The following is a 113951-nucleotide window of genomic DNA, read 5'->3' on the forward strand; positions in this document are numbered from 1 at the left end:
GTCTCGCGATCTTTTGCTTTTGAAAATCAAAAGATCGCGAGACAAGCTCGCTCCTACAGGCTCAATGTTTACATAAGTCAATTGCCACTAGGATTCCTGATAAACTCCCGGCCATTACGCCTCAGCAGAAGCTAAAAGGCTTTGCTGCACTGTGCTTCTCCAAGCAGGCGAAACGGCTGAAAAGCACATATTTGAACGATAGATCATGACCGAAAAACACTCTAAAGCCTCTCATCTAGAGCGCTCAGAACCCTCCAGAAGATTTTCTGTGGCACCCATGATGGATTGGATCGCCAAAGCGTTAATTCATTGACCAAAACCGTCATCGTGTTCGCCTCGTGTACGTATTTATGTAGCAGCCTCGTACCAAAATAGCTGAATTATTGGACAGACTGGTTGGAATCCACAGTGACGGTGTACACGCTCAGTCATGGCATTACCGACTGGCACTACCCACTTTTCTTCCAACCTTGGCACCGATGACAAGGCAAATTTCGCCATAGCGACTACACCGTGTGATCACCTGCCATCGAAGGGCGTGACACGGAGGTGGTTATGTTGCCGTATTACTTCAGATAAACTCACACTGGAAACGATGATCCTATAGGTAGTAATCAAAATGACTTTGATTGTTGCAGGCTATGAGTACGCCAAGTCCGTTGACTACTCGAAATACTTTGATGACGAAGCGAAACCCAGCGATCCCACGATGGAGATTGAAGGCCTGTACGTTGTAGCGGACAGTGCGATCACAGACGCGAACGGTAAAACGCTTCTCAATGGTTTCAGAAAAACTTACGAAATCGATGTGAAACTATGGAAGCCAAGTTTTTCTCCTGGTGGCTCATTCCATAGTTATAACCAAGTATACGAAAACAATAAAATATTCATAAGCTTTGCAGGGAGCACTCTTACTGCGCAACACATAATTAATAGCATTACTTCGCACCTCGGCAAGCTCAGAATCAGCTACCGAAGATCCCAAGAAGGGTCAATCGGCTACACCGCGATTCGGCACTGTCAGAAAAATCCTCTCGAACAAAATACCTCTGGCTCCACATGGGATGACGATACGTTCCTTGATCGTAACTTTGAAGGTCTTCTCACTGGAGAACTTATTGCTAGCACAATAGAATACTCAATTACCGAAGCATTAACCTCGGCCTCTAAGTTTAAGCTGGAACTTAAAGACTTCGAAGCGATGCACACAGAGTTGCTAGCTGGCGTTTGGTGCCCGGCAAATAGACGGCATGAACTCTATGTTTACAGGATGGAAAGCAAGCGTGATGATGATGGAGTTCTAGTCCCCTACACAAGAAAACGCTTGGTTCCTGAGAACGAAATAGTTGTGCTCGGCATGCAAAAACAACTTGAAAGCCAAGCGCAGAAAGCCTTCGAAAAATCACTCTCCACATTCACCCCGCCCTCGAAAGAGTTACTCAATTTTGTACGCGACGCGATAAAAAACGTTGCGGCGCAGGGAAAAAAAGGCATCGCCTTCCCTATGTCCCTGACTACATTAACGCGACACAAAATAAAAAAGATTTTTCACCAAGAATAAGCGTAAAAAAGCCAGCTGAAATCATAATCCTCAACAGCGGAGTCGCAACCCCCTTTTGCGATTCCACTATACCACTATGCAAAAACACACTCACCCAAAGCGAATTCGCACTCCATTAGAGCGAAACCGCACTCACCTATTGCAATTTCGCATTCACACCTTGCGAAAGTTTAGCTATACATTAAAAAATCTTTAAATATCTGTTGAGCCATCAAAAGCTCCAATTGCACAATAGCTAAGAGTTTCATTTTAGCCAGTTGTGTCTGTGTCAGACAAGCAGGACTAGATACTCACATCCCTCCGGGTGTTGCGTGATTGCCTCGACAAATAAAACAATAAAAGAGAGTCAAGATGAAAAACACTGAGAAGCAGAATAAAGAGACTAGGATCACTTTCAGGCTTAACAAGTCTGAGCTAGATGCCCTGAATGCAAAGATGGCTGAAGCAGGCTATAAGTCCGCTGGGACGTTTATCCGTGACTACGTTGCCAATGGGCAGGTGAAGCCCAAAGTCACCCAGGACATTGTTCAGATCGCCCGTGAGCTTATGAACCTCGCCTCGATGATCAACGCGGGCCGTCCAGGCTCCGAACTGCTTGAGAAAGTGAAGTATATCGCCCAAGTCAACTTTGGGGGTGTTGCATGATCGGCAAGATTTTTCCTAAGTCAGTAGGCTCGTTTAAGAACCGGATTCGGTACATTTTTGGCTGCACCAAGCACGATCACGATATCAGCGGAATCCGGACGATCAGTCACAACACTATGAGCAAAGATCCGCTGCCAGGCGTCCTTCAGGGTAACGAAGCAGACCTCGCGGAGATGATCAAGGAGTTCGACCAGATTGAGACCCTTCGCCGCTTCTCAATCGACTCTGATAAAGCCATCAAGCCAGTCTTCCACGCAATGTTGTCCCTTCGGCCCGGAGAGTCCCTGACGACCGCACAGTGGCGCACAGCCGTCCAGACCTACATGACAGACCTGGGCTTCAACGAGACCAACCAGTACGTAGCTGTAATGCACCAAGACAAAGAACACCAACACGTCCACATCGTCGCTAACAGGATCAGGCTCAACGATGACTTCTCCATGGTCAAAGACAGCAACGAGCGAACCATCAGCCTCGACTCAGTGTCGGGCATAGAAGATCGCTTCGGCCTCACCAAGGCACCAAAGCCCAAGGACACATGGGGCGCCTCGATCACTCACGCAGAGCTCCAAGCCTCGATCCGCGACGGCGACCTGCCGTTGAAGCACAAGATGATCGCGAAGATCGCAGGCGCTATCGAAGCCACCAACGCCGTCGATGGCGATATGTTCACGTTCACCCGGCTACTAAGGAAGCAAAAGGTCTATATCGACCTGACCCTCAACGAGGACGGCCAACCAAAAGGAATATCGTTTGAGCTTGACGGCAAATATATAAGTGGCAGACACCTCAAGCGCTCCAGACTCACATGGCACAAACTAACTACGCAGGAAGGAATACACTATGACCCCGAAACCATTCGTGAACTTCAGGATGACATTGCGAGAAGAGATAGCGAAGAACAAGAAAGAGCTCGAATCTATTACTTTGAGTTCGTTGCTACTCCAGGAAAGAGAAGAAGCCCGATCTACGTCAGATTCACAGCCAGGGACTATGAAGTCCAGAAAATGATTCAGGAGGTTCTTGAGCTGCTGGATGCTATTTTTGATGAGCTATTTAAGCCAAGGGAGTGCAGGTTGATGCGCAGTTACATAGAGTACATACCAGGCCAGCCGCTGGAGCTAGAAGAGGAACAGGCTCCAGCGCTATAAGATCTCGTTAGTCAGTTAGTACGCAGGAGGGCTGAGTCAGCCTTCCTTTATTGCGCCTTCTATCTTGGACTCTATGGCTTTGGCTTAGTAGAAGATATTGGCGCTTAAAGGGTAGCTGGACGTGTATTCGGTGGCTCACAAGATGCCTGCAACGAGCTGAATAAACGGGCCTGGAACAGGGTATTTGAGTAATGCTGACGGCATGCCAAACTCAGTCAGAGAGCTTATTCATGCAGACCGGCATTTGGCACGCCCTTCGGGCCAGCTGTCGTGAATCAAGCCAGCCATTTTCAATGGCTATCTTGCCCCTCCGGGCTTCCATCTTCGTGCATGCGTGCTCCGCTTGCCTGATGTGACAGTCCTCCAACGCATCAGTCCCAACTGCCGTGCTTGGGCAAACCTGTATATCTTCAGAAAAAGATCACTTCAGGCTCAAGGTTTTCCGAAACCAACCGTTTGTGATGTGTAAGTACCTTTTTTGAGCGACGGCTTTGACCCTCTCTACACATGACTTCGCACAGCGCTTATGCGGCGTCTTATCGTTCCCCTGCACGATTCTCGGCAACCGCCAGCGGCGCACATGGGAGCGGCTGATCAGCCACATCGAATCGTCAGCCTGCACATCCGAATTCGACAAAGCGGCGGCCTATGCCGAGGGCTATGTACAAGCCTTGGCCGATTGCGACCAGATCGAGATTTCCATCGCGCGAGATCTGCTGATCATTGCAACGGTGGATGCATGGCGATTCGCCCGAACCTACCCGAATACTTCGACCAACCTGAGCTACCCAGGAAAACCATGACTTCCTTTTTTAAACGCTACGCCGACGGCGGAACATCAGACCTACACATCCATATGCCGCAGCGTCTTTTACCTACGACCGTCAGTCATTGTCACCTCGAGGTCTTAGTCGGCCATTGGGAAAAGTATCTGGTAGATCCCTCCTCCGTTCGTGAGCAGTTTCCGTGGGCTGCGCGATTCGTTATGGGCATGCCCGTTCCATCGTGGGCGCGCGGGCTGGAGTGGAACCTAGGGCAGAAGGCTCGCTTTATCTCTGCTGTGTGGTCAGGCGCGGATCTGGGGAGCTACCTCACGAATGACTGGTACGAGCCAGTGATCGGTAGCAGGGCATTGGCCGAAAACAGCGAGATTCTGGTAGATGGTCAGCAACGGCTTCACAGCCTTGAAAAGTATTTCCTCGACCGGCTGGGTGTTCCTGATGCACAAGGGCAAGCGAGGATCTGGTCTGAGCTTGGCAACGGCGAAAGGAGGCGGTTTCTGTCGACGATCTTTACACATACGCGGGCATCTTCTGGCGATGAAGTAGCGTTGCGCAAAACGTATGATCTTTGCGCACAGGGAGTTGTGTCCCGATCATTTGATCAGCGCACCTTTCGGTAATCATCAACGCTGCGGTAGTGGTGGCATGCCCTTACAGGGACGGCTGTCGTTAACCAAGCCATGTCTACGACAGGTCTTGGCCCTGCGGGCTTCCATCCTCATGCCCTCCGACCTTCCAGGTCTGCGCGCTCCGCTTTCAGAGCGATCCGACTCACCTTCTTGCTTGGACATTGGCTACCGCTCCCACATACTGCTGAGCATCCGATCAAAGACGAGGCCGGGCAGATGGGTTGGCTATTTTGGAAAGACAAGCGCCCCGAGTGGATTAAGGCGGAAGAACGAGAGTTCATCAAAGCTGCGAACCGGTTGAAGACGCTTCAGGTAACACCTCGCGGGGGCATGCGCATTGACCCCCAGGAGCTCAGGGATCAGATCATTGAGGCCCGAGAGTTATACAAAGACTTAGTTCAAACATAACGGTAGCAAGCAGGCAACTTGCTTGCAGCCACAGCCCATTCGCAGGGGTTCAAAAATGTAAAAATGGTTTTCAATGGAGGCCTATTTACTGACGCCATGGCCCTCAGTTCGGTGAGTTCTCAATGATATCGATTGAGGTGCCGAGCTCATCATGCATGCGCTCGAAGACTCTATTGAGGGCCGAATGGGGAATTGACTCTCTCAGGGTGCTCACCAACTGCAGCAACTCCTGGCCTTGCGCAAGGGGCATTTGAACATCGCTATACACTGTATCGTCATCGTCAGCCATACCCATCGGACTCTGCACGTAGATTAGGGTTGTTGCGTGCCCTTCGGGAGCGGCTGTCGTGAACCGAGCTTCGTCTCGGCCCACAGGGCTTCTATCCTCACGCCTGCGCGCCCTGCCAACAGACCCACCCTACTCTGGGTTCCCAGTTAAAACATTTCCCTACGGCATATGCAGATCGCAGAAACTCCAACGCTCGCAACTGGCCAATTTACGGAACGACTATTATGCGCCTACTTTTTCATTGTCAGCCGCATAGTGTAGTCTCGCCTACGAACTGCGAAAAGCTCTGCTTTTAGAATCTCTGCACATTTAAGTATTTCTGTTACTCGAGATGTTTCATCGGGTATTTTGAAAGGGAAGTTTCCGCCCGTACTAGCCTTGCCGAGTGCAGCATATGCATCACTGACGGCTTTTTTATTGAACCCCGGATAATCCCGCTCCATAGAAATAATTAGGGTGGAAAGTCTGATTTTTAAGCCTACTAGGTAAACAGGGCTGGCTTTCAACTTATCTGATGGATCAATACCCTCCCACCAAATGCATGAGCACTCTGCAAAATGATCAATTAAAATAAAAGCGTGCTCAAGTCGCTTAGAATAGTCGGCTGAAAAGGCTGTCCATTTCGAACGAATGGCAGTCAACCATGCGCCGAACATTCCCCCAATTACCGCGACAATCACTGCTTTAAACAGATCAAAAGTCATTTCACTGCCCTCTCGATATGGTACCAGATCTCTTCCTCTATCAAGAAGTCCTTCACATCGATTTTCAATTGATTACGAAGTTCGTTCACTGTGTAGCCGTGACTCCTTATCAGCCCGCCGAATACCTCCTCAGTCCACGATGCTGGAAAACCAGTAACATCATTCAAATCAAGTACGACCTCATAATTTTTCTTAAGCGCTGGGGCCAACCAATCATTTCGAAACTCTTCCGCGCTGTGCCGGCCATGCGATTTATAGCGGTTAAAAGGGTATTTTGTGTACTCGGCCAGTTTAAGAATAAACAATGTCATGCTCGACCACCATTTAAGGAAATGGTCAGTCGCACTTCAGTACCTTGCCGATGAGCGGTTGCGCCATATTGCTGGCCTGCCTCTGTCGCAAGAAATAGGCAATTGCCACTCCTAATAGACATCGATTTTAGATAGCCATCGCTGACCGCCCGAATTATAGTTTTTAGCCCTTTGCCACGGTGCGGGATTCGAGATTCCAAACTCAAGGCTAACTTCATTGCTGAAGTGTCGGTGAATTTCTTCTGATCGAGTTTACTGATCGAACCTAGCACTCCTTGTCCGTCATCAGAAATGCATATATCAATGACATCGCCACTAATCGACACGGTCAAATCCCAATTCACAATGGCGTCAGTGTCAGAACCAGCATGCTCATATACGTTGCTAATCACTTCCGCGAGGTGTCGATAATTACTAACGAAAACATCATGTATATCAGCATTGCTGAACAGCTCATCAATTTTCTGAAAATCCACTTCATCTCCGGTGGATGATGGTAATCGCAATAAACGAATGGTTTCACTTTCGAAGTTTTCGGAATCGTATTCGGCTTTACTTCCCTTCAAGACGTTGTAATTGCCGTCTTCCATATCGACGACCTCGCCCGAGAGGGGACTCTTATATACCTTGCCGGCCCGAACTTTCCGGGTGCTCTTAGTCTCAGCAGCAGCTGGAACGCGGCGTCTATGGGGCTGAGGATCGAGGACGGCGACGATATCTTTCAAGCTGTAGCCATACTCGCCGAGCAGATCCAAGAGCTTCTGCTCGAATTCGATCTCACGCTTCAAGCCGCCATCGTTTCTAAGGGTTTCAAGCTCTGCTAACTGCGCGGCAAGCTTCTGTTCAAGATTCCGGAATTCGGCAAGACGGGACATGTAACACCTCAGCTATCTAGTGATGGCAGTATAGTCAGCGCCGTCCACTGTAGATAGTCGAAGCTGCCTCGGATGCTTATCGCTGAAGCGCTCGTCTAGCGGACATGTGAGTATCCAAGTGCTGTACTTCAGCCTGCCATTGCGTCAGGAATTTTTCCTAATCATGGGCGTAGGGGCCATCGATCAGGCGCGTCGAGCCGATGCTCGCTTGTAGAAAACGCTCACGCCACGGCTGTGGAATACTGGCCTCGTCCACAATGTTGATACTGGAACGGTGGCGCTCAATCTGGACTGCTTTGCGGACGGCATCGGTATCGAGGCTTGGATGACTCAGCTTTAAGTCGACCCGTTCCTGGTCGTCAATTTCGTCTAGAACATCCAGAATCGCGGCAGCCTTCGGATCGCCTGGCATCAGGTGCGACAGTGTCCAGAGTGCTTTGCGCCTGACAGCCTCACGCGTACGAAGATCATCATCAGCCATGTTCAGTGCCTCGATTTAAACCGGCATTAGTCGACGATAAAGGTCGGCTAAGAGGCGAGCATCCAGCAGCGCGTGATGGGGAAGTTCCGTGAGCGTCACGTTGCCGATATCATCCGCTTCGAGATGTCTGAATAACAGGATCAGGTTGATCGCGCGATTAGCAACGTTAGCTGGCCAACGATGATTTACATAGGCCAATTGGCAGAAGAGATCCCAGTCCCAGTCCGGAGCGTCCGAGCAAATCTCGAGCGGGCCTTCAAGGTTGCTCAGGAAAGCGAGCAGTGAGGTTTGAGCTTCGACCAGGGGTTGCCCATGTTCAGGTAGGTTGAGCTGAGGTAGGACGTTCTGGATCACGAAGTCGCTGCAGTCTCCCACGAGGTAGGTGTCTGTGAGTTCAACGTAGTATTCGTGGCCGGCCTCGGACACGAGTGCCAGCGAAATCAACTTCGTGTCCCAGTTGAGCTGGGTGAACTCGCAATCCAAAAATAGCTTCATCCCCTCCTCCCTTGTGAGTACCTGGTTACTGCGAGTATTTATATGGCTCGCGCCAATCACCATTCAGTTATGCGTACTGCACATATCGAGAAATGAGCGTCTATTTGAGCGTTACAGTCGCGAACGTCCTAGCGTACTCCTTGGGAACGACACACAGACAGTTATCTAAGGTCATCTCCTCGCTGCGCTAATATCCATAGTGCACAAGCCGGACAATGGCGCCCATCTATTGATCACGGGCAGCACGCAGAAGAATCTTGGCGTCTGATTTCAAAATAGCCAACGAGGGGGTGTCTGGAAAATTCATGGTCAAACCTCACAATATCAGCGTTGGGGTCTAGAAGATTACTGACCATTGGGATGGCTTGAAAAAAGATGAGGATGGAATGACGGTGCAGAGACTTCCCGGAGCTAGAGCCGTACTCCTCCCTCAGCGGAGCACGATTAATATCGCCATTCAGTAATGGCCCAATCAAGACATCGCCGTCACATTTAATTAACATGTCGCCGCGCCTGCTTCTTCGGGCGGAGCAGCACGTTGGACGAGTGCTCCGCCTCGCGCGCCCCCTTCTTGAAAAACCGCTATCCGATTAGAGGCCACATGGACTATCGCCTATCCAATTTAATAGATGACTACCTGCAGGCTGTTCGGACAGCGTGTACGTTGATGCAAAAATCGGGAATCGCTCTTCCCTACACATCCGGGGAATGGGTTGAAACCGACCATTCAAAATTCACCACTCTGAATGAAGGCACCGCCTTTTATAAGCATGGGGTTGGATGCTGGGTGGATCTACCCGACGGGCGCGTAGATTTTGACTTTGGTCGACTGGGTGAGATATCGGGTCTAGACGCATGGCGACTCGGAAACTTCGCCAAGCACCGAGACGAGACCTATGGTTTCGCGGATAACAAAGAACTCATTGGGGTGTTTAACCTGGCAGTGAGTCAGGGCCTACTTCTTCCGTTAGAAATGAACCTCTACCGCCTGGCCAATCAACCGCTAAAAAACACTACCTCCATCGATAGTAGAGATCAAGGCGACCTTCTGCCACACAGAGATTCCGACAAGGTTCTGACTCTAAACGTACATTACTTCTACGCAGCAGATCTGATGCTGAAGCAATATGACGCCATCAACAAAAAATGGGAAAATAATCAAAAAAAAACTTTTGAGGAAGAGATAAGATCAAGGATTTATATGGATTCTTGGCTGGGCTTTCTAGCCGTAACATGCGAGGGATACAAAAAGCTAAATGTGTATCTATTGCTGAATAACGAGCGCCCCCTTGAGTATCAAGAATTAGTTCCCGAGTCCAGCAAACTAAGTAAATCTATCAACAAGCATTACAACTACCTCCGAAAATTTCGTAATAATGTATTCCACTTGCGTGAGAGCGTCGACGACACGCTGGAATTTTTATCGCCCAGCGCAGATCGGTTGGCGTGGGCTCGGTCGATTCATAATGATCTTGAGAAATTTTTCTCAAACTATCGGATTTTTTGCGAGTGTCATTACATTACGAATGGGCGTAGAAGCGAGTCGAGTTTTTCTCGCTGACCTACTAATAATGCCGGCTAAAGGTACAGAGGGTTGGGACATTCAACTGAGATTAGGCTGCCTCAATGTCGGAAACGGGGGCCCTTCCTACCATGGGCCCGCTCTTTTCCTCCACATTCAGCGGAACGTAGGGTGGACGACGTCGCCATCACAGCCCCAACCATTGCCTTAGCTTTCCAAGCAATGAAGGCGCTCGGAGTGGTGGTTGTGCGGTTGGCAACGGTTGCTGAAGATTGCTGCTTGGCTTGCCAGTCTGAGCACGCGCCTTCGCTTCAACATCTAACTTCCGCCCCGCGTTGATCTCTTCCTGGGACATGTCTCCTGCCCACTCGATACGACCCGAGCGTACCCAGTAGTGCGAGCGACATGGGAACGCCCAGTTGCCAACGGAAGGTTTCAGAGAAACATTCTCCCCATCGAATGACATCTGCCAATCGGTTGGGGAGAAGGGTGTGATCACCTTGGTTCCGCAGCCACAGGCACAGAGGTGAGCTGCAGTTGCGAACTCCATGGCAAGGTAGAGCTCTCCTTGCTCCAGCCTGGCAGGGAAGCTCTCGACAAACTGCGGCGTTAAATGCTTCACCTTCATAAATCATCCTCCTCCTTTTCGCTGTTGCCCATTTCGTTGAGGTTGGTCGAGTAAGTGACCTGTCCAGCTTGGCAGTTATCCACATAGAAACCGCAAAGCCGCTTCCACATGCCCACTGCGAGCACCGCATTCAGCGCGTTCAGGTCTGCGATCTGAAGGTTCGAACGGTAAGCATCCTCTGCCTCATTCTCGGTCAACGGCATGGTACGAGACGCATGATCGTGATGATCTGGCGTCAGGGCGGTCACCCGGCAGGTGCCCCAGACTTGCTGGGTACCATCGACCAGATGCACTCCCATTCCCACATCGAGCAGTGATGTCCTAGTTCCTTTGAGCTCCCGGACGACCATTGCTCGCGCAGCGGTGTTGTCCACACAAAGGAACACGTAATCAAACTGCCGCAGCTCTCCCACGTTCGCTGCAGTGATCATTGTCGGGTGCTGAGTGATGCCAAGGTGCATTTGGCTGTACGCCTCATGGAGATACTCCACCTTCTTTAGGCCCCGTTCCAATGTGGTGAACGGCACAGCACCAGGGTAGCGGAACGCGTTGTGCTGCTGGAGCAGATCGCCATCGTAGAGGTGAACCTCCGCCACTGGAGTTTTCGAGACTTGATCTAGGATGTAGGCACCGGTGCCGCCCAGCCCAACAATCGCGATTTTCAGCCCTTTGAACCTCTGGGTGGCCATTGCAATTCCTGCACGCGGTGACGCCGTATCCGTGTAAGCGAACTTGGTGTCCTCCATGTCCGAACGAACGGGAGCGAAGGTCTTCGCAGTCACGCTAGGATCAATGGCCTGCGCTTGGCCGGCCAGCATCGATACATAGATCGATACCTTCTGGTAGTAATCGGCATACTCACTACCCCGCAGCTTGGCCGAGAAGTAGTGGTTAACGACCAGATCCGGCAGCAGCGTGTTCGCGTTGCTGTTGTTGATGATCTCTTCGAGGGGACGCCCTTGCGAATCGCAAGGGCGGTCACCAATGAAATGTGCCGTATGGTCGCTTGGTTTGCCTGCAATATCGGCCACCAGATTAAGTGCCATAACCAACACGCCTTTGCACACCTGACGTTCAGCGTTCACGTAGGGCACGTCCCGAACCAGGAGATAACCCTCCTTGGTATCCAGGTCATACCCTTCGTTGCGCAGGCTCAGGAGATGAGGACTACGACTTATCAGTTGGTGTGACATTGAAGTGCATCCCCTTCTTGATACGGACGTGTTGACCATCAACCAGGTTAGTCAGCGAGTTACCTTCATGGCCCTTGGCGTAGGTCACGGTGAAGTGAGCGTTGGGCCCAGGCTGCGCGTCCGGGTAGGCCAAATGCACCACCTCCCAGTACGACATAGTGCGGGTGTGGACGAACACCGGATGGGTGTTGACGAACACTTTGATGTTGATTTCAACTGCAGCGAAGTGCTCCACACCCGGACGAGCCAAGTCGAACAAGTCGCGGTCTTCGATCAGCTCATCGTCATCGCCGGGCACCACCAGGAAGATGTCGTATTTATCCGCATCGACGCCGGCGAGTTGCTTGAGGGTGCGCCCGGAAATCCGCTGAGCCCCCCAGTCCTGAGCCCGCCCTTCGATGAAGAAGCGGAAGGTGCGGTCGCTTTTGAACGCCAGGAACTTCTCGATGCCGGCCTGGCGCAGGTCGGTCGTCTCACTGGGGCTGAGCAGCTCCAGGTGCCCATTGGTGAGCACTTGGAACAACAGGTACTCGTCAACTGGGCGGAACTCAGCAGCCTCCAGCACCTGCTGCCCGGTTGGAACAGGATCAGCGATCACCAGAGGCCGGTACTCCAGCGCATCGTTGCCGAGCTGAATTTTGTACGGGCCGTGATCACGCACCTCGCGGCCCGCCAAGACGGCGGCTGCCACGTCCTCAACCTCAAAATCGTTCAATTGACTCATGGGGTGAATCCTCGTATTTGAACCAAATGATCTGTTGTCTAGACAGACAACACCACCGTCCTTAAAAAACGACCCAAGGGTCGTTGTCCAGCCAGACAACAGTGGACTTCAAAAAAAAGCCGCTTATTATGGATCATGAATCGCGAGCTGTTGTCTGGCTAGGCAACAGACTACTCCCGCCCGTTTGGGCAATGCAAGAGGTTGGAGAAAAAAATGGATTTGGCCGGGTTCATCGCTACCATGCGTGAACGGAAAGAGCTGAGCTTTCGTGACCTGGAGAGACGCGCAGGCGACTTGGATCACGCATACATTTGGAGACTGGAGAAGGGAGATCGAGCGGCACCCTCTGAGGAAGTCGTAGACCGCCTGAGTCAAGCGCTCGAGCTGGATGAGCGCGAAGTGGAGGTATTCAAGCTGCTGGCCAAGTCGGTCACGGTTGAGGACTCCCTATACCGTCTGATGGTCTCGAGGGTGGACATCCCATGGCTGGATTTTGAAGACGTGGCAACAATGAGCTTCCGAGGTGAGCGTCCCAACACCGAGGATGCGTGGCTCAAGCGGATCCAACTCATCCAGCAAATGTAACGGCGAGGGCTTTCATGGACGAAAACGTTGTCATCTCACGAGCTAGAAAATTGCTGAAAGACGCCGGCATCAACACAGCACCCGTTGATGTCGAGGCACTTGCGCTCCACTTGGGCTTCAAGGTCTCACGTGTGGAGCTTGAGGTGGGTGAAGCAGGTAACACTTTCGAAAGGCGTGGACAGAAGCACATCTGCGTCAACGAAAAGGACAGCCCGGTTCGACAGCGCTTCACGATCCTTCATGAGATCGCACACCATGCCCTTGAGCTCCCGTCCAAACACGGCGAGAAAGTGCCTGGTGATGAGCTAGAGCGCTTCACAGGGCGGCATCCGGAAGAGGTTTTGTGTGACCTCTTCGCTTCCGAGTGCTTGGTTCCCTCGGCAATGATCCAGCCATTAACCGAGGAGCGAGACTTTTCCTTGGAGAGCCTTGCCGATCTGGCTGATCACTTCCAGGCCTCCCGCTCCTGCATTGCATCCAAGTTCGCACAGACCTCTGAAGGCCATCTGGCTTTCGTTGTAGCTGAGGATGGCGTGGTCAAATATTCGATTGGCTCGATGGCCCTGCGAGATGCCAGGGTGTGGATCACTAAGGGGATCCCCCTCCCCCAGAACTCTGCAGCAGCCAAGGCGTACAAGGCAGGCATCAGCGGCCTTCATGAGGTAGACATTGAGGGATCAGACTGGAGCACCAGTAACGATGCTCGGCGATTCGCCTGCTACGAACAAGCCACGTACCACGCCCCTACCAGGCAGACCCAGTCAATCCTGAGCTTCGAAGAAATGGATCCTCGCCCTGTGTCGAACAGCTATCGTGCGAGAAATGATGATGATCTTCTGGAAGAGCTTGATGGTCGACCTGGTTGGTCGAAGTATAGGTAATGCCCCATACCCATTTCTGAGGGCATTGTAGAATAAACTTCAAAATACCGCTTCGGCGCGCACCTGCTCTCAGCACCTTGCGGAAAGCATATACCGACTTGCGATAAAAAAGCGCAATCTTACATCAACCAAGGACAAACAGTCAGCTGGTGCGAAAGTCAAACTACCACAACCATCCTAGCATCAGCTAAAATAAATAAACTCTTAAGCATTTAGCTTATAATGAATAGCAGCTCTAAAATCACCACAAGCGAAATCAGAGCCACCTTCAAATCCACTCACAACTATCATACTTCGAAATTCAAGGGACAGAATGAAAGAACTAGAGTCGCAAGTAGACAGCCTATTTGATGGAAATCCAATCTTAAAGCTGCCTTTCCCATACATCTACAACCATTTTTGCCAGATTGCAACCCGCAGCCTGTTAAACAACATGGAAATACCTTATAGCACACTCATCCCATACACCTTCATTTTTGAAAAAGTCAAAGACTTCACCAACCAAACATTAGAAGCCTGCACCGAATCAGGTTACAAAATAAAAAATGAAGACTTCAAAAATCTATTTGCATGTGCAAATCTAAATATTGTATTTCCATTTATTCATAATGACATATACAGCTTCACGAGAAAAAGCGAGCATGAATCTTATATCGATTACTTCGACAAAGATACAGAAGACCATGAGCTGACTGACGTCATCCTGACCAGTCTTTCACTTCCGGCGATAACCCAACTTGAGCGAAGCCCAAAGACTTTATTCGAGAAAATTTTTTACAGGCTCGATTCAAAGAGGCCGATTAATCCCACTGCATATTTTGACTACATCTCAAAAATGTATGCCAATTCCCAGGACGCCTTCGTTGAAGCCGACATAATACCTGACTCTTTTTACACGCACATTGGGTTTTCTTCCCCATCAGAGTTCAAAAAAATCCGTACAGCCTTTATGTGCATAGGCCAGACCTACATTGACGTATCAATTGTTGTCGATGAATACTTAACGGCCAACGCCTTGCACGACAAGCCGCTCGGGAAAAAGCTTTGGCAAGGTCTGGCCATGGCAAAAATGAAATACTCGGAAATCAAATACCTCATCCAAAAGCTGTCCGGCGTATCAAACTCGGATTTCGATAAATTCTCAGAATTCTTCTTCTGCGTCGAAGGCGAACACACTAAAATATCAAATAAATTCCTGCCGCCTTTTTGGCGCATCGAAGATGAAGTGTATTTCTTACCCGCAGCCATCGCCACTTTACTCGGAGCAAGAAACCTCCTGATTGCAATTCAAAATGACCCACCCAAGAAGAAGAAATATAAATTTGACAACATGATTTCCAAGCTTTTCGAGCCCGAGCTTTTAAAAAGGGCTGCGAAACACTTTGAAAGCAATGGTCTGGGCATAAGTCTGGAAAAAGATTTCGAAGGCGGCGAGATTGACTTATTGGTCTATTGCAAAGAATCTCATACCATCCTTACAATCCAAGCCAAAGCCACTCTATACGCTGAGTCCGCCAGGATGGCTAGAAGGCTAGATGGGCGAATTGAAGAAGCTGTAGATCAGACTTTACGTTTCGACAACCTAACCGACGAAGCCAAAATAAAGACTTTTAAAAAGGCTTTCCCCGGCATTCTCCACTTCGAAAGCCTCAAACATCTGCGCGGGGTTCTCACAAACGCTGGTTTCGGCACAAAACATGGCTGGCAGGCACTAAAACAGAACAACATCACGCCTATCAACTGCAACATTCTCAAGAATATTTTGCCCGAGTGCAACTCACTATCGGAGCTGCCTGACAGAATTCAAAAACTAATCGAAAAACTAAAAAATGAATGTGAGATTGTTGAATCACCGAAACTCTTTGAATTGCCAGACCACACTATCCACCAGAGACACGTCGAAACCCGAAACATGAAGGGCTTATACAATGCGCAATACTGGGGCGAAACCAGCAACCAGTAAAGCTCTATTAAAGCTGCATCGCCGATTAGTCTTTCGGCGATACATCTCAGAGCAATAGCTCTCAATGACGGAGCTGAATACCTGATACCCTAGTAGATTAGATATTCTACCAATCAATATTGTGTATTTAGTATCATCTACTGGCCATCATCTTGAGCATTAAGGTGCGCCGCCAAGACATCCCCATGGCACGCAGCAGGCTTACAGTGGCATGCGATGACCTTGCCCCTGATGATGCCTAAATTGTGCTCGAGGTTTTCAGATGCCTTGAGGAAGCCACGACCGAAGTCGTAGGCGAACTTGCGGATGACCTCATCACGATCACCGTCCTGGCCCATCTGGTAGGGATTCCCCCAGATAGTGCCTCGACCGATGTAGACGTCGTAGAGGTCTCCTCGATCCTTGTTCACCACCTGGGTGAGCTGCAGCGGGACGATACGGGTTGGAATCGAGGCCTGGCCCAAAGCTTTTCTCAAATCGGCAAAGCACTCGCGATCCTCCAAGAGAATCGCGTGCGTCGCTAATTCGACGGCGCCAGCCTGATCTTCCACCAGTTCGAAAGAAATGCCCTGCTCTTTCGCGTAGGTGCTCACATACTCGTTGGGGTCAGATACCGCAACCAGCCGCACATCAGGGGACTGGCTGGTGTAGAACTGTACCTTCCTCTGCAGCTTCGAGTAGCAGAGGAACTCCTTCGGATAGGCGATCAGGATAGTCTTGGTATCACTCATACGAGATGCTTGACGTCGATGGACTCGTCGCTCCAATGCTCTTTCAGGTACTCGGTCACGAGCCGACGATGGCACTGATGAGGTTGGTGCTCACTGCAGAGCAGGCACCCTCCCTCCATCAGGTCTCGGCGCACATGCTTTTCGATGTTGCGCGTCGCCATCAGGTTCATGAACTTCTCCTCGTACTGCTGCCAGGTGATGTCCTTCTTCTGGTACGGCGAGAGAATCTCCTTGGTAGGAGCCAGATCGGGCAGGTGGACGTAGTCGACGTCACAGATCTCGGTCAGGAAATACTTCAGGTCATCACGTTTGGCGAAGCCGGAAAGCTGGGAGATGTTGTTTAGCCGGACGTCCACGACCCGCTTGGCGCCTGAAAGCTTGATCAGAGAGAAGAAGCGCTCAGCCTTCTTTTCGGTGAAGCCGATAGTCAGTATTTTCATGGGCATCCGTCAGAGAATGGCTGCGACAAGCTTGTAGGCGTAACCCGTGTGGGGATCGATATCACCTAAGCTAACTGTAAAATAGTTGATTCCTTCTGGATGGTGAATACCAGTCCCAAGACCTAAGAAATACTGCTCAGCAGGTTCGTCAGTGATACTAAAAGCGTACTGAATCTGATTGTATAAGAAGAAAGTACGGGCCTTGAGCCTGTGGTTACCCCACTGAGCGCTTTCCGCTGAAACCCTAACAGAAACCCTTTCTGGCCGGATCAGGTATAGCGACTCCCGCCGTAGGTTCAGGGACTCTGGGGGAACCCGATCATTTACGCCACAACGACTGTGATGGCCCGACTCCCAAAGCCTCAGGGGATGATCTTCAAGGCCGGCGATCTGAACCAGACTCAATTGACCTTGCGAAATCCACAACGGTGGGTGGACGATAATATGGTTTTCATTCTGGTAGGGATGATTCTGCAAACCCGAAAAGGTCACTGCGGCCAGATCCCTTACCTGTACAGTTTGGCCGTTGGCGTACGTGCGTTCCACGTCCGAAATCGAGTCATGCTCTCGGTTGCTTACGGGGCGAATCCACACTCCTTGGTTCTCTCCCCCCCATAGCTTGCCGGCTATACAACGGCCATAAGGCTTCTTGGAACTGGCCAAGCATACGAACTGATGCGAGTACGGCATTCTGTAACTCCCTCCATGGTAGCAATGCGCCACACCTATCCTGCACGCATCACGCGCCCTTATCAATATCCTGGGGGCGCCGTTAGAACCGATACCGTAACCACGCATTTCTGGGGCCGGGGGTATAGGACGCCCGACCGATTGTTAGGCCGCTTCGGCAGACCACCGCTAGCTTTTTAGCTCTTTCCTCTCTTTCATATGCGCCATTGGGCAGGAAGCGTCTGCCTCTGAGGGCCAAATCGAGCAAATGACAGTAAACTGTACATGCGTACAGCTCTCGACTGAAAGAGTCCCAATCACCGCCTCATATCTGCCCTAACGGCAAGTAATTCATTATGATGGCCATCGAATTCGGCTCTCTCGGTCAGAAATGCGCCAATTAGGAACGCAAACGAGGGGGCTAGGAAAGGATATGGCAGAGACACAGATTGAGTGGACAGACTCTACCTGGAATCCGGTAGCAGGCTGCTCCATCATTAGTGCCGGGTGCAAAAACTGCTATGCCATGGAAATGGCACGTCGGCTTGAAGCCATGGGCACCCCGAAGTACATGGGCTTGACCCGCAAAAAGAACAAGCGCATCGTCTGGAACGGCTCTATCTTCGAAGACCATGACTCCTTGGCGATCCCGTATCGCTGGAAAAAACCTCGCAAGGTTTTTGTGAACTCAATGAGCGATCTCTTCCATGAGAAGGTCAGTGACGAGTTCATCGTTGCCGTGTGGAAGGTGATGCGAGAAACCCCGCATCACAACTATCAAATTCTGACCAAGCGCCCAGAGCGGATGAAGCAGATTCTCAATGAAGTCATCATTGAGGTACTGCCGAATGTGTGGCTGGGCACCTCCGTGGAAGATCGTGATGCTGCTGGGCGCGTTCAGTTTCTGAAAGACACACCTGCCCAGATCAGATTCATCTCCTTTGAGCCATTGATTGGCCCCGTAGGCAGCATCGATCTCTCGCAGATTGACTGGGCGATTGTCGGCGGTGAGAGCGGGAATAAAGCGCGGCCTGTGAAGGAAGGCTGGATTGATGAGATCTACACCCAGTGCCTAGAAAGCGGCACAGCGTTTTTCTTTAAGCAGTGGGGGACGTGGGGTGAAGACAATGTCCGCCGTTCGAAAAAAGCTAACGGTCGCGAATACCGTGGCAAAACCTGGGATGAAATGCCTGTAAAGCTGGTGGGCATGGCCTAGTAGAGACACCGTAGCCTGATAAGGAATATCCATGGTAGGAAAGATCTATACTTGGGAAGAAGGCGCTACCCTTTCCGAGCACTCAAGGAAAAAGCATCAGATTCTTCGCGAATACTTCTTTAACTATGTGATGACACGGTGCAGATCTCCTCAGGTAAGGAAATTTCGGCTCGCTGTCGTTGATGGCTTTAGTGGCGCTGGACGGTATAACTGTGGCGCAGCTGGATCTCCGATCATTTTCGTTGAGGAGCTGAGTCGAGCTATAACCGCCATAAACTTGAAGCGTGCGTTGGATAAGATGCCTCTTGTTGAGATCGAGTGCAGCCTTATCCTTAATGACGCTGAAGCAGAAGCCATCAAAATCCTCAAAACCAACCTTGCGCCCGTATTGCTTGAGCATGCTCACCCAAACCCAAATCTAAAAATCAATATCCATTACTTCTGTGAGCTTTTCGAAAATATCTATCCAACTGTTAAAGGTCTGATTCGCACCGAACGGTACAAGAGCATAATCTTCAACCTCGATCAATGTGGCCATAGCCATGTAGCTACCGAAACGCTGATCGACATGATGGCACTCAATGAGTCTGTGGAAGTTTTCTACACATTCATGATCGAGGCCCTGGTGGCGTTTCTAAAGAAAAATGATCCAGAAGCTCTCAGAACACAACTGTCTTACCTTCAGCTGACTAGCGCAGATTTCGAGGCATTGGTTCAGCATACTTCCAGGCGGGAATGGCTAGGAACAGCAGAGCGAATCGTGTTCAGTAGCTTTCAAAAATGCGCACGATTCGTCAGCCCGTTCTCTATTAATAACCCTGGAGGCTGGCGATATTGGCTCATTCATTTGGCCAATTCTCATCGCGCTCGACAGGTGTATAATGACATCCTCCACCAGGATATCGAAACACAAGCACACTATGGTAGAGCAGGACTCAACATGCTTGCGCACGACCCTAACGAGGGGAAGACACTTTACCTATTTAATGCCTCTGCCAGAGAACAAGCGAATGAAGAGTTGCTGGAGGATATTCCAAAGTTCCTTCACGACTCGACGCCGACGGTGCAGGTGAAAGACTTCTATGAGAAAATCTACAATAACACCCCAGCCCATAGTGACGACATAAATTCAGCACTGCTTGGTAGCAATGAAATCGTGATCAAGACTTCAAATGGAGGGGTCAGGCGTAAGGCTAGCCAGATCCACACTTCAGATATCATTACGTTCAAGCAACAGCGAAGCTTCTTCTTTCCTAAAATATGAATATTCATCGACCAGGGAATGGGCAGGTTGACTTCACTTCACACGAGAGTAGGTCTTTCCTATAAGGATGTCCCTGACTTTCAGTATCGTTGCCCCGGAGCAATTTGCAATTCCCTCTGGCTCATGTGCTGAAGAAAGGTCGGCTGTCATCTGCTGAAGAGAAAGCCAGTTGGAACAGCTACAGATCTAGGCAGCAGCCCACACGTCATCCTGCCACTTTTCAGACAGATTCGTATTGGGTACTGCTTGGCCAACCACTTAGAATCAAAGCCCAGCAGGAGAGGTTTTGCTTCAAAAGATTGCGTTGCTGGCTAGGTTTCCCTAGGGCATCAAGTCAGTGCAGAATCGGACGATGGCTAAGTTCTATAGGAGCGTTTCTGTTGTGAGCTGAATAAACGGGACTGGAACCTGGTGTTTGAGTAAAGCATGACTGCATGCAAATTTCAGCCAGACAGATATCGCAGTGCATTCACTAACTTCAGAAGCTCTCGCCCCTCCGCTAGCGGCATCTGAATATCGCAGTACACCGTGTCATCGTCTTGTCCCATGCCCTCACCCGCTCAGTCTTTTTTAGATTTATTTCTTGCGGCCCGATGCTGCTCCAGGTGTCGCATCTCTGCCTCCCAACTCGCCAGGAATTTATCCCAGCCTGAGGCGTATGGGCCATCGACCAACCTGGTCGACCCGACGCTTGCCTGGCAGAAACGCTCTCTCCAGGGTTGCGGAATAGTCTGCTCCAAAATGATGTTGATTCCGGAGTTATGGCGCATCACCGAGACAGAGTTACGAACCTGAATGAGGTCGAGTGGCTTATCGCTAGAGGGGGTGTCGTTTCGCTCTTGGTCGTCGAGATCATCGAGGATGGCAAGGAGGTCGGATGCAGTGGGATCGCCAAGACGGAGGCATGCAAGGGCCCACAGAGTCCTTCGCCTAGCGCCCTCAAGCTGACAGAGTTCATCGTGGGTCATTTCAGCCGCATCCTTGTTGATTTGATATCGGGCAGTAGCAATTGCGTGCCGCCTGCGGCGGAAGGCTGGCGAGAACTGAGCCACGGCTGCGCCGCGTCTCAGCCCGATGGGCGCTCATCCTGCACGCCTGCGCGCTCCGCTTGCCTGATACTCGCATGGAAAGGAAAGTCTGGCGCAGCGAGACCGAAGCCGGGGCAGGTTTAACCGTGCCCTACGTACAGGAATATTACTTATGGAGCTTACTGAAGCGACTCGATAGCACTGCAGCTTCGGTAGTTTCCCAAGCTTCAGGATCAGACGTGGTGTTGAACATCACCCATGCCCTCCACAGGAAAAAGGCGGCAACCAAGCTCGACTCAATTACCGCAAATACCGTAGTGGTATACATATAATCTGAATTTTCTCCAAAGAAGAAAAGCACTGGGAAGATCGAAGCGATCCAGCCGGCGACGAAAGTTAGACAAAATGCGATGGCCGCAGTGACCGTCAGGAAAATCGGGACTTGATATCTATACTGGGTTGCAAATAATTTCTCGCCGTTTTGCTTCGCTAGGCCGTACAAGATGCCTGTGTTTTTTTCTTTGTCATTGTTTCTTTTAAACAAGCCATACAAAGTTACACTCTCGCCGACCTCAAGCTCTTCGTAAAGCTTGTTCGACACTTGCAAATTCGGGATAACTGCACCGTCAATGCTGACTTTAGCTTTATGTCCGCCGTTCATTCGATCAACAGATCGAACGTAGTCAACTTTTCCTGAAACTTTCACGCAATCGAACTTCATCACTCACTATCCCTGCCTTCGCTTAAAAAGTGGATCTGGTTCTTGCCAAGACGTCGCTCAGTGACGATTGCAGGCGGGCTTACGCGGGCCATAAACGTCGGACTTGATGAGCGCGTCTCCCATCGAGACGTCCCTGGCGGTGTCTTAGGTGCTGCTCTCATGACCAATCCATCATCAATCCAAACATCCCGCCGCTATGTTCAAACGACTGCTTGGCAAACCATATGTCACGATAATATCACTATGATCTGTTTATCGAAACACGCTTGCCGTGGCTCTATCCTCAGTTTTGAGGATCCGACTCATGCATCTGAAAGAAGCGCTGGCAGGAGCATTGCGTGGAGCTCGTGCTCATCAGGGGTTGAGTTACGAAGAGTTGGCGGGGGCAACGCACAGAACCTACGTGGGGAAGCTTGAGCAGGCCCGAGCGAACGCGACGTTGGAGAAACTGGACGAGATCGCTGACTATCTAGGCCTCGACCTTTTGACTATGGTCACTCTCGTCATTGCTGCGCAGGGTGACGAACTTCCATCCGAGGCTTTGCAACGTACTGCCCTGCGAATCAGGGAATTCGAGATGTCTGGAGGGTGGCAGTTGGTAGAGGAGCAATTCAGTGATGGAAAGCTCATCAAGCGCTCCCAAGGTAAGCCTAAGCAGCCGCTTAAAGCGGACTACGTTCGAGTCCTGAAAGCGCAAGGTTTCGACAGAAAAACAATCGCTGAAAAGCTCGGCATTGCCAGAAGCACAGTCCAAAAATACTGGAATACATAAGCCTGCAGAACATCAGCAATCCTGCAATCTAAGCAAATCGAGGTTTATGGCGCGCCCTATCGGGTCGGCTGTCGTAAACCATGCCATGGCTGACGCCAAGTCATGGCCCTCTGGGCTTCCATCCTCGGGTCTCCGGCCTTACTGGCCTGCGCGCTCCGCTTGCTCTCGTTATTTCCATCGACGGAAGAAACTCCAGGGATACCTTCAGCACTGCGCAATGGAGTGTAGTCTTCCTGTCTGTCCATATTTCTGTAGGAAGGTGCAGTCGCGGGGTGGACAATACGGGTTTGGTCACTTGCTAGATGGCCATTGAGGAAGGAACCCGCGCATGAGTCAGAAAGTCCTGAGGCTTCCCCGGAACGAGGTCGGTCGCGACTTCGTTATCGGTGACATTCACTTCAAGTCGATTGATCTCTACAAAGGATTAATGAAGCTCGGTTTCGACAAAACTATCGACCGAGTCATTGGGGTGGGTGATCTCATAGATCGCGGGCCTGGAGTCCTCGACGGTCTGAAGCTTCTTGGTGAGCCGTGGTTCTTCACCGTTCAAGGTAACCATGAGCAGATGCTTATCAAGGCTTACAGGGCAAACCCCAGCGCTCGTTATGTAGCTCATGGTGCAGGCTGGTGGTCGACCATCGCTGAAGAATCGAAAGAGATGGTCGTTGGGAAGCCCGAGAGCCTTCCCACAGTCATAGAAATCGAGTCCCCTCGCGGTTTGGTTGGCGTTGTTCATGCTGATGTCCCTGCCGGGATGTCATGGGTCGAGTTCACCCGAGACATAACAATCCCTGCTGTAGAAGAGATCGCGCTATGGGGGCGCGAGCGGATCAAAAAGCACCATCGAGAAGGTGTCAAAGGGGTCTGGCGTGTGTGCACGGGGCACACCTGGATTCCAGAGCCTGTCCGGCTAGGGAACGTTCTTGCACTTGATTGCACTGGAGGGGGTGAAGGGCCACTAGCTGTCTATTGCGTTCAGGCGGACACGATTTATGTGGAGGGACGCCCCGTGTCACTTGACCAATCGGAGGCTGTTACCGAGCTACTGGACGAACTTGAGCAGGCTTTAGGTCATCTTAAGGCCACCACCAACGCTAACAAGCTAATTGAGTCACAACGCTTGAGCCATGAGGCCGACGAGTTAGCTCGTCGAGTGAACACTACCTGGCTGACCTTGCGTTCGGAAATTAGCGATGTCCAGAAGTTACTTAACGCGCTTCACGGACTAAGCTTGCTCACCGGCGAACGAAGAGCAGCTAAGCTGGAAGAGCTGAAATTCAAGCATGCAGGCACCCAGATAGAGGGACTGCTGTCGAGACTTCTTGATTGAAGGTTGGGTACCGGTAACCTTGGGGATCTAAGAGAAATAGTGGCCCAATCTGTACGAGTAGTTCGTAAATGAAGCATGTAAGACTAATACGACACGGAGAGAGTGCTGCTAACGCCGGCGAAGCCAGCCTGGATCACGCGAGCATCCCTCTTACGCCAAAGGGTGTTGAACAAGCGTGCCTAGTGGCCGGGTCATTCGTCCAGGCCCCAGATCTGATCGTTGCCTCGCCGTTCTCCCGAGCCCAAGCAACTGCAATGAAGACAGTGGCTGCTTTCTCTTCAGTACCATTTGAAACCTGGCCCATCCACGAATTTACCTATCTTGAGCCCGCACGGTGTATCAACACAACCGTCGCTGATCGGCGTGAATGGGTGGAGGCGTATTGGGCCAAAGCCGATCCTGGTTTCACGGATGGTGAAGGCGCTGAGTCATTTCTAGATTTCATAGCTAGAGCTCAGTCTTTCTTGGTGTGTCTTGCAGAGCATCCCGCCCAAGACATCGTTGCGTACTCTCATGGCCAGTTCATTAACGCTGTAGCCTGGCTGATAGAGCGCAAGACGCTCGGCATTGATGCCGGAGCTATGGTGAACTGGCGTGAGTATGAGATCGCGAACCACGTGCCCAATTGTGGTGGGTGCCTGCTTTCGAAAGATCCGGAGGAAGCCGGCTGGAGAGTAAGCCGGTCAGCCACTGAGGAGCCACGAATGGATGCCACTTGGCGCGTGCCAGGCAGAGCCTACCAAGCAGTTCGCGATCCCGAGCGTTTGCTCATTGAAAAGCGCGCCGAAGCTCTCTCAGCTGCAGGCTATCCGCTGCCAGATGATGATCCGGCTATGTACGCTGAGCAAAGGCTGGAAGAGGCCCGAGCGGCAGCTCGTTCATCCCAGGTAGGTAGCGTCAGCAATGACACTGCGCCTGAGCTCTCAGCGAGAGAGGTATGCCAAATATTGCGAGAGGTCACCTTCCAGCGACGGACAATGACCAAGGTGAGTCAGACTTCTTGGGATGAGATTTATGCGGGCCATTTCGTTGTCAGCGTAGAAGGTTGGCGGATATCGATCTACAACGACTGTGACACGCTCGACTACTGCGAAGAATGCGTGAGTCCGGAAGGACGGCGATGGTCGTTTGACGCAGGGTATCGATTTGGAACAGATCCCATTGCGTTACTCAGTACATGGGAGCATCAGGCGCTTGAGCGTCTCCTGAAAGCGCTCTAGGGGAGCTATGGTCGAGCGGGCCTCTGCGAGGACGGCTGTCGTGAACCAAGCCTCGCCGTTGCCGAGTCTTGGCCCTGTGGGCTTCCATCCTCCCGCCTGCGCGCTCCGCTTGCTACTGAGCCCACTCCAGGCTTCCACGAGCTTTGTGGCCCACTAACCTCGGCGCAACTCAGGCGCGCTGCGTGGATGGAAGTGAGTCGTGTATACAGCCCGCGCCCCCGAAGCCAAAGGATGGACAGATCTAGAGGTGCGGGGCGATAAACGCAAAAGGGAACGCGTCTGTCGAAACGTCCCTTTCTCCCAATTCAGCGGCGCAGGAGGCGGTCTAGCACCAGCAGGGCTACTGCACCAATTGCAAGTGCGGCAACCGGTTTCTCTTTGACAAACGTAGATACGCTGTCCAGCGCATCGCCATAGGTTTGGGTCAGCTGACCAGCAGCTTGACGTCCAGCACCTTCAGCTTCCAGCTTCGAATCACCAAACAGTTTTCCGACTGCGCTCTGCGCTTTGCCGGCAACCTTTTCTACAACGCCTTCAACTTGTTCGCTCTTCATAACTTACCAACCTTTACGTGTAAGTGGGCAGCCCAGAGTAAGTCTGAGCTAGCGGATCTCTGCACAGCGTTAGGGGGATGAGCTTTATGATAAGTTCAAAGTTGATGAGGCTCAGGAGCTGTCCGCAAAGCGCTAGCTCACTCCCTAGGCTGCGCTATGCTGAGCTTCCCTGAAGGAGATCACTTCAATGCCAAAGGAATACTCGCTGTCGGATTTGCTGGAAAGAATGTATCAAAACCAGCTCGCCGTGGAGGCAGCAATAATGGAGTTGACCCTCCACGTAGAAGCCCACTGACACGCGGATGTAGGAAATAATGTACGTGGTGCTCTGGAGACAATCGGCGACAATGCGAGCCACATCAAGCAGGGGCTCGCCCGGCTAAAAAAGCTCCAATGACCCCGCCGCTCTTTGATTTTGATCTCAAACGCATTTCCCGCACGCACTACATCACTGGCAAGGCCGCGATCAACTTTCCGCACGCTAGAAGCACTACAGGTGGGTGGCATTTTCTGTCCTACTTCGACCGGGATTCAGGCGTGGCAAAAATGTCGCTTGCAGGTATTCACTATCCTGATACCACCGACTTCTTTGGTGACGCTGGAATATGCGACGTTACCGACCAGTTGGCGAGGCTAGGATGGGCATCAGAAGGCAAACGCCTCTTCATGGCCGATCATTACCGAGCGGCTTCCGACATGATCGTGAAGTGGGCAATGAGCGGTTCCAGGCACTGCAATGTCGAGGTAGCTGAATGGTTTCCAACCAAAGTAGAAAAACAGCTGCTGCTCGCAACTCTTGAGATGGGAAAGCACAAGCTCTTCGAGCTAGGTATGCTGAAACAAGTGGAGGCCTGGCTAAGCTCGCAATAGATCAATCAAGACGGCAGATGGAAATCACAGTAGTCCCGGTAGCGTTAGAGTACGTAGCCCAACTCAGTGCGCATAGTTCCAGCGAGCTACAAGGTTCATCTCGGAGTCTCTAGAGCATGAAACCCAGGCATACCGTGATAGGCTTCGATTTGGCTAGAATGGCTCGTCCCAACGTATCCAAGCTCACAGGGACTGACTCAAATCAGGAACGCGTATATGTCGCTCAAAAAAGCTTTCGCTGCTGTGCTTAAAGCGATGCGCGCTGGTCGGGGGCTGACCCAGAGAAACCTGGCAGAAGTCAGCAGTCGGACATATGTCTCGAAACTAGAACGCGCTCAATCAAGTCCAACTTTAGAGATGATCACCGCGCTAAGTGGGCCACTCGACGTGAATCCTCTGACTTTAGTAGCAATTACTCTTTGTGCCGAGTCAGGGCAATCAGTTGGCGCTTTGCTACGTCGTACACAAGAGGAACTCTCGAATCTCGCCAATGAAGGAGTTCTCAAAAACCTGGCAATTTCGTCGTGTGATGAATTGCTAGTGCCACGCCCCTCTACTAAGCCATCAGGAAATCGCTCAGTGACGAACGCACAGCAGGGAGAATTCTGTTTTGCAGGATAGACGATCCTCCATGCAGCAACTCCTTATCGTCTACGGTTTTGTGGCAGCGCACGCTGAAGGACGCAAACTCAAGAGAATTGTACAGCCGAGTCTTCTCTCAAACCACACCATAAAAGGCGATGAATTGTAGCGGTGCAAGTTCACGCACGATTAACGTTCGACTGAAAGCTCTTAGCGAGCTCAATGACAGCATTATTACCGGCCCGGCTCACCTTTAATAATCGAAATATACACATTAAGAAAACTCTGTCATTTCGAGACATACCAAACACGAGCCTAAAACTATAGAGTGCATCAACTATTTTCCTATCGGCGTTTTTATGAATCTCTGGTTTCGACTCCTTCTCATGCTGCTGCGCCGACCTTGGCGTCGCCCAGTACAAGCACTTGAATCAACAGTCATCCGAATGCGTGTTTGGCCTCTGGATCTGGACTTTAATCAGCACGTTACTAACGGAAGATATTTCACACTGGCAGATGTCGGACGCATGGATTTCGTTTTGCGAACTGGAGCATACCGGGTAGCTATTAAAACAAAATCTCTACCAATCGTAGGGGATACCTGGGGGAAATTTCGAAGAGAGCTCAGACTTTTTGAAGTTTTTGAAATCCATACCAAGATGCTGGGGTGGGACGAGAAATGGATTTTCATGGAGCATCGGTTTATCAGCAAAGGCAAAGTGATCGGTGTAGTGGTGATGCGCGGTCTATTTCGATCAGCGAAAGGTAATATTTCACCAGTCGAATTCGTTCAAGAGTTGAGGCTAGCCGAAAAGTCTCCAGATATGCCTAAATGGCTTACGTGCTGGTCAGATAGCTGTGACGCCATGAGTTACCAACTCAGGGAAGATGAAAGCATGAAGGATCAATAGCAAAGATAAGCTGAAAGATTAAACAGGCTCATAGCTATCATAAAAAGAAGGTCTTCTGAAAGAAGACCTTAAACGCAGTGCTAAATCGCGCAGCGGGAAGCAATCAAACCCATTTAGCGCCGATCACCTTCTCGATAGAAAAGGTAAGAATCTCAATCAGCTTGTCGACGTCAGCATTGGTGTAATTCAGTGAGGGAGCAAAGCCGAGGATATCGTCGGCAAAAGCACGGAATACAAGCCCCTCGCTAAACGCGTGGGCCAAGATCTTCTGCCCGATTTTCAAGCTCGGGTCTGGCTTGGCTCGTGTCTGCTTGTCTGCAACAAGCTCTACGCCCGCCAGCATGCCCTGCCCCCGCACCTGCCCTACTACGGCTAGCGCGTCGAGGCTACGCAGTCTTTCCTGGAAATACTCACCAACAGCTTTGCCATTTTCCAAGAGACCGGTTTCGTACAAATCCAGCGTGGCGTTGGCAATTGCCGCGCTGACAGGATGTCCGGCGTAGGTTTGGCCATGACCAAACGGCGTACCGTCAGAGCCAGCCTCCGCGATTGCGGCATAGATACTATCGGAGATGATAGTTGCGCCCATGGGCGCGTACCCTGAGGTCAGGCCTTTCGCGAGTGTCAAGATATCTGGACTAACACCTTCATGCTCGCAAGCGAACATTGGGCCAGTACGACCAAATCCAGTAATCACCTCATCAACGATCATCAGGATGCCGAGTTTGTCACAGGTCTCGCGCACTGCTTTCAGATAACCAGTAGGAGGAACAATCACCCCACCAGAGCCAATGATGGGCTCGCAGATGAACGCGGCCACTTTTTCTTTGCCAATTTCTCGCACTTTGCTCTCAAGTGCCGCAACGGTCGCTTGCAGTACCGATACCTCATCTGGGCCGGCACTATGTCGGTAAGTGTAAGGCGCTTCAATGTGATGCTGGGTAGGAGCAGGTACATCAAAATAGCGATGGAATACTGGAAGTGCGGTAAGTCCGCTGCCCAAAGCTGAGGAGCCGTGATAGCCACGCTGCACTGCAATGAAGTGCTTTTTTTCAGGTTTTCCGATCGCATTGAAGTAATAGCGTACCGTTCGGATCGCTGTGTCTACAGCATCTGAACCGCCCTGCCCGAAAATAACGTGGTTCAAGCCAGAAGGCGCCAGGCTTGCTAAACGATGGGCTAGCTCAATTGCAGGCTCGCTACCGAAACCGAAATAACCTGTCGCGTAAGGTAGGACTTCAAGCTGCTTCCTTGCGGCCTCAATGATCGTCGGCTGCCCGTAACCGGCGTTCACACACCAGAGGCCCGAGAAGGCATCTTGAACCCGATGACCGTTCACATCCACAAGGTGAATCCCGTCCGCACTTTTCCAGGCACATACGCCCTTTGCCTGGTGATCCATCAGGGCAGTCACAGGGTGAACCCAGTGTTGATCTTTTTTCTGAAGGTTGTTCATACGATCTCTCAATAAAACACGCTTAGCGGATTCCCTCTGCCTCAAACAGATTTGAGTAAAGAGCTCACTCATCAAATTAGGGGTGTTAATCCAAGCCGCCTTGGCAGACATATTTGATGTGCATGTATTCCTCTAGGCCATGTACGGAGCCTTCTCGGCCATATCCAGAATCCTTCACTCCCCCAAACGGAGCTGCCTCGGCAGCTATAGCACCTTCGTTCACTCCGACAATGCCACACTCGAGCGCATCAACAACCCGATGCACACGGCGCATGTCGTTGGTATAAAAGTAAGATGCCAATCCGAATGGCGAGTCATTGGCCATCTTGATGACCTCTTCCTCGGTTTCAAACCGGGTGATCGGTGCAACCGGCCCGAATGTTTCCTCATGGAAGCATTTAGAGGAAGGATCTACGTCCGCCAGGACGGTTGGAGCGTAGTACGTGGACTCAGCACGCTGCTCGGTGAAAAGACGCTTGCCACCCGCGAGGACTCGAGCACCACGAGCGACTGCATCATTGACGTGCTCTTCAATCTTAGCGATCGCTTTCGCGTTGATCATAGGGCCAATCTGCGACTTCGAATCGCTGGCAGGGCCCACGACGAGGGCCGACACGCGAGCGCTGAGTTTCTCTAGGAAATTGCCGTAGATCTTCGACTGAACGTACACACGGTTTGGACACACGCAGGTCTGGCCGCCGTTACGGAATTTAGCCACCATCAAACCTTCTACTGCGGCATCGATGTCGGCGTCCTCAAACACGATGAATGGCGCATTACCGCCCAGCTCCAGCGCCAATTTCTTCAGGGTGCGCGATGATTCGTGGGCCAGGTGCTTACCGACCGGCGTCGATCCTGTGAAGGTGATTTTGCGAACACGTGGATCATCCAACCATACGTCCGCTACCGTCTTCGATGCGGAAGTGTTGACGATGTTCAAGACGCCAGCTGGGACGCCCGCCTCCTCGGCAAGCTTAACCAGTGCCAAGGCAGTGAGAGGTGTTTCCGCCGCTGGCTTGCAAACGACAGTACAACCTGCAGCCAGAGCAGGGGCGATTTTCCGAGCGATCATCGCTGCGGGGAAGTTCCAAGGCGTGATGGCCGCTACAACGCCTACAGGTTCCCTATAAGCAGCCATTTTACGTCCACGCACGGCTTGAGGAATGATGTCACCATTCGCCCGGGTGGCTTCCTCAGCAAACCACTCCACATAGCTTGCGGCGTAGGCAATTTCGCCAACAGCTTCGGCAAGGGGCTTACCTTGCTCAGTGGAAATGATCTTACCCAAGTCTTCAGCGTTAGCCATGATTAAGTCATTCCAGCGCTTCAAGATCACAGCTCGCTGCTTGGCCGGAGTAGAGCGCCAAGCTTCAAACGCTTCGACTGCAGCTTCAACTGCAGCCTTTGCATCCTTTTCGTCGCTATCTGCAACGAGCGTGACGCGCTCTCCTGAAGCTGGGTTGTTGACTGGGAGGGTTGCGCCAGAGACCGCGTCCTGCCACACACCAGCGATAAAGTTCTTGGTGATTATCAACTCTTCGCGCTGCAGCTTAAAACTCATAAAACCTCCAAAGAGATTCGTAAAAAATTAGAAGAAAATACCTTCGTAGCTACACCACGAAGGAACAGGTATTCCAGGTACCGCCGATGACTAAGCACTTAGAGCTATGGCTCAATTCACTACGCCTGCAGGCAGTCTTTTGGAGGCGTAACTTCAACCATTCATCTTGGCTAAATCCTAAGCAACGAACCCGATATCATCTACATGGTCTGAACAGGACAAAGATGGGTGTTTTTAGTATTTAAAGTATTAAACGGTGGAGGACGACTGAATTAAAATAGGAAGTCTGAACTGCGATGTATTTATAGGTCACACCTGCAGAGCGGTGGCCATTATCCGTGGCGCTCTCTCGAAACTCATCGTTCTCGGTACCCTGCATCACCACCGACTTCTTTCGTTTCGCTACCAGTTATCGAAGACGCGTGCAGGGGCACGCGCAACTAGATAGACTGACCTACCTAGTTAGGAACCCATCGCTTTGAAGCCCTTGAAACCTAAAGCTGCGAGAGCCCGTCTTCTCGAAGCTGCAGCATCGCTTTTCTACAACGACGGAATCACCGCCACTGGCATCGATACCATCACCGCCAAGGCTGGTGTCGCCAAGATGAGTTTGTACAACAACTTCGACTCCAAGGCTGACTTAGTCGCCGCCTTCATTGAGGCCAGGCATGCTGAGTGGCTTGCCCTTTATGATGCGCGGGCTCAGAAAGCTGCTACTGCCCGAGACATGATACTGGCTGTTTTCGACGCGTATGCAGACCACGCCAATTGCGCGTATGAGAGCGGGTTTCGCGGATGCGGACTACTTAACGCTGCGGCAGAATTACCCGCAGGCGATGCTGGCCGCGATGCAGTGCGTCGCCATAAAGAGCATGTTGAAGGATTGTTGCTTGAACACCTAAGGGCAATTTCGCCTGGAAATATTGAGTCCGTCACCGAAAAGGCTTCCCATCTTTCGTATCTGCTGGAAGGCGCAATGTCTCGGGCCGGCCTGGAAGGCAATGATGCTCGCGTCCAGCAAGCTCGCCGTATCGCTGCTTCGCTTTTGGAGGCGATGTGACATGAGCCGTTCTGTATTAACGACAAACAATAGCAAGACAATAGGCGTGATATTTGTCTTGATGGCATCCATCCTCTGGGGTACGACGGGCACAGCTGCCACATTCGCCCCAAGCGTCAGCCCGCTTGCAATTGGTGCAGCTGCAATGGGCGTTGGTGGGCTGCTACAGATGCTTATCGCCATTCGCCAGATCGGCATCGATTGGGCAAGACTGAAATTACAGTCCAGTTATGTGCTGATCGGCGCATCTGCCGTAGCCGTCTATCCCCTAGCCTTTTACACCTCCATGCACATGGCAGGTGTGACTATTGGCACCGTAGTCACTATCGGCTCAGCACCACTGTTGAGCGCCGTCATTGAGCGGATATTCGATAACAAGCCGCTAACTGGACGTTGGGCAATCGGAGCGGGACTGGGATTGCTGGGCACAGTGATGTTATGCGTGGCTAAAGCCCAAGGGCACACAGATAATGTCGCAGGGGCTTCAGATATTCGTAGCATGTTCGGGATTCTGCTTGGCTTGGTCGCAGGCGCGACTTATGCCCTTTACTCTTGGACAGCACATCGGCTAATCCAGAAGAACATTTCGTCATCTGCCGCAATGGGCACAACGTTTGGTTTGGGTGGACTGGTGCTCCTGCCTGTGCTGCTGGTCACGGGCGCACCACTTATTGAAACCTGGACGAATGCTATGGTTGGTTTTTACATGGCCTTGGTTCCAATGTGCCTAGGCTACGTGCTATTTGGGAAGGGCCTTGCAAAAGTTTCAGCAAGCACCGCCACGACCCTTTCATTGATTGAACCCGTCGTGGCAGCACTGCTCGCTGCGGTTGTCGTCGGAGAGCAGCTGTCACCAGTGGGCTGGACAGGCGCGGCCCTGATTGTCAGTTGCCTTTACGTGCTCGTGCAGCAGCCCACTAACCATGAACAGCCACTGTCACAGCGTACAAATACATCGACACCTGATTCATAGTCGTGCAGTAGCCCCTCAAACAGTGCAACCTTGGATTACCCTAATGGCAATCCAGGGCTGCATCCTCCACCGATCAAAGCACAACTACTGGAATACTGGCGTGAGGACGGCGAGTGTCGGATGGTTACTGCGAATGAATCGTCTAAGCCTCCGCCGCCTTGTAAACGCCTGAGCTAGGCTAGTGCACGCTCGGAAGGAGTCGCACGAAACTGTCTTCGACTGCGACAACCTGCCTGGAGACCACCTGAACAAAGCAAGGGCTTTGAGCCTTGAAGTGCTACCTAGTGGTTTCGAGAACTGGGATATACTTCAATATGAATATGAGGGCACGGGCGAGCCACCCTCACTTCGCCATCTTTCTGTTCAACATTCCTTCCCAAACAAAAATCTCGGATGGCGACTAGCATGCGGATAAACAAACTATTATTTTTATTCATTTAACACCTGCACTATATTTAGTAATTCAGAGGTTCATTTTACGATTAGCCGAATGATAACTAAACGGGTAATTGCTGTTTTGAGGGGGTTAGTGTCAGTAGCCACCATCTGTTTGCAAATGGTGGCTTTATTCTGATAAATCCAAAATGCAGCGTAAGCTACTGAGCCTGAGCTTATGGTCAAAGTCCCACTCTTATGTTCCTAGCGCTTCAATCGGTTACAACGTAGCTGATGCACGATTCCGATCAGTACCAAAGCGAGGCCCGCACTGCCCGTCGACACTACCAGAACCTGATACTCAGCCATGAACGACATTACTGCCAAGCAAGCCACGATGAAGATGATCACCGCCCAGGTCAGCCAAGGAAACAGCCACATTTTTAGCGGGATTTCACTGCCCTTCATCTCCAGCTTGCGACGCATTTTCAGCTGAGAGCACGCGATAACCAGATAAACCAGAAGCGCGATAGTACCGGTCATGTTCATCAGTGTATCGAGCACATCCTTGGGTCTCAGTGCCTCACTGAAATTGATAAGTGCCAGAATCACAGCCACCAGACAGGAACCAATGATGGCGTAAAGCGGAACCCCCGTTCCTTGTTTTGTAAACTTGAAAAATGACGGAGCGTCGCCACGGCTAGCCAATGAATAGAGCATGCGCGAGGCTGTGTAGTGCGCAGAAATCAAGCAGCTGCTCACCGACGTCAGCACCACGAAATTCATCAGCACTTCTGCACCAGGCACCCCAAGCAGCTCCAGCGTGCGTCGGTAAGCCCCATAGCCTGACACACCGAGCATGGGGTCATTCCATGGCACCAAGCAAACAATCAGGAAAATCGAGCCCACGTAAAACAACCCTACGCGCCAAACGACTGACTTGGTCGTCTTTATGATCTGCTGGGATGGGTTCGCAGACTCAGAAGCGGCAATAGTCGCGATCTCTGCCCCCAAGAACGCAAACATCACCCCGAGCATAGCGCCGACGACAGGGTCTATTCCGTTCGGCATGAAACCGTGCGCCGTCAAATTGGTGATCCCCCTAACCTCCCCCAGCGTCCATATATTGGCTACAGCGAGGCCACACACTATCAAGAAGCAGAAAATCGCCACCACTTTGATCAGTGCAAACCAGAACTCAAATTCGCCATAGTTTTTCACGTTGAAGAAGTTGATGCTGATCAGTACCAGCGTCGTTGCCAGAACGAAGACATTGATACTGATCGATGGAAACCAGCCATTAAGGATCTTGCCTGCAACGTAAGCCTCCCAAGCCATGAGGCATACCCAGTATCCCCAATAAAGCCAGCCAATGGTAAAACCGGCCCAACGACCAATCGCCCGATCGGCGTAAGTTGAGAAAGATCCAGTATCAGGAGAGGACGTCGCCATCTCGCCCAGCATTCTCATGATAAGCATCATTAGAATACCACCTACCAGAAATGCCAAAACCGCAGCTGGCCCTGCACTATGGATAATACTTGCTGACCCTACGAACAGAGAGCCACCAATGACCCCCGCGATAGACATCATGGTTAGATGCCTGGACTTTAGCCCCGCCTTGAGTTGACTATCTTGAGTCTTCGGATTTTCGACACTTATATTTGTTTCAATCATCGAGTCACCTCTATTTCTACGAACAACATCTCAGCCAAAATATGCGACACTGCGCACTTGGACGCTCTAATTCAATAGTTAATACATATAAAAAGCCCCCAGCGTGAAGGGGGGGGGGCAAGGTTAATTCGGCGATTATGAATAGAATGACCAGCTCTATTCCTTCGCCTTATTTGACACAAGCACAAACTAAATAATTATTACCCAGTCGCTCTTTTCGACATTATCATCGAGCAAACAACTAAGGCCGCACCTACCCAGATGTACCACTGCATTCCGACCTGCAGGTAGATAGCCAAGAATGCTGTAGACAGCACAGGAGTAGCATAACTGAGGACAGCTACCTGCTCATGATTGGCCTTTTTCATTGCATAGTCCCAAAGGTAAAAGGCTCCACCCATAGGCCCCAACCCCATATAAACGATTGCCCAGGTCTCACTAGGGGTAAGCGAAGGCCACTGCGAGCCTGCGCGATAAACCAACAGGCACGCAGCGCCCGACACTAGGCAGAACAGCCCAACCGATGCACTACGAACACCCGTATATTGCTTGGCAAGTAGCGAGTAAGCTGCCCACAGGATGGCCGAGATAAATGCCAGGCCATATCCAAGCCAGTTGCCCTCACCCAGAGAGTGATCCGGATTACAGCTGATTACTGCTCCAACAAAACCTACAAGCCCGGCCAAAATCGATCTTGTAGTGAGCCGCCCGCTCGACACAAACAGTGGGGCCATCACCACGATCAGCACAGGCCAAAGGTAGTGCAGCAGACTGACGCCGATCGGATCAGCAAGTTGAAGCGCGTAAAAATAAATGACGTGGTAGGCCAACATGCAGAATGTACCCAACACAAAAAGCCTGCGTGGCATAGCCCATAGCCTGAACCAAGGAAGGCCTATGAGCCCACCAATAAACAGCGCAGCACCCGTAATAAACATGGGAGACACGTTTTGGCAGTAGGTAACACTCACTGCCAAGGTGCTCCAGATGATCACTGAGACTACCGCTGGGATAATCCCGAACTGAGATCTCGAAACAGTCGAATCATAAGAACTCATGGCAGTCTCACTGTTAGTTCAAACTCAGCGAAAAAACCGGCGGCATATATAGCCGCCGGCATTTGTATCAACCCTTCAGCGCTTGCTTATGCGCTTCAGCCATCTCGCCCATGCTGTTGAAGCGGAAATCGATGTTTGGCATACGGGACGGAACGTGAGTGGCGCCGTAGCCTTCTTTACCGTGACGACGATAGATCCAAGCCGAAACTAGACCTGCGTCGTTGGCTGGGATGTGGTCGTGATAAAGGCTTTCTGCGGTGTGCAGAATATCGCCCTTCTCGATGCCAGCTTTAGCCAGCGCATCGATCATGAAGGTAAAGTTGTTTGGGTTTGGTTTGTACGAACCCACATCCTGAGCGGTGATAATGTGGTCGAACTCTACACCCAGCTTGGCATTGCTCAGTTTGAACTCGTTTCGGTCGATGTTGGACAGGATGACCAGCTTGTAGTGGTTCTTAAGATACTGCAAAGCTTCCACCGTATCCGGGAATGCAGGCCAGTTTTTCACGGAGGTGCCAAACTCTTCGCGCTCAGCAGCGTCGGGCTTCAAGCCCCATTCTTTAGCGATGCGATCATATACAGCGCGCAGAATGTCCTGATAAAGAGCACCAGGGGTTTCGGTTTGCTGAGGCGACTCGTTGCGACCAAACACTTCCAGCAGCTCGTCAGAAGTGAAGGACTTGCCAGTACGCTTTGCCAGTGGTTGAAGGGCGTTGACGATGCCGGTCTCCCAGTCGATCAGGGTGCCGTAGCAGTCGAAGGTCAGCGCTTTGAAGTCGGTCAGTTGCATCTTGATATCCTACTTTAGGTTTACTTGTTTTGAGCCAGCCGCTGTATCGCAGCACAGCGGCTAGAGGGTTAAAAAATCTTGCTGCCGAGTGGAACAGAGCGCTCTGTGGTCAGGTAAACAACCTCACCAGGCTCACGATCGACACCCAACATCAATACTTCGGAGGTAAAGCCAGCAATCTTCCTTGAGCCCAGATTGACGGCGCAAACAACCTGCTTACCGATAAACTCTTCAGGGCTGTAGAGCTTGGTGTACTGCGCGCTGGTGGTTTTCTCGCCCAACTCACCAAAATTGATCCAGAACTTATAAGCTGGCTTGTTTGCTTTTTCATTGAGCTCCACTCGCACGACCTCGCCGATACGAATGTCAACTTCACTGAACGCTTCAAACGGGGACATAACCACTCCAGAGTTATTGCGATGTAAATCGATAAACGTCAGCCTTATGCTTCGGCGGTAACCAGCGCTCGCTCGAACATGCCCAGGGCTTCAGCCACATCCTGCTCAGAAATGACCAGTGGGCAGATGAAGCGTACAACGTTGCGGTAGACACCACATTTGATCACCAGCAACCCCTCTTCACGGGCAGCATCGATGATCCGTTGCGCCAGAGCGGGATCTGGCTCTTTTGACTCACGATCAGAAACGAACTCAACGGCTGCCATTGCGCCAATCGCACGCACGTGACCGATGCCTTTGAAGCGGCCTTCTAGGGATTTGAAGCCTTCCAGAAGCTGGGCTCCGATCGCGCGGCTGCGCTCTGTCAGGTTCTCCGATTCGAAGATTTTGATGACCTCTAACGCAGCAGCGCAACCGAGCGGATTGCCACCATATGTGCCACCCAAACCACCTGGCTGTGGGGCATCCATGATTGCGGCACGACCCACGACACCAGAGATCGGCAGACCGCCGGCCATACTCTTGGCAACAGTTACCAAGTCAGGCTGGATGCCGGAGTGCTCGAAGCCGAACATCTTACCGGTACGACCAAAGCCGGTCTGAATTTCGTCACAGATCAGAACGATGCCCAGCTCTTGAGTTTTTTTGCGCAGAGCACGCATGAACTCGACCGGAGCGGCGATAAACCCACCATCACCTTGGACGGGCTCAATGATGATTGCAGCGACGCGATCAGCAGCGATTTGAGTGTCAAATACCTCCTGCAGAGCGGCCAGGGCTTTCTCTGTGGTCACACCACGGTACTCGTTCGGATACGGCGTATGGTAGATATCCGGGGCGTATGGGCCGAAATTCTGGCGGTAAGGCTGGCTCATGCCGGTCAGGGTCATACCCATCAAGGTACGACCGTGGAAACCGCCACGGAATGCAATCACACCCGGACGATTCGTATGGCCACGCGCGATCTTAATGGCATTCTCAACAGCTTCGGCACCGGTAGTCAGGAATACTGACTTGTAGTGTTCCGAGCCACCAACAAGATTGTTCAGCTTCGCGGCGAGGTCGGTGTATTGGTTATAAGCGGCTACCTGGAAGCAGATGTGCGAGAAGGTATCCAACTGCTTACGTACTGCTTCGACTACGCGTGGGTGGTTGTGGCCGACGTTCAGCACGCCGATACCACCAACGAAGTCCAAGTATTTCTTACCTTGGTCATCCCAGAGGTAAGCGCCTGCAGCGCGGCTCACGATGATCGGGTGAGCAACCGCAACACCATTGGATACGTGTTGTGCGCGAGGCGATACGGACATTTTTTGTTGAGAAGACATGGTAGTCACCTTTGTGTGTCAGTGTGGCAATCGTAACTACGCCCCCACACTCTAAATACGTGCGAAAGATAGGAAGATTGACTGATTTTTTCGTACTAAAAGTAGATACAGAAAAGTTGGGATTCAGGGCAGGAAAGACAGACAGCAACAATCCGAACCCAAATATTTTGCTGGCAACTGGTCAACCAAGAATGAGGGGGGGGGGGCGCGAACCAACGCCCCCACCCCTTCTTGAAGAACCTAGATCTGATGGGGGTCAGCGATGGGTATTACTGACGAGACCCTGAGACCAATTCGCCGCATTGCTTCGGCGCTTGGTGTAAACACCAGTGGCAACGATCATGAGTGCCAGCACCGCCGTCGACGCCACCTCATAAGTGTGTTTGGGGAGAGTCAGCATCAGGCACAGTGCGGCAGTAATGAAAATGATCACAAGCCAGGTCAGCCAAGGGTAAAGCCACATCTTGAAGTCCAACTCCTGGCCGTTAGCTATCAACTGCTTGCGCATGCGCAACTGCGAAACTGCGATAACCAAGTAGACCAACAATGCAACAGCCCCCGAGGTTGCCAGTAGGAATGCAAAAACTTTCTCAGGGGCAAAGTAGTTAATGGCAGTAGTAACGAAGCCGATAGCCGTACTGGCCAAGACTGCCCTGCGCGGGACATTTGAGACAGTCGTAGCCTTGAGCGCTTTTGGCGCATCACCACGCTTGGCCAGGGAGAACATCATCCTAGAAGCGGTGTAGATGGCCGAGTTGAGACAGCTCGCTACAGCGACGAGAACCACGATATCGACGATCAGCTTGGCGTAGGGAATTTGCAGTAACTCCAGCGCACGCTGGTACGAACCAACCACGGAGAGCTGGGCGTCGTTCCATGGCACGATGGAAACCACCATAAAGATGGAAACGATGTAGAAAATACCGATTCGCCAAATAACAGAGTTGGTAGCCCTGGCGATCTGCTGAGATGGGTTTTTCGATTCTGCTGCAGCGATCGTGACGATTTCGGTACCCATGAAGCTGAACATGGTAGTCAGCAAGGCACCAAGCACCGGCCCATAGCCATTCGGGGCGAAACCGCCATTTGCGTGCATGGTAGCTACGAAGCCCTCAACCTCCCGACCTGGCAGCCCTCCCACAAGAGCGACTGCAACCAAGATGATGAATGCCATGATGGCGATCACTTTCGACAACGCAAACCAGAACTCAAACTCGCCGTATTTAGCGACGCTGAAAAGATTTGAAATGGTCAGAAGCGCAGTGATCGCCAACGCGAACAACCAGGTATCAATAACCGGGAACCATGTGTTCAAAATCGCAGCTGCTGCAATTGCCTCTAAGGGGATAACGAGAACCCAGAACCACCAATACAGCCAACCGATTGAGAATCCAGCCCATTGACCGATGGCTCTGTTCGCATAGGTGGAGAATGATCCGGTATCGGGAGATGCTACAGCCATTTCGCCGAGCATTCGCATCACCAGCACAACTAGAGTACCGGCTGCGATATACGAAAGAAGAACCGCCGGGCCAGCGGCAGCGATTGCATGACCAGAGCCAACAAACAAACCCGCACCGATTACACCCGCAATCGAGAGCATAGTGACGTGGCGCTGTTTTAAACCAGTGGAAAGGTTTGATCCTTCAGCGATAGCTGAATGGACTGAATGAGATGTTTGGGACATCTTGAAAAGCCTCGAGTTATTATTAGGCAGGCGTACAACATCTGGATCTAACTACTCGGTTTCGCACGACCGGCAGGCCCTTTCCATGGGACTTATAGGACTCATTGAACAGGAGGAGGACGATAGGAACTACCTACTCGACAAACGAATTCGCGATCGTTTTTTTGGTCGACTGGTAGCACACAGCCGTAATAGAGGAGAAAATGATCAGACAGCCACTTTTTGCAGGATCCTTTTCTTGTGATCATCCAGCAATGTGAGCAGGAAAGAATCCAACAATGTAGTGCAGGCTCCACGACCACCTGCACTCAGCCCCACGATAGGAACCACCCCCATATCGGTCAACTCACACAAGACGCCTGCCAACTGCTGGCCTCTGAGCTCGTTGTGAAAAACTACCGCATCTACTAGAACTTGAGCTGACAATTCACCACCGTTGCTGAAACACTTCTCCCACTCAGCCATGAGTTTAGTCTGAGATACAACCATCGCAGCATAGCCTGCTCGATAGACCTCTCCTCCTAAACAGCCAGCACCAGCAGAACAATGCTCACCAATAGCGACGACAACGCTATTACCAGAACTCTTTAAACTAATAGCAGTTCTGGCCAGTTCAACTAGCTCAGACTGCACGACCCTGCCTTTTAGGTCAAAAAGAGTATTTTCAGACTGAGACACTAAATGCAAACCGCATGAAGTTTTCGTAACACGCCTAGACACAAAGCCTCCCACGGGGCATCCAGCACTACAAGCGCCCCCCGCATTTAATACTTTCTAAGAATTCTCGTCAGCGGCCAAAACATACATTTGAGCCGCCACTTGAAGCTTGAATTTGTCATCAGGGTTATCGAGCGAAATACTCAACATCGTCTCAATACGCTCTACCCTATAGCGCAACGTACTAATATGGATATCTAGCGCCTTGGAGGTATTCAATAACTGGAAGCCTTCCTTGGCCAACGTAAGGGCCGTTTCGATGAGCGCATTACCACGCTTGGGATTGCCCAGCGGCGCAATCATTTTCTCAACCAGCAAGCGTCGAGCATCCGAATCGCCCATAAGCGCCCTGGGAAATAGAACCTCATCAAAATCATGCAACTTACCTGGCTTGAGCAAAGGAAGAAGCGCAGATACATCCTCTGCACCATGAGCCATACCGATCACTCCCTGATGAGTTCGACTAACCGCCATTGCGCAGCCCTCGGTGCGCACAGCCCGCCATACCGAGTCGGGCGCAATTTCCGACGGCAACAAGAAGCTCACCTGGTTCAAAGACACAGACATAAGCGGCGCCACACCCATGCTCAGCATTGCTTGCGAGATTCGATCCGCAGTTCTTGAACGCCGAGTGAAACCTTCGATAGAAAGCGGAATCGGCTCATTCAAAAGCACCAGGCAAACCCTGTAATTTCTATTTTCGCTCCAACCCGAAGCTTGAGCTCGCTCGATAGCGCTAGGCGTGGCCGAAAATTTCCCCTCCAACAATCCCGCTACGAATGCGTAACCCAAGCGAGTTTCTTGATCAGACAGCTCTCGCTGATAGGTCAGGTGGAGAGCTGCAATAACTGCAGCATGCTCCAAGGCACGGGAGTCTAGCTCTCCAAACTCGCCCTCATCACTTCCCAGCCACACGATTCCAATCACCTCATCCCTTAACCGGATGGCTCCACCCAACCTAGGCTTCGCCACCCACTCCGAAACCACTTTAGGGGCATTGGACTCGAAAAATGCTGTGAGAGGCTCCAGCTCGGTGAGTTTTTTAACAAGCAGTCGTTCGCGCGCTTCATCTGCGCTGGGATCGGACGCCCCCAATATCGTCCCGTCCACGGAAACGACGGTAGCCGATTTGTCGAGTGCAGCTTTCAAAGCCTTAGCTAGCACCTCAAGGTTTTTCCCCTCGAGGGCAGCTTCCGTCAATGTGCGATGAATGTGGTCAGAGCGCCGAATCGTCTCGGCCTGGATATTGATGATCCGTGCCAACACATCGTGCATGATGTCGCTGAACGGAATTTCCCAAGGCAATTCAAGCAGAGGTAGATTGCAGAGGTTGGCCTCTTCGATTGCCGCTTCAGTGAAATGCTCCCGAAAATGAGGAACTGCAAGAACGACTCCTGCCAAGCCGATCTCACTGAGGCGACGCACCATGCTTCGGCTTTCATCGTCATCAACCGGCCAGTTGTAACCGGTGGTCAACAGCAGCTCGCCTGGTTTCAACCAGTTAGTGATCTCAGGGTGATCGACGATATGAACCCAAGTTATTTCGCGATCCATGGCATTTACCCCTGCAACAACAGAGGCTTCGCGCAACACAGTGTTTTCAATCGCAGTATCGAGCTTCATGACCAACCTACTCCACTCCATAAGTACCTACACGCTGGCATCCACTCACTGCCAGGACGCGGGCCCCAGCAGCCAAATGCATGAGAATGCCGTGCCTGGCGCGACTAGCCCAGAATTTTCGCGAGATACTCAGCCAAGTGCATGGCCTCTCGACCACTCACGTTTCGGATCTGACCCCGGCAGCTGAATCCATCTGCGACCACCGGAGTGTCCTGTGGGATCTTATCGATATGTGGCTTGAACTCTTTTTCACCGATGATCTTGGCTATCGGAGCCGTTTTGCTGTGGTAGGCGTAGGCTCCAGCAACACCACAGCAACCGGAATTGATCACCTGACCTTTACCACCGAGCTTCTCCAGGACGCCTTGCTCGCCCTCCATGCCACCACAAGACTTCTGATGACAATGACCATGAATCCGGACATCTTCATCAATGAGAGGCAATTGCAAGCCACGACTCTTAATGAACTCACTAAGGGTCATGATCGACTTCTCGAGTTGCTTTGCACGCTGGTCTGTCGGGAACAAGCTTGGCATTTCGTCTCGGAATACCGAAAGACAGCTTGGCTCCAGAACAATGACAGGCATCCGCTCCTCCAATACTGGCTCTAACTGAGTGAGTATCTGCTCCAGATTGGCCTTCGCCTGATCAATCATCCCTACGTCGTAGTAAGGACGGCCACAGCACACATGACGCTTCATCAGCTTCACATTGAAGCCGAGAGTTTCTAGGACAGTCACACCCGCCTCTAACACCTTAGGCGTGAATCCGTTATTGAAGCTATCTACCCACAACAGCACTTCAGTGCCTGTACGCTGGCCTTCGTTTTTCAGGATTCGTTTGGCTGTGACACTACTGCGAAAGCTCTTCGCCGCGATCTTTGGAAACTTGGCGTAGCGCGCCAAGCCGAAATATGAACCTGCTGTGCGAACCAGCGGGTTACCCATGGCGTAATTGAGAACAGGTGAAAACTTGGTGGCATGAGGCAGCCATTCACCAATTCGGCCAATCATCGCATCCATGACCGGGCGACGCTTCACGCTGTAGTAACGATTGAGAAATTCGGTTTTATATCGCGCGATGTTCACATTGGTAGGGCAGTCGGTCTTGCAACCTTTACAGCTCAAGCACAAATCAAGCGAGTCTTTGACCTCTTCGTTCTGCCAGCCATCTTCAATCACCTCACCCTTTAGTAATTCGAAGAACAGACGAGCACGACCTCGTGTTGAGTATTTTTCCTCGCGTGTAGCCCTAAAACTCGGGCACATGGTTCCACCATCCAGCGAGCGGCACTTACCCATTCCAATGCAGCGCTCGGATTCACGAGCCAGACCTTTGTCGCCGAGACGAGGGTCATATGTGAACTGGCTTGGGATTTCTCGACGCTTGTAATCTAGGCCCAAACGGAGATTGGCATCGACAGGCATTGCATGGATCAGCTTGCCTGGGTTCATTTTGTTGAGCGGATCCCAGATAGCCTTGAACTCGGCAAAGGCATTCATTATCTCGTCGGAGTACATGATGCGCAGGTACTCACCCTTTGCCTGGCCATCGCCGTGCTCCCCGGACAAAGAACCGCCGTAACGGACAACCAAGTGTGCAGCCTCGTCAAGAAACGCCCGCCAGTTGTCTAGGCCATCTTGAGACTTCAAATCGAAGGTGATCCGAGAGTGGATGCAGCCATCGCCGAAGTGACCGTAGAGATTCGTTTTGTAGCCATAGCTGCTAACCAGGCTCTTGAACTCGCGTAGGTACTTACCCAAGTGCTCTGGCTCAACCGCCGCATCTTCCCAACCCACGACAGGATCAGGTTCGTTGGGATCCAACCCCAGGGAAGTAGCCGAAGCCCCGGTCTCACGAATTGTCCAAATCCGGTTCATCAAGCCGGCATCAGTAACAAGCCGGACGCTTGGACGCCCTGGCAGCTCTGGCGCTATATCGACGGCTTTCTGAGCGAAAGCGATTGCGTCTTCGGTTGAGAGCGCTCCGAACTCAATCATCAACCAGGCATTGCCAGAAGGCAGCTCAGCAATGTCAGCGAGCTTCATACCGCGCTCTTTGAGCCCCTCGATAATGCCGTCGTCCAGACCCTCCATGGCGATAGGATTGAGCGGTAGCAATTGAGGTACCGAATCGGCAGCGTAGTAGATCTCCTCGTAACCCAATACCAAAAGGACACGGTGAGTCGGATTTTTCACCAAGAGGGTTTCGGCCTGGAGAACTGTCACGCAGGTACCCTCCACACCTACCAGTGCTCGGGCAATATTGAAGCCATTCTCCGGCAACAACTGATCCAGGTTATAGCCCGAGACTCGACGCTTTAGCTTAGGGAAGCCTTGACGAATTTGCTCCTCGTTCCGATCTACCAATTCTTTGAGAGAACGAACGATTTCAGCGCGACGGCCACCAGCACTAATATGCTCCTGATACGCCACTTCATCGGTGGGCCCGACCCAAAAACGCTCACCGTCGTATGTGAGAATTTCCAGCCGCTCCACGTTCTCTACCGTCTTGCCAGCCATTACCGAGTGAGCGCCGCAGGAGTTGTTCCCAATCATACCGCCAAGGGTGCAACGGCTATGAGTCGCCGGATCCGGGCCGAAGGTCAAGCCCACCTTTGCTGCTTCGCCTTTCAGTTGATCGCAAATAACGCCTGGCTCAACCCTAGCCAGGCGTCGGCCCGGATCGATCTCGTGAATTGCATTCAGATATTTCGAAGCATCAATAACAACCGCAGCGTTGACGGCTTGGCCACACATCGAGGTACCAGCACCACGAGGAAGAATCGGAATCCCAGAATCCCTGCAAACTCGCACAGTGGCGACGATGTCGTCGATGCTTCTAGGGATCACGATACCGATTGGCAGTTGACGGTAGTTCGATGCCTCAGAGGCGTAGATCGCACGAGTCGCTGCGTCGAACCTCACCTCCGCCGATGTTTCAGCCTCCAGCTTGGAGCGGAGACTCATGAGGACATTGAGGTCGAACGGGATAGGATTATTTTTTGTCATTTGGAAAAGCCTGGTCTCGAACAGCAGCACGGGAACACAACGTGAAGCCCTACGCGGATGACCCGAGGTAGAGCGACGGAGGTTAGGTACTGTAAGCCGAGAAAGCGCGCAGCTCTACCAACTCAAAACAGGATAAAGTAATCATTTTATCATTCTCAAAATAGGAATTAAGAAAAGATAAAATTGAGATGAGATCACCCAATACACTGCAAAAACGCCGGGTATCGCGTAAGCGATCCCAGCGCTTCATCACTCAGCGACGATCAGGCTGTCGATAACCGAGCATTACACCTAGAAGACTGAACGCTGCCGCGATCATCACATAGAAAGCTGGAGCAGTAACCGAGCCGGTAACACTGATGAGCCAGGTGAGGATCAAAGAAGCGAACCCACCAAAAGTCATCACTGCAAGGTTGTAGGCCAAGGACAGGCCCGTTGAAAGCACCTTGGTGGGAAAGGTCTCCGAAAGCGCAGCCAGTATCGGGCCAGTGTAAACAGCAATCAGAACACCAAACACCGCTTGGAAGATGCAGAGTGTGTAAAGCGAGGGGGAACTGGCGATCATATTGAACATCGGCCAAGCCACAAGAAGTATCACAGCCGATGCTCCAGCTAGCAGGTACTTCCGACCGACCTTGTCAGAAATGTAACCAGTGATTGGAGAGCAGAACGCAATTACGCCACCACCCACCATAGCGGCAATGAAGGATGCAGACTGAGGAAGCTTGAGCACCTTCACGGAGTAGGTTGGCATATAAAACAGAATGACATAGATGCACACCGTCCAAAGAACGATCATGGCGAAGCTAGCGACCGCCTGCCGTGGGTACTCGCGAAGGACGTCTCGCAGCGGCGTCTCAGTCAGTTCGGAAGACTCCTCAAACACCGGTGACTCATGCAGGTTGCGGCGAATGAAGAATCCGATAGGGCCAATCAGGATGCCGAACAGGAATGGAATTCGCCAACCCCAGCTCTCAACGTCCTCCGGACTCAAACCAAGTGTAATGCCGGTACCGAAACAAGCACCGAGCAGAACTGCAAAGCCGATACTCGTCTGGATCCAGCTTGAGTAATAAGCCTTCTTTCCTTCAGGCGCTTGTTCAGTCAAATAGGCCGTGGCGGCACCCATCTCACCACCCGCAGAGATACCCTGGAGAAGCCGCGCAAATACGATGACACATGGAGCGAGCATACCTGCCTGCTCATAGGTTGGAGCCAAGCCGATCAGAGCCGTACCAGCCCCCATCAAGATGATGGTGAGAGACAACGCCCCCTTTCGGCCATAACGATCAGAGTAGATACCGATCAGCACACCACCTACAGGCCGCACCAAAAAACCCACACCAAAGGTTGCCGCCGAAAGCATCAGAGACGTTAAGTCATCTCCAGTAGGAAAAAATAGTTTCCCGATGATAATGGCAAAAAAGCCATACACCATGAAGTCAAACCACTCGAATCCATTCCCAAGAACAGTGGCGATGATAGCTTTGCGCCGCATTGCGCTCGTATCCACTGCACGACCAACTTCCAAACTAATTGCACTCATTTTCAGATCCCCTCGAGCCTTCTGTGAAAGCCGCGCCTTTTGTCGTTGTTGTAGGGTTCGTCAATTGAGCGCCTGAGAACGACGCGCTTCTACCGCACAAAAATAGGAATTTAAGGCAAATAAATCCTATTTCGAGCACTTCAACCTATTTCGAGTCGGAATTTAAAAGTCTTAGATTCGACTCCAGACACTAAGAAACGCGGGCGCTTCAGGGATAGGATGAATGTAAGGGCAAACCATCCAGCCGTACATCCAAGCCGCGCCACCAGATGGCTGAGATAGACCCTGTAGAGCCTGAGCAAAGGTCACAAAGACCACCCGATTCAGGCCGACTTTCTTACTGCCCATCTGCCTAGGGTGTTGTGGTAATCCCACCCCCTGAGTGGCTCAACATCAGCATCTAAAATGCTGTGAGCCCATCATGTTCAACTCCAACAGACCAGCCGCAAAGTCGTCGCTGGTCGGTAATAAAAACAACAGGAGACTATGTGAAGACGAGCTCTGCTACGTCAATTGAGGTAGGCGAAGAAATGGTCGCCGGTTTCGCCAAGAAAGGCCTTGGCCAAGTCAAACCCTCCACCAGCAATGATCGCGGCAATGGGCCACACTCCCGCCTGGTGCTTCGAGGCATCACTGTGATTGACGGTACCGGCGCCCCACCTTGGGGGCCCGCCGATATCGTTATAGAAAATGGCCTCATTACTGAAATTGCAGCGGTTGGCGTCCCCGGGCTTCCGATAAACCCCGCTCGCCGCCCAGCGAACGGCTCTCGCGAGATCGACTGCCATGGCAAGTTCGCTACGCCAGGCTTCATTGATTGTCACGCTCACGTCGGCACGCCCTTTCACGCAGAAAGCGGTGAGATGCTTCCAGCCGATTACGTGTACAAGCTCTGGCTGGCCCATGGGGTCACCTCCGTGCGAGAGGCCGGCTGTATGAACGGGCTCGCCTGGACATGCGAGCAGCAACGTGCGTCAGCCGATCACGCCATAGGGGCGCCTAATCTCTACCCGTACGTCTACTTCCCTGCTGTGAATGATTACCTAAAGGTGATCTACAGCCCAGAGCAAGGACGTGAATGGTTGCGTCAGGTGCGCGAGAAAGGCGCCTGTGGTGTGAAATTTTTTGGCTCTCCACCGGCCATTATGGAAGCCGCTCTGGACGAGTGCCGAAACCTCGGTCTCAAAACCTGTTGCCACCATGCCCAGCTTTCAGTCGGACGCATGAACGCGCTCAAAACAGCCAAGTGGGGGCTGACCAGTACAGAGCACTCCTACGGCCTCCCAGAAGCACTAATGGAAGGCAGTACCCTCCAGTTCATTGATGACGACTACAACTACAACGACGAGTACATCCGCTTCGCCACTGCCGGCAGAACATTCCTGCAGGCGACAAAACCAGGTAGCCAGAAGTGGAATGAGGTACTCGAAGCATTCCTTGAGGTAGGCCACACCTTTGTTCCGACGATGAATGTCTACGACAGTAACCGTGACGTAATGCGAGCTCGTCGTGCTGACTGGCATAAGGAGTACACCGACAGCACCTCCTGGAACTACTTCCAGCCTCAACGAGGTGGTCACGGCGCCTACTTCTTTCGCTGGTCAACCAAGAATGAAGTGGAGTGGAAGGAAAGTTTCAGGATCTGGATGCAGTTTTTGAATGAGTACAAAAATCGAGGGGGCCGTGTATGCCCTGGCAGCGATTCCGGATTCATGTTCCAAGTCTATGGCTTCGGCTACGTACGTGAGCTTGAGCTTCTTCAGGAGGCAGGATTCACACCACAGGAGGTGCTGCGTGCTGCCACCCTGCAAGGGGCCGAACTGCTTGGTATTGAGCACAAGACTGGCACCCTGGAGGTCGGAAAAGAGGCCGACATTCTTATTCACAACCAGAACCCCCTGTCGGACTTTAAGCTGCTTTACGGGACTGGTGCAGTGCGACTCAACGATGACACCAACGTAGCCGAACGTAAGCGCTGCCTTGATTACACCATCAAGGGCGGCGTCATTTTTGATACTGAGGAACTTCTCGCCGATGTCCGCGAGATGGTTGACGAAACTTGGAACGGCGAACAAAAGCCATCGATGTAGGAGACAGATATGATTTCTCCCTCAAAGGGTATCGACTTCTTCATCTTGACTGGCCCGCTGGGCAGCGGCAAAACAACCCTGCTGGAACAGCTCCTTTACTCAGTAGAAGACAGCACCGGCACAGCAGTAATTGTTAATGAGGCCGGCGCCGTCAACATCGACGGCGCGGTACTCCTCGATTCGACCGATGGGCTGGTTATCGAAACACTCAGTAATGGATGCGTCTGCTGCAGCCTTAGCAATGATTTGGTCACAACAGTGCAACATCTAATCGAATCTAGGGCGCGGATGGATTTACCTCCATTTGAACGAATCATCCTGGAATGCAGCGGGCTGTCCATGCCAGGTGAAGTAGTGCGTTCTCTGGCTGGCTTAGCCCACCTGCAGATGGCCGTTTCGATCATCTGCACCTACGACTGCACCAGGCCCTCCCTACTAAGCTCCCAATTTGATGCGGCAGCAGCTCAACTTAGTGCAGCTCAAACCGTAGTGCTCACCAAGATCGATTCAGCGTCACAGTCGGAACTGTGCGCTGCAATGGCAACAGCGGAGCGAATCAACCCGTTCGCAACAATTGTCGAAGAAACATCGCAGGCCAAAAGGAGCCATCAAGCCTTTCTAAACGCGGCCCTTCGCCCACTTGATCACACCCTCCCCCACCGTAAGCTTGTTCAAGCCATCGCTCACCCTCGCATACACGTATATCAAGCTCAGCTAAATGAGCCAGACCTGGGCGATGCCATCGACTGGCTTGAAAATGTCACGGGCTGTCTCGGGGAGAAACTGCTGAGAAGCAAAGCGCTAATCTGTACACCAGAGAGGGATTTGCTGATGCAGACAGTCGGCACAGCTTTTTCCGCTCCACGGCTACTTCGCAAAAAGTCTGGAGGTCGATCCGTGGCTATCTTCATCACCCAAGACTGCGAATTGCATGAGCTGACAAGGATTCCGTCCAGCCTTTCTATAAAGTGGGAGCAAGAAGCCAGCTGAACAATGAAGGAGCGTTGGCGGAGATCTCGAAGCCGTAGATCCTCCCCCTTATCTCCCAAGTCGCCTTCTCACTCATTGCCTCATGCGCTCAGCACAAAACTAAGTATCCATTCAGCGAATCCTGAATTGGAAAAATTCCTATGAGAAGCTGGAATTGCTCTCGACAAAAACCTATCCCAGGTAGATGGAATGCTGCGCTGTTCGCAGATAGGATTTGACCAAAGTGAGCGCTAATTGATCAACCTCGGTTATGACATGAATCTTCAATACATATGAATGCTGAGGGTTCTGCCCGCGCTAAATGCGAGCAGCGTGAACATTTACGCAAATTTTCAACTAAAAAAACGCCCATCCCCACCTAATCTAAGGACACCTTGTTCGAAAACTCAAAACAATAAAAACAGCCAAAAAACCAAAGCTCTCATAACTCAAAAACTGCCAACACGAACCAGAACAGCTACACACTTAAACACTCAAAAAGTTTAATTTGTTCCTGCTGCCTGGATAAGCTTAAAAAGCAAATAATAAAGAGGCACGAGCATGAAAATGATCTTTAAGGCATCAATCCCCCTTTCCGCCGCTATTTCCATGGCGCTTTCGATGACAGCGATGGCCGACATTAAGATCGGTGTCGGCGCACCGCTGACTGGCCCTAACGCTGCTTTCGGTGAACAAATATGGCGTGGTGCCGAGCAAGCCGCAAAAGATATCAATGCCAAGGGCGGAATTAACGGTCAGAAGATCGTCTTGGTCAAAGGCGATGACGCATGTGAGCCCAAGCAAGCAGTCTCCGCTGCGAACCAGATGGTCGACGCAGAGAAGGTTGTAGCAGTCATCGGCCACTACTGCTCCTCCTCGACCATTCCCGCCTCCGAAATCTACGATGAAGCGGAGATCGTCACTATTACTCCAGCCTCCTCCGCGCCGATTATCACTGAACGTGGCTTGGTAGGTATGTTCCGCATGGCCGGGCGCGACGATCAGCAAGGTCAGGTAGCAGCTGATTACATCGCGAAGAACCTCAAAGCCAAAACTGTTGCGGTCATACACGACAAGGACACCTTCGGCCAGGGTGTTGCGGACACAACGAAGACTTCCCTCAAGGCGGAAGGGGTCGAGACGGTGCTTTACGAGGGACTGACCCGAGGCGAAAAGGACTTCAACGCCGTCGTGACCAAGATTCGATCTTCTAAAGCTGAAGTAGTTTACTTCGGGGGGTGTCACCCTGAAGCCGGCCCTCTGGTTCGTCAAATGCGTGAGCAGGGTCTCACTATTCCCTTCGTAACCACCGACTGCACCGTGACCGATCAATTGGTTACTACCGCAGGTGGCAAAAAATACACTGACGGCGTGCTGATGACCTTCTATCCAGACCCAAGGAATCTGGATACCGGCAAGGCGGTGGTCAAGGAGTTCCGGGATGTTGGGTATGAGCCCGAAAGCTACACCCTCTTCTCCTACGCATCTCTGCAAGCATTGGCCGCAGCCTTCAGCGCAACAGGTGGCACAGATGGCAAAAAAGCCAGCGAGTGGCTCAAGTCACATACGGTCGACACTGTCCTTGGCAACAAAAGCTGGAACGACAAAGGTGACCTAAAAGAGTCTCCCTATGTGATGTACAAATGGGATGCAGACGGAAAGTTCAGCCAACTATAACTTTTCCTGAGTACCGTGCAGGCTGATTCCAGTCTGCACTTCTACCGCCCGTTTGGGGGATTTCCTCGTGGACACATTTATTCAACAGCTAGTCAATGGACTAACGCTGGGCTCGGTCTATGGACTGATCGCCATTGGCTACACAATGGTTTACGGCATCATCGGCATGATCAACTTCGCTCATGGCGAAGTTTATATGGTCTCTGCTTACCTGGCCGCGATTTCGATTGCAGTCCTCACGTTCTTCGGCATTGACTCCTTCCCTCTGATAATTTTGGGCACTTTAATATTCACGATCGTAGTAACCGGAGTTTACGGTTTCGCAATTGAGCGAATTGCGTACAAACCTCTCCGAAACTCAACCCGTCTTGCTCCTCTAATCTCGGCTATTGGCATTTCACTCATACTTCAGAACTATGTACAAATCAGTCAGGGTGCGAGGCAGCAAGGTATTCCAACCATGCTCGAAGGAACGCTACGTTTCTCGGTTGGAGAAGGCTTCGTAATGATCACCCATACAAAGCTGTTCATTTTGGCAGCAGCAGTGATAGGTATGCTTGCCTTGACCTTCGTGATCAAAAATACCCGTCTCGGCAGAATGTGCCGCGCCACACAACAAGATCGAAAAATGGCGCAAATCTTGGGCATCAACACTGATCGCATCATCTCTTATGTCTTCGTGATCGGCGCGTCTATGGGCGCCCTAGCAGGGGTGCTCATCACCCTCAACTACGGAACCTTCGACTTCTACGCAGGCTTCATCATCGGTATCAAGGCCTTCACTGCAGCAGTCCTCGGCGGCATCGGTTCGTTGCCCGGCGCCATGCTTGGTGGGTTGATTTTGGGTGTTGCTGAAGCTCAGTTCTCAGGTGTCGTTAACTCAGACTACAAAGATGTCTTTAGCTTCTCCCTACTCGTGCTGATCCTCATTTTCCGCCCCCAAGGACTCCTTGGCCGACCTCAAGTAACCAAGGTATGAAGCCGTGAGCGATAAAATCTATAAAACCGACATCAAGAAAAGCTTGATCGACACTGTCATGGCCGGCCTGATCGCATTGATCGTCTTCGGCCCTATTGTTGGCGTCGTCTTGCAGGGCTATGACTTCACACCTCGATTCGACCGAGTCGCCTGGCTCGTCGGGACGGTAATGGCAGGTCGCCTCGCCCTCAGCCTGTTTCTCCAGACAGCCCGGGGCCATTCGCTTTTGGAGCGCTTTGATCGCACAGGCGGTGGTGTTGGCGTTCAGCTACCGGGCAACAAATCCCAGATGCGCTGGGTCATTCCGGTGCTGCTCGTATTAGCGTTCATCCTGCCATTCTGTGCAAACAAGTATGTACTGACCGTGGTTATCCTCGGATTGATCTACGTGCTGCTCGGCTTGGGTCTCAACATCGTGGTGGGCTTGGCCGGGCTGCTCGATCTCGGGTTTGTCGGTTTCTACGCAATTGGTGCTTACGGACTGACTCTGGGCTACGAGTACCTGGGCCTTGGGTTTTGGAGCATGCTGCCACTCGCCGCAGTAATGGCCGCATTCGCGGGCATGCTGCTCGGGTTCCCGGTGCTACGAATGCACGGCGACTACCTGGCTATCGTCACGCTGGGCTTCGGGGAAATCATCCGTTTAGTGTTAACCAACTGGGTTTCATTCACCAACGGGCCCAACGGTATGACCGCTCCCTCTCCGACTTTCTTTGGACTCGAGTTCGCTCGCCGCGCCAAAGATGGCGGAGTTCCCTATCACGAGTTTCTGGGGCTCACCTACAACTCCAACATGAAGTTCATCTTCATCTACACGGTGCTTCTGCTGGTCGTGATGTCAGTGCTCTACATCAAACATCGACTCACACGTATGCCCGTCGGAAGAGCTTGGGAGGCGCTCCGTGAAGACGAGATTGCCTGCCGCTCCATGGGGCTCAACCATGTTCTGGTCAAGCTCTCGGCTTTCATGATTGGTGCATCAACTGCCGGCATCGCGGGAGTTTTCTTCGCCACCTACCAAGGCTTCGTGAACCCGACTTCATTCACCTTCTTCGAGTCGGCCCTGATTCTCGCGATTGTTGTACTCGGTGGCATGGGCTCTACCGTAGGAGTCGTTATTGCAGCATTCGTCCTGACCATTGCTCCTGAGCTGCTGCGCAGCTTTGCCGACTACCGGGTTCTCATGTTCGGCATGCTGATGGTGCTCATGATGATCTGGCGGCCACGCGGCCTGATTAGGATCAACCGTATCGGCATCGCACCACGCAAGGGAGTAGCCCCATGAAAGACAACATCCTCACGGTGGACAGTCTCATGATGCACTTCGGTGGCATCAAGGCCCTCAATGATGTCAATTTTGCCATCAAACGGCATTCAATTTCAGCTTTGATCGGCCCCAACGGCGCCGGCAAGACCACCGTATTTAACTGCCTAACAGGCTTCTACTCCGCCACGGGCGGGAAGATTTTGTTGAACGCACAGGGCAAGCAAACAGACGTCATTCAGGTTCTGGGGGAGCCCTTCAAGGCTCATGACTTCGTTAGCCCGAAGCAATTCGCTTCTCGACTTTGGTACAAGATGTTTGGCGGTACTCACCTGGTGAACAGGTCTGGACTGGCTCGCACCTTCCAGAATATCCGCCTGTTCAAAGAAATGACGGTGCTTGAGAATCTGCTGGTTGCTCAGCACATGCTCGCACAGCGCAACCTGGTGGCCGGGATTCTCAATACACCAGGGTACCGGAGCACGGAAAACAAATTGCTCAATACCGCTTTCTACTGGCTTGAAGTAGTCGACCTGGTGGAGCACTGCAACAGGCTCGCGGGAGAACTCTCATACGGTCAGCAAAGGCGTTTAGAGATCGCTAGGGCGATGTGTACCGGCCCGGAGTTGATCTGCCTTGACGAGCCCGCAGCAGGCCTAAATCCAGCAGAGACAATTACTCTCAGCGGCATCATCCGCAAACTCCGAGATGACCATCAACTTACCGTATTGTTGATTGAGCATGATATGGGGATGGTCATGAGCATTTCTGATCACATCATCGTTCTGGATCATGGGCTTGTAATCGCTCAGGGCACACCAAATTCGATCAAATGCGACCAGAAGGTAATAGCTGCTTACCTCGGCGCTGAAGAGGAGGAAGTAGCATGAGCACTCAGATTCTCGCGTTCAAAGACGTAGATGTTCAATACGGCCCCATTCAGGCCCTAAGGAAAGTAAATCTCCATATCAACTCTGGAGAAACCGTGAGCCTGATCGGGGCAAATGGGGCAGGCAAATCGACACTGTTGATGTCGATTTTTGGACAGCCACGAGCTACTAACGGGCAGATCATTTACCAAGGGCAGGACATCACCCGGAAGAGCACCCATTTCGTGGCATCCAACGGCATCGCTCAGTCGCCTGAAGGACGCCGCGTTTTTCCGGACATGACGGTCGAAGAGAACCTTCTGATGGGTACCATCCCCGTAGGAATGAATCACGCGGAGGAAGATCGAGAACAAATGTTCAATCTGTTTCCGCGCCTCAGAGAGCGGCGAAACCAGCGGGCAATGACAATGTCTGGTGGCGAGCAGCAAATGCTTGCCATCGCTAGGGCACTGATGAGCCGGCCCAAGCTCCTGCTCCTCGACGAACCCTCTCTCGGCCTAGCTCCAATCGTCGTGAAGCAAATCTTTGCCACGCTGCGAGAACTCGCTCAAACAGGGATGACCATCTTCCTGGTCGAACAAAATGCCAACCACGCGCTGCGCCTCAGCGACAGGGCTTATGTGATGGTTACCGGCGAAATCAGGATGACAGGAACAGGTGAGGAGCTACTAGGAAATCAAGAGGTACGAGAGGCCTATCTGGGCGGCCACTAAATCCATTCTGGGTGGCTCTTCAAGAGCCCCCCACACCCAAAATTTTCTTCGGCTCAATAGCCCTTCGAACGATCGACCACGTTAAGCAGCGGCAACCCCCTCCGCTCTCGATATAGATTTCTCATTATTAGGTCTACGGCTCCTTTCACTTGTACGTTGCTGGCAATATGTGGAGTGATCAACACTCTGGGATGACTCCAGAACGGATGATCGGGCGAAGGCGGCTCTTGGTTGAACACATCTAGAACCGCTCCTCCGATTCTTCCGCTGTTCAGTGACCGCAAGAGATCTTCTTCGACAACGTGCGCACCGCGAGCAACATTGACGAGCCCAGCCCCATGCGGCAAAAGGCTTAGATTGGCCGCGTTCAGAATCCCTTGAGTTTCAGGAGTAAGGGGGAGAAGGTTAACTAGAACGTCGCATTGTCCCAAAAACTCATGCAGTTGTTGCCCCCCCACGTAACAACGTCCTCCCGGCACATCCTTGGGCGAGCGATTCCACGCGCTTAACTGGAACCCGAAGGGTCGCAATCGCTCTAGAGCGGCCAGCCCTAGCCTGCCTGCTCCCATAACCCCAACTCGACGTTCGCAAGCGGGAATGACGGGAAATGGCATCCAGCATCGTTCCCGCTGCCTGATCTGGTAGTCGAAAATATCGCGGTGTAGGGTGAGAACACCAAACACAACGTACTCGGCCATGATATCGGCCATTGAAGTTTCAATGAGCCGTACCATCGAAACGTGACTAGGTAGCTGGGACAAATCGAACTGATCGACGCCGGCTCCAGCTGAGTACAACGCTTTGAGGTTTGGGAATCGCTGCATGAGATCCGGAATCGGTTCCCAGGCGATTATGTAGCGAACCTCAGATGGATCGCCAATATCCGGCCACTCACGAAACTCAATGTCGGGGGCCTGCTTTGAAAATTCTTCACGCCATTCAGATGCACTGCTGGGCTCCGCCATGTACAAAATACGCATGTCCAACTCCTAAATTTCGAACAGATATAATGCCTACCTCATGACAGTGACTACCTCACAACAAAACACTATAAAGTAGGCACACACTCCTACTTTGAGCCGGTTGTTCCACAAGGCGATCGCGGGCAACCTGCAACTCGTACACTTCCACATTCCATTGAAAGGACTCTCATGGCTAGTTATTCCTTCCTGCTGACTTACAGCGTCTCCCCGTACACAGAAACTGATCGGGTGCATCAAAATCAAGCAGCTCGCTTGCGTCAGAAATTGAACCGTGTCGAGATCGAGGATTGGGTCAAACTCGAAACTGTCGAAACGGCTTTTAAAGGCGTTGTTCATCTGAGTGAAACGACCATTACGCAGAAGCGAAATGAAGCCGAGAACATCGCTTGGAACCAGATCAAAGGAGTGATGGATTCTCTTGGCGTTTACAAAGAAACGACCGTGCATGTGGCCATGATGGTGCAAGAACTCGGCGACCTCATCGAGTTCAAGCTCTAATAATGGTGACTGTTGCTCTGCCGGTTACGGCAGAGCAACCCAGAGTAAATAGGTAGAGGATAGCCGTGCCTGGTCTGTGGCCGGTTGAAGGCTCATCATGGCGTTAATCCACGCTGAGCATTGCAGTGTCGAGATCGGCAGTCTGCACAAAGCCCAGGCTCGGCTCAGCTCGCAGTAAAGTCGCTGAATTGAAAGCAAGGGTGCAGGAAGTACGCTTCGGATTCTGAGATTTGGGTTTACAGCCTCCCGCTGCGCGCCACTGCACGCTTCTTGTCGAAGTCATCTACAGACAGATCCAGCCGGTAGTTATATCTGTGAAAAAGAGTGAGCTTCCCGTAAAAGCCTGCGTGATCTGTGGACTTCCCTTCACTTGGAGGAAGAAATGGGCACGCGCAGGGATGAAGTGCGTTACTGCTCGGAGCGCTGGCGGCGCATAAAAGCTGACTAAGAAAGGGCCATCAGGGCCCTTCTGTATTTAAATCAAAATCACTTGGTCAACCAGGACTCAACGGTCGCGGCGCCGTGCTGTGTTTTCCACTCTTTAAGAGTCTTGTGGTTGCCACCCTTTGTTTCTACGACTTCGCCAGTGTGAGGATTTTTGTAGACCTTCAACTGGCGAGGCTTACGACTACCGGTTTTAGGCTCGGCGGCTGGAGCGCGACGGCCCGCTTGCGGATCAAGAAGGTTGATCACGTCCTTGATGCTATAGCCGTATTTTGCGAGCAAATCACGCAGTTTGGTCTCGAATTCTATTTCTTTCTTAAGGCCAGCATCACCCTTGAGGGCTTCAAGCGCTTGGAGCTGTTCAGCGAGGTGTTTTTCAAGCTGGCGGAATTCTGCGAGTTTGGACATGGGAGTTTCCTAAGCAATTGATACTGTCAATTCACAATAGAATAGACACTTGATTGAAGCAGAAGTATCAATGTTTAGATTCTATAAGCTGCTCGGGTACAGAACGTCGAAAAGCGCTGAGTAACCGACGCAAGCGGAGCGCGCAGGCTGGCACAGCCGAAGGCGTGAAGGATGGACGCCCGCAGGGCCGAGATACGGCGGGACGCGGGAGCTCAGTTCACGACAGCCTGCCCGCGCACAGCGGCTCGCCAACTAAAGTAAGTCAGATTTTGCGGCCCGACTCAGCAGGGCCACCGTCGTACGGAGAACACAACGCGCAAAGCAACTGCTCTCCTACGAGGCTGCCAAAAGCCCCAGACTTCTCACAAGTTCTGGTCTCTATTCAGTCGGGCTTTTGCTGCGCACGGAGCTCATTCCACGTAACGGAGCCACAAATGCGTCCGACCGGAAATCGCCTGTGCGACTGCAGAAATGCGTGTCTGTAGGTCTTCATCGCTAGTGTTATAGAGCGCACAGAAGTCTTTGGCTACGACGGTAGCAAGGGATGTATCAGGCGGTTCAGCACGAACGAATCCGATGTAAGAAGCACCTACACCCATCAACCCATAGCCATGCGCTTCTGAAAAGTGGCGTGCAACCGCAAAGTTTTTCGCAGGATCCAGGTCGGAAGTGAAATAGCCATTCGGAAAAGCCGCGAGTGCCTGGCAAGACTGCTGAACGGGCACCAGGAGAACGGAAAGGGGCTGCTCTAGAAGAGAGATAGGGTTGTTCTGGTAACCGATCCACTCCTGCATGGCCCGCTCATCCAGCGTCAAACCATGCGCGCAAGCATCTTCGAAAGACGTGGCTGAAACCAGGTTCATGAAATTGCGATAGCAGATTGCGAACTCTGCTTTCGTAGTCGGGTAGCCTATGTATTCACCATTTTCGAAGCACTCTGGAGGTAAACCCGCTATGTCCTGCTCCGATGCATCGTCCATCCCTAAATTATTGCGCGCATGCCCCGAGGTGTAGCGAGCTTGGTGCAGATCATCGAGCGAGATCAGGATTTTAAAGCCTGGGTGCGCCTCAGCAATGTTACGACGAGCTTCGGTCAGATCGTCAAAGCTGGTAATCCCGCTCACGCCGTACTCATCGCATGTACCTACAGACGGGTTATCACGCATGCCATTACCGTGAAATTCGATATCCATAAACCGTGGCCTGCTCCATGGTGTTAGTGAATTGAGTGAGTAACCCTAAGCGTTCCAAGATGACCATAAAGGGTCTGCTTCCAAGCGACAACAGGCCCTGAATTGACTCTCCATGAATGCCCGATGCTCCTTTTCTTATTGATGAGTGTCCACCTCCTCAGCGGGATAAAACTCGCCCTCCTTCCCCATCTTTTTTAGCCGTTCGCGCACAATTACCTCAACGCTGGCCACGGCGGCTTGATCGTCTGCGCTGACCAACTGCAAGCACAGGCGTCGGACATTCTGATCGTGGGTGCCCTCGCTCATCATCTCGTGGGTAAAGACCTGTTCGCCCCGCCATAGGCATAGCTGGGTATGAGTCCCCTCCAGCCATATTTCGTTGATTGATCTTAGGTCGGTGGTAGCCAGTTGGTCGACGGCGATTGTCTTATCCATTGCGCTGTACCTTTCTAAGCGTTCATTTGGTTTCGTAGAGTGATGGCGTCCATCCTAGTAGAATTCGTCGAGCTGATTACCGCGTCCTTTGAGATAATCTATGAGCTCTGAATTAACTGAAGAAGAAATGCGTCGTGCTCTATTCGGTACGCCTCAGCCCGAAGAGCAGGTGTACGCTCCTCTAGTACAGGAGCATGTGCCAGAAGTAGTGCCTACAAGGCCAGCAGCAGCTCCCCAAGTGAAGAAGAAAGCGGCAAAAGCTTTCACGCCTAGGCTGAAGGTTACTCTCAGGGTTGGAAACGAATTTGAGGGAAAAATGACCGAGTTGATTCACGAGGCTGACACGTTGAGCTCGTTGCTTGCTGAGCAGGAGGCTGTGAGAGCTGCTAGGAAGAAATACAAGTACGTGGAACTGGTATCGGTTAAATCTATGTAGAAGACCTAGCTGGGCTCATGAGGCAGAACGTCGTGCGCTTAGGAACTCTTACTTCTCACGATCAAGCCCCTCTTGGCTCTGCCTTCCATCTGCTCAACTCGGTGGCATTGTCGACGAACAGCCCGTCACTTGTGGGTAAGTCTGGCAAACCAACATAATTTTATTTTTGGGCTCAAAGCCGTGATCAATCATGCAACGCTGCACTTCTGCAGTGCGCCCTATGCTAGCGACGTCCAGATTCGACCCAAGTGGTTTCGCATAGCCACACGCATACATCACTGGCAGGGCTTCACTATCATTGGCTACCTCGAATTCGAAATGGCGTGATGCTCCCGCTTTACGCCATGAGACCTGCATACGTTCATCCCGACCAGAATTAGGCTTGATTGGGTGAAATGCTTCATCTTCTACAAACGGCAACGCTTCGAGCTGCGACAAACTAAGCGGACGACCCTGCCTTTTTTCGACGCAGGCTGGCATATTCTCCATTATTTCACAGTATTCAAAGCCGTCCTTACGGGTAAAACCGAGGCGCTGCATACATTGAAAGTGAATTATCTGTTCGTTTATTGGGAAATGGTTTTGTGGCCCTGCCACAGGGTCGCCACATTCTGCCATTGCGGCTCTTACACCATCTACAGAGGTCGAAGTACGTTGCCATCGGGTGAATTCCGGTGATGGGGGGCAACCGGTGAGTAAAAGTACCGATGAGATCATGACTGGGATGGTAATAATCTGAGATTTGCTGAACATATTTTTCCTTAATTTATGTCAGGCCACGCGAATGGTGTCCAAGTCTTTGGGAGCATCAACTGAGATCAATAATCCTGCTACATGACTCCTAGGAGTCTACCAACCCGCCGCCTGCCTCCGTTATTTCCAGAGCGAGCCATTTCAAGGGCTCGCCCTAGTGACTTAAGATTTCTGTGGTAATGGCCACATCCTCTGTTCACGGCAATGACACGTGCACAGCTCGCAGTCGCTCCGCTTCCAGTCTTCGTACGGATAGGCAAAGCCTACAATCGTCTCGAGCCCGATTTCGTGGTGGTGTTCAAAGGTCTGACTTTCATTATTGAGGTCGACGGAGATACCTATCATCGCGAATCACCTGCCGATACTGATAAGCGCTTGGTTCCTTTGACGTGGGAAGGCGTAGAGGTCAGAAGGATACGAGCCTCCGAGCTATCAAGTGACAACGCCGCTAATGTCGTTGTTACAGATCTGATAGATTTCATGACAAAAGGAAAACAGCTCGTTGACTCCACGTGCCGTGAAAGCCGGCAACCTAGCTTCTCGCAACCCAGCTGATAGACTTTCATCTCAATACCCCGAGCGCGCCTCGCGCTTGAGGCAACAGGGATGAAACTCACCCAGTAATGGATTCGAAATCTTGGCAAATCGACGCACGGCAAAAACACCAAAATCGTTCAAACGACCAGCCCCTTATGGTCGTCCAAAACGATGGTTTACCAAAGCTTTCGCTGCTCTGGCATCGCTTGGACTTTTCAGTTTGCTGATGACCACAGCCTACAATTTTTTGGTAGGAGACGTAACGCTATCGTTCGTTAAACCACATGGCCGCTATTACGACTTCGACCTAAGAAACGATAGTCCAGCAGACCAAATCGTTAAGCGTTTCAAAGTGGATTACCCACCGCAAACGCCTATTGCCCACGCCACTCGCACGATTGTCGCAAAAGCTTCCGGCGCAGGGGGGTACGAGCTACCAGGTGGCAACAGCAGCTGGATTCCAGTGACTGAGTTCGACGAACTGAATGGAAGGATTTTACCTGCTGATAAAGTCACCCCGTTTATCATGCCTCCGACGAACAGCAAGAACTACCTGCAGTTGGATGCGGCGGTGTTCGACATCACGTTCGAGACAGAGCCTGCAAACGCTACGCTGAAAGTCATTGATGACATTTTGAAAGCTCTCAAGCTGCGCAATCAAGTCACACAACAGAGGTATCTGGTCATGGATAACCTTTGGATACCTACCCGCGCTCTCAGTGTCGCCGAGGCAGTGAGGCTTGCGTGTAGAGACGATGACTCGCTATCAGACCAATTGTGCCCTGCTCACGCAGGTGGTTAATCGATCCTTGCCTTGACGGTGAGCCAACGAGCCTCACACCTACCGTTCGCTCTCTGAGCCGACCACCATTGCAAGCCACTTATCCCGTGACCGGCTAATCGCTGCACTGCTCAAACACACCGTACTCAGTTGATCGAAGCGTAGATCCGGCTATCGGACTAACGGCTCGCGGCAGAAGCTAATGGCGCGCTATGTAAGCGGGACATCTTGACCGACTGCCAGAAATGGACACCAGCTTTAAACCTACGTTTTACCGCCAAAGGATGAAACGTTGTAAGCCTTTTACTTCGTTGCTTGTAGCCGAGGTGATACTGAGGCTCGCGTGTAATAACTATACGTAGACCCAGGCCGCCGCCCCCTGGGCTGTCGTTTTCGGTCAATTACCCTGTCGAGATTTTCGGTTGGTTCCTGTAAAAAGTCAGTTCTGATTGAGGGTAGGAAAATTCATGGCGAACAACGATGGGCTAACCGGCTTGGCGGCACTGTCCGCAAAGGTGAAGGGCGAACGCCAACAATTACTAGACCATCTGAAAGCGTTCGATAAAAAGCTAGCGGAATCTGCGGGTGACCTCGGTTGCCGTGGCTCTAGCAAGTCAGTAACGCTTGAGCATTGGGAGATAGAAGATATCGGTGTTAGTGGCGGTAGCACCGGCTGGTTGTCGTTCACTGGGGAAAGATTGATTGTAAGAGTAGAGCGGTTTGCAGACGGCTGGCCTGAACCTGACTGGAATGACTACGAGCTAGCAGAAATCAAGCCTGATTGGGTGCTCTTGCTGAGCACACCGGCAATCTTAGAATCGCTAGTAGCAGATATTTCAAGAAACTTAGAAGAAGAGCACGTAACCATCAGCACCACTAATGATTGGTTAACCGATTTTGTTTCAGCAGAAAAAGCAGCCATTGACTCAGACATTAAAAAACGGTTTGAGCACCATCCGACTTTACTTGAGTCATGGCAGAAGGCTCAGAAGGCAGTAGAGGTCGATCCAGAGGACTCAATCGCTCGCAGTAGTTCGCACGTAGAAACAGTCCTGAAAGCGTGTCTCAAGGAGCTTAGGGATACGGGTTATGAAACTCTGCCCCTACAGAATCTCACCTCTCGCACAACAAAAAAACTACATGAAGCCGGGATGCTGAATGAAGGCGCTAAGCAATCTCTGGCAGGGATCGGAACTATTTTTCATGGGATCGGGACTCTCAGGAATTCCAGCAGCACTGCCCATGGCAAAAACGACGGTTACACTCCACCAGGCCCTGATCTGGCGCAGCTTATCAATCATCTTTCAGGGGCATGCTCGGCGTTTGTACTCAAGCAGACAGAGAAGGTTTTGAAGGACAAGCAAAAACTGGAATAAAGAAGCCCGCTCAATGCGGGCTGGAAATTTGCACGATGTATTAGCTTAAAAGGTTGCAGACGCCTGCTCGGACTACATCACATGGCGCCGGTGGTGATCGACGATCGCTGACGAATCCAAGCCCATGATTATCGAAAAACTTGAAAGCCTTACTCATAGTGATCGAGATCGAATGCGCGCGAAGAATCGTCGGAGTTGTGCATGCAGATGCATCGAACTGAGCTCACCACTCTGAGCTCTTCATCACCACCCAGCAGCTCAATCAAAAATACTGGGCCTCATGAAGCGCATCCGTAAGCAACGTGCAGTCAACACCGACTTCCTTATTGACCCACTGGCGAGCCATCAGTAGCATAATGACCAAGCGATTACCTGAATCGCGCGGTCGGCACGCAAAGACTTTGTCACAGGCGAACCACCCTCTCTTTTTTCACGCATTCGACAGTCGTCATTGCGGGCAGCCGACACCGCCATCGACCGGAGTTTGCGCAATGATAGTTCCTGTTTTCCCATCTGATCTCGAACATAACTCTGGTTTAAAGAAGGTCGCTCGCTTCCTCTTCAAATCATGGCCAGGGGTGGAACCGATCATACATACTCAGTCCTTGGCTATTCTTGCCAGAGGACTCGGCTATCAAAGTTATCACCACCTCACGAAATTAGCCCCGACTTTGACTGAAGCACGTCCTGATATTGATATCCACTCGATCGAATGGAACCTGTCTCGCGTACTAAGCGAAGAGTTTCAAGCGCCTGGAAAGCCTGGCGTCACCATCAATCTTGGCAATCTCCTTGCCTACATCCAAACCATTCCTCTGCATCACCTGACGGTCTTCAAGCGCTTTCCCGAACTGTTGGAGGGGAGGCATTCCTTCCCGCTTCTGCCATACGACAAACAGTCTCCGTTCGGGAGGTTTCAACATAGCCCAGTTGTTCCCAATGAGGCCGACTGGCGGATTTCCGACGACGATGACAGTGAGCGGTTCAAACCATGATGCCGGATGCTAACCAAGTGCTTGCCTGGACAAACCATCCAGAATCCCCAGAATCTGAACGTCATTGAGAGCAAATTTGGGCACAAATTCCATACCTACCGGCAGGCTATCATAGGGACACATCAGTGCTCCCTTGCCCTCACCGAACTGCTGACTCATGAAGTTTTTGAGATTGCTTGGCGCCTTAGTGGCGTAGGCGCTTCGGAAGATCGACAGATCGCAGATGACACCTGCGAACATTACCCAGGCGTGACCATCCCACGTGGCTTCTACGAACTCCCCCTCATAGGTTGCTCCTGGAATGTTCCCTCGGCATTCAAAAGCGTACTGGCCGTTAATCAGTAAGTCACCGAGGACGACAACGGCGGGTATCCCTTGAGATTTGAGAATGGCAGTGAAGCCAGCACTGACCATGACGCAAGAGCCGAATGATGGTGGGATTGAATCCAGTGTTGTCCTAGCAGCGCGAACGATTACATCAGGATCAGTAATCTGAAACTCCGCGTAGTCTGTGTAAGCCTGCGCGCCCCGGTCGCGGATGATAATGTCTACTAGAGTTGAAGGCACAAAGGATCCCTTAAGTATTTAGAGCACGCACGATTACTACCCCACATTGGCGCGCTGGTCACCTGAGCATCAGAGCAGTAAGCTCTTGCATATGATAGCCAATTGCCAAAGTAATCAGGGATGATCGAATGCTAGATTCCAGTCGCAGGATGCCCGCCGTTCTGGATCGTCACATTGAAAGCGAAGACCAGGACGCCTTCGGACACCGCCATTATGCCCAGGCGCTACGGTGCCTGATTGAGGAGGAAGGTCATCAGCCCCCGTTCAGCATTGGTTTGCTGGGTGGCTGGGGTACCGGCAAGAGCTCAGTGAAGGAGCTCTATACGCGTGCACTGTCAGACGACACCTCAACTGCTGTTGGGCAGCGACCAAGAAGCCAGCGCTTCAAGAGCATCACTTTCAACGCCTGGCGGTTCGGTGGAAAAGAACAGGACATTAAGCGAGCACTGCTCCGCCACGTGTTCCTTGAGTTGGGAGGTGATGAAAGCAAGCTGCAGGACGACCTGTATCGAAACGTCACTCACACCACGTCAGTGCCCAAGAGGGTAAAGGAGCTCATCAAGGAGCACCTTTTCAGTTGGGCAGCACCGCTACCAGCGTTCGCGATCGCCTTCACAGTCTATGTGATGCTGGTGATCGCCGGCCTCCTGTGGCTACCGCTGGATGGTGGCATAGCCCAAGGCTTCTTCGTGACCGCTATCAGCGCGGTATATGCCTACCTGATTAGCGTTATGAAACCCTCAACTGTTAACCCGTTTAACACTATCACCCGAGTTCATCTGCCTAGCGTGAGTGCGGAGCAGTATGAAGAGTTGTTGCTTCAACAACTGCGCAAATTCAAGCCTGCCAGGGACAACTCAGTACCCTACGAGCGGCTCGTCATTTTCGTGGATGATCTTGACCGGCTCTCCGCAGAGGAGATGGTCTTGGGTTTGGACGCTGTCCGCACTTTCATGGAGATCCCAACAGACAAACTGCCAGACAATTTAGGTCTCGTTTTTGTCATCTCTTGCGACGAGGGTAAGGTTGCAGACGCGCTTTTCAAACGCCGGAGTAATCCCGAACAGCCAGGCTCTATTTTCAGTTCCGCCGATGCACGCCGCTACCTCGATCGCATTTTCCAGTTCAGGCTTGAGATTCCACCACCGCCACGAAGTGACATGCGCCAGTTCGCACTCTCCAAGCTCAAAAGTTTCCCCGATCTGGTGACGGATATTGCGGACAAAGGCGCGTCGGTGGAGCAGATCGTTGATCGCATGATTCACGTCAACGTTACCGACCCACGCAATGCCCTTCAGATCGTCAATGCCTTTACGCAGACATGGTGGCTAGCCAAAACGCGCGAATTCGACGCCATTGGCAGTGCACGACCCGGCGGCCTGCATGAGGGGGCCGTGACGAAGCACCCGGTTGCCCTTGGGGCGCTAAGCGCGGCACGTGTGAGCTTCCCGGGCTTCTATCGCGACCTCCAAGATGACCCGCAACTCCTGCTGCGCCTGACCAACTTGATGGTCAGGCAGACCTCTCTCAATGACGAGCCGCTGGAGGCGCACCACGTCCTGAGGCGATATGTCACACAAGATGAAAATGACAAACCTAAGCTCGTTGAGGGCTGCCGCGATTTGCGCCAGTTCTTGGCGAGCCTGGTTGGTATCAACTGGCCCGAATCTCTGCAAAGCCTTCTCTTGCTTTCTGAAGACACCGTCACACGCCAATACGGTGCTCATGCGTCGAAGATCTACAGCCAGTTGGTGTCAGGTGATACTCAGGGTTTCCTGGAAACTCTTTCTCCACGAGCGAATGATCTGTTGAGCGATGTCGAGGGCCAGTTGTTGCACAACATGCTCAGTGAGCTACACCGCACTGAGCAGGCTCTGAAATTCAACGCCATGCGCGTGGTGGCAGATATTATTGATCGCGTGCCAGCCCGTACCCGGGAGATGGTGCTCGGCATCCTTTGCAACGACCTCGTAACTTCTCCGGAGCTGAGGACAATTCTGGGCGTCGAGAAGATCGGTCGCATCGTTAAAGCCGCCAACCCAGTAGATCAGCAGCACGTATCTGCTGTACTCATCGATGACCTGCTCAATCTGGAGAAACCGGGCACCATTGACCTTCCTACAGGCCAAGCGCCAAACATGGAAGAAGCAATCAGCATCGCCAAGTGCGCTGCCGACACAGCTCTATACGTGCTGGCTACACAGGGGCTGCCTGCCCAAGCCAAGTTAACGTTGATGAACTGGCTTACTGATCGAACCGTCACCGCAGCTAAAGGCTCCCTCAAGCTTCCTTTCCTCGAGTTCCACAAGTGGATGGACAGCTTTGAATCGACGCTCCTCCCTGAGATTGGGGCAGCCTATGTCAATCAACTGACTTCAGCCCTGCAAGCGCACGAAACCGAAGAGATTGATGCCGGGCAAGCTCTGGATACATTGGGCGCAAACGCCACGGTCGCTCGGATTGATTACGTCTGGCGTCAAATGGCCTCTGAAGGTGAGGACAGTCGGAACCAGATGTGGCATCAGGTCAACGTTACATGTCGCCTCCATGCGCCCGACCCAATCAATTGCGTTTTAAATGCGCTAGAGCAGTTCCAGGCTTCAGCCGACGATGAACAGGTATTGGAATGCCTGAGACTCTTGTGCATGCGTGTTGGCGAGGTCAAAGAGGCACCACTGAATTACCAACGCGCGTTCGAACTTCTGATCAACATCGGTACCCTGCGGCTTTCACGATTTAAGACAAAGCATTATCAGGCATATGCTGATCTAAGCATGAGGCTGAGCGAGATAGAAGGTTACGAGCAAGACGCTGCCACAGTCCTTAGGAAATTCGTGACTTTAGATGAGGAAGCGCTTGGGGAGGTCGTCGACCAGTGGATTACAGCACCGCTGGAAGATGTCCCTAGCGAGTGTCGAAATATTGTTTTCGAGGCATATGATCACTTGCCTGAAGAAACCCAGGAAGCTCTTGCAAAACACCTCACACAACTGACAGAACTCTTGGCGCTTGATGAGCGAGATGAAAGCCTCTACACAGATGCGGCCACTCACATTCCTCTGAGTCATTGGGGAAGCTCAGTGCTTCAAGCGCATCTTGATAAGGTGCTGCCGACGTTGCCGAGCAAGGTAAATGAGTGGGACACCTACCTCAAGTTCCTGCTTCCAGGATTGAGCCACATCATTTTGCAAACCAGCCCAATTGTTCTTGGCCCTGCTCTGCAGAAGCTGGTGAGCAATGCCAAGGACTATCCAGATGTTTATGAGGAGCTGCACCGCATGATGGTCGACCGGTGGCCGTCAGACAGCGTCCTCACCAGTGGCTATAGTCCACAGGCGATGTTCAATGACGCGCGTCTCGCTGTCACAACCTCCCCTAACTACGTGGGACGTCATGCATTGGCTTCGTTGAACAGCATGCTTGCGAACGAAATCGTACCCGATTCTCTCGCCACCACGCTCGTGGAAACGGCTTGCTTCATTTGGGAGCAAAACCCCTACGAAGCAGTTGAATTCCTGAGCACCAGTGGTCTTGAGCTCTCTGTCGAGCAAATGGCGAACCTGCCTGGCCCGATCAACTTCGGCAAGCCTGCTGAGGTTTTATTACTAGAGCGTGTATGGAAGGCATTGACGCCTAACTTGTCCATGCAAGAAGACCTCGATACCACAAAAGCTGTACTGCTCAAGGGTATGGACGGCAACACGCAAGATCCTGATCTCGCGATGTCACTCTGGTGTCGGGCCCTGGCAGCAGAAGCTCATGGCAACCTCAAAAAGCTTTTGCTCAACGCGAATACGACGGATGAACACCGTGCCCGGCTGTTTAAACAAATCGTGCGAGCAGAGGGTGGCCAGGATCAAAAGGAGTCGCAGGAAGTGCTAGCGCTCGCAATCGAAATGTTCAAAATGCCTGACAGCGCGTTGAGTTGGTCTGCCGTAAATGCTCTGCGCACTGATATCAACACGCGACTGGTAACGCATGAGGATCGAGCCGACTTCGCCAAGCAGTTACTGAACGAACTCCGTATGGCAGCTTCTGATACCGCCAAAGGGCAAATGGCTGCCTGGGCAAAATCTTTGGGCACCGACGCAGTGCTCAAGGATGTGAGGCCAGTAGGACTTCGCGAAGAAGACCTTGGCATCATCAACAAGTTCTTTGGTGACAGCCGGACAATGAAAGGCTTGATGACTCGGTGGAACAACCGTAAGTAAAAGCCCGCGCGCAGGCTTTTCCGGTAGGGTAAGGGCGATGCGGCATCGCCTCGAATATCGATGCCGCGCGCCAGTACGCTCTACACCCGAAAACTGCAGACGACCTCGTCGAATCATCGGAGCAAAGGAAAGCAGCCATGCCCATTACCACAATTGCCGAGCTGCTTCAGAAAGCCAAACATGTCGTGGTTTTCACCGGCGCCGGCGCATCGGCAGAAAGTGGTATACCGACCTTCAGAGATGCCCTAACCGGCCTATGGGAAAACTTCGATGCCTCGAAGCTCGCGACAGCCGAAGCGTTCCATGCAGATCCAAGTCTGTGCTGGGGGTGGTACGAATGGCGTAGACGCAAAGTCATCCAGGCTCAGCCCAACGAAGCACATCGTGCAATCGCGCAGCTCGCCAATCACGTGCCTAAGCTGACCGTCATCACCCAGAACGTCGACGATCTTCATGAGCGCGCAGGAAGTTCAGCAGTGATTCATCTCCATGGAAGTCTGCACTCGCCTCGATGCGTCGACTGCGGCGCCGCACACCAGTCTCCCCTGCCCTCTGAACCACTCCCTGAAGCCGGGATCCGAATCGAACCGCCGCGATGCACGAGGTGTAACGGGTATGTGAGACCAGGTGTCATATGGTTTGGTGAAATGCTTGCAGACGAAGCTTGGACGAACGCAATGGCGGCAGCAAAAGAATGCGACTTCTTTCTTTCGATCGGCACTTCTGGGGTAGTTTATCCCGCCGCCGAATTGCCATTCGCAGCTCTAGCAAATCATGCGAAGGTCGTGCACATCAACCCAGTGCGCTTTGCAATCAGCAGGCAGGATTTTTTCATACAAGGCACCGCAGCGAGCAGCATGAAGTCCTTGGTTGAAGAGGCGTTTCTTTAAACGATGTTAAGCGTTTCGTATCTACCAGAGCAAAAAAAGGGCGCGTTAGCAGCATCGGTTCGAGCCAGAAAAGTCGGCCTTGTTTGTGGCTCATGCAGTCGGCAGATCATCCCTCTACTAACTCACCGCCGCTCCGCTGAGACTTCAGTCCGGCCCTCCCCGCTTTAGAAAACTTGACCCAGCCAAAACAGTGGATAGCTTCCTCGCTCCCATGATCCTCATCGTCGGCATCAGCCCGGTCGTCTACTCCATGGACTGTGCCAAAACCTGACACTTCCCAAGTATCAGAAGCACGCCAAAGGGGCTCGCTGAACGATTTACCTTCATCCAGCTCAACCGAAAATGGCTCAGACCCTGTCGCGCGATGTACCGCAGCGATGACACTCTCATCCGAAAGAATCACATCCCGAAGCTCTTGTTGAAAATAACCGTCGAGAATCTCAGGCAGATCTGAAAACACACCATCGCGACAGTTTACGATAGCGTCGATAAAATCCTGAACAATGAAGACCTGCAACACCTCGAGCTCAGTCAGTCGCGTTGCCAGCTATCATTCCTTTGGACGTCGCGCCGATTGAACCCAAACCAAAAACCGAAGCGTCAGCGACCACTGAATTACGGCTCGGGAGGCAAGTTCTCACGATAAAGTGGCCGACTTCAGACCCCGACGGCTGTGCTCGTTTCATTCGCGGGGTTGCTCAATGTTGCGCATCGACGCCTTCTGGCTCGCCGCCGAGCCCATGTATATGCGTGCTGGTATCTGCCTGAGTCGCGCAAGGTGACTTTGGCAGACGCTTACGGCCAATACACCTTCCCGACTCCACCGCCGAAGGCCATCGTGTCCAACCTCATTTAAGTGGACACCATTTATGGCTCAACGCCCGTGCTTGCGGAGTAAGTTGCAATGAGAGAACGATTAAAGCCTCATCCTTGATTAGCTGATGTGATGTGATTGATGCGGTCGCGGGCACCGAGACCAGTGATTGCTTTCCTATGGCCACTTGTCATAAGATTTGCGCAGGTGACGGCTCTACCCTCAACTGGAATCGATCGATTCCGAGCCAGATGAATTCAGCTGCAGTCGCGGCTCATCTGACCCTATTCGATCATTTTTCATGAGACTAGCCATGCTAAAGTCCGATAACACCTCTCGCCTGTTCGACTCCAAAGTCATCAGCACCTCTAATAGGCGGCTAGGCGCCTTACTCGAAGCCCGCTACTCAAAATTCCAATTCATTACCGATTTTGAGCGTGCGGTAAGAGCGGTTGAGCATGAACGGCTCAAAGCCAGCGGCCAGTACAGCGACATGACCAAACCGGCGACCAAATCCATCATGGCCGCCACGCTTAACTGCGACTGGTTCAATGAGCTGCATCTACAGGCGTTGTCTATAGATGAGCACCTTAGCACCGCCGAACTCAGCCAGCGCCGCGCCCAACAAGGGGCCCAACTGTGGGCATTCATCGCACAGAGGTCTCCTGCTCTCGGTCTTGAGGCGCCTTCGTTTCTCGTGGACATCTGCGGCGACTTCATCGAGATGTGGCAACCTACAACCTGCACCTATGATGAGCTCACCGAGACCATTTACCGCGCTCAGGATGCCAAACGCGACGGGCTGCTTCCTTCATGGTTCGATCGGTTATATCCCCTGCTGGCAGATGCCTGCGACGGCTCTGGATTTGCCCCCAAATCTGCTGTGTATGAGGCGCTCGCCCTGCTAAAGGTCGCAGATGAGGCCTCGATAACGTCACGTATCTGGAACAGTCTGGCGTGGCCAGACATGCGTATAAATGTGGCCATTATCGCCACTCGCCTCGCGAATGCAGAAGAGTTTTCGACAACAAGTCGTGCTGCGAACATCTTGGAAACGCTGTGGGAATTCGGGGACATCTATGCAGGCATGCAGCTAACTCAGATGCTCCACCATGTACTACCACCGCATCGACGCTGCCTGAAACGCGCTAACGCCATTATCGATGAGATCATGCTCCAGTACCGGGCGAACCCTGGACGACAGAACCTTTTTGGCCTCCCCGATACACACGTTGAGCTTTTCGTCACGTACAACGAGACCAAAATAGCTGTGCTGCAAAAAGCTGAAGCCCCTGATCAAATCCTCCACCTCACCCAGCACTTCATCGAAACCGCGCTTTACGCCTGCCAAGTCGGCCTCAAAGAGTTTGCAGCATGCGCGATGGCTATCTTGAGGCCTGACCTACCTGAACTTCAGGGCCGGGACTTTGAGGATCTCTTCGATCTCCGCAAAAAGATCTCACGATACCCCGCTGCTGAAGATTACTGTCGCATCATGGCTGAAAGAGCAATGGGACACCGTCGGTAAGCACTCAGAACAGCGCCGTGATGGCAGCTAGAGAGACTCGTTGAGCATGCATCCAGGCTACAGCAGGCCTGGAGAGCTTACTTGCGCCCACCCCAAGAGGAGTGCACATGGACACTAAAATCTGCGAAATTTGCGCCGGCAGTGGCGGCCCAGTCGAAGTTGAGTGCCCAGACTGTGAAGGCACAGGATTTGACCCAATAGAAGACAAACCTTTTGCTCAATGCCATGGATGCTACGGCGAAGAGATCATCGAGGTCGAGGTGTGCCCGAACTGCTGCGGCACAGGAAGAGTGAATGTGGATGATTACTGAGGTGCTTGGCTAAGAGCTTCGTTGGCGCATGGGAATTCTGGCGATAAAGGCGATCGCGTCCGCTTGAAAATACGCGGACACCATCGCCCTGAAAGCTGGAGTTCGAAAGGTGAGTTCGCCGGACGCTTACCAAAATACAAAATCAGCCTACGCCAGAAGCCCGCAACTCCCATTTGCTGCGGGCTAAAGGCAAGTGGTGGCATGGACACTACGGGAACAAAACAAGGGCGCGTCAGCGGAGCGCCTTAGGCCCGCATTTGGCATCAAATGGCGCTCTTGCTCTCGGCTGCATCATCTAAGGATGATCAAAGCCGATTTGGCTATCTACACCCTCATGCCTCCGGCAAGCGGAGCGCGCAGGCCGCTCGGCGGGAGACGTGAGGATGGAAGCCCGCCAGGGCCAAGACCCGCAGGGGCTTGGTACACGACAGCCGTCCCCGCAGGGGCACGCAATGAACGTTCGATAACCGACTTAACCTCCAGAGCCACATTCATTGATAGTGCTTAGGGGCTAATCACAAACACCCAATCACAAGTCCTTCTTCTCTTCCGTCAGTTCAACGTCACCCAATGACCCCAAATGAATTCGTCAACAAGGTAGCTCTACAAGGAAACCTTGCTCAACAAGCATCCGAGTAACCTCCCAAAGCACTCCGGTGACTTCCCAAGTTTCAGTAACAGCAGACACGGCCTTGCCAACAAATGCACCAAGGTCGAAGTCTTGGGTCGCTACAAACGGCCCTTCTCGGCTGTACGACTCAAAGATACCGGAAGCCACTGTGACGACCTCGCCTTTCTTCAGGAGCATCAAGCCACCTTAATCCCAAACTCACAACATTAGGCAGAGACATCCCCTCCATCCCGGTGAAATATCACTGCAAGATCCGAGGGGTCGGGTGGTACTGACCCTTAGTAGTACGCAAAAAATCACGCAAGCTGGCGCGGCCATTCTGGCGCTGAAAAGTCGCTAAGACATAACGGCTATTCTCCGTCGTCATTACCCAGAACCTCCCCTCACGCTCAACTTTTAGAACGTCAGAAGTCCGAATCAGATGGCCATCTCCAAACCGCCCATATTGGTCTTTACGCTTGTGGCCAAAAACAACACCGATACCTGCGCGCGCACTGATGGATACTCCGCAAAGGTACGCAGTGACCGGTATGTCGAAGCCTTGCTCTTGAGCCCTTATAATTCGCTGCAGATCAAAATCTGTATGGCGCTTTCCGTGGAAATTCACATCTAGGGTGTCGAGCATAATTGCGCTCCGGTTGCGTTCTGTATGGAGTTATCAGGAATTTCACACGCAACCAGAAGCGCTGGTATCGTGGGGAATTCTTAGTAAATTTCAGGCTGATCGAATCATGGTTTCGAGAAAAATTGGCCGGCAGTTCTGTAGTGACTGAATTTGAAAACCTGGTCGGTGTGAGTTGTGGTAAACAGCACCGCTGTCCAACTCCATCAGACTCACTTCAAAGTCGTTATCATCACCGACAGTCACCCTAACGACACGATCCATACGCCAGCCATCGCAGTTATTCATCCAAGGCGGAGTGACCACTTGCACGTTGACTATCACTTCCCCTGCACCTTGCTGCACAAGCATTTGCTGCAGTCTGTGCTCACCTTCGATCATTCGCGTGAATTCAGTGCTTCGACCCTGCTCGGTGATTCGGACGGTTAGGTGATACCAGTGCGATCTAAGCACCCGTGACACCCCCTGCCAGTGCATCAAACCTTCGCCAAACAATCCTGGAACGCCTATAGCGTCTGAGTCTTCAGTTCTGAACATCAGGTGCCTCAGTTTTCTGCGGACGCAAAGCAGCCCGGTTGGTTAATTCAAAATAGAGAGAAGATCTCTTTGATGGTTGCTGATTTGCGATGACCCGGCCCGAGCAGCACATAGACGCTATTCCGAGTTTCGAACAGAAAGCCGTCGTTGAACGCAGTGCCCATACTCGACCTGACCCAGTGGCCGGGTTCAAAACGTCTTTGGTCGTCATCCACGACCTTGTGGGCAAACATAAACATTGGCTGACATCCGGCAGCGGATATTTTGGTTCGCTCGGCGTCGGTGACGATGGCGTCTAGGATGATCCATTCCTCGACGGCGCATAGTGGCATCCATTTGTAGCGCTTTCTGGCGAACGCGACGGCTTCGTCGAGGGAAAGCTCGGAGCCCATTAAACGGATACCGTGATCAGCCAGCAGATCGTCTTCGATGATCCCATCCATCGCCCAAGCCCTCTCTGTCAATATCCAATAATTATTAACTGATGCATAATACCGCCAAGACCACCAATATATCTGTTTGTGTGGCGGCAGGCAAATGCGACATACCGTCTCCTTTTATCGGGATAGTAAAATGTCGCTGCGCAAATCTTATGCAGCAGTAGTTCAACTGCTTCGCACTCAGAAAGGTCTATCTCAGGCAGGTCTTTCGGGCTTCGTCACGCAAACGCACGTTAGCGAGCTAGAGCAAGGAAAAAGCTCAGCGACCGTTGATATGAGTGCACGTCTAGCCTTAGCGCTGAACGTAGAGCCGATCACGCTGCTGGCACTCACTGTTGCATCCCATGAAAAACGCTCAATGCGCGAAGTTCTTCTGGCGTCGCTAGCTGAGGCTGAGGCGCTAGGGCTGGCAGATAGACCGCTTCCAACCGAACCGAAAGCCATTAATCCGCCTCGAGAGTTGGAAGCTAAGAGGAAATGGTTGGCCGTGCAGGAGCTTAAGACGAAAGGGCTGAGCCAGAGTGATGCCGCGAGACAACTAGGGCTGCCGGAATCGACGTTGCGCCGGTTGTGGCACCAACCACCAAAGGAATGAATATCAGTCCTGATAGCAGAAATAGCCTTCCATTTGTCAATACTGATCAACTCCGCGATTCGCCTCGACGTGCGTGCGTTGCATTTCGTAACTTGCTCCGCTCGACAGGCCAATCCAGATTGCTGATCAATTCATCTGATTAGGATAATCCGCTCCCTTCGCACACTGGCGCAAACATGCCTGCGATAATCCTGGCGTCGAGCAACGCATGGTGGGGCACTTCTTCACCCTCGCTAGTCTGAGAAAGCGTTGTTGCGTCAGTAGGAAAATTACGAACGATTCTGGGCCAGTGCCCGTCGTCGTAGGCGAGCTCACAGAAGAGCCCCCAGTCGTATTGAGGAGCGTCTGTGACAATTTCTATAGCCTGATCAAAGGATTTGCTCAAAGATCTCGCGATTGACTTCAAAGCCGTTACAAGAGTGCCCAGGAGGATCGCAAAACCTCTCCTTAGGTTAGCAAAGCGGCATTCAGTCCTTCCCGGCAGACAGAATTGCACTTCAGCAACTGAGGTCGCGATGGGGCTGACGCAGATTGATACCCGAGAGCGGGGCGAGCCTTGGTGGCTGATAGATAGCAGTAGGAAGGGAGTCCGGAAGTGATGTGGGTTGAGGCACTTAGCACTGATAACCAATCAAATACCTCCCCTGCTGTGCCAGCTCATAACGGATGTTAGACCTCCTAAGATTCTCAGACGGAGCTATCCCTCACAATTTCTGGCTTTTTTGCTTCTTTTTGAAATCAAAAAATAGCAGCGCCTTACGGCGCAAAGAGGCGACATCTCACTGCCCTACGGGCCTATATCCAACACCGCAGGTTAAGCTGTGCAACAGCCATCATTTAAAAGTAGACAGGGAAAACAGCCTAAAAACCAAAGCAACAGCAAAGCAATCGAGTCGATTGCCTTAAAAGCTCGTGGAAAAACCAAAAAAGCGAGGCTGTCGGGATCGCTGCTTTTCTTTTGTCCTCAAATATAACATCTCCGGTTTTAAAAAATGATTTCAAGGGGGGTAGCGAAAATATTTTTTTTCACCCTCGATCTCGCTCTATATTGCACAGGCAAAACCCAGCCTTAGTAAGCATCCAGAAGGCATTCTGGGCACAACGTCCCGCCCTTTTGGTCAAGCAACTGGATCACCCAATCGAGTAATCCATGTCATCGGAGCCATGCAGATGCCCCGGTCGGCATACTCTGAAGCGAGCTTAGTGGAAGCCCGGATAATCCTCAGATTGAAGAGATCGCACCGGGGGCGCGCGAGCACATCATCAAGCATTGTCGCGACGGAGTTAAAAGTGCCTAGATGGTATGTGCAGGTCACACCGGATTCCACGCCCTATTCGCCTTAGTAACTTATTGGCTACGGACTGCACCCGTGGCGGAGACGGCCCGCTGGCAATTATTGCGCGCAGGAGGACGTCACATTAGTTGATGATCGCTCCGACTCCCCCAAGGCAGATGGACTTGTAACAGAGCAGTCGCAAAAGCTCGAACACGCTTGTCCAACCTGAGCACGGCCTCTCAAGGGACAAGTTCATTGAGTTATGGCAATCGCACACCAGCAATAAAAATCACCGAACCTGCTCAAGAAAATATTGCAAAAGCCACAAAAGCCCACATGCGACAGCTTAGGGAATTAGTTAGAATTGAAGGCCATATAGTCCTAGCAAGAATTAAACAAATTTCCAGAACTAATGGATTCCATGCACAGAACGAAATCTCTTATTTAGAATTTGACATCAAGCCATAAACACTTTAAAGAATATAACATAAGAAGTAGCGTCTCGAAGTTTACTTTCCGTTTCTTCTGGGTATACCCCTAGCCTGCACGGCCGATCTCCGGCGGTTTTTTATACAAGTGGCGTTTTGATTAAGACTACCAAAGTATATTTTTAGCATACTCTAGCTAACGGTATGCCCTACGTAGACTGTTTAAAAAATCTTCCCTGCGCCTTGACGGCATCTGGAAAAACATATTCCATATATTGACAAAGCAACGGTACGACACCGTTTTTTTTTGAGAGCTCAGGGAGCACTGACGGTCATGATGGCGGGTGCTTTCGGGACAGAAAAATGCAAAAAGGAATCGCGCAGGAAGTGGGTTTTCTGACTGAAGATGACGTAGCCCACCTATATAACGTGAGCAAGTCTACACTCGACAACTTGAGAGAAAATAGCTGTGACCCGGCTTACGCATATGCAGGAAATAGCTTCTTTCATCCTGCGGACGGAGTAAGCACGCTCCCGATGTTCAGGGTCAAGGGCTTCGGTTTCACTCACGGCGGAGCGATCTGACATGAGCGACATCAGAAGCAAGATTGCTCACGAGATCAACTGCTACACCGCCGAAGATATCAGTGAACTCGCTAAGGTCAACCTTGATACTTTGGCGTATTGGAGAAAGCACGGCAAGGGGCCGAAACCTATCCGCTTTGGCTCTGCTTACTTGTATCCAAAAAACGCTGTGATGGAATTCATCAGCAGTCTGGTGGAAGCCGATTCGGACGACTTCATTAGACGCTGCATTTGAAATGAAGGGGCCAACTGGCCCCTTTTTTCATGCCGGGGCGCTTTTGAGTTCACCAAGTTGCTGCAAAATCAGGGCGAGTTGTCCGTCGATATTTCTAGCGTCTTGTTGCTTGATGTTCAGGGCGTTGTAAGCAGTATGGACATCAGTTGCTTTGACGTGTGTGTATCGTTTCAAAGTCTGCCAATCACGGTGGCCGCTCATCAGCGCGACTTGGGGAACGTTCAGGCCAATGCCGAAAAAGTCAGTGATCGCTTTGTGCCGAAGATCGTGAAAGCGAACTGGTCGAGACACTCCAGCTTCCGCCCGTGCGCGTGTGAACGCAGTACAAACGGACTTCGGATTGTAAGGAAAAATGCAGCCGGATTTCCGCCCCCCGATAAAGTTCTCTACAAGCTCCCAGGCTGAAGGCAGCAGGGGAACAGTCTCATCGTTACCTTCCTTTTCGTCAGGATGCTTTCGGTCGCGAATAATGACTGTCTTATTCTCCCTGTCCAAGTCTTCAATTCTGATTCTGCAGATCTCTGCTTGTCGCATAGATGTGTAGAGACTGAATCGGATCACCTGCGGCATGTCGATCTGCTGACGGGGCTTTGTAGCAAAGACAGCGGTGATAGCGTCGATCTCCTGCTGTGTTGGTACACACTCCACTTCGCGACTTTTGATTCTCATTTTGTGACTTGTCTTCAGCCCCTTACGCGCCTTGTCGGCCAGATCTGGGTCAACATCAAGGTGCTTGGTGTCATAGCAATAGCGAAGCACAGATGACAGCAACGAGAGATCACCAGCAATTGTTTGACCCTGAACGCCCTCTCTTTTCCTGGCATCAATGAACGACTCCAGGTGACTCTTCGAAAGCCGTTCGATGCCGATCTTGCCCAGGCGTTTCTTCAAAGCTTTGTAGATGAACAGTGCGCTCCGCTGAAGGGTACGGCCCTGCTGTATGTAATCGAGGTAGTCATCGATATAATGCGCGAGAGTTGAACCCTTGGGAGCAGCGGCCCTGCCAGTGGCTTTGATCTCTTCAAGCTGACGTGCTTTTTCCTTTGCAAACGCCTTTGCAAGCTTCTCTGTCGTGAACGTTTCACTGATCGCCTTGTGACCTTTTGATCGAATCAGCACACGCCAGTTGCCGCTTGGAAGCTTTTGGATTGAAGCCATGGTCGTGTTCACTCAGTGTTCATTTATCCATACCCGATGCATACCTTTGATGCACACGGCGTGTACTCCAGGTGTACCAAAACCGTCATTTTGGCCCCTGAAATGTACACGAACGATAGCACAAAAACCTGCTGAAGGCCTTTAAATACAAGGCTTTATGAATCGTAAATTTTCTGTGGCACCCATGATGGATTGGACTGATCGCCATTGCCGATTCTTCCTGCGGCTGATGTCCAAACATGCGCTGTTGTACACCGAGATGGTGACCACCGGTGCTTTGCTACACGGTGATGCCGAGCGGTTTTTGCGGCATGACGATACTGAGCACCCGTTGGCGTTGCAGTTGGGTGGCAGTACGCCTGCGGATTTGGCGGCGTGTGCGCGTTTGGCGCAGGCGGCGGGTTATGACGAGGTTAATCTGAATGTCGGCTGCCCGAGTGATCGGGTGCAGAACAATATGATTGGCGCGTGTTTGATGGCTCATCCGGCGCTGGTCGCCGAGTGTGTGAAGGCGATGCGCGATGCGGTGTCGATTCCGGTGACGGTCAAGCATCGGATCGGGATCAATGGCCGTGATAGCTACGCGCAGTTGTGCGATTTTGTCGGCACGGTGCGTGATGCCGGTTGCGAAAGCTTTACAGTGCATGCGCGTATCGCGATTCTGGAAGGGCTCTCACCGAAAGAAAACCGCGATATCCCACCGCTGCGCTATGACGTTGTGGCTCAGTTGAAGGCTGATTTCCCGGAGCTGGAGATTGTTCTTAACGGCGGTATCAAGACGCTGGAGGAATGCCACGCGCATTTGCAGGTGTTCGATGGTGTGATGCTGGGGCGTGAGGCGTATCACAACTCGTATTTGCTGGCGGAGGTCGATCAGCAGTTGTTTGGCAGCGCAGAGCCGATTATCACCCGTGCACAGGTGCTGGAGCAGCTAAGGCCGTATATTGCTGCGCATATCGCCTCGGGCGGTTCGATGCATCACATCACACGGCATATTCTGGGCTTGGGTCAGGGTTTCCCTGGCGCGCGACGCTTCCGTCAATTGCTGTCGGCGGATATCCATAAAGCCAAGGATCCGCTGGCGCTGCTGGATCAAGCCGCCGAACTGCTGGAAGGCCGCTAAAAACCGGGCAAGCAAAAGGGGCCGTTCCTGTTCAGGACGGCCCCTTTTTTGTGCGCCATGGATCAATGGCGCTCGAGCGCGTTCACCAGGTCATGAAAGGCTTCACGGTTGGAGTCATTGAGGCCCATCAGAATTTTGTGCGCTTCAAGCACCTTGACCCGCACCACGTCTTCAGTCTCGTCTTGCGACGGTAAGTCTGTGAGGCACTCAGGGCAGGGTATTGGTCTGTTGATGATGTTGAAGACCTGATCGAAGCCCATCGACTGCAACAGTCGGGTGATGTCTTCGTGGGTGGTCACAACCGTCGGCAACAGGCCTATTTTTTGGCGCGACAAAATCGACAGTTTCGCCAGCAAGCCCAATGTGGTGCTGTCGATACTGCGAGTCTCTGTGAGGTCGATCACGATGGCCGTAAAGTTGCGCGCCGTGAAGATCCTTTCGATTGTCGCATCCAGTGCTGAACACAGTGTCAGACGCACTTCACCGACAAACTTCAGGACGAAGGTGCCGTCCTGTTCGGCGAACTGAATTCTACCGGTACTCATGTAAGATTCCTGCTTAACACCATCAGGGCGATATCATCCGGCATCTCCCCTAGCGTAGCTAATCCAAAAACCTGGCGCAGACCATCCAGGCTGCCACCCGCTGCTTTTACCAACTGAGGTAGAGCAGCTTCTTTCTCTTTGAGTGTAGGCTCGGCCAAAAGGTCCAAAATTCCGTCAGACATCAACGTCAGGCTGAATGTCTCGGGCAATTTCAGCACTTGATCTTCGTAGGTCGCTTCGTTGAACAGGCCGACCGGCAACCCTCGTCCTTCCAGATAAGTCACGCTGTCCGGGGTGTACAGCACCGGCAATGGCAGGTGCCCACCGATGCTGTAGGTCAGCAGGCCGGTCTCTTGGTCAATCACACCGCCGACCATGGTCACATGCTTGCCCAGCTTGCAGTTGATCAAGCCACGGTTGATGTGCGCGAGCACTTCGGACGGCTTGAACTCAGGCAAAGTGCCATTGCGCTTGGATTCAAACAGCAAGCGAGTGGTCATGAACTTGAGCAGCACGGTCACGAACGCTGAAGACGCGCCATGGCCAGAAACATCTGCCAGGTAAAACGCTACCCGACGCTCATCGACCTTGAAGTAGTCGACGAAATCGCCCGACAAATACAACGACGGAATAATCTGGTGCGCGAAGTCGAATCCGTCGAGCGACCAGGGGCTGGTAGGCAGCATGTTCATCTGCACCTGCCGCCCGGCGTTCTGGTCTTCCTGCAGCAGATGCAGGCTGGCTTCAAGCTCGCGGTTGGCTGATTCCAGTTTCTCGCGGTAGCGCTGGTTCTCATGCAGTAACCGGGCGCGATCCAGCGCACGATGCACGGAATGCTCCAGCACCGCCAGATCTTCAAGCGGCTTGATCAGGTAGTCGGCGGCGCCCAGACGCAGCGCTTCGACCACATCACTCATCACACCGGCGCCCGAGATCACGATCACCGGGGTCTGTGCCGAGCGCTGGGCGACCTGGCGAATCAACTCCAGCCCGCTCATTTGCGGCATGCGCAGATCGCAGATCACTAAGTCCGGTTGCTCTTGCTCGAACACCTTGAGACCTTGCACGCCATTACTGGCCTGCAGGACGCTGAAGCCGCTGTCTTCCAAATAGGCTGCCAAACTGGCACGCACTACTTCGTCGTCATCAATGATCAGCAGCGTGGCACTGGTTTTTTGCATGTGGGCAAACGGCGCCAGAATTAGGTTTGCGTCAGGGCTCGAACACATCGGGCCCAACGACTGAATAGGCTTTTGAACATCCCTCACCAGAACGATTGTTTTAATCATTCCTACAAAGGTGCTCGTGTAAGGCGCAGACGGTACTCCCATCTGCGGGGGGTTTCAAGCTCAGGCCGATAGCGGTTTGACGTGTTCACCCGGTTAAATTCCCTCGGGTTATAAGAACATCGTAAACGGCAACTAAAACCTTGGTTTAAACGCCCTTAAAGATGCATTTTTTTCATGAACAACGATGCAAAAAACGGCCATAAAGGCCGTTTTTTGTGGGCAGGATCAATGACTTAAAAGTCGTCTTCAATCTCGCCGTCTTTGATTCTGAACTCACGGTTTTGCAGGTACGCGTTACGAATAAAGACGTACTTGTCACCGGTGATCAGTTTTTCTGCCGACAACAGGCTGGCACGAGCATCGATAACATCCATGCCGATCGCCATGTTGCGCGCCGGAATATCGTTCATGTAGCGGTATGGCTTGGTGAAGGAGTCCGGGTAGATACCGGCTGCGTCACGCACGGTGCTTGGGCCCAGCAGCGGCAAGACCAGATAAGGACCGCTTGGCAGGCCCCAACGGCCCAGCGTCTGGCCGAAGTCTTCGTCGTTGCGTTGCAGGCCCATTTTGGTGCCCACATCAAAGAAACCGCCGATACCAAAAATGGTGTTCATCAACATGCGCGAGGTGTCGACAGCTGCGGCGTGAGGCTTGCCTTGCAACACGTCGTTGGCCAGGTTGCGTACATCGCCGATGTTTCGGTACATGTTGTGAATGCCGTCTTGCAGAAACTGCGGCGTGATGAACTGATAACCCTGAGCAATCGGCTTCAAGGCATAGGTATCAAGCGTGTCGTTAAACGTGAAAATGGCGCGGTTGAAGCCTTCCCACGGGTCAGCCTCGGTGGCTGCATTGGCAGCAAACGGTGCCATTGACACAGTGGCACACAGGCCAATTTGAGCAAGACGCTTGGTCCAGCGCATAGCAAAACTCCTTGAGAATACGTATCACTTGGGCGCTACGCCCTGGGGTCAGGCGATGAGTATAACGGCAATTGCATTTTTGGCAGCCCCCAAGCAACGCAACATGTGGCACGCAAGGTTGGCGAAACAACGTACATAAAGGCTGCACGTAGATGAAACGCCCGGTTACAAGGCTGCCACTGCACCTTCGACGATTAAATTGCAGACTTGGCGCTCAAACACTTTGCCAAGGACTGACAAGCACCATGAACAGACGCGTTCATAACCCGCCAACTGTTTTCAACTCCCTGCAGTACGGCTTCAGCCAAGCCATCGAAGTACGCGATGGAAGGCGGATTCTGCTATCCGGCCAGGTCGGGGTGGACGCCAATGAAAACACCGTCGGCCCGGGGATTACTGAGCAGACCGAGAAGGCGCTGGACAACATCGAGTCAATCCTGGCCCATGCCCATGGCAACCTGTCGCACGTCATCATGCTGCGACTCTACATCGTTGAGTCCGCCCGTGATCAGCAAGAGCCCATCGCCAGCGCGCTGCGTAATCGCTTCCCAAATAACCCGCCGCCGTCCTCCTGGATTATCGTCAGCGGGTTGTCGCTACCCGAATGGCTGATCGAGATCGAGGCAGAAGCGTTGATCCCCGTTTGACCCAGAGGCGTCGACCAACTGCAATTTTGAGACAGATCATGCACTCTAAGCGCGACTGGATTAATCTAGACGCCCGCTTGTAGATCTTTTGCGCTTCTCGAAGGTCTACAACAGTGCCTATCAATAAAGGATGAATGCTATGCCTGCCCGCGAACTGCAAGAACAACTCAATACCTTGCGCGAGCAACTGGACCAGAATCCACCGCTCGATATTAAACAGCGTGAGCAACTGAACGATCTGGCCAAGCAAATTGAAGCCGAGATTGCCCTGGAAAGAACCACCAAGGACAACAGCCTGGCTGACAGCGTCAATCTCGCTGTTGAAAGTTTTGAATTAAAGCACCCAGCTCTCGCCGGCACCTTGCGCAATATCGCACTGACCTTGGGCAACATCGGGATCTAAAGCCCCCGCAGCTACCAGAAACAAAAAAGCCCCGGCTCAGTTCAACTGAGCCGGGGCTTTGTTTTACTGCTCAGGCTGTCAGAGCCCTGTTTGACCGCTCAACGCCAGATCCAGCAGCTCACGGTTGGCCACGGCATACATCGCGTAGTCGTTACCGGTAGCAGCACGCAGGTCGACCAACATCGAACGCCAGCGCTCAACCATCGACTGGTTCTGCTCAAGCCACAAAGCTACGCGTGCTTCGATTTCAACCGGGGCATCAGCCATCTGCAACACCGACACGGTGATTGCGCGCTGCTGCCAGTCGATGTCGTCACGGAAGGCCTCGCGGGCCAGCGCCTGCCAGTTGTTCTCCACCGGCAAGTTGCTGATCTGCTGCAAGTACCAGGTCAGGTCCAGTGCGCTGCCCACGGCAAAGTACGCTTTGGCCACATCCGCGGCGTTCTGGCCGGTGACGTCAGACGCCTCGATGATTGGCAACAAGGTGTACAGGTGCGTGGTGCCTGCCACCATGCGCGACAGCAACTCCGGCACGCCTGCATCAACGTACGCCTGATAACGAGCCTCCCAGCCTTCGCGGGTCGGGCCTTCCAGCAGTTCGTTGAGCTTGAGGCCCAACGCAGCCAGATGCGGACCAAAGTGCGCAACATCGCGCGCTGCGTCCAGTTCGTTACGACGGCTACGCAAGAACCAGCGGGTGGCACGACGGCCCAGGCGCATCAGTTCGTCCATCAATGCCAGCTGAATTTCGGCCGGCACTTGATAGTCCAGCGCTTCGATCTGACGGAACCAGTGCGGGAGGTGGAAAATGTCACGCACGATGACATAAGCCCCGGCCACGTTGGCCGCGCTCATGCCAGTCGACTCTTTCAGGCGCTCCACAAAGGTGATGCCCATGTGGTTGACCAGGTCGTTGGCGATCTGCGTGCTGACGATCTCGCGCTTCAAGCGGTGTCTGCGCATCGCTGCGGCAAACTTGTTGACCAGCATCGGCGGGAAGGCCGTTTCCATATCGCGGGTCAGGTAGTCGTCATCCGGCACCTGGGAGTTAAGCAACGCCTCCTTGAGATCGATCTTGCTGTACGAGATCAAGACCGACAGTTCAGGGCGTGTCAGCCCATGACCCGCGGCCACGCGCTCGTTGAGCTGCTCTTCAGACGGCAAGAACTCGATGGCGCGGTCCAGCTTGCCACGGGCCTCCAGGTCGTTCATCAGACGCTTGTATTCAGCAATGCGCTCATAGGCACGACGCGCTGCCAAAGAAATGGCCTGCGTCTGCTTATAGTTGTTGCCCAAGACCAGCGCACTCACTTCATCGGTCATGCTGCCGAGCAGTTGGTTGCGCTGCTTCTCGGTCATATCGCCTGCCTGCACTACTTCATTGAGCAGGATCTTGATATTCACTTCGTGGTCAGAGCAGTCCACGCCGCCGGCATTGTCGATAAAGTCTGTGTTCGAGCCACCGCCGTTCAGGCCAAACTCCACACGGCCCAGTTGGGTCATGCCGAGGTTACCGCCCTCGCCCACCACCTTGCAGCGCAACTCGTTGCCATTGACGCGCAGCGCATCGTTGGCCTTGTCACCCACATCGGCATGGCTTTCCGTGCTGGCCTTGACGTAAGTACCGATACCGCCGTTCCACAACAGGTCTACCGGGGCCTTGAGCAAGGCATTGAGCAGCTCGGTCGGGGTCAGTTTGTCGGCAGTGATCGCAAAGCGCTCTTTCATCTGCGGTGAGATGGCGATGCTTTTCGCACTGCGGGAGAAGATCCCGCCGCCCGCTGACATGATGCTGGTGTCGTAGTCCGACCAGGCCGAACGTGGCAAATCGAACAAGCGCTGACGCTCGGCAAAGCTGTTGGCTGGCTCAGGATTAGGATCGATAAAGATGTGCAGGTGGTTAAAGGCCGCGACCAGCTGCAATTTGTCAGACATCAACAAGCCATTACCGAACACGTCACCGGCCATATCGCCGACGCCCACTACGCTGATGCTGTCTTGCTGGACGTTGATCCCGCGCTCTCTGAAGTGACGCTGCACGCCCACCCAGGCACCACGGGCGGTAATGCCCATTTTCTTGTGGTCATAACCGGCCGAACCGCCCGATGCGAAGGCGTCACCCAGCCAGAAGCCGTAGTCAATGGCAATACCATTGGCAATGTCCGAGAAAGTAGCCGTGCCTTTGTCCGCCGCGACCACCAGGTACGGGTCATCGTCGTCATGACGCACCACGTTCAACGGCGGCACCAGCGCGCCATCCTTGAGGTTGTCAGTGATGTCCAGCAGGCCGGAGATGAAGATGCGGTAGCAAGCGATAGCTTCAGCCTGTACTTCATCACGGCTACCGCCCAGTGGCAGACGACGCGGGACAAAACCGCCCTTGGCACCCACCGGTACAATCACCGAGTTCTTCACTTGTTGGGCTTTTACCAGACCCAGCACTTCAGTACGGAAGTCTTCTTCACGATCCGACCAGCGCAAGCCACCACGGGCCACGTTGCCGAAACGCAAGTGAACGCCTTCAACCCGAGGCGAATAGACAAAAATTTCAAACTTCGGTACCGGCTTGGGCAGCTCTGGAATCAGGTGCGGGTTGAACTTGAAGCTGAAATACGAACGGTTCTGGCCATTGGCATCCGGCTGGTAGAAGTTGGTTCGCAGGGTCGCTTTGATCAGGTCCAGATAACGTCGCAAGATGCGGTCTTCGTTGAGCACCTGAACGTCGTCCAGTGCGGTCAGAATCGCTTGCTCCAGACGCTGTTGCTTGTCTTCCAGGTCTTCGGCGGTCAGCTTGCGCGCCAGATAGAAGCGGGTTTTGAACAACCGGGTCAACTCGCGAGCGATGTCGGTGTGGTTGTTCAGGGTGCTGGCGATGTAGCCCAGATCGAAGCCCAGGCGGATCTGCTTCAGGTAACGCGCATAAGCCCGCAGCAACGCCACATCACGCCACGGCAAACCGGCCGTCAGCACCAAGCGGTTGAACGCATCGTTCTCGGCATCGCCCTGAACGATATGCACGAAGGCATCTTGCAGCGTGTCGTTGAGCTGCTGGATATCCAGGTTCAAGCCTTCGCCAGCAGTAAAGGCAAAATCATGGATCCAGAACTCACGACCGTTGGCGTGACGCAGGCGGTATGGGAACTCGCCCAATACGCGCAAGCCAAGGTTTTCCAGAATCGGCAATACGTCAGACAACGCCAGCGGCGTATCGGCGTGGTACAGCTTGCAATGCAGTTCCTGCCCGGCGCTTTGGCCCAGCGGCTGGTAGAAACTCATCACCAGCGGTTTCTTTTCGCTGAGATTGGACAAGTGCTGCATGTCGACCACGGCCGAGTGCGCGGCAAAGCGCTCGCGGTAACCTGCCGGGAAGCCTTTCGGGAAGTCTGCCAGCACCTTGGTGCCATTGGCTTCACCGAAGCTTTCAACCACCAGGCTGGCGTAGTCGTCGTTCCAGCTGCGGCACGCCTGAACCACTTCTTTTTCCAGCAACAGCGGGTCGATGTCGATGCGGTTTTTCGGATCAACCCGCAGAATTAGTTGAACCCGCGCCAGCACGGATTCAGAGAAGAAGGTCCAGAACTCGCAGTCCGATGCTTGCAGACGGTCCATCAGCACTTGCTGAATCTTCTGTCGCACCTCGGTGGAATACACGTCACGCGGCACGTAGGCCAGGCAGTAGCAGAAACGCCCATACGGGTCTTTGCGCAGGAACACGCGAATCTTGTTGCGCTCCTGGATTTGCACAATCGACATCACGGTGCTGAACAGCTCATCCACCGGGGTCTGGAACAGGTCATCACGGGGCAGGACTTCCAGCACCTGCGCCAACTCTTTGCCCAAGTGAGCTTTGGCCTGGAAACCCGAGCGGCGCTCGATCTCGTCCACTTTGCGACGGATATAAGGAATCACACGCACGCTCTCGCCATACACCGACGAGGTGTACAAGCCCATAAAGCGGCATTCCTTGATCACTTTGCCATCCGCGTCGATCTGGCGGATCGACACGTAATCCGGGTACGCCGGGCGGTGCACACGGCTCGGGTGGGCAGCCTTGGTGAACGACAGCAGGGTCGGTTCTCGCAGGTAGCTCACCGCATAATCTTCGATACGCAGGTCTTCAGCGGTCAAGCCGACGCGCAGCAGCTTGGTCAGGCCGAGGAACGACTGCGGGTCATATTCGATATGGCCGCCGTCTGCCTCGTCACGTACCACAAACTCTTCATAGCCCAGGAAGGTGAAATGGTTGCCCAGCAGCCACTCCAGAAAGCTCTTGATCTCGGCTTTTTCACCCGCATCCACCGCGTACGGGCAGTTGTCGACACTGGCCAGCAGTTCCCTGACCTTGGCCTTCATCGGCTCAAAGTCAGCCACGGCGATGCGCACTTCACCCAGAACCTGCTCCAGTTCCTTGCTCAGTACATTCAATTCAGCGGCGTTCGAGCAGCGGTCAATCTCAAGGTACATCAACGACTCTTGCGCGATACCTTCACCGGTAGTGCCTTTGGGCAGGATTTCCAGCAACTCGCCCTTGCTGCCACGACGCACGCTCAATACGGTGGTTTGCAGGGTGTGGATGCTGTAACCACGGCGGTTCAGCTCGGTACGCACCGAGTCCACCAGAAACGGCAAATCGTGGTGCAGCACTTCAACCGCAGTGTGGGTTGATTGCCAGCCATGACGCTCGTAATCGGGGTTAAACACCCGCACTTGCGGCTGGTCCGGGTCAAAGCGCTCCAGCAACCGCCAGGCCGACAGGGTGCAGCCGGCGAGATCGGACATACGCCGTTGGGTGAGTTCGTCCAGTGAAATGATGCCGAAGAATTGCTCAGCAAACAGGGCTACTTGTGGCAGAGCCTGTTCACTGACGTGCTGGGCCAGTGCAGATTGCAGTTGATGCTGGAAGTCGGCTTTGCTGGCTGCGGTGAAGAACGCCATCTGTGGTACTCCGCTTGGGCTTGTTATTGAGAGAAGCGTCGCGTGCTATTCCCGCTTGGGGGACCTGTCACTACTGTGCTCAACCTTCAAGAACACAACGTGACAGGGAGGTGAAGCTGGCTGAAACCCTGAGGTCACAACATTATTCCGGGATGCTTATCGGTAAAAACGACTGCCAGGTCCACAGGCTGCATGTTTAGCGATAACCACCAACAACGCAGCTTAACGACTGCATCGCCCGGCCTGCTTGCGGTGCGGCGACATATTCGGTCATGGGGCGGCAATCTTGTGACCCGGACAGCAACAACCCTAGCAGTGGAGATTCATAAAACTTCATAAAAACGCCTTAATTTCTGTCGGCAGTATCAGAAATATCTGACACGAAATAACAGGCCATCAGCCACCTACCAAGATTGAGCCAGCACAAAAACGCGCGGGCTGGCAAAATCGCCGCTTGTTCAGTGATTAGATGCGCTCAGCGCCAGGAATTCCCCACCATGCAAATGACCACCGCCCTGCTCATGGCCAATCCGTGTGACGACGAAGAAGACAACATGGCCATGCTGTGCTGCCACAGTGACAAGGGCGAAATGTTTCTGATGTCGCGCTACCCGGACGAGGACGAACTGGAAATCACCCTGGATGATGAGCCCTCCACCCTCGAGGGCGTAAAGGTCACACTCAGCCCGACGCGCCTGCTGATCGAAGTCGCGCCCGGCGATACCGACGTGCTGAACGGTAGCGACCACCTGGAAATCCTCCATAGCGCCGATGCCGATGAACTGGCCGAGATCGAACAAACCCTGAAAAACATTCTCGACGGTACCGGCACCTACATCAGCGAATTGAACTGACCCGCCAGAGCCCGAACCCGCACACCGACAGGTATGACCGCCATGCGCCAACTCTTCGATGCCCACTGCCACATCATCGACAAGGCTTATCCGCTGATTCCCAATAACGGCTACGTGCCAGACTTTTTCAGCGTTGATGATTACCTCGCGCGTACCCGCGATCTGGGCGTCGTCGGGGGCGCGGTGGTTTCAGGCTCGTTCCAGGGCTTTGATCAAACCTACCTGATCGCCGCGCTCAAACGCCTGGGCGCAGGCTTTGTCGGCGTCACCCAACTGCCCGCCAGCGTCACCGACGCCGAGCTTGAAGCATTGAACCAGCACGGCGTTCGCGCCCTGCGCTTCAACCTCAAGCGCGGCGGCTCAGAGCAACTCGACCAGCTCGAATCACTGGCCAAGCGCGTCTACGACTGCGTGGGCTGGCATTCAGAGCTGTACATCGACTCACGTGAACTGGCGCCGTTGTACGAGCGTTTGCTGCGATTGCCAGCGCTGAGCATCGACCACCTGGGGCTGAGCCACGAAGGTTTGCCGGCTTTGCTGCGCCTTGCCGAGCACGGGGTGCGCATCAAGGCCTGCGGTTTTGGCCGAGTTGATTTCGACGTGCCCCAGGTGCTTAACGACATTCACGCGGCCAACCCGAACGCCTTGATGTTCGGCACTGATTTACCGTCAACCCGCGCACCAAGAACCTTTGAAAACAATGATATAGACATTGTAGTTAATGCTTTGGGTGAAACCGGGGCGCAAAAGGCACTGTGGCAAAATGCCCGGGATTTTTATCGCCTGGACTGAGGTTCGCGACTCATCGCGATCACGCTCCCCAGCACTATAGCCGCCCCGGCAATCACTCCAACTGAAACTTCACCGCCCAACACACCCGCCGCCAACGCCATGGCGACGGGCGGGATCAGGTACATCACGCTGACCGAACGGCTGACTTGGGTGTGATTCAGTACAAAGCCCCATAACAAGTACGCCAACGCACTGGGAAACAAGCCAAGGATCAACACCGCCACATTCACCCGGACCGGCGCCTTGAGCACTTCGTCCGTCAGTCCGGGCCAGTACACGCAGAGCAACAGCGTGCCGCCCCAGACCATGTAACAGACTATGGTTAAAGGGCTGTAGCGAGTAGAAATGTGCTTTTGCAGCACAAAATAAATGCTCCAGGACAACGCCGCCAGTAACAGCACCAGGCCCTGCGGGTGGAACTCACCCACGCCTTTATCGCCCCAGATCACCACCACGACCCCGAGCAAGCCAACCGCGACCCACAACCAGCGCCAGCCGCTGACGCGCTCCTTGAGGCACACCGCCGCAATAAATGTGCTGAATAACGGCGCGGTTTGCGCCAGCACACTGGATGCGCCGGGGCTGACCCAACGCTGGCCCATGTTCAACGCCATGTGGTGCAACGCCACGGCGAACAACCCCAACAGCATCAACCAGGGCACATCCCGCACCCGAGGCACGCCAATGCCGATAAACAACGCGATCAACGCCATAAACAGCGATGCAATTAAAAATCGCAGCAAAGCCAGGTGCCCCGGCGAGTAGCTTTCCAGCCCGATATGGATGCCGATTGGTGAATAGGCCCAACACAACACGACAGCCGCCATGGCCATGGCCAGTTTGAAAGGTAACGACACGTTAGTGATCCTGAACCCATTGAAGTGGTGTTCAGTGTTTATCGCGCTCACGCGGGGCCACAAGTGAGATATAAAGAGCCCAGAATTCATCAGGAGTGAACAATGGAGCTGAGCCAGTTGCGCATGGTCAAGGCCGTGGCAGAGTGCGGCAGCATTGCGCTGGCCGCCGAACAGTTGCATTGCGTCCCGTCGAACATCACTACCCGCATCAAGCAGTTGGAAAGCGAACTGGGCACCGCACTGTTCACCCGCGCCGGTCGCGGCTTGCGCATCAGCGCAGCCGGGCAGGTGTTTTTGGGCTATAGCGAGCAGATTCTGGCGCTGGTCGATCAGGCCAAACGCGCGGTTGCGCCCCAGGCCGTGCCCGCCGGCAAGCTGCGCATTGGCGCAATTGAGTCCTGTGCAACCGGCAGACTGCCGCCCTTGCTCGCCGATTACCATCAGCGCTATCCGCAGGTCATCTTGGAACTGGTCACCGGCAAATCAAAACAACTGCTCGATGATGTTAAACATCACCGACTTGACGGGGCCATGGTTGCCGGCTCAATCACTCAAACAAAATTATCTAAAACAATGCTTTACAACGAACAGCTAGTGTTGATTGCGAGCCCTAAACTGGCGCCGCTTGCGCAACTGGCTGACGTGCACCGGCATATCGTGTTTATGTGGCCTCCCGGCTGCCCTTACCGGGCGGCGCTGGAAAACTGGGTGGCGGAACACGGGCTGGAAGTCAGCAAAATCGACTACGCCAACTGGGGCAGCATCATTGGTTGTGTCAGTGCTGGCGCAGGTTTAGCACTGATACCCGAAGGCATGCTTCAGCAGTTTGGCGCCTGCGCACACCTTGTCACTTACCGCTTCCCCGAACTTGCGCCCATGCCCAACCTGTTTTTCTGGCACAGCGAAACCGGCACGCATGCCGCACGCGACGCCTTTGCCGCGCTGCTGGTAGAGCACTTTGCGCCATAACACACAAAACCCTGTAGCCGCTGACGAGGCACGAGGCTGCGATCGGCTGCGCAGCAGACGTAAATGGGCCGCTGGGTTTATCCGCCAAATCGAGGTCTGAGGATTTACGATCGCTGCGCAATCGATCGCAGCCTCGTACCTCGACAGCGGCTACAACCCCACCCAAATGAACACCATTCTCAACAACCTGTCTGATTTGGTTTTTTTGCACAAAAAGGCCGCCTGCGATTAGTCCGAAACCCCCGCAATGGATTAAAGTAACGCCCCCGGCAATGGCGTAATTTATACGGCGTTGCAGTCCTTTTCAGGAACAGTCATCGATGGAACATCGTGAAGCGCTACTGGCGCTGCGAACCTTTCTTTCAACGCAGATTCTCGGTCAAGAAAAACTCATTGACCGCTTGTTGATCGCGCTGCTGGCTGACGGCCATATGCTGGTCGAAGGCGCGCCAGGCCTCGCCAAGACCAAAGCCATCAAAGAGCTGGCGGAAGGTATCGAAGCGCAGTTCCATCGCATTCAGTTCACCCCCGACCTGTTGCCTGCCGACATCACCGGCACTGAAATCTATCGCCCCGAAACCGGCAGCTTTGTCTTCCAGCAAGGCCCGATCTTCCACAACCTGGTGCTGGCCGACGAAATCAACCGGGCACCGGCCAAAGTGCAATCGGCCCTGCTTGAGGCGATGGCCGAGCGCCAGGTCAGCGTCGGGCGCAGCACCTACGAGCTGTCACCGCTGTTTCTGGTCATGGCCACGCAAAACCCCATCGAGCAGGAAGGCACCTACCCGCTGCCAGAAGCCCAGCTCGACCGTTTTCTGATGCACGTGAAAATTGGCTTCCCCGACGCGGCCGTCGAACGGCGCATTCTGCAACAGGCCCGTGGCGAAGCCCTCAACGGTGAAACCAAGCCTGAACGCCGGGTTAGTCAACAGGCCATTTTTGCCGCCCGCAAAGAAATCCTCGGGCTGTACATGGCCGATGCGGTAGAGGAATACCTGGTGCAATTGGTCATGGCGACCCGTACGCCCGGCAAATTCGACCCGGAAATGGCCGAGTGGATTGCCTACGGCGCCAGCCCACGTGGCTCGATTGCCCTTGACCGCTGCGCCCGTGCACACGCTTGGCTTGCCGGTCGCGACTTCGTCAGCCCGGAAGACATCCAGGCCGTGTTGTTCGACGTGCTGCGCCACCGTATTATTTTGTCATTCGAAGCCGAGGCGGCTGGCATCGACCAGGACCGCGTGGTGCAACGCATCCTTGACGTTGTTGCCGTTGCCTGACGATGACCGCCCTCCTGCCCGCCGAGCCCGGCATTCGTGTGACCCTCACCGAACTGATCGAGATGCGCCATCGCGTGCGCGAGGTGCAGCTGTTCTCCACCCCCGGGCACCGCAGCCCGTTGGTGGGCTTGCACCACTCCAAGTTGCGCGGGCGCGGGGTCGACTTCGATCAGGTACGGATTTATCAGGCCGGGGACGATGTTCGCACCATTGACTGGCGCGTCACCGCACGCACCCAGGAACCGCACACCAAGATGTTCCATGAGGAGCGCGAACGGCCGATCTTCATCCTCGCCGAGCAAAGCCGTCGGCTGTTCTTCGGTTCGGGGCTGATGTTCAAGTCGGTGCTGGCCGCCCAAGCCGCGAGCCTGATTGGTTGGGCCGCACTGGGCCATAACGACCGCGTGGGCGGCCTGGTGTTTGGCGACCACGAGCATTACGAAATCAAGCCACGGCGCAGCAAGCAAAGCCTGCTGCAGTTGCTCAACCGCTTGGTGCGGGTCAATCAGTCGCTGCACACCGAAGTCCAGTCAGACCGTGATGCACTGGGCATGGCCTTGATTCGCGCCCGCGAGGTGCTGCGCCCCGGCAGTCTGGTGGTGGTTATTTGTGATGAGCGGGCACTGACCGACGCCGCCGAACAGCAATTGAGCCTGTTATCACGCCATTGCGACTTGATCCTGCTGCCGTTGTCTGACCCACTGGATCACGCCCTGCCCGCCGCCGGGCTGCTGCGCTTTGCCGAGCGCGGAGCCCAACTGGAGCTAGACACGCTCAACTATGATTTGCGTCAAGCTTACCGTGCTCAGGCCGAAGCCCGTATTGCCCGCTGGGAGCTGCTCGCGCAAAAGCTGCGGGTATTGCTGATGCCCCTCAGCACGCAAAGCGAAATGATCGAACAACTGCGTGAGTTCCTGAACGCCAAACGCCCCGGCAAATCGTCATGACCGAGCTCGAACACCTGCAACCGCTCATCACCCCGCCGGCGATTGGCCTGTGGCCACCGGCGCCGGGCTGGTGGTTGCTGCTGCTCCTGATTCCAGCTCTGGGCTGGGGTTTGTGGTGGTTGCGCCGTTACCTGCCCGCCAAGCGTCAATTGGCCACCACCGAACAGCCCCTTGACCCGGTCCGCGTGGCGGCCCTGGAAGAACTGGCACGTTTCACCAAACCCTACGATGGTGCGCCTGCCGGTGCCTGGCTGCAGCAACTCAACGGCCTGCTCAAACGCTTGTGCCGCAGCCACTACCCGTACAGCCAGAGCCACACGCTCAATGGCCGCAAATGGTTGGCGTTTCTTGATAACCGCTGCCCGGCGGCCGGTTTGACCCGCTGGATGGTGCTGGTAGAAGGCGCGTACAAGCCCGAGTGCAAACTCGACGACAAGGCCATCGCCGGGCTCAATCAAGCGGTTGAAACCTGGATTCGCAAACATGTTTGAGTTCGCCTGGCCCTGGCTATTCGCCTTACTGCCACTGCCCTGGGTGATGCGCCTGGTACTGCCGGCTGCCGACAGCGGCGAACCCGCACTTAAAGTCAGTTTTTTGGGCGATCTCGAAGAGCTGGCCCGGCGCAAGGCGCGACCCAACCTGCCCTCGCTGCGTCAGCAAATTCCGTATGTGCTGCTGTGGTTGTTATTGCTGACCGCCGCTGCCCGTCCGCAATGGCTCGGCGAACCGCTGCCGATTGCCGCCAGCGGCCGCGATTTGTTGGTAGCCGTGGACGTCTCGGGCTCCATGGACTACCCGGACATGCACTGGCACAACGAGGACATCACTCGCCTCGACTCGGTGAAAAAGCTGCTGGGCGACTTTCTTGAACACCGTGAAGGCGACCGTGTCGGTCTGATCCTTTTCGGCAGCCAGGCGTATCTGCAAGCGCCATTGACCTTTGATCGGCACACCGTTCGCACCTGGCTCGACGAAGCGCGCATCGGCATTGCCGGTAAAAACACGGCCATCGGCGACGCTATTGGTCTGGCCGTCAAGCGCCTGCGCCAACGTCCGGCGCAGAGCCGGGTGTTGATCCTGGTCACCGACGGCGCCAACAACGGCGGCCAGATCGATCCCTTGACCGCGGCCCGCCTGGCGGCTGAAGAAGGCGTCAGAATCTACCCGATCGGGGTTGGCTCCGACCCGCAAGAAAACACCGCCAAGGGTCTGTTCAGCATTAACCCGGGCGTGGACCTGGACGAGCCGGCCATGGAAGAAATCGCCCACATTACTGGCGGCCGCTACTTCCGTGCCCGCGACGGTAACGAACTGGCAGCCATCAAAGACACCCTCGACCAACTTGAACCTGTCGCCCAGCAGCCCACTCAGGCACGCCCGGCGCAGGCGCTCTACAGTTGGCCTTTGGCTGGCGCACTGCTGCTCAGCGTGCTGCTGGTGATCCGCGAGCTATGGCCCAACCATCCGCTGCAACGTTTACTGAGCAAGGAACACTTTCTGCCTCAAAATCCTGACTGGCGCTCGCGGCTCAAACGCCTGCGTCTGCGGAGACGCCGATGAGCGCGCTCTGGCCCCATTGGTTTCGTCCCGAATGGCTGCTGGCACTGCCGCTGCTGTGCTGGCTGCTATGGAAACTCTGGCACCGGCAAAAACGCGCCGGGCGCTGGCAGATGATCCTGCCCGAAGCTTTTCATCGCGTCTTGCTCAGCGGCGGTAATGGCCGCGACAGCAAACTGCCGTGGATTGCCCTCGGCCTGGCCTGGTTGCTGGCCCTGTTTGCCTTGCTCGGCCCCAGTTGGGAACGCGTTGAACAGTCCGCGCAAAAACCGGCCGACCCGCTAGTGGTGATGCTTGAGCTGACCCCGCAAATGCTCGCGACCGACAGCCAGCCCAACCGCCTCGAACAGGCACGGCGCAAACTCTACGACCTGCTGCAAAGTCGCAGCGATGCGCAAACGGCAATCATCGTCTACGCCGGTAGCGCCCACACCCTGGTGCCGCTGTCCGATGACATGGCCACCAGCCGCAACCTGCTCGAAGCGGTCAAGCCATCGATCATGCCGCAACCCGGCAATCGCGCCGATCTGGCCGTCAACAAAGCCCTCAAGCTGCTGGACCAAGGCGCGCTGGGCGAAGGCCGCCTGCTGCTGGTGACTTCATCGCTCAGCGAACAAGAGCGCGCTGGCATCCGCAAGGAACTGGACGGCCACACGCCGCCGCTGTTGGTACTTGGTGTCGGTACACGCGAAGGTTCGCCGGTGGTCGAAGAAAACGGCGAATTTCTGAAAGATGCCCAGGGCGCCATCCTCCTGCCACGCCTCGACAGCGCGAGCCTGCGTGCCTTTGCCGAAGACGTAGGGGGCAGTTACCGACAAGCAAAACTGGATGACAACGACCTGCGCGGCCTGGGTTTGCTCGATGGCCCGCAACATTTACGCGACGACGGCCAGACGCTGCGCCTGGACACCTGGTCTGACCAAGGCTACTGGCTATTGCTGCCACTGCTACTGCTGGCCGCGTGCGCGGGCCGTCGTGGCTGGCTGTTCTGCCTGCCGCTGCTGTTTATGCTGCCTCAACCCAGCTATGCCTTTAGCCTGACCGATCTGTGGTTGCGCCCCGACCAACAAGGCCAGCGCCTGCTGGAGCAGAAAAAACCGTTACAAGCCGTCGAACACTTCAAAGACCCGTTGTGGCAAGGTCTGGCGCTGTATCAGGCGGGCGATTACAGCGCGGCGGCTCAGCGCTTTGCCGAGGTCAACAGTGCCAGCGCGCACTACAATCGTGGTAACGCATTGGCCATGAGTGGTGAACTCGAGGCGGCGATTGACGCCTACGAGCAAGCTTTGGAGTTGCAACCCGACCTGCAAGTCGCCGCGCAGAACAAAGCGCTGGTCGAGCAAGTGCTTGAGCAAAAACGCGAACTAGACACACCGCCGCCGGACAAAGTGCCGGAGAAACCCGCCGAACCCGACGACACCGATCCGTCCGTCAGCAGCAGTAATGCCACAACCACCGGCGAAAACGGCCAGCATGATCAAAGCAGCGCGGCCACCGACCCGGCCGCCCATGCCAACCCGGACGACGCCGTTGAACCGCCACCGGCTGGCAACGAGCCCGGCAACGAACCGGAAGAACAAACCACCACCCGTCCACCCGCCCCGAGCACAGATGTGCTGGATGACGAACACCACCAGGCGCTGGAGCAATGGCTCAGACAGATTCCCGACAACCCCAGTGAATTGCTACGACGAAAATTTTGGTACGAACAGCAGCAACATCAGGACTCGCCGCAATGAATCGCTTCTGCGTTTTACTCTTTTTGCTCTGTTGCTGGACAGTGCCCGCCCATGCGCTGGGACTGGTCGCCAGTGTTGACCGCGATCAGCTCAACTCCGGTGAAACCGTCGAGCTGACCCTTGAGACCAATGACGCCACGCTGTTCGGCAAACCCGATCTGGCGCCGCTGGATACCCTGTTTGAAGTGCGCGGCACGCGTCAAGTCAACCAACTGACCACGCTCAACGATGACAACAAAGCCACCACGCGCTGGATCATCACCCTGCAACCCAAGCAGACCGGCACCGTGACCATTCCATCCCTGCAAGTGGGCGATTATCACAGTTTGCCGATCAACCTCACGGTGACCCAGAGCAGCGCCAGTGATTCCGAGCTGGCCCCCGTGTTCATTGAAGCCAGCCTCGACCAGCCGAGTGTGTACGTACAAGCCCAGGCGATATTGACCCTGCGCGTTTATCACTCGGTCGCGCTGTACGACGACAGCAACCTGACCCCGCTGCACCTGCAAGACGCCATTGTTGAGCAACTGGGCGAGTCGCGCACTTACGAGAAACTGATCAATGGCGTGCGCCACGGCGTAATCGAGGTGCGCTACGGCATCTACCCGCAACACAGCGGCGAGCTGCAAATTCCCGCGCTGACCTTCAGCGCGACACAGGTGGACAACCAGCCCGGCAACACCTCGACGCCCAGCGCGCCAAAGCCCGGGAAAATGGTCCACGTGACCTCGACCGAAATCCCGTTGCAGGTCAAACCCAAACCTGAAGACTATCCGGCCACTGCCGCCTGGCTACCGGCCCGCAGCCTGAGCCTGAGCGAAAGCTGGAACCCCGAGCCGGATCACTCCAAAGTGGGCGACTCGCTAACCCGCACCTTGACCCTCAAGGCCGAAGGCCTGTCCAGCGCCCAATTGCCGCCGCTGCCCGCCACCGACGTGAATGGCTTGCGGCGTTACCCCGACTTGCCGCAACTGAGCAATCAGGTCACTGACAACGGTCTGATCGGCAGCCGCGAAGAGCGTGAAGCCTTGGTGCCGACGCGAGTAGGCCAGGTGGAACTGCCCGCCGTTGAACTGGTGTGGTGGAACACCCACGAAGACCGTCTAGAGCGCAGCTACCTGCCCGCCCGCACCTTGCAGGTGGCGGCCAATACCAGTCTGGCAGCCGATACGCCGACCGGCGCTGGCCCGATCGCCGACAGCGATGACTCATCGCTGTGGCTGTGGCAACTGAGCACCCTGCTGCTGGCCTGTACTACATTCATTGGCTTCGGCCTGTGGTGGCGCGCACGCTGGCAACCGGCCATTCTGCGAGCTGCGCAAACCGGTCCGAGCCCACGCACACTGCTCGACGACATCAAGCGCGCCAGCTTGGCCAACGACCCGCAGGCCACACGCCAGGCGCTGGACGCCTGGGCGCGGCAACAACCAGAAACCCTGGCCGAAATGGCCGCACGTTTTGTACTGCTGTCCGATGCACTGGATGGCCTCAACGGCGCGCTCTACAGCGAAACCGGCCAGTACTGGCAAGGTGAAGAACTGTGGAAAGCGATTCGCAGCATCCCGGCCGCCGAACGCGAGCAGGACACCGCCAGCGAATCCAGCAGCCTGCCGCCGCTCTACCCCAAATAATCGCGGGTACGCTTTACCCTTTTTAAACGGATTTTGTTATGCGCCTGTTTCACACTTCCGACTGGCACTTGGGGCAAAACCTCCACGGCCAGGAACGCGACTTCGAACACGCTTGCTTTCTGAGCTGGCTACTCACCCAACTGGCCACTGAACAACCCGATGTGTTGCTGATTGCCGGGGACATTTTTGACACCGTCAACCCGCCAGTCAAAGCTCAGGAACGCCTGTACGACTTCATCGTCAGCGCCCACGAGCAACAACCCAAGCTGACCATCGTGATGATCGCTGGTAACCACGACTCCGGCTCGCGTATCGAATTGCCAGCGCCGTTGATGCGCCGTTTGCGTACCCATGCACTGGGCCGTGTGCTGTGGCTCGATGATGGCCAGCTGGATGCCGAACGCCTGTTGATTCCGCTGCCTGACGCCTCAGGCGAGATCGCCGCATGGTGCCTGGCCCTGCCCTTCTTGCGCCCGGCCGAAGTGACCGGCGCACACTTGGGGGATGATTACCTGCGCGGTATTGGCCAGGTCCACGAATGGCTGATTGAAGCGGCCAACGCCAAACGCAAGCCCGGGCAAGCGCTGATTGCCATCAGCCACGCGCACATGGCGGGCGGTTCGGTGTCCGAAGACTCGGAGCGCAGCCTGATCATCGGCAATGCCGAAGCCCTGCCCGCCAGCCTGTTCGGCCCCAGCATCAGCTATGTGGCGCTGGGCCATCTGCACAAACCGCAACGGGTGAACAGTGAAGAGCGCATCCGCTACTGCGGTTCGCCGATCCCGCTGTCGTTTTCCGAGATCGGCTACAAGCACCAGATTCTCGACGTCAAACTCGACGGCGAAGCCCTGGTCAGCGTCGAAAGCCGCTTGATCCCGCGCGCCGTTAATCTGCAACGGGTCGGCCCGGCGCCACTGCTTGAGATTCTCGGCCAACTGGCGGAGTTGCCGGACATTGACCTGTTGGCCGACACCCAGCGCCAACCGTGGCTTGAAGTGCGGGTCAAGCTGGACGAGCCGCAACCCGACTTGCGCCAGCAAATTGAAACCGCCCTGCTGGGCAAAGCCGTGCGCCTGGTGCGCATCTCTGCTGAATACGCCGGTAATGGCAGTCGCGCCGGGGACAACGACGCCGCGCAATTGATCGAGCTGGACCAATTGACCCCGCAAGAGCTGTTCAGTCGCGCCTGGCAGGACAGCTACGGCAGTGAAGCCGACGAGCAAACCCTCAAAGACTTTGCCGTGCTGCTGCAAGAAGTCCAGATGGAAGGTGAACAGCCATGAAAATACTCGCGATTCGCCTGAAAAACCTGGCTTCACTGGCTGGCCCTTTTGAGCTGGACTTCACCGCCGAGCCACTGGCCAGTGCCGGGCTGTTTGCAATTACCGGCCCCACCGGCGCCGGTAAAAGCACCTTGCTCGACGCCCTGTGCCTGGCCTTGTTCGGTGCAGTGCCGCGGCTGAACCACACCGGCCGGGATGCCAAGGTCCCGGATGCCGACGGCGAGATCGCCACCGGTGACCCGCGCACCCTGCTGCGGCGCGGCACCGGCGAAGGCTATGCCGAAGTCGATTTCGTCGGCATTGATGGCCGCCGCTATCGTGCTCGCTGGGAAGCCAACCGCGCCCGCGAAAAGGCCAATGGCAAGCTGCAAGCCAGCCGCCAGAGCCTGCGCGATCTGAACAGCGATCAACTGCTGGCCAGCCAGAAAAGCGATTACAAAGTGCAGCTGGAGTCACGTCTGGGCCTGAACTTCGAACAGTTCACCCGTGCCGTAATGCTGGCGCAAAGCGAGTTCAGTGCGTTTCTTAAGGCCGATGACAACGAGCGCAGCGAACTGCTGGAAAAACTCACCGACACGGCGCTGTACACCCGTCTCGGCAAGCGTGCCTTCGACAAAGCCAAAGAAGCCCGCGATGCGCACAAGCAACTGCAAGATCAAGCCGTCGGCGTGACCCCGCTGGAGCCCGATGCCCGTGCCGAGCTGGACCAGCGTCATAGCGAGGCGCAACAACTGCTGAAAACCCGGCAAAGCCAGCTCAAGCAACTTGAACAGCAACACACGTGGCTCAAAACCCTGCGTGAGCTGCAAGAACAGCAACAGAGTGCCGCCGAACAGCTCCAGCAGGCCCAAGCCCAGTGGGACGGCCAGGCCGAGCAGCGACAAACCCTCGAGTTACTGGAGCAACTGGCGCCCCAGCGTCATCAGTTCACCCGCTTGGCCGAACTGGACACGCAACTCAGCCCACTGGCCGAGCAGATCGCCGGGCACTTGCAACAGCAAGTGGAGTTGAATCAACGCCAGACTCAACTGCAACAAGCACTCCAGACTGCCCAACAGGCGGCCAATCAGGCCCAGGCCGAGCTACGGGATGCCGCACCGCATCTGCAAAAAGCCCATCTGGAACACGCCAATCTCACGCGTCTGACCCAGGCCCTGGACGCGCAACAGGCGCTTAAAAAGCAGGCTGAAGACGCTTGCGCCGAAGGGCAAAAGGCCTTGAATGGCCTGCTTGAGCGCCAGCAGCAAGGCACAGAACGCTTGGCGCAGATCGCTGCGCATCTGGAGCACAGCGCCGAACTGGCCCCCTTGGCCAATGCCTGGGACGGTTACCGTCGCGGCCTGCAGCAATTGGTGCGCCTGAGCACCACGCTGAACAAAGGCCGTGAAGAATTACCAGCGCTGGAACAACGCGCCAGCCAGGCAGCTCAGCAGCTCACTGAACTGCACAGCAGCCTGGAAATCTTGTTCCAGGAAGCCGCTGCCGAACCCCACGCCGTCAATGAGCAGATCCAGACCCTGGGCAGCCTGCTGGCTGACAACCGTCAGCAACAGCGCGCCTTTGAAGACTTACAGCGCCTGTGCAGTAGCCAACTGGCCCTTGAAGCGCGTTTACAGGCGGTGCAGGTCAAACTGCAAAACCTGCAAACCGAACGCGAAACGCTCATCGGCCAAGGCACCCAGACCAAAAAAGAATTTGAAGCTGCCGAGCAAGCCTTGCGCGTGACTCAGCAGTTGCTTGAACGCCAGCGCCTGGCCCGCAGCGCCAGCGTCGAAGAGCTGCGCGCACAGCTTCAGGACGATCATCCCTGCCCGGTCTGCGGCAGCCATGAACACCCGTATCACCAGCCTGAAGCGCTGTTGCAGAGCCTGTCGCGCTTTGACGAGGAAGAAGAGACCCATGCGCGCAAGACGGTCGATGCCCTCAAGGAAACGCTCAACCAGTTGCGTGAGCAACTCGCCGGGGTCAACGCGCAACAGCGCGAACTGATACAGCAGCATCAGCAACTTGGCGAAGAAACTCAGGCGCTGGCCCCTGGCCTGGAAGCCCATCCGCTGTATGCGCAATGGCAAGGGCAAGACCCGGCCAAGCGTGAAGGCTGGCTGACTCAACGCTTGAGCCAGTTGCAGCACAGCATCAGCCAAGACGAACAACGTCAAAACGCTCTGCTCGCCCTGCAAAAAGAAGCTGCTGCATTGCAGCAACAACTGCAACGTAGTACCGAAGCCAGCCAGCAAGCCACACAGCAACTCAGCGAGCAGCAACAACACCTCAAGGCTGACACGTTGCGCTTTGAGGAAGAACTGGCCGAGTTTGCCAATCTGCTGCCCAAGACCACGCTGGCGGCACTGCGTGAAAACGCCTCAGCCTGCTTTATGCAGCTTGATCAGCAGGTCACCCATCGCCTTGAACAACTGGATCAACAGCGCGATGAACAGACTGAGCAGACTGAACGCGCCGGCCGCATCGAGCGTGAGCAGTATCAGCAAGCCACCCATACTAAAGAGCTGGATGCCCTGCAACGCAACGTAACTGAGTTGCTCGAACAACAGCAGGCAGGCCAGCAAAGCCTCAAGCAATTGCTGGGTGATCACCCGAGCGCCGAACAGTGGCAGCACCAGCTTGAGCAGGCGCTTGAGCAGGCACGCAACGCCCAGACCCACGCCAGTGAAGCGCTGCAAGCCACCGACCACCAATTAGTGCAACTGGCAGCCCAGCTCAAGGCCCAACAAGAGCGCCTGCACGCCCTGCAAACTGAACACAGCAGTGTGAGCGAACAGGTCGAGCAATGGCGCGGGCAGCACTCAGCGCTCGACACGGTCCGTTTGCAACAATTGCTGAGCTTCGACGACACGCACATTCGCGACCTGCGCCAGCAGCTGCAAGCCAGCGAAAAAGCCGTCGAACAAGCCCGCGTCCTGCTCCAGGAACGTGAGCAACGCCTCAACCAGCATCAAGCGCAGGCCAATGGCAACCTTGATGCCCAAGCGCTTGAGGTTGCCCTCAATGAACTGAACGCGCTAATCGCCGCCAGCGAACAACACGTGGCAGAACTGCGGGCGCAACAGGCAGAAGACCAACGTCGTCAGGAAGCCAATCAAGCGCTGGCGCAACGTATCGCCCAAGCCTATGAAGAATGGCAGCGCTGGGCGCGTCTGAGCGAGCTGATCGGTTCGGGCACCGGCGATAAATTCCGCAAGATCGCCCAGGCCTACAACCTCGACCTGCTGGTACACCACGCCAACGCCCAACTGCGCCAACTGGTTAAACGTTATCGCCTCAAGCGCGGCGGCAGCATGCTCGGTTTGCTGGTGATGGACACCGAAATGGGCGACGAACTGCGCTCGGTACATTCGCTATCCGGCGGTGAAACCTTCCTGGTGTCGTTGGCACTGGCCTTGGGGTTGGCGTCGATGGCGTCCAGCACGCTGAAAATCGAGTCGCTGTTTATCGACGAAGGGTTTGGCAGCCTGGACCCTGAATCTTTGCAATTGGCCATGGATGCCCTCGACGGCCTGCAAGCCCAAGGGCGCAAAGTTGGGGTGATATCCCACGTACAGGAAATGCATGAACGCATTCCGGTGCAAATCCAGGTGCGGCGCCAAGGCAATGGCCTGAGCACCGTGGAGGTCAAATGACCGGCAACGTGCTGTATTCCTTCCGTCGCTGCCCGTATGCCATGCGGGCGCGCATGGCCCTGCGTTACAGCGGCGTGCCGTTATCGACTGTAGAAGTCAGCCTCAAGGCCAAGCCGGCTGAAATGCTCGCGCTGTCGCCCAAAGGCACCGTACCGGTATTGGTCTGTGCCGATGGCCGGGTGATTGAGCAAAGCCTGGAGATCATGCACTGGGCCTTGGCCCGGCATGACCCGGACAACTGGCTTGGTCCGGACAGTGCGGCGCTGATTGAAGAAAACGACCAGGTCTTCAAGGTCAACCTTGACCGCTACAAATACGCCATCCGCTACCCGGAACAGCCCATGGAGCACTATCGCGCCCAAGGGGCGGCGTTTTTGCAGCGCCTGGAAGTGTTGCTTGAGCAGACCCCTTACCTGGCTGGCGACACCTTGAGCCTGGCGGACATTGCCCTGGCACCGTTTGTGCGCCAGTTCGCCCACGTCGACCGCGACTGGTTCGAACAAGCGCCATACCCCCGCCTGAATGCCTGGCTGGAACGGTTTTTAGCGTCGGAACTATTTATCTCCGTCATGACTAAAACCGCCTGACAGGATTTTCGCCAACTTGTAGTCGCTGCCGAAGCATGAGGCTGCGATGCGGGCCGCAGGACCGCCGCTTTGGGGTCGCTACGCAACCCATCGCAGCCTCATCCTTCGGCAGCGGCTACAGGATTTTCGCCAGCCTTGTAGCCGCTGACGAGGCACGAAGCTGCGATGCGGGTCGCAGGAACGCCGTCTTGGGGCAATTCGCAGCCTCATGCTTCGGCAGCGACTACAGGGTCTTCAATCCTTGCCCCGCACCATGCTTTCCAACACCCCGTCACGGCGCACCCAGCCGTGGAACAACGCTGCCGCCAAATGCGCCAACACGGTAAAAAACAACAAATACGCCAGGTACGTGTGGGTCTTGCGCAAGAACGCAAAGGTGCTTGGGTTAGCCGGCAGGATGGATGGCAGTTGCAAGGAGCTGCTCAACATCACCGGGTCACCCGCCGCCGAGATCATCGCCCAACCGATGAGCGGCAGGCTGAACATCAGTGCGTACAGCAACACGTGAGACAGTTTTGCAGCCAGAACCTGGACCGCCGGCATATCAGCAGGCAACGCCGGTTGATGGGTGGTAAAGCGCACAAACAGCCGCACAATCACCAGCAGCAAGATGGCAATCCCCAGGGGTTTGTGCAGGTTGAGCAACCATTCATGCCGCTCGGAGACAGAGGCCGCCAGCCCCGCCCCAATAAACAGCATGGCAATGATCATCAACGCCATCAGCCAATGCAGCAGGCGCGCCAAAGGTGCGAAATGCGTGTTAGAGGTGCTCATGGACGCTTCTCCTGGGACAACTGATCAACTTCACTGGTACGCCGCAAATAAGAACTGGCATAGGCGGCCGAGCGTGCAGCCAGCAAGGGGTCGTCCGAGCCTTCAATGCCATTGGGCAAAATCAACGGGTCGTAGTTGATGTCACGGCATTCGCCATCGTTTTGTGGCTCCGCACTTTGCAGCACCAAGGTCCCCGCATTGACCACCTTACGGCTGGCTGGCCAGGTTTTACTCGCATCGTTGACCGAGTCCCCCGTGTCGGCCAACGTCAGGTTGAACTGCCATCTCAATGGCCCGGCCGACAATCGCTGCACCAAGTCTTTTTCCAGGTAGTCCGCATCATTGGGGGCCGTTGCCCCGGCGGCATCCTGACCTTCCGGCACCACGCCCCAGCGCACGGCCTGACGCTGCCCGGCAGCATTCACCAGATAGAACGCGTTAATCCCGTTGTAGCTTTCAGTCGCAAAGCTGGCCGAGGGTTTGGCGGTTTTCACCCATTGCAAAAAGGCTGCGGTTTCAGGGTGTGCAGCAAAAAACGTCGGCATGGCGTCGGGCTTCGGCTTGCCGGTAGCCGGGTCCGGCGTCCCCGCTTGCAACATCGCATAGAACGCTTCAGGCGTGCCCACCGGGAAGACTGGCATGCTGTTCATCCCGGTTCGCCATTGCTGACCATTGGCCTGTGTAAAGCGCAACGCCAAGCTGCGGATCGGCACACTGCTGTCCGGCGCGTAGGGGTTGCCGCTCGGCAAGGCAAAGCGGCCCACGACCGGAGTACGACCGGTTTCAAAGACTTGTGCGCGGGACAACGACTGAGCATTGCCGTTGCTCTCGAAATACCCGATCACGCACATGCCTTTGGCATGGTTACGCCGATACCCCGGATGCACGCCATTGTTGCGCTCCAGGGCATTGACCAGGGTTTTGGGCCGCAAGCGTTCGGCATCCAGCGTGCCGTTGACGTAAAAGAAGGTTGTGGCGATGACCGCTACCACTGCGCCAATACCCGCCAGACGCAGCAACACACTTGCGGGGCTCAATGCCGCTTTCACGGGCCGTACGGGCGGTAATTGATCTACCATAAAGTGTTCCTTGGCCACGGGCCATCAGGTGGATGACCTATGAGACGCAGGCCGATCAGGCTTATTCCCGGCGCCAGGCAATTATTTTCAGATTATTTATTTTCAAGCCCAGGGGAATAAAGGCTAAGACTGATCGTCTTCATGACGCTGATCCGATTAACAGACCCACCCGGCGCCAGTCACCATGCATCCATTTGACGAGCAATTGCGCGAACTCATGCCGAGCCTCAGGCGCTTTGCCCTGTCGTTGACGCGCCACGCCAGCAATGCCGACGACCTGGTGCAAAATTGCCTTGAGCGCGCCCTCGGCAGCGTCGCCAGTAAACGCCCGGACGGTGATTTACGGGCCTGGCTGTTTACCATTCTGTACCGCCAGTTTGTCGACAACCATCGGCGCACCCGGCGCTATGCGCGGATGCTGGAGTTCTTTACCGGCCGCGACGAGGCGCAACCCTCTACCGAGCGCACCGTAATAGCCCAAACCACGCTGCAAGCATTCGACCAGTTGAGCACCGAGCAACGGGCGCTGCTGTTATGGATTTCTGTGGAGGGATTGAGTTACCAGCAAGTGGCCGACATCCTTGAAGTGCCGATCGGCACAGTGATGTCGCGTCTGTCACGCGCACGCCAGGCCCTGCGCGCACTCAGTGAAGGCGAAATTACCCGCCCTGCTTTGCGGAGACTTAAATGATCACCACCCCGCCCAGTGAGCACGACCTGCATGCTTACGTCGATCACGCGCTCAGCGAGTCTGAACGACAACAGGTCGAGCGCTATCTAGACGCCCACCCCGAGGCCGCCGCCCGGGTTCATGCCTGGCAGCGAGATGCACAAAACCTTCGTACGGCGTTGCAGCAAACCCTCCAACAACCGGATAACCCGGCACTCGACCCTGCGGCCATTCGCCAGCGCCAACGTCGCCAGGCCACGCGTCATTGGGCTACGGCGGCGGTCTTGTTGATTGCAGTGAGTGTGGGCGGGCTCGGCGGCTGGCAGGCCCGGCAAATGACCTTGAGCCCGGCCATCCTGCCGATGACCGACGCACTGGCAGCACATCGCATGTTTGCCGAACAGGGATTTCTGCCTGCCGACTACAAGGTCGAGCAAAGCAGCGACATGCAAGCCTGGATGGATCGTTATTTCAGCCACGCCGAACGCCTGCCGGACTTGAGCCGCGCAGGCTTCAAACCGGTCAGTTGCCGCTTGCTCACAACCGATCAAGGCGGCGCGGCAATGGTGCTGTATGAAAACCCGCAGGGGCAGCAAATCAGCTTTTACATCCGCCCGCCAGGCCCGCAAAACAGTCTGCTGCCCCGAGGCAGCCGACGCGATGGGGACTTGCAGGCCGACTACTGGTCAGGCCCCGGCTATAACTACGCCATGGTCGGCCCCGCTGAAGGGCCGACTGCAAAGTTGCTGAATACGCTGAGCTTTTGACCTGCCATCCAGGCCCGGTGATTGCACCGGGCCGCGTCAGGTGCTGACTATAGGCCGGTAGAAATTCGCGCCATAAATAGACGTGTCAGGTTGGCGACCTGTTCGGTTTGCTCATCAAGTGCGAAGTGTCCAGCCTCCAGAATATGAACCTCGGCGCCGGGCACATCGTCCTTGTAGCGCAAGGCCCCCGGCACGATAAACGACGGGTCGTATTTTCCCCACATAACCAGCATGGGTGGCTGGTTGGCCTTCAACCATTGTTGCCATTTAGGGTAAGAGGCGACGTTGGTCCGATAGTCGAGCAGCAGTGCCGACTGGATTGTCCGCTGCCAGGTCGGGAGATGGCAGCAAATTCGTCCTCCCAGGCATCCGGGTTGTAGCGCTCGGAATGAGGGCTGGTACCCAGATGACGCTGCTTCGTGCCCTCGAAGCCAATGAATGCTTCGACTTGTTCGGGGTGTTCGTCAGGTGCTTTCCAATACTCGGCTATATTCGCCCACTTAGCCCCCAGGCCCTCGTTATAAGCATTTGCATTCTGGATGATGATGCCGTGCAGTTTTTGTGGCGCTTCGAGGATCATTCTGAAGCCCACCGGGCCGCCATAATCCTGCATGAACAGCGTGTATTGATTGATGCCCAACTGCGTCAGCAATTGGCCCATGCTGTGAGCAAGATGATCAAACGTGTAGGCGTAAGTAGTGGCCGAGGGCGCGTCGCTTCTGCCAAATCCCGGATAATCGGGCGCGATGATGTGATACCGGTCCGCGAGCAGTGGTATCAGCGAATCCCACATCCTCGAAGACGAAGGGTATCCATGAAGCAGCACCAGGGTTGGGGCGCCCTTGGGGCCCGCTTCACGATAAAAAATCTTCACTCCGTCCACGCTGGACCAATGATAGCTGGTGGACTCACTGGTATACGGAATGGAAGGCACGGGGTCGGCCGCTTGTGCTGATGGGGTGAGCGAAAGAGTCGTCATAAGTGCTCCGAGCATGCAAAGGGTCGGTATGTTCATTGGCTTGATCTCTGAGGTACCTTTTTCAGGTGCAAAACACCTGCGATCAGAGTGGACGCATCTGAAAAACCGCACCATTGGCCCGATATACCTTCTTCGATAGAATCGGGCCAATCTTCTTAAGGCCAGCCCCATGGACAAACCTTTGACAGTTGCAGTCATCGCCTTTAATGACATCAGCCCGTTTCACCTTTCGGTCCCCTGCCTTGTGTTCGGCAAAGACCGCAAGGTGGGAGAGTCGCCCTGGTTCGAACTGGTGGTGTGTGCGGGCGAGGCTGGAGAACTGCGCACCAATGCCGGTTTCGCTGTCCATTGCGAGCATGATCTTAATGAGGTCGTGGGGGCAGATATTGTAATTGTGCCTAGCTGGCGCGATGTCACCGAAGCGCCGCCGCAGGCGCTCATCGAGACGCTTAAAGCAGCTCATGCAAATGGAGCGCTGGTTGTGGGTCTGTGTCTGGGAGCTTTCGTGCTTGCTCACGCAGGTTTACTGCAGGGCAAGCGGGCGACTACGCACTGGGCTTGGGCCGCGCATCTGGCTCACGACTTCCCTGAAATCCAGGTGGACGCGAAAGTACTCTACGTCGAAGCGCAGCAGGTTCTGACCTCTGCGGGGGTGGCTGCGGGGCTAGATTGCTGCATCCATATCGTCAGGCGCACTTATGGACGGGAGGTTGCCAATTCGTTGGCACGTCAGTTGCTCGTCTCACCACATCGGGACGGTGGCCAGGCCCAATTCATCAGCCAGCCAGTTCCTCAAGACGCCGCCGACCTGCGTCTCGGGCAACTAATGGACGGGCTTCGAGAAAACCTCAACCAGCCCTTCTCTATTGATCAAGTCGCGACAAAGCTGGCCATGAGCAGACGCAGTTTCACTCGCCACTTCAAGCTACTGACTGGCTCGACGTTTGGCCAATGGCTCATTAACGAGCGAATCAAAGCCGCGCAAGTACAGCTCGAAACGACTCATCTAAGCATGGAGAAAATCGCTGAGTCCTGTGGCTTTGGGTCAAGCCTCTCATTACGTCAACATTTTTCTTCGATGGTTGGTGTTAGTCCAACCGCTTACCGAAAGACCTATCAACGTTAGGTGCTGCACGAGCGGCTGGAGCAGGCCTGAATGTCTCGCGATCTATTAAAGGTCAAAGGATCGCGAGGCAGATGCTCCCCTAACGGGCGTTCAGGACTGAGATTTAGGGTCCAGGGCCGCATAGAAGTTGGCGCTTTGCTGCAGGTATTTCTGGGTATACGCCGTGGACTTTTTGTCGCTGGTCACGGTGTTGGCGCTGGCTGGCAGGGCCACGGTGGCAGAGATGGCGGAAGCAGCGATGACGGAGAAAAGATTGAAGTTCATTGCGGTAACCCTCGACGATTCAGTTAGCTTGCTTGCCTGTTCAGGCCGTGGAGCAAACTTAACGCCAAGGGTCTTCACACTGAAATTCATTGCGCCACTAACCAGTATCAGCGCGATTGATAGAAGGCGCAGCCTTCAACTCAAGCCTTAAGGGCAGTGAATGAATTTCACATCGGAGGGTGCATCCATCGCCAGCTTTTGCAGGGTTTTACCCAGCTTGCCGGTCACGGGATCACGCTCAACCACCACGATTTCATTGCTCATCTGGTTGGCGATCAGCACGAATTTGCCATTGGGGCTCAGGGTGAATTCGCGCGGGTGATCACCGTCAACCGAACGACGCTGGATCTCGCTCAACTCGCCATTCGCCGGGTTGATGGCGAACACCAAAAGCTCGTTGGCCTTGCCGCGATTGCTCACGTACAGGAACTTGCCATCGGCAGAGGCGTGCACTGCGCCTGCTGCGCGGTTCTGCGCGGGCATGCCATGGGCAAGGTCCAATGCCTGGCGCTGTTTGAGCTGACCATTGTCATAGTCAAACACAAACACCTGCGCGCTCATTTCGGTGGTCAGGTACGCGTGTTTGCCGTCCTTGGAGAACAACAAATGACGGGGCCCGCTGCCAGCAGGCAACTCAATGGCCGCAGGCGTGGCTGCGACCAGCGGGTGTTCCGGGTTGGCTGCGGGGTCGTAGCGGTAAACAAACACTTTGTCTGCGCCCAAATCACTGGCGTAGACAAATTTTCCGTCAGGTGACGACACCACCGAATGCACATGGGCCGACATTTGCCGTTCAGGGTTTACCCGGCTTGGCTGATGGCTGCTCATTTGCGTAACAGGCTGCAATTGGCCATCGGCATTGACCGGCAATACGGCCAGACTGCCACCCGGGTCTTCATGCACACCGTAGTTGGCAATGAACAGATATTTTTCATCGGCACTCAAGCTGGAGTGCGTCGGCTCTTCGCCCAAGGTTTTAACCTGATTGACCAGCCTCAATTCATGGGTTTTTGGATCAATCACAAGACTGCTGACACGCCCGACAACGTCCGCCTGACCTTGCCCATTCTCATTCACCACAAACAGACGGCTCTGATCTTTGGACAGGGTCAACCACGACGGGTTGGCAGCCTTGAAGACTTGCAACGGCTCAGGGGTAATGCGCCCGCTCTCGCTGTCAAACTGCAAGCGGTAAATACCCTGGCTTTTGCCTTGGGTATAAGAACCCACCAGCAACTCTGCATCAGCGGTACAGGCGGCGTGAGCCGACATCGCCCCCACACTGGAGGCCATCAACAAGGGCAACCATTTAAGCTTCATCATTCGCCTCATCGTCATCGTCGTTGCTGGCGCACACGGCGCTAAAGCAAACCAGGCGGTGTTCACTTGTGTCGCCGCTCAGCGTCCAGCTTTGCAACTTATCGTCAAACACCGCCGCTTCAACCTGCTCCGGGGTCAAGCTCCAGCGCTTGTTGACCCGACCATCCATGGCTTCAATGAGCAGCCCTTGGTCATCAAGGGAAAACTCAAAAGCATGCAGCCCGTCAATTTCCAGCATATCGCTGGTTTCAAGGGCTGCGCGCAAGGTCTGGTTTGAATCGTTCATTAATCAATCACCTGTTGGAAAGGCGTAATGATAGGCCATAAAGGCCATCCACCCTACGCCCGCCTCAGGCGTTTAACCTTCCAGAGGCCAAAACCGCTCATCGAGCATTTTTTCGCTGATTTTGCCGTAATACACCGTCGCCGCTTGCCCCTTGGCAGCCAGGCTGGCCTGGCTGTCATAACGCTGGTTCTTGAGCTTGAAATGCGCCGCCGACGGCGATTTTGCAGGCGTGGTGAGGTCGGGGTAATGCAGGTGCGCGTACCACAGCACCTGGTTGTTTTTAGTACGCACCTCGTACTCTTGAACCACATCCCGACGCTCTCCCTTCAAAACCACACGCTGACCAATGCGCACCAGGCTGACCTCGCCTTTGCTCAACAGAAATTCCACCACCGGTGTGGTCGGCGGCACCGACTTGAGCACCCAGATGCCTTGCTCGCGCAACTTGGTTGCCCCCTCGCGCAAGCGCTTGAGCAATGAACGCGCAGTACCCGGTTTGGGTTTGTCCACGACCGGTTCATCGGCAAAGGTGCGTTCAATTTCAGCGATCAGCACGTCCAGTTTTTGCGCTTCCCTCTCCAGGGTTTCTTCCATCTCCAGCGGGTATCTGGAGCGCCCCGAATAAAGTTTCACCAGCCTGATTTTTTCATCGAGTTTGCCCAGCAACGTATTGCACTGACTGCGAATAGCTCCCAATGCGCGACCATCCTGTCGAGGCAACGGCCTTTGGATCTCGTCCCACATGTTCTCGGGTGATTGGGTGATTGGGTGAACACCAGCTTGGGCTTATCGGGTTCCGGGCTTTGCGAACGGCGTTCGACAGCAGACGTGGACGTCATGACATCGACGACTTCCGGGTCCTGTTCAGATGCACGAGCACGGGCGACGCCGATCAGAATGCCCTGTTTGCGCGTGCGGATCATTCGCCGCGCAGAGCGCAGGGCGCTGGAGGTCCCGGGTTGCTCAGGCAGCCATTCATCGTGCTCCTTGATTTCCTGGGCCAGTTGCTGCTCCACCGTCATATTGAGCCTTTCGAGCACTT

107 protein-coding genes and 5 pseudogenes (1 of these 112 running past the window's edge) are annotated in these 113951 nt (G+C 53.9%); 59 read left to right on the forward strand and 53 right to left on the reverse strand.

The window, feature by feature from the left end; genetic code table 11:
• The first annotated feature begins 619 nt into the window (after positions 1-619).
• The 5 genes from QMX84_RS02615 to QMX84_RS02635 all read left to right on the forward strand — a co-directional run bounded on the left by QMX84_RS02615 (position 620) and on the right by QMX84_RS02635 (position 4759).
• The gene (locus QMX84_RS02615; protein ID WP_282363029.1) at positions 620-1561 is read left to right on the forward strand and encodes a hypothetical protein; all 942 of its coding nucleotides are present in this window, start codon (positions 620-622) and stop codon (positions 1559-1561) included.
• A 351-nt stretch (positions 1562-1912) separates the two neighbouring features.
• On the forward strand, positions 1913-2206 hold the full coding sequence (locus QMX84_RS02620; RefSeq protein ID WP_282363030.1) for a hypothetical protein: 294 nt from the start codon (positions 1913-1915) through the stop codon (positions 2204-2206).
• Positions 2203-3357 (forward strand): relaxase/mobilization nuclease domain-containing protein, encoded by a 1155-nt coding sequence (locus QMX84_RS02625; RefSeq protein WP_282363031.1) that lies wholly within the window; start codon positions 2203-2205, stop codon positions 3355-3357. Before QMX84_RS02620 ends, QMX84_RS02625 begins: the two co-directional genes overlap by 4 nt.
• A gap of 491 nt (positions 3358-3848) precedes the next feature.
• The gene (locus tag QMX84_RS02630; RefSeq protein ID WP_282363032.1) at positions 3849-4160 is read left to right on the forward strand and encodes a hypothetical protein; all 312 of its coding nucleotides are present in this window, start codon (positions 3849-3851) and stop codon (positions 4158-4160) included.
• Positions 4157-4759: a hypothetical protein gene (locus QMX84_RS02635; protein WP_282363033.1), complete on the forward strand. Its 603-nt coding sequence runs from the start codon at positions 4157-4159 to the stop codon at positions 4757-4759. Before QMX84_RS02630 ends, QMX84_RS02635 begins: the two co-directional genes overlap by 4 nt.
• A gap of 936 nt (positions 4760-5695) precedes the next feature.
• On the opposite strand, the gene QMX84_RS02645 is transcribed toward QMX84_RS02635, so the two are convergent.
• The 5 genes and pseudogenes from QMX84_RS02645 to QMX84_RS02665 form a co-directional block, all read right to left on the reverse strand.
• Positions 5696-6169, reverse strand: a complete 474-nt coding sequence (locus tag QMX84_RS02645) for a hypothetical protein (RefSeq protein WP_282363035.1) — start codon at positions 6167-6169, stop codon at positions 5696-5698.
• Complete coding sequence (locus QMX84_RS02650; protein ID WP_282363036.1) at positions 6166-6480, reverse strand: STAS-like domain-containing protein; 315 nt, start codon at positions 6478-6480, stop codon at positions 6166-6168. The genes QMX84_RS02645 and QMX84_RS02650 overlap by 4 nt, the downstream gene beginning before the upstream one ends.
• Before the next feature lie 509 nt (positions 6481-6989).
• Positions 6990-7355, reverse strand: a pseudogene (locus QMX84_RS02655) (histone-like nucleoid-structuring protein, MvaT/MvaU family); the annotation flags it as partial.
• A gap of 157 nt (positions 7356-7512) precedes the next feature.
• Positions 7513-7836 (reverse strand): hypothetical protein, encoded by a 324-nt coding sequence (locus tag QMX84_RS02660; protein ID WP_348775187.1) that lies wholly within the window; start codon positions 7834-7836, stop codon positions 7513-7515.
• 15 nt (positions 7837-7851) lie between these two features.
• On the reverse strand, positions 7852-8331 hold the full coding sequence (locus QMX84_RS02665; RefSeq protein WP_282363037.1) for a 3'-5' exoribonuclease: 480 nt from the start codon (positions 8329-8331) through the stop codon (positions 7852-7854).
• A gap of 601 nt (positions 8332-8932) precedes the next feature.
• Between QMX84_RS02665 and QMX84_RS02670 the strand changes: the two genes are divergently transcribed.
• On the forward strand, positions 8933-9892 hold the full coding sequence (locus tag QMX84_RS02670; protein WP_282363038.1) for a hypothetical protein: 960 nt from the start codon (positions 8933-8935) through the stop codon (positions 9890-9892).
• A gap of 148 nt (positions 9893-10040) precedes the next feature.
• Here QMX84_RS02670 and QMX84_RS02675 read toward each other — a convergent pair whose 3' ends face one another.
• Genes QMX84_RS02675 through QMX84_RS02685 form a run of 3 tightly spaced genes read right to left on the reverse strand, consistent with a single transcriptional unit; the run spans position 10041 to position 12398 of the window.
• Entirely contained in the window at positions 10041-10481 is a 441-nt protein-coding gene (locus QMX84_RS02675) for a DUF6527 family protein (protein WP_282363039.1), read from the reverse strand.
• Positions 10478-11674, reverse strand: a complete 1197-nt coding sequence (locus tag QMX84_RS02680) for a ThiF family adenylyltransferase (protein WP_282363040.1) — start codon at positions 11672-11674, stop codon at positions 10478-10480. Before QMX84_RS02680 ends, QMX84_RS02675 begins: the two co-directional genes overlap by 4 nt.
• Positions 11649-12398 (reverse strand): multiubiquitin domain-containing protein, encoded by a 750-nt coding sequence (locus QMX84_RS02685; protein WP_282363041.1) that lies wholly within the window; start codon positions 12396-12398, stop codon positions 11649-11651. Before QMX84_RS02685 ends, QMX84_RS02680 begins: the two co-directional genes overlap by 26 nt.
• A gap of 213 nt (positions 12399-12611) precedes the next feature.
• Between QMX84_RS02685 and QMX84_RS02690 the strand changes: the two genes are divergently transcribed.
• The 3 genes from QMX84_RS02690 to QMX84_RS02700 all read left to right on the forward strand — a co-directional run bounded on the left by QMX84_RS02690 (position 12612) and on the right by QMX84_RS02700 (position 15827).
• Complete coding sequence (locus tag QMX84_RS02690; protein WP_010217754.1) at positions 12612-12983, forward strand: helix-turn-helix transcriptional regulator; 372 nt, start codon at positions 12612-12614, stop codon at positions 12981-12983.
• A 14-nt stretch (positions 12984-12997) separates the two neighbouring features.
• Positions 12998-13864, forward strand: coding sequence for an ImmA/IrrE family metallo-endopeptidase (locus tag QMX84_RS02695; protein WP_282363042.1), 867 nt, complete (start codon positions 12998-13000; stop codon positions 13862-13864).
• Between the two features lie 313 nt (positions 13865-14177).
• Positions 14178-15827, forward strand: a complete 1650-nt coding sequence (locus QMX84_RS02700) for a hypothetical protein (RefSeq protein ID WP_282363043.1) — start codon at positions 14178-14180, stop codon at positions 15825-15827.
• A 137-nt stretch (positions 15828-15964) separates the two neighbouring features.
• On the opposite strand, the gene QMX84_RS02705 is transcribed toward QMX84_RS02700, so the two are convergent.
• Genes QMX84_RS02705 through QMX84_RS02715 form a run of 3 tightly spaced genes read right to left on the reverse strand, consistent with a single transcriptional unit; the run spans position 15965 to position 17544 of the window.
• Positions 15965-16558: a DUF4326 domain-containing protein gene (locus tag QMX84_RS02705; protein ID WP_122768510.1), complete on the reverse strand. Its 594-nt coding sequence runs from the start codon at positions 16556-16558 to the stop codon at positions 15965-15967.
• Positions 16555-16998 carry a DUF488 domain-containing protein gene (locus QMX84_RS02710; protein ID WP_282363044.1) on the reverse strand — a complete coding sequence of 148 codons (444 nt, stop codon included), beginning with the start codon at positions 16996-16998 and terminating at the stop codon, positions 16555-16557. Before QMX84_RS02710 ends, QMX84_RS02705 begins: the two co-directional genes overlap by 4 nt.
• A gap of 9 nt (positions 16999-17007) precedes the next feature.
• The gene (locus QMX84_RS02715; protein WP_282363045.1) at positions 17008-17544 is read right to left on the reverse strand and encodes a hypothetical protein; all 537 of its coding nucleotides are present in this window, start codon (positions 17542-17544) and stop codon (positions 17008-17010) included.
• Positions 17545-18100: 556 nt separating this feature from the next.
• On the opposite strand from QMX84_RS02715, the gene QMX84_RS02720 reads away from it, so the two are divergent.
• A complete protein-coding gene (locus tag QMX84_RS02720; protein ID WP_282363046.1) occupies positions 18101-18883 on the forward strand; it encodes a phage Gp37/Gp68 family protein in 783 nt (260 codons plus the stop codon).
• Between the two features lie 31 nt (positions 18884-18914).
• Positions 18915-20147: a three-Cys-motif partner protein TcmP gene (locus tag QMX84_RS02725; protein ID WP_282363047.1), complete on the forward strand. Its 1233-nt coding sequence runs from the start codon at positions 18915-18917 to the stop codon at positions 20145-20147.
• A 560-nt stretch (positions 20148-20707) separates the two neighbouring features.
• Here QMX84_RS02725 and QMX84_RS02730 read toward each other — a convergent pair.
• The gene (locus QMX84_RS02730; protein WP_282363048.1) at positions 20708-21115 is read right to left on the reverse strand and encodes a hypothetical protein; all 408 of its coding nucleotides are present in this window, start codon (positions 21113-21115) and stop codon (positions 20708-20710) included.
• Positions 21116-21341: 226 nt separating this feature from the next.
• Positions 21342-21896: a hypothetical protein gene (locus tag QMX84_RS02735; RefSeq protein ID WP_282363139.1), complete on the reverse strand. Its 555-nt coding sequence runs from the start codon at positions 21894-21896 to the stop codon at positions 21342-21344.
• Positions 21897-22200: 304 nt separating this feature from the next.
• On the opposite strand from QMX84_RS02735, the gene QMX84_RS02740 reads away from it, so the two are divergent.
• The 3 genes and pseudogenes from QMX84_RS02740 to QMX84_RS02750 all read left to right on the forward strand — a co-directional run.
• Positions 22201-22668 carry a transcriptional regulator gene (locus QMX84_RS02740; protein WP_248487893.1) on the forward strand — a complete coding sequence of 156 codons (468 nt, stop codon included), beginning with the start codon at positions 22201-22203 and terminating at the stop codon, positions 22666-22668.
• A gap of 328 nt (positions 22669-22996) precedes the next feature.
• Positions 22997-23998: a metallophosphoesterase gene (locus QMX84_RS02745; protein ID WP_282363049.1), complete on the forward strand. Its 1002-nt coding sequence runs from the start codon at positions 22997-22999 to the stop codon at positions 23996-23998.
• 68 nt (positions 23999-24066) lie between these two features.
• Positions 24067-24675: pseudogene (locus tag QMX84_RS02750) on the forward strand (histidine phosphatase family protein); the annotation flags it as partial.
• Between the two features lie 848 nt (positions 24676-25523).
• Here QMX84_RS02750 and QMX84_RS02760 read toward each other — a convergent pair.
• Positions 25524-25772, reverse strand: coding sequence for a CsbD family protein (locus QMX84_RS02760; protein WP_057009840.1), 249 nt, complete (start codon positions 25770-25772; stop codon positions 25524-25526).
• 187 nt (positions 25773-25959) lie between these two features.
• Here QMX84_RS02760 and QMX84_RS02765 point away from each other — a divergent pair.
• The 4 genes and pseudogenes from QMX84_RS02765 to QMX84_RS02780 all read left to right on the forward strand — a co-directional run bounded on the left by QMX84_RS02765 (position 25960) and on the right by QMX84_RS02780 (position 28135).
• Positions 25960-26169 (forward strand): annotated as a pseudogene (locus QMX84_RS02765) (hypothetical protein).
• Positions 26166-26642: a hypothetical protein gene (locus QMX84_RS02770; RefSeq protein WP_282363050.1), complete on the forward strand. Its 477-nt coding sequence runs from the start codon at positions 26166-26168 to the stop codon at positions 26640-26642. Before QMX84_RS02765 ends, QMX84_RS02770 begins: the two are co-directional and overlap by 4 nt.
• 216 nt (positions 26643-26858) lie before the next feature.
• Positions 26859-27263, forward strand: a complete 405-nt coding sequence (locus QMX84_RS02775; protein ID WP_282363051.1) for a helix-turn-helix transcriptional regulator — start codon at positions 26859-26861, stop codon at positions 27261-27263.
• 320 nt (positions 27264-27583) lie between these two features.
• Positions 27584-28135 (forward strand): thioesterase family protein, encoded by a 552-nt coding sequence (locus QMX84_RS02780; protein ID WP_282363052.1) that lies wholly within the window; start codon positions 27584-27586, stop codon positions 28133-28135.
• A 103-nt stretch (positions 28136-28238) separates the two neighbouring features.
• Here the strand turns inward: QMX84_RS02780 and QMX84_RS02785 are convergent, their stop codons facing one another.
• Positions 28239-29591, reverse strand: a complete 1353-nt coding sequence (locus QMX84_RS02785; protein WP_282363053.1) for an aminotransferase class III-fold pyridoxal phosphate-dependent enzyme — start codon at positions 29589-29591, stop codon at positions 28239-28241.
• Between the two features lie 85 nt (positions 29592-29676).
• Positions 29677-31152, reverse strand: coding sequence for an NAD-dependent succinate-semialdehyde dehydrogenase (locus QMX84_RS02790; protein WP_282363054.1), 1476 nt, complete (start codon positions 31150-31152; stop codon positions 29677-29679).
• Positions 31153-31630: 478 nt separating this feature from the next.
• On the opposite strand from QMX84_RS02790, the gene QMX84_RS02795 reads away from it, so the two are divergent.
• Complete coding sequence (locus QMX84_RS02795) at positions 31631-32212, forward strand: TetR/AcrR family transcriptional regulator (protein ID WP_282363055.1); 582 nt, start codon at positions 31631-31633, stop codon at positions 32210-32212.
• A 1-nt stretch (position 32213) separates the two neighbouring features.
• Positions 32214-33185: an EamA family transporter gene (locus QMX84_RS02800; protein ID WP_282363056.1), complete on the forward strand. Its 972-nt coding sequence runs from the start codon at positions 32214-32216 to the stop codon at positions 33183-33185.
• Between the two features lie 639 nt (positions 33186-33824).
• Here QMX84_RS02800 and QMX84_RS02805 read toward each other — a convergent pair.
• From QMX84_RS02805 to QMX84_RS02855, 11 genes are all read right to left on the reverse strand, one after another.
• Positions 33825-35237, reverse strand: a complete 1413-nt coding sequence (locus QMX84_RS02805; protein WP_282363057.1) for an amino acid permease — start codon at positions 35235-35237, stop codon at positions 33825-33827.
• Between the two features lie 200 nt (positions 35238-35437).
• The gene (locus QMX84_RS02810) at positions 35438-36295 is read right to left on the reverse strand and encodes an EamA family transporter (RefSeq protein ID WP_282363058.1); all 858 of its coding nucleotides are present in this window, start codon (positions 36293-36295) and stop codon (positions 35438-35440) included.
• Between the two features lie 67 nt (positions 36296-36362).
• Positions 36363-37085, reverse strand: a complete 723-nt coding sequence (locus QMX84_RS02815) for a haloacid dehalogenase type II (protein WP_282363059.1) — start codon at positions 37083-37085, stop codon at positions 36363-36365.
• Between the two features lie 68 nt (positions 37086-37153).
• Entirely contained in the window at positions 37154-37483 is a 330-nt protein-coding gene (locus tag QMX84_RS02820; RefSeq protein ID WP_282363060.1) for a tRNA-binding protein, read from the reverse strand.
• 44 nt (positions 37484-37527) lie between these two features.
• Positions 37528-38811, reverse strand: a complete 1284-nt coding sequence (gene gabT / locus QMX84_RS02825) for a 4-aminobutyrate--2-oxoglutarate transaminase (RefSeq protein ID WP_282363061.1) — start codon at positions 38809-38811, stop codon at positions 37528-37530.
• Positions 38812-39067: 256 nt separating this feature from the next.
• The gene (gabP, locus tag QMX84_RS02830) at positions 39068-40498 is read right to left on the reverse strand and encodes a GABA permease (RefSeq protein ID WP_282363062.1); all 1431 of its coding nucleotides are present in this window, start codon (positions 40496-40498) and stop codon (positions 39068-39070) included.
• Positions 40499-40705: 207 nt separating this feature from the next.
• Positions 40706-41176 carry a hypothetical protein gene (locus QMX84_RS02835; RefSeq protein ID WP_282363063.1) on the reverse strand — a complete coding sequence of 157 codons (471 nt, stop codon included), beginning with the start codon at positions 41174-41176 and terminating at the stop codon, positions 40706-40708.
• Between the two features lie 96 nt (positions 41177-41272).
• Entirely contained in the window at positions 41273-42838 is a 1566-nt protein-coding gene (locus QMX84_RS02840; protein WP_282363064.1) for a PucR family transcriptional regulator, read from the reverse strand.
• 104 nt (positions 42839-42942) lie between these two features.
• Entirely contained in the window at positions 42943-45849 is a 2907-nt protein-coding gene (locus tag QMX84_RS02845) for an FAD-binding and (Fe-S)-binding domain-containing protein (RefSeq protein ID WP_282363065.1), read from the reverse strand.
• 253 nt (positions 45850-46102) lie between these two features.
• Entirely contained in the window at positions 46103-47395 is a 1293-nt protein-coding gene (locus tag QMX84_RS02850; protein WP_282363066.1) for an MFS transporter, read from the reverse strand.
• 509 nt (positions 47396-47904) lie between these two features.
• The gene (locus QMX84_RS02855; protein ID WP_282363067.1) at positions 47905-48300 is read right to left on the reverse strand and encodes a hypothetical protein; all 396 of its coding nucleotides are present in this window, start codon (positions 48298-48300) and stop codon (positions 47905-47907) included.
• Between the two features lie 30 nt (positions 48301-48330).
• Here QMX84_RS02855 and QMX84_RS02860 point away from each other — a divergent pair, with 30 nt between their 5' ends.
• From QMX84_RS02860 to QMX84_RS02890, 7 genes are all read left to right on the forward strand, one after another.
• On the forward strand, positions 48331-49485 hold the full coding sequence (locus QMX84_RS02860; protein ID WP_282363068.1) for an amidohydrolase family protein: 1155 nt from the start codon (positions 48331-48333) through the stop codon (positions 49483-49485).
• A 9-nt stretch (positions 49486-49494) separates the two neighbouring features.
• The gene (locus QMX84_RS02865; RefSeq protein ID WP_282363069.1) at positions 49495-50475 is read left to right on the forward strand and encodes a GTP-binding protein; all 981 of its coding nucleotides are present in this window, start codon (positions 49495-49497) and stop codon (positions 50473-50475) included.
• A 540-nt stretch (positions 50476-51015) separates the two neighbouring features.
• On the forward strand, positions 51016-52131 hold the full coding sequence (locus QMX84_RS02870) for a branched-chain amino acid ABC transporter substrate-binding protein (protein ID WP_282363070.1): 1116 nt from the start codon (positions 51016-51018) through the stop codon (positions 52129-52131).
• A 52-nt stretch (positions 52132-52183) separates the two neighbouring features.
• Positions 52184-53110 (forward strand): branched-chain amino acid ABC transporter permease LivH, encoded by a 927-nt coding sequence (locus tag QMX84_RS02875; RefSeq protein WP_282363071.1) that lies wholly within the window; start codon positions 52184-52186, stop codon positions 53108-53110.
• A gap of 4 nt (positions 53111-53114) precedes the next feature.
• Complete coding sequence (gene livM, locus QMX84_RS02880) at positions 53115-54395, forward strand: high-affinity branched-chain amino acid ABC transporter permease LivM (RefSeq protein ID WP_282363072.1); 1281 nt, start codon at positions 53115-53117, stop codon at positions 54393-54395.
• The gene (locus QMX84_RS02885) at positions 54392-55264 is read left to right on the forward strand and encodes an ATP-binding cassette domain-containing protein (protein WP_282363073.1); all 873 of its coding nucleotides are present in this window, start codon (positions 54392-54394) and stop codon (positions 55262-55264) included. The genes livM and QMX84_RS02885 overlap by 4 nt, the downstream gene beginning before the upstream one ends.
• Entirely contained in the window at positions 55261-55977 is a 717-nt protein-coding gene (locus QMX84_RS02890; protein ID WP_282363074.1) for an ABC transporter ATP-binding protein, read from the forward strand. Before QMX84_RS02885 ends, QMX84_RS02890 begins: the two co-directional genes overlap by 4 nt.
• Positions 55978-56030: 53 nt before the next feature.
• On the opposite strand, the gene QMX84_RS02895 is transcribed toward QMX84_RS02890, so the two are convergent.
• Complete coding sequence (locus QMX84_RS02895) at positions 56031-56957, reverse strand: glyoxylate/hydroxypyruvate reductase A (RefSeq protein ID WP_282363075.1); 927 nt, start codon at positions 56955-56957, stop codon at positions 56031-56033.
• Between the two features lie 171 nt (positions 56958-57128).
• Between QMX84_RS02895 and QMX84_RS02900 the strand changes: the two genes are divergently transcribed.
• Both QMX84_RS02900 and QMX84_RS02905 read left to right on the forward strand, forming a co-directional pair.
• Complete coding sequence (locus QMX84_RS02900; protein WP_282363076.1) at positions 57129-57458, forward strand: hypothetical protein; 330 nt, start codon at positions 57129-57131, stop codon at positions 57456-57458.
• Between the two features lie 314 nt (positions 57459-57772).
• Positions 57773-57906, forward strand: a pseudogene (locus QMX84_RS02905) (DUF2256 domain-containing protein).
• A 38-nt stretch (positions 57907-57944) separates the two neighbouring features.
• On the opposite strand, the gene QMX84_RS02910 reads toward QMX84_RS02905, so the two are convergent.
• The 3 genes from QMX84_RS02910 to QMX84_RS02920 form a co-directional block, all read right to left on the reverse strand.
• A complete protein-coding gene (locus QMX84_RS02910) occupies positions 57945-58310 on the reverse strand; it encodes a histone-like nucleoid-structuring protein, MvaT/MvaU family (RefSeq protein ID WP_282363077.1) in 366 nt (121 codons plus the stop codon).
• Positions 58311-58720: 410 nt separating this feature from the next.
• Positions 58721-59503, reverse strand: coding sequence for a DUF4253 domain-containing protein (locus tag QMX84_RS02915; RefSeq protein WP_282363078.1), 783 nt, complete (start codon positions 59501-59503; stop codon positions 58721-58723).
• A 135-nt stretch (positions 59504-59638) separates the two neighbouring features.
• Positions 59639-59938, reverse strand: a complete 300-nt coding sequence (locus QMX84_RS02920) for a hypothetical protein (protein ID WP_282363079.1) — start codon at positions 59936-59938, stop codon at positions 59639-59641.
• A 100-nt stretch (positions 59939-60038) separates the two neighbouring features.
• Here QMX84_RS02920 and QMX84_RS02925 point away from each other — a divergent pair, with 100 nt between their 5' ends.
• On the forward strand, positions 60039-60374 hold the full coding sequence (locus tag QMX84_RS02925; protein WP_282363080.1) for a hypothetical protein: 336 nt from the start codon (positions 60039-60041) through the stop codon (positions 60372-60374).
• A 93-nt stretch (positions 60375-60467) separates the two neighbouring features.
• Here QMX84_RS02925 and QMX84_RS02930 read toward each other — a convergent pair whose 3' ends face one another.
• A complete protein-coding gene (locus tag QMX84_RS02930) occupies positions 60468-61127 on the reverse strand; it encodes a hypothetical protein (RefSeq protein WP_282363081.1) in 660 nt (219 codons plus the stop codon).
• A 637-nt stretch (positions 61128-61764) separates the two neighbouring features.
• Here QMX84_RS02930 and QMX84_RS02935 point away from each other — a divergent pair.
• The 3 genes from QMX84_RS02935 to QMX84_RS02945 all read left to right on the forward strand — a co-directional run bounded on the left by QMX84_RS02935 (position 61765) and on the right by QMX84_RS02945 (position 64816).
• Complete coding sequence (locus QMX84_RS02935) at positions 61765-62466, forward strand: hypothetical protein (RefSeq protein ID WP_282363082.1); 702 nt, start codon at positions 61765-61767, stop codon at positions 62464-62466.
• A 446-nt stretch (positions 62467-62912) separates the two neighbouring features.
• On the forward strand, positions 62913-63821 hold the full coding sequence (locus tag QMX84_RS02940; RefSeq protein WP_282363083.1) for an abortive infection family protein: 909 nt from the start codon (positions 62913-62915) through the stop codon (positions 63819-63821).
• Positions 63822-64312: 491 nt separating this feature from the next.
• Entirely contained in the window at positions 64313-64816 is a 504-nt protein-coding gene (locus tag QMX84_RS02945; protein WP_282363084.1) for a hypothetical protein, read from the forward strand.
• 9 nt (positions 64817-64825) lie between these two features.
• Here QMX84_RS02945 and QMX84_RS02950 read toward each other — a convergent pair whose 3' ends face one another.
• Complete coding sequence (locus QMX84_RS02950) at positions 64826-65383, reverse strand: transglutaminase domain-containing protein (RefSeq protein ID WP_282363085.1); 558 nt, start codon at positions 65381-65383, stop codon at positions 64826-64828.
• Between the two features lie 128 nt (positions 65384-65511).
• Here QMX84_RS02950 and QMX84_RS02955 point away from each other — a divergent pair, with 128 nt between their 5' ends.
• Both QMX84_RS02955 and QMX84_RS02960 read left to right on the forward strand, forming a co-directional pair.
• Positions 65512-69594: a P-loop NTPase fold protein gene (locus QMX84_RS02955; protein WP_282363086.1), complete on the forward strand. Its 4083-nt coding sequence runs from the start codon at positions 65512-65514 to the stop codon at positions 69592-69594.
• 137 nt (positions 69595-69731) lie between these two features.
• Complete coding sequence (locus QMX84_RS02960) at positions 69732-70484, forward strand: NAD-dependent deacylase (RefSeq protein WP_282363087.1); 753 nt, start codon at positions 69732-69734, stop codon at positions 70482-70484.
• A 106-nt stretch (positions 70485-70590) separates the two neighbouring features.
• Here QMX84_RS02960 and QMX84_RS02965 read toward each other — a convergent pair whose 3' ends face one another.
• On the reverse strand, positions 70591-71004 hold the full coding sequence (locus QMX84_RS02965) for a hypothetical protein (protein WP_282363088.1): 414 nt from the start codon (positions 71002-71004) through the stop codon (positions 70591-70593).
• A 607-nt stretch (positions 71005-71611) separates the two neighbouring features.
• Between QMX84_RS02965 and QMX84_RS02970 the strand changes: the two genes are divergently transcribed.
• Positions 71612-72826, forward strand: coding sequence for a hypothetical protein (locus tag QMX84_RS02970; protein WP_282363089.1), 1215 nt, complete (start codon positions 71612-71614; stop codon positions 72824-72826).
• A gap of 107 nt (positions 72827-72933) precedes the next feature.
• Positions 72934-73137 carry a hypothetical protein gene (locus tag QMX84_RS02975; RefSeq protein WP_282363090.1) on the forward strand — a complete coding sequence of 68 codons (204 nt, stop codon included), beginning with the start codon at positions 72934-72936 and terminating at the stop codon, positions 73135-73137.
• A 589-nt stretch (positions 73138-73726) separates the two neighbouring features.
• On the opposite strand, the gene QMX84_RS02980 is transcribed toward QMX84_RS02975, so the two are convergent.
• Positions 73727-73945 carry a hypothetical protein gene (locus QMX84_RS02980; RefSeq protein WP_282363091.1) on the reverse strand — a complete coding sequence of 73 codons (219 nt, stop codon included), beginning with the start codon at positions 73943-73945 and terminating at the stop codon, positions 73727-73729.
• Positions 73946-74009: 64 nt separating this feature from the next.
• A complete protein-coding gene (locus QMX84_RS02985) occupies positions 74010-74393 on the reverse strand; it encodes a hypothetical protein (protein WP_282363092.1) in 384 nt (127 codons plus the stop codon).
• A 303-nt stretch (positions 74394-74696) separates the two neighbouring features.
• On the opposite strand from QMX84_RS02985, the gene QMX84_RS02990 reads away from it, so the two are divergent.
• The gene (locus QMX84_RS02990; RefSeq protein ID WP_282363093.1) at positions 74697-74819 is read left to right on the forward strand and encodes a hypothetical protein; all 123 of its coding nucleotides are present in this window, start codon (positions 74697-74699) and stop codon (positions 74817-74819) included.
• Positions 74820-74974: 155 nt separating this feature from the next.
• Here the strand turns inward: QMX84_RS02990 and QMX84_RS02995 are convergent, their stop codons facing one another.
• Complete coding sequence (locus QMX84_RS02995) at positions 74975-75370, reverse strand: hypothetical protein (protein WP_282363094.1); 396 nt, start codon at positions 75368-75370, stop codon at positions 74975-74977.
• 130 nt (positions 75371-75500) lie between these two features.
• On the opposite strand from QMX84_RS02995, the gene QMX84_RS03000 reads away from it, so the two are divergent.
• A complete protein-coding gene (locus QMX84_RS03000; RefSeq protein ID WP_282363096.1) occupies positions 75501-75962 on the forward strand; it encodes a helix-turn-helix transcriptional regulator in 462 nt (153 codons plus the stop codon).
• A gap of 139 nt (positions 75963-76101) precedes the next feature.
• Here the strand turns inward: QMX84_RS03000 and QMX84_RS03005 are convergent.
• Positions 76102-76380: pseudogene (locus tag QMX84_RS03005) on the reverse strand (hypothetical protein); the annotation flags it as partial.
• A gap of 1075 nt (positions 76381-77455) precedes the next feature.
• Between QMX84_RS03005 and QMX84_RS03010 the strand changes: the two are divergent.
• The gene (locus QMX84_RS03010) at positions 77456-77707 is read left to right on the forward strand and encodes a hypothetical protein (RefSeq protein WP_282363097.1); all 252 of its coding nucleotides are present in this window, start codon (positions 77456-77458) and stop codon (positions 77705-77707) included.
• 546 nt (positions 77708-78253) lie between these two features.
• A complete protein-coding gene (locus QMX84_RS03015; protein WP_282363098.1) occupies positions 78254-78487 on the forward strand; it encodes a hypothetical protein in 234 nt (77 codons plus the stop codon).
• A 27-nt stretch (positions 78488-78514) separates the two neighbouring features.
• Here QMX84_RS03015 and QMX84_RS03020 read toward each other — a convergent pair whose 3' ends face one another.
• Positions 78515-79657: a site-specific integrase gene (locus QMX84_RS03020; RefSeq protein WP_282363099.1), complete on the reverse strand. Its 1143-nt coding sequence runs from the start codon at positions 79655-79657 to the stop codon at positions 78515-78517.
• Between the two features lie 145 nt (positions 79658-79802).
• Between QMX84_RS03020 and dusA the strand changes: the two genes are divergently transcribed.
• Positions 79803-80768, forward strand: a complete 966-nt coding sequence (gene dusA, locus QMX84_RS03025) for a tRNA dihydrouridine(20/20a) synthase DusA (RefSeq protein ID WP_282363100.1) — start codon at positions 79803-79805, stop codon at positions 80766-80768.
• 62 nt (positions 80769-80830) lie between these two features.
• Here dusA and rssC read toward each other — a convergent pair whose 3' ends face one another.
• The 3 genes from rssC to QMX84_RS03040 form a co-directional block, all read right to left on the reverse strand.
• Positions 80831-81313 carry an anti-sigma factor antagonist RssC gene (rssC, locus tag QMX84_RS03030; protein ID WP_048370295.1) on the reverse strand — a complete coding sequence of 161 codons (483 nt, stop codon included), beginning with the start codon at positions 81311-81313 and terminating at the stop codon, positions 80831-80833.
• Positions 81310-82494: a two-component system response regulator RssB gene (rssB, locus tag QMX84_RS03035; RefSeq protein WP_048370293.1), complete on the reverse strand. Its 1185-nt coding sequence runs from the start codon at positions 82492-82494 to the stop codon at positions 81310-81312. The genes rssC and rssB overlap by 4 nt, the downstream gene beginning before the upstream one ends.
• 341 nt (positions 82495-82835) lie before the next feature.
• Positions 82836-83525, reverse strand: a complete 690-nt coding sequence (locus QMX84_RS03040) for a VacJ family lipoprotein (protein ID WP_123748986.1) — start codon at positions 83523-83525, stop codon at positions 82836-82838.
• A 245-nt stretch (positions 83526-83770) separates the two neighbouring features.
• On the opposite strand from QMX84_RS03040, the gene QMX84_RS03045 reads away from it, so the two are divergent.
• Together QMX84_RS03045 and QMX84_RS03050 are read left to right on the forward strand one after the other, a co-directional pair.
• Positions 83771-84172: a Rid family hydrolase gene (locus QMX84_RS03045; protein ID WP_282363101.1), complete on the forward strand. Its 402-nt coding sequence runs from the start codon at positions 83771-83773 to the stop codon at positions 84170-84172.
• Between the two features lie 139 nt (positions 84173-84311).
• A complete protein-coding gene (locus tag QMX84_RS03050; protein WP_262125808.1) occupies positions 84312-84575 on the forward strand; it encodes a DUF4404 family protein in 264 nt (87 codons plus the stop codon).
• Positions 84576-84653: 78 nt separating this feature from the next.
• On the opposite strand, the gene QMX84_RS03055 is transcribed toward QMX84_RS03050, so the two are convergent.
• Positions 84654-89510, reverse strand: a complete 4857-nt coding sequence (locus tag QMX84_RS03055) for an NAD-glutamate dehydrogenase (RefSeq protein ID WP_282363102.1) — start codon at positions 89508-89510, stop codon at positions 84654-84656.
• A 497-nt stretch (positions 89511-90007) separates the two neighbouring features.
• Between QMX84_RS03055 and QMX84_RS03060 the strand changes: the two genes are divergently transcribed.
• Positions 90008-90364, forward strand: a complete 357-nt coding sequence (locus tag QMX84_RS03060; protein WP_282363103.1) for a hypothetical protein — start codon at positions 90008-90010, stop codon at positions 90362-90364.
• A 42-nt stretch (positions 90365-90406) separates the two neighbouring features.
• A complete protein-coding gene (locus QMX84_RS03065; protein WP_278939813.1) occupies positions 90407-91156 on the forward strand; it encodes an amidohydrolase family protein in 750 nt (249 codons plus the stop codon).
• Here the strand turns inward: QMX84_RS03065 and QMX84_RS03070 are convergent.
• Entirely contained in the window at positions 91141-91989 is an 849-nt protein-coding gene (locus tag QMX84_RS03070) for a DMT family transporter (protein ID WP_278939846.1), read from the reverse strand. The genes QMX84_RS03065 and QMX84_RS03070 overlap by 16 nt on opposite strands.
• 126 nt (positions 91990-92115) lie before the next feature.
• Between QMX84_RS03070 and QMX84_RS03075 the strand changes: the two genes are divergently transcribed.
• The 10 genes from QMX84_RS03075 (at position 92116) to QMX84_RS03120 (ending at position 105644) form a co-directional block, all read left to right on the forward strand.
• Complete coding sequence (locus QMX84_RS03075) at positions 92116-92982, forward strand: LysR substrate-binding domain-containing protein (RefSeq protein ID WP_282363104.1); 867 nt, start codon at positions 92116-92118, stop codon at positions 92980-92982.
• A 320-nt stretch (positions 92983-93302) separates the two neighbouring features.
• Positions 93303-94262: a MoxR family ATPase gene (locus QMX84_RS03080; protein WP_016780594.1), complete on the forward strand. Its 960-nt coding sequence runs from the start codon at positions 93303-93305 to the stop codon at positions 94260-94262.
• A gap of 2 nt (positions 94263-94264) precedes the next feature.
• Positions 94265-95209: a DUF58 domain-containing protein gene (locus tag QMX84_RS03085; RefSeq protein ID WP_048370278.1), complete on the forward strand. Its 945-nt coding sequence runs from the start codon at positions 94265-94267 to the stop codon at positions 95207-95209.
• Positions 95206-95700: a DUF4381 domain-containing protein gene (locus tag QMX84_RS03090; RefSeq protein ID WP_282363105.1), complete on the forward strand. Its 495-nt coding sequence runs from the start codon at positions 95206-95208 to the stop codon at positions 95698-95700. The genes QMX84_RS03085 and QMX84_RS03090 overlap by 4 nt, the downstream gene beginning before the upstream one ends.
• Positions 95693-96769, forward strand: coding sequence for a VWA domain-containing protein (locus tag QMX84_RS03095; RefSeq protein ID WP_282363106.1), 1077 nt, complete (start codon positions 95693-95695; stop codon positions 96767-96769). Before QMX84_RS03090 ends, QMX84_RS03095 begins: the two co-directional genes overlap by 8 nt.
• Positions 96766-98505 carry a tetratricopeptide repeat protein gene (locus QMX84_RS03100; protein WP_282363107.1) on the forward strand — a complete coding sequence of 580 codons (1740 nt, stop codon included), beginning with the start codon at positions 96766-96768 and terminating at the stop codon, positions 98503-98505. The genes QMX84_RS03095 and QMX84_RS03100 overlap by 4 nt, the downstream gene beginning before the upstream one ends.
• Positions 98502-100136, forward strand: coding sequence for a protein BatD (locus QMX84_RS03105; protein ID WP_282363108.1), 1635 nt, complete (start codon positions 98502-98504; stop codon positions 100134-100136). Before QMX84_RS03100 ends, QMX84_RS03105 begins: the two co-directional genes overlap by 4 nt.
• Before the next feature lie 38 nt (positions 100137-100174).
• Complete coding sequence (locus QMX84_RS03110) at positions 100175-101419, forward strand: exonuclease SbcCD subunit D C-terminal domain-containing protein (RefSeq protein ID WP_282363109.1); 1245 nt, start codon at positions 100175-100177, stop codon at positions 101417-101419.
• Positions 101416-105057: an AAA family ATPase gene (locus tag QMX84_RS03115; protein WP_282363110.1), complete on the forward strand. Its 3642-nt coding sequence runs from the start codon at positions 101416-101418 to the stop codon at positions 105055-105057. The genes QMX84_RS03110 and QMX84_RS03115 overlap by 4 nt, the downstream gene beginning before the upstream one ends.
• Complete coding sequence (locus QMX84_RS03120; protein WP_282363111.1) at positions 105054-105644, forward strand: glutathione S-transferase; 591 nt, start codon at positions 105054-105056, stop codon at positions 105642-105644. Before QMX84_RS03115 ends, QMX84_RS03120 begins: the two co-directional genes overlap by 4 nt.
• 234 nt (positions 105645-105878) lie before the next feature.
• Here the strand turns inward: QMX84_RS03120 and QMX84_RS03125 are convergent, their stop codons facing one another.
• Both QMX84_RS03125 and QMX84_RS03130 read right to left on the reverse strand, forming a co-directional pair.
• Positions 105879-106418: a cytochrome b gene (locus tag QMX84_RS03125; RefSeq protein WP_282363112.1), complete on the reverse strand. Its 540-nt coding sequence runs from the start codon at positions 106416-106418 to the stop codon at positions 105879-105881.
• A complete protein-coding gene (locus QMX84_RS03130; protein WP_282363113.1) occupies positions 106415-107497 on the reverse strand; it encodes a catalase family peroxidase in 1083 nt (360 codons plus the stop codon). The genes QMX84_RS03125 and QMX84_RS03130 overlap by 4 nt, the downstream gene beginning before the upstream one ends.
• A 184-nt stretch (positions 107498-107681) precedes the next feature.
• On the opposite strand from QMX84_RS03130, the gene QMX84_RS03135 reads away from it, so the two are divergent.
• On the forward strand, positions 107682-108188 hold the full coding sequence (locus QMX84_RS03135) for a sigma-70 family RNA polymerase sigma factor (protein ID WP_282363114.1): 507 nt from the start codon (positions 107682-107684) through the stop codon (positions 108186-108188).
• Positions 108185-108934 (forward strand): anti-sigma factor, encoded by a 750-nt coding sequence (locus tag QMX84_RS03140; protein ID WP_262125793.1) that lies wholly within the window; start codon positions 108185-108187, stop codon positions 108932-108934. The genes QMX84_RS03135 and QMX84_RS03140 overlap by 4 nt, the downstream gene beginning before the upstream one ends.
• 47 nt (positions 108935-108981) lie before the next feature.
• On the opposite strand, the gene QMX84_RS03145 is transcribed toward QMX84_RS03140, so the two are convergent.
• Together QMX84_RS03145 and QMX84_RS03150 are read right to left on the reverse strand one after the other, a co-directional pair.
• Positions 108982-109167, reverse strand: a complete 186-nt coding sequence (locus QMX84_RS03145) for a hypothetical protein (RefSeq protein WP_282363115.1) — start codon at positions 109165-109167, stop codon at positions 108982-108984.
• Positions 109168-109184: 17 nt separating this feature from the next.
• The gene (locus tag QMX84_RS03150; RefSeq protein WP_282363117.1) at positions 109185-109913 is read right to left on the reverse strand and encodes an alpha/beta fold hydrolase; all 729 of its coding nucleotides are present in this window, start codon (positions 109911-109913) and stop codon (positions 109185-109187) included.
• A gap of 169 nt (positions 109914-110082) precedes the next feature.
• Between QMX84_RS03150 and QMX84_RS03155 the strand changes: the two genes are divergently transcribed.
• Positions 110083-111039, forward strand: a complete 957-nt coding sequence (locus QMX84_RS03155) for a helix-turn-helix domain-containing protein (protein WP_282363118.1) — start codon at positions 110083-110085, stop codon at positions 111037-111039.
• A gap of 90 nt (positions 111040-111129) precedes the next feature.
• Here QMX84_RS03155 and QMX84_RS03160 read toward each other — a convergent pair whose 3' ends face one another.
• The 5 genes from QMX84_RS03160 to QMX84_RS03180 all read right to left on the reverse strand — a co-directional run.
• Positions 111130-111303 carry a hypothetical protein gene (locus tag QMX84_RS03160; protein ID WP_282363119.1) on the reverse strand — a complete coding sequence of 58 codons (174 nt, stop codon included), beginning with the start codon at positions 111301-111303 and terminating at the stop codon, positions 111130-111132.
• Between the two features lie 147 nt (positions 111304-111450).
• Complete coding sequence (locus tag QMX84_RS03165; RefSeq protein ID WP_282363120.1) at positions 111451-112623, reverse strand: lactonase family protein; 1173 nt, start codon at positions 112621-112623, stop codon at positions 111451-111453.
• A complete protein-coding gene (locus QMX84_RS03170; RefSeq protein ID WP_262125790.1) occupies positions 112613-112909 on the reverse strand; it encodes a DUF5629 family protein in 297 nt (98 codons plus the stop codon). Before QMX84_RS03170 ends, QMX84_RS03165 begins: the two co-directional genes overlap by 11 nt.
• 72 nt (positions 112910-112981) lie before the next feature.
• Positions 112982-113542, reverse strand: a complete 561-nt coding sequence (locus QMX84_RS03175; RefSeq protein ID WP_282363121.1) for a hypothetical protein — start codon at positions 113540-113542, stop codon at positions 112982-112984.
• On the reverse strand, positions 113539-113951 hold the final stretch of the coding sequence (locus QMX84_RS03180; RefSeq protein WP_282363122.1) for a DUF6543 domain-containing protein. It continues 3709 nt past the right edge of the window; 413 of the gene's 4122 nt are visible here — the last part of the coding sequence; its start codon lies beyond the right edge, outside the window; the stop codon is at positions 113539-113541. The genes QMX84_RS03175 and QMX84_RS03180 overlap by 4 nt, the downstream gene beginning before the upstream one ends.

The organism is Pseudomonas sp. PS01297 (assembly GCF_029959305.1).
Classification (GTDB): domain Bacteria; phylum Pseudomonadota; class Gammaproteobacteria; order Pseudomonadales; family Pseudomonadaceae; genus Aquipseudomonas; species Aquipseudomonas helleri.

What these genes read in the sequence shown, in the direction of transcription:
- QMX84_RS03090 (WP_282363105.1), top strand. Translation starts at nt 95,206, where the DNA reads ATGACCGAGCTCGAACACCTGCAACCGCTCATCACCCCGCCGGCGATT.
- QMX84_RS03135 (WP_282363114.1), top strand. Translation starts at nt 107,682, where the DNA reads ATGCATCCATTTGACGAGCAATTGCGCGAACTCATGCCGAGCCTCAGG.
- QMX84_RS02735 (WP_282363139.1), bottom strand. Translation starts at nt 21,896, where the DNA reads ATGAAGTTCGATTGCGTGAAAGTTTCAGGAAAAGTTGACTACGTTCGA.
- QMX84_RS02900 (WP_282363076.1), top strand. Translation starts at nt 57,129, where the DNA reads ATGGCTAGTTATTCCTTCCTGCTGACTTACAGCGTCTCCCCGTACACA.
- QMX84_RS02690 (WP_010217754.1), top strand. Translation starts at nt 12,612, where the DNA reads ATGGATTTGGCCGGGTTCATCGCTACCATGCGTGAACGGAAAGAGCTG.
- QMX84_RS03080 (WP_016780594.1), top strand. Translation starts at nt 93,303, where the DNA reads ATGGAACATCGTGAAGCGCTACTGGCGCTGCGAACCTTTCTTTCAACG.
- QMX84_RS03085 (WP_048370278.1), top strand. Translation starts at nt 94,265, where the DNA reads ATGACCGCCCTCCTGCCCGCCGAGCCCGGCATTCGTGTGACCCTCACC.
- QMX84_RS02930 (WP_282363081.1), bottom strand. Translation starts at nt 61,127, where the DNA reads ATGTTCAGCAAATCTCAGATTATTACCATCCCAGTCATGATCTCATCG.
- QMX84_RS02915 (WP_282363078.1), bottom strand. Translation starts at nt 59,503, where the DNA reads ATGGATATCGAATTTCACGGTAATGGCATGCGTGATAACCCGTCTGTA.
- QMX84_RS02770 (WP_282363050.1), top strand. Translation starts at nt 26,166, where the DNA reads ATGACCCCGCCGCTCTTTGATTTTGATCTCAAACGCATTTCCCGCACG.
- QMX84_RS02790 (WP_282363054.1), bottom strand. Translation starts at nt 31,152, where the DNA reads ATGAGTTTTAAGCTGCAGCGCGAAGAGTTGATAATCACCAAGAACTTT.
- QMX84_RS02975 (WP_282363090.1), top strand. Translation starts at nt 72,934, where the DNA reads ATGGACACTAAAATCTGCGAAATTTGCGCCGGCAGTGGCGGCCCAGTC.
- QMX84_RS02940 (WP_282363083.1), top strand. Translation starts at nt 62,913, where the DNA reads ATGGCGAACAACGATGGGCTAACCGGCTTGGCGGCACTGTCCGCAAAG.
- QMX84_RS02745 (WP_282363049.1), top strand. Translation starts at nt 22,997, where the DNA reads ATGAGTCAGAAAGTCCTGAGGCTTCCCCGGAACGAGGTCGGTCGCGAC.
- QMX84_RS02650 (WP_282363036.1), bottom strand. Translation starts at nt 6,480, where the DNA reads ATGACATTGTTTATTCTTAAACTGGCCGAGTACACAAAATACCCTTTT.
- QMX84_RS03140 (WP_262125793.1), top strand. Translation starts at nt 108,185, where the DNA reads ATGATCACCACCCCGCCCAGTGAGCACGACCTGCATGCTTACGTCGAT.
- QMX84_RS02815 (WP_282363059.1), bottom strand. Translation starts at nt 37,085, where the DNA reads ATGCAACTGACCGACTTCAAAGCGCTGACCTTCGACTGCTACGGCACC.
- QMX84_RS02885 (WP_282363073.1), top strand. Translation starts at nt 54,392, where the DNA reads ATGAAAGACAACATCCTCACGGTGGACAGTCTCATGATGCACTTCGGT.
- QMX84_RS02890 (WP_282363074.1), top strand. Translation starts at nt 55,261, where the DNA reads ATGAGCACTCAGATTCTCGCGTTCAAAGACGTAGATGTTCAATACGGC.
- QMX84_RS02675 (WP_282363039.1), bottom strand. Translation starts at nt 10,481, where the DNA reads ATGAAGGTGAAGCATTTAACGCCGCAGTTTGTCGAGAGCTTCCCTGCC.
- QMX84_RS02730 (WP_282363048.1), bottom strand. Translation starts at nt 21,115, where the DNA reads ATGACCCACGATGAACTCTGTCAGCTTGAGGGCGCTAGGCGAAGGACT.
- QMX84_RS02980 (WP_282363091.1), bottom strand. Translation starts at nt 73,945, where the DNA reads ATGCTCCTGAAGAAAGGCGAGGTCGTCACAGTGGCTTCCGGTATCTTT.
- QMX84_RS02665 (WP_282363037.1), bottom strand. Translation starts at nt 8,331, where the DNA reads ATGAAGCTATTTTTGGATTGCGAGTTCACCCAGCTCAACTGGGACACG.
- QMX84_RS03160 (WP_282363119.1), bottom strand. Translation starts at nt 111,303, where the DNA reads ATGAACTTCAATCTTTTCTCCGTCATCGCTGCTTCCGCCATCTCTGCC.
- QMX84_RS03070 (WP_278939846.1), bottom strand. Translation starts at nt 91,989, where the DNA reads ATGGCCATGGCGGCTGTCGTGTTGTGTTGGGCCTATTCACCAATCGGC.
- QMX84_RS02810 (WP_282363058.1), bottom strand. Translation starts at nt 36,295, where the DNA reads ATGAGTTCTTATGATTCGACTGTTTCGAGATCTCAGTTCGGGATTATC.
- QMX84_RS03045 (WP_282363101.1), top strand. Translation starts at nt 83,771, where the DNA reads ATGAACAGACGCGTTCATAACCCGCCAACTGTTTTCAACTCCCTGCAG.
- QMX84_RS02970 (WP_282363089.1), top strand. Translation starts at nt 71,612, where the DNA reads ATGCTAAAGTCCGATAACACCTCTCGCCTGTTCGACTCCAAAGTCATC.
- QMX84_RS03105 (WP_282363108.1), top strand. Translation starts at nt 98,502, where the DNA reads ATGAATCGCTTCTGCGTTTTACTCTTTTTGCTCTGTTGCTGGACAGTG.
- QMX84_RS03170 (WP_262125790.1), bottom strand. Translation starts at nt 112,909, where the DNA reads ATGAACGATTCAAACCAGACCTTGCGCGCAGCCCTTGAAACCAGCGAT.
- QMX84_RS02850 (WP_282363066.1), bottom strand. Translation starts at nt 47,395, where the DNA reads ATGAGTGCAATTAGTTTGGAAGTTGGTCGTGCAGTGGATACGAGCGCA.
- QMX84_RS02920 (WP_282363079.1), bottom strand. Translation starts at nt 59,938, where the DNA reads ATGGATAAGACAATCGCCGTCGACCAACTGGCTACCACCGACCTAAGA.
- gabT (WP_282363061.1), bottom strand. Translation starts at nt 38,811, where the DNA reads ATGTCTTCTCAACAAAAAATGTCCGTATCGCCTCGCGCACAACACGTA.
- QMX84_RS03050 (WP_262125808.1), top strand. Translation starts at nt 84,312, where the DNA reads ATGCCTGCCCGCGAACTGCAAGAACAACTCAATACCTTGCGCGAGCAA.
- QMX84_RS03040 (WP_123748986.1), bottom strand. Translation starts at nt 83,525, where the DNA reads ATGCGCTGGACCAAGCGTCTTGCTCAAATTGGCCTGTGTGCCACTGTG.
- QMX84_RS02635 (WP_282363033.1), top strand. Translation starts at nt 4,157, where the DNA reads ATGACTTCCTTTTTTAAACGCTACGCCGACGGCGGAACATCAGACCTA.
- QMX84_RS02685 (WP_282363041.1), bottom strand. Translation starts at nt 12,398, where the DNA reads ATGAGTCAATTGAACGATTTTGAGGTTGAGGACGTGGCAGCCGCCGTC.
- QMX84_RS02985 (WP_282363092.1), bottom strand. Translation starts at nt 74,393, where the DNA reads ATGCTCGACACCCTAGATGTGAATTTCCACGGAAAGCGCCATACAGAT.
- QMX84_RS03100 (WP_282363107.1), top strand. Translation starts at nt 96,766, where the DNA reads ATGAGCGCGCTCTGGCCCCATTGGTTTCGTCCCGAATGGCTGCTGGCA.
- QMX84_RS03055 (WP_282363102.1), bottom strand. Translation starts at nt 89,510, where the DNA reads ATGGCGTTCTTCACCGCAGCCAGCAAAGCCGACTTCCAGCATCAACTG.
- QMX84_RS02955 (WP_282363086.1), top strand. Translation starts at nt 65,512, where the DNA reads ATGCTAGATTCCAGTCGCAGGATGCCCGCCGTTCTGGATCGTCACATT.
- QMX84_RS03095 (WP_282363106.1), top strand. Translation starts at nt 95,693, where the DNA reads ATGTTTGAGTTCGCCTGGCCCTGGCTATTCGCCTTACTGCCACTGCCC.
- QMX84_RS02870 (WP_282363070.1), top strand. Translation starts at nt 51,016, where the DNA reads ATGAAAATGATCTTTAAGGCATCAATCCCCCTTTCCGCCGCTATTTCC.
- QMX84_RS02705 (WP_122768510.1), bottom strand. Translation starts at nt 16,558, where the DNA reads ATGAGTGATACCAAGACTATCCTGATCGCCTATCCGAAGGAGTTCCTC.
- QMX84_RS03075 (WP_282363104.1), top strand. Translation starts at nt 92,116, where the DNA reads ATGGAGCTGAGCCAGTTGCGCATGGTCAAGGCCGTGGCAGAGTGCGGC.
- QMX84_RS02865 (WP_282363069.1), top strand. Translation starts at nt 49,495, where the DNA reads ATGATTTCTCCCTCAAAGGGTATCGACTTCTTCATCTTGACTGGCCCG.
- QMX84_RS02960 (WP_282363087.1), top strand. Translation starts at nt 69,732, where the DNA reads ATGCCCATTACCACAATTGCCGAGCTGCTTCAGAAAGCCAAACATGTC.
- QMX84_RS02995 (WP_282363094.1), bottom strand. Translation starts at nt 75,370, where the DNA reads ATGGATGGGATCATCGAAGACGATCTGCTGGCTGATCACGGTATCCGT.
- QMX84_RS03110 (WP_282363109.1), top strand. Translation starts at nt 100,175, where the DNA reads ATGCGCCTGTTTCACACTTCCGACTGGCACTTGGGGCAAAACCTCCAC.
- QMX84_RS03155 (WP_282363118.1), top strand. Translation starts at nt 110,083, where the DNA reads ATGGACAAACCTTTGACAGTTGCAGTCATCGCCTTTAATGACATCAGC.
- QMX84_RS02780 (WP_282363052.1), top strand. Translation starts at nt 27,584, where the DNA reads ATGAATCTCTGGTTTCGACTCCTTCTCATGCTGCTGCGCCGACCTTGG.
- QMX84_RS02740 (WP_248487893.1), top strand. Translation starts at nt 22,201, where the DNA reads ATGCATCTGAAAGAAGCGCTGGCAGGAGCATTGCGTGGAGCTCGTGCT.
- gabP (WP_282363062.1), bottom strand. Translation starts at nt 40,498, where the DNA reads ATGTCCCAAACATCTCATTCAGTCCATTCAGCTATCGCTGAAGGATCA.
- QMX84_RS03165 (WP_282363120.1), bottom strand. Translation starts at nt 112,623, where the DNA reads ATGAAGCTTAAATGGTTGCCCTTGTTGATGGCCTCCAGTGTGGGGGCG.
- rssC (WP_048370295.1), bottom strand. Translation starts at nt 81,313, where the DNA reads ATGAGTACCGGTAGAATTCAGTTCGCCGAACAGGACGGCACCTTCGTC.
- QMX84_RS02615 (WP_282363029.1), top strand. Translation starts at nt 620, where the DNA reads ATGACTTTGATTGTTGCAGGCTATGAGTACGCCAAGTCCGTTGACTAC.
- QMX84_RS03065 (WP_278939813.1), top strand. Translation starts at nt 90,407, where the DNA reads ATGCGCCAACTCTTCGATGCCCACTGCCACATCATCGACAAGGCTTAT.
- QMX84_RS02785 (WP_282363053.1), bottom strand. Translation starts at nt 29,591, where the DNA reads ATGAACAACCTTCAGAAAAAAGATCAACACTGGGTTCACCCTGTGACT.
- QMX84_RS03115 (WP_282363110.1), top strand. Translation starts at nt 101,416, where the DNA reads ATGAAAATACTCGCGATTCGCCTGAAAAACCTGGCTTCACTGGCTGGC.
- QMX84_RS03130 (WP_282363113.1), bottom strand. Translation starts at nt 107,497, where the DNA reads ATGGTAGATCAATTACCGCCCGTACGGCCCGTGAAAGCGGCATTGAGC.
- QMX84_RS02760 (WP_057009840.1), bottom strand. Translation starts at nt 25,772, where the DNA reads ATGAAGAGCGAACAAGTTGAAGGCGTTGTAGAAAAGGTTGCCGGCAAA.
- QMX84_RS02800 (WP_282363056.1), top strand. Translation starts at nt 32,214, where the DNA reads ATGAGCCGTTCTGTATTAACGACAAACAATAGCAAGACAATAGGCGTG.
- QMX84_RS02700 (WP_282363043.1), top strand. Translation starts at nt 14,178, where the DNA reads ATGAAAGAACTAGAGTCGCAAGTAGACAGCCTATTTGATGGAAATCCA.
- dusA (WP_282363100.1), top strand. Translation starts at nt 79,803, where the DNA reads ATGAATCGTAAATTTTCTGTGGCACCCATGATGGATTGGACTGATCGC.
- QMX84_RS02645 (WP_282363035.1), bottom strand. Translation starts at nt 6,169, where the DNA reads ATGACTTTTGATCTGTTTAAAGCAGTGATTGTCGCGGTAATTGGGGGA.
- QMX84_RS02720 (WP_282363046.1), top strand. Translation starts at nt 18,101, where the DNA reads ATGGCAGAGACACAGATTGAGTGGACAGACTCTACCTGGAATCCGGTA.
- QMX84_RS02945 (WP_282363084.1), top strand. Translation starts at nt 64,313, where the DNA reads ATGATAGTTCCTGTTTTCCCATCTGATCTCGAACATAACTCTGGTTTA.
- QMX84_RS02620 (WP_282363030.1), top strand. Translation starts at nt 1,913, where the DNA reads ATGAAAAACACTGAGAAGCAGAATAAAGAGACTAGGATCACTTTCAGG.
- QMX84_RS02625 (WP_282363031.1), top strand. Translation starts at nt 2,203, where the DNA reads ATGATCGGCAAGATTTTTCCTAAGTCAGTAGGCTCGTTTAAGAACCGG.
- QMX84_RS02710 (WP_282363044.1), bottom strand. Translation starts at nt 16,998, where the DNA reads ATGAAAATACTGACTATCGGCTTCACCGAAAAGAAGGCTGAGCGCTTC.
- QMX84_RS03145 (WP_282363115.1), bottom strand. Translation starts at nt 109,167, where the DNA reads ATGCTGGTTATGTGGGGAAAATACGACCCGTCGTTTATCGTGCCGGGG.
- QMX84_RS02860 (WP_282363068.1), top strand. Translation starts at nt 48,331, where the DNA reads ATGAACGGGCTCGCCTGGACATGCGAGCAGCAACGTGCGTCAGCCGAT.
- QMX84_RS03060 (WP_282363103.1), top strand. Translation starts at nt 90,008, where the DNA reads ATGCAAATGACCACCGCCCTGCTCATGGCCAATCCGTGTGACGACGAA.
- QMX84_RS02855 (WP_282363067.1), bottom strand. Translation starts at nt 48,300, where the DNA reads ATGGGCCAGCCAGAGCTTGTACACGTAATCGGCTGGAAGCATCTCACC.
- QMX84_RS02925 (WP_282363080.1), top strand. Translation starts at nt 60,039, where the DNA reads ATGAGCTCTGAATTAACTGAAGAAGAAATGCGTCGTGCTCTATTCGGT.
- QMX84_RS03000 (WP_282363096.1), top strand. Translation starts at nt 75,501, where the DNA reads ATGTCGCTGCGCAAATCTTATGCAGCAGTAGTTCAACTGCTTCGCACT.
- QMX84_RS02695 (WP_282363042.1), top strand. Translation starts at nt 12,998, where the DNA reads ATGGACGAAAACGTTGTCATCTCACGAGCTAGAAAATTGCTGAAAGAC.
- QMX84_RS02805 (WP_282363057.1), bottom strand. Translation starts at nt 35,237, where the DNA reads ATGATTGAAACAAATATAAGTGTCGAAAATCCGAAGACTCAAGATAGT.
- QMX84_RS02680 (WP_282363040.1), bottom strand. Translation starts at nt 11,674, where the DNA reads ATGTCACACCAACTGATAAGTCGTAGTCCTCATCTCCTGAGCCTGCGC.
- QMX84_RS02820 (WP_282363060.1), bottom strand. Translation starts at nt 37,483, where the DNA reads ATGTCCCCGTTTGAAGCGTTCAGTGAAGTTGACATTCGTATCGGCGAG.
- QMX84_RS02670 (WP_282363038.1), top strand. Translation starts at nt 8,933, where the DNA reads ATGGACTATCGCCTATCCAATTTAATAGATGACTACCTGCAGGCTGTT.
- QMX84_RS02660 (WP_348775187.1), bottom strand. Translation starts at nt 7,836, where the DNA reads ATGGCTGATGATGATCTTCGTACGCGTGAGGCTGTCAGGCGCAAAGCA.
- QMX84_RS03150 (WP_282363117.1), bottom strand. Translation starts at nt 109,913, where the DNA reads ATGACGACTCTTTCGCTCACCCCATCAGCACAAGCGGCCGACCCCGTG.
- QMX84_RS02725 (WP_282363047.1), top strand. Translation starts at nt 18,915, where the DNA reads ATGGTAGGAAAGATCTATACTTGGGAAGAAGGCGCTACCCTTTCCGAG.
- QMX84_RS02845 (WP_282363065.1), bottom strand. Translation starts at nt 45,849, where the DNA reads ATGACAAAAAATAATCCTATCCCGTTCGACCTCAATGTCCTCATGAGT.
- QMX84_RS02895 (WP_282363075.1), bottom strand. Translation starts at nt 56,957, where the DNA reads ATGCGTATTTTGTACATGGCGGAGCCCAGCAGTGCATCTGAATGGCGT.
- QMX84_RS02910 (WP_282363077.1), bottom strand. Translation starts at nt 58,310, where the DNA reads ATGTCCAAACTCGCAGAATTCCGCCAGCTTGAAAAACACCTCGCTGAA.
- QMX84_RS03120 (WP_282363111.1), top strand. Translation starts at nt 105,054, where the DNA reads ATGACCGGCAACGTGCTGTATTCCTTCCGTCGCTGCCCGTATGCCATG.
- QMX84_RS02840 (WP_282363064.1), bottom strand. Translation starts at nt 42,838, where the DNA reads ATGAAGCTCGATACTGCGATTGAAAACACTGTGTTGCGCGAAGCCTCT.
- QMX84_RS03125 (WP_282363112.1), bottom strand. Translation starts at nt 106,418, where the DNA reads ATGAGCACCTCTAACACGCATTTCGCACCTTTGGCGCGCCTGCTGCAT.
- rssB (WP_048370293.1), bottom strand. Translation starts at nt 82,494, where the DNA reads ATGCAAAAAACCAGTGCCACGCTGCTGATCATTGATGACGACGAAGTA.
- QMX84_RS03015 (WP_282363098.1), top strand. Translation starts at nt 78,254, where the DNA reads ATGAGCGACATCAGAAGCAAGATTGCTCACGAGATCAACTGCTACACC.
- QMX84_RS02775 (WP_282363051.1), top strand. Translation starts at nt 26,859, where the DNA reads ATGTCGCTCAAAAAAGCTTTCGCTGCTGTGCTTAAAGCGATGCGCGCT.